The following is a 115,343-nucleotide window of genomic DNA, read 5'->3' as shown; positions in this document are numbered from 1 at the left end:
CCAGAAAACAAGTACGCATGATTCACCCTGTGGGCGCGAAGAGCCGCACGAAGAGGTTCGGTCACGTGTTCCTGACCGATGACCTGTTCGAAGGTATCGGGCCTGTACCGGCGATAAAGAGCTGTCGTCACACTTGAACTTTACGGCCCCGCGCGCTCATTTGCGTCCTGTTTTCGCCCCAAGCCGCAAGAACACCGCAAAAATCATAAAAGTGGAGGCCCAAGTAGTTTCCCACTTGGACCTCCACCGACTCACGTCTATGCCACCGACTCAGCGGCGACAACGCGCATTAGGAGATGCGGCCTCGGCGACGGAGTGCAAGGAGCGCACCACCGGCAATCATTGCGGCAACACCCCAGCCCAGGACCCCGGACTCAGCGCCGGTACGCGCCAACTTCGAGGGCACAGCCTTCGGGTTCGGCTGCTTAGCGGGCTGCGGAGCCGGAGGAACTTCCTTCTCCATGTATCCGAAGTCAACGTTCTCAACGGTCGGGTTCGACTCACCAAGCTCGATCAGCTCGGACTGAGAATCCTTGAGCGTATCGGGATCAAGAGTGACCTCGAGGCCGTTCAAGACACCGGTCGTATCAACCTTCACGCGGTACTTGCCATCGGGCAGGTGCGAGAACTTGTACGCGCCGTTGGAATCCGTGGTGGTGGTCTCCACGACGTTTCCGTTCTCATCAAGCAAGGTCACCTTGACCGAGGGGAAGCCGGGATCGCTGGGATCCTTGACGCCGTTGCGGGCCTCGTCACGGAAGATCGTGCCGCTGATCGAGTTGTTCTCGATGTAACCGAAGTTCACACCGCTTTGAGTGCGGTTCGCGTTGTTCAGGGAGATCGTTCCAGAGGTCGAATCCGCGACGCCGTCGGGATCCTCAGTCTGGTCCAGGCCCTTGAGCGTTCCGGTCGTATCAACCTTGACGCGGTAGTCACCGGCGGGCAGCTTGGAGAAGCTGTAGGCGCCGTTGGCATCCGTCGTCGTTGTCGCCACAACATTGCCCGTCGAATCCAGCAGGTTCACAGTGACACCCGCGTAGGGATTCTCGGTGGAATCATGGGAGGCACTGCGGTTTCCATCGCGGTAAATCGTGCCGGAGAGCGAGTAATCCGGAACGTAACCGAAATTAACGCCTTCCTTCACGCTCTGGGTCGGATCCAGGGTAATGGGCTCGGAGGCATTGTCCTTCGTACCATCCGGGTCCTCGGTCTGCTCGGTATCCGCAAGGGCGCCGTCCTTGACAACCTTCACCGAGTAGGTGCCATCGGCCAGGTGCTCGAAGGAGTAGCTGCCATCCGCGCCGGTCTGAGTCGTCGCAATGACGTTGCCGTTTTCATCCAGCAGCTGAACGGTCTGGCCTTCGTAGCCCTCTTCGCCGGAGTTCAGGGAAGAGGAACGGTTATCGTCGCGGTAGACCGAACCCTTGATGATGTTGTTCGGGTTGTATCCGAAGTTCACACCGGTCTGGGTCGGGTTGTCCGCACCGATTGAAATCTTCCCCGAGGCGTTGTCCTTGGTTCCATCCGGGTCCTCAGTCTGGTCCATATCCTTGATGGCGCCATCCTTGACGACCTTCACGGTGTAGTCACCGGCAGGCAGCTTGGAGAAGGAGTAGTTTCCGTCAGCGTCGGTCGTCGTCGTTGCAACGATGTTGCCCGAGGCATCAACCAGGTTGACGGTGACCCCCTGGAAGACAGTTTCGCTTGCGTCCTTGGATTCGGAGCGGTTCGAATCGCGGTAGATGTTACCGGCGATCGAGTAGTCCGGAACGTAACCGAAGTTCACGCCAGACTTCTTCGGGGTGGCCTCGCTCAGAGTGATCTTTTCCGAGGCGTTGTCCTTAGTTCCGTCCGGATCCTCAGTCTGCTCGGTATCCGTGAGCGCACCATCCTTCACAACCTTGATGGAGTAGTCGCCATCGGGCAGGTTGGAGAAGGAGTAGTGGCCATTGGCATCGGTCGTCACGGTCGAGATAACGGTGCCGTCCTTATCCAGCAGCTGAACGGTGACTCCGGTGTAGCCCGGCTCGTTGCCGTTCTGGCTACCGTTGCGCGAGTCATCGCGGTAGACGCTTCCCTCAATAGTGTTGTTGGAAACGTAACCGAAGTTGATGTTCTCGTGGATCGGATCCTCAAGCTTGAGCGTGTACACGCCAGAGGTATTGTCCGCGGTTCCATCCGGATCCTCGGTCTGAACCAGATCAGCCAACGCTCCATCCTTGACGACGCGAAGCTTGTAGTCGCCCGCTTCCAAGTTCTGGAACTTGTAGGCGCCCTGCGCATCGGTGGTCGTGGTGGCCACAACGTTACCTGTCGAGTTCAGCAGTTCGACAGTCACGCCCTGGTAGAGCTTCTCGCCAGCATCCAGCGCCTCGGAGCGATTGCCATCGCGGTAGACCGTGCCCTTGAGGGTGTAGTTGGTTGCGAAGCCGAAATCGACCTTGTCCTTGGAGGGGCTGGCGTTGTTCAGGGTGAACTGTGCAGTCGAGTTCTGGGTCTGCTCCAGCTTCTTGAGCAGGTCAGACTGCTCAACCTCCACAGAGTACTTTCCTGCAGGAAGCTTGCCGAAGGAGTAAGAACCATCGGCCGCAGTCGTGGTGGTGGCGGCGATGTTTCCATCCTTATCCAGCAGGTTGACGGTGATCCCGCCGAATCCCTGCTCGCCCGTACCCATCGACGAGTTACGGTCCTTGTCGTAGTAGACCGAACCAGTCACGGTGTAGTTCTTTGCGTAACCGAAGTTCACATCGGCGACATCCGGATCATTACGCGTGAAGGTAATGGGGTTGGACTGCGAGTTTGCCGCACCGCTGGGATCTTCGGTCTGCTCGAAGCCAGCGAGCTTGCCCGTCGTATCCACCTTGACCGTGTAAGTACCGTCCAGCAGGCCGGGGAAGTTGTAATTTCCCGAGGCGTCAGTGGTGGTGGTTGCGACAACGTTGCCCGAGCCGTCGACTAGGGTGACAGTCACGCCGGAGAGGTTGATGTCATCCCCGTTCTTCGTCTTATCGCGGTTTTCATCCTGGTAGATGTTGCCCGAGATCGCATGCTTCTTCACGTAACCGAAGTTCACGTTCTCACGAACGGGGTTGTCCGCGTTGAGTGTGATTGCACCGGAGGCATTGTCCTTCGTGCCATCAGGGTCTTCGGTCTGAGTCAGGTTGGCGAGATCGCCATCCTTGACGACCTTCACCGTGTAGGTGCCTGCGCCAAGCTTAGCGAAGGAGTAATTACCATCCGCGTCAGTCGTGGTGGTGGCAACAACTGCTCCGGCTGCGTCCACGAGGTTCACGGTCACACCGTTGAAGCCCTCTTCACCGGCGGTGTAGGACGAGGAGTCATTCTTATCGAAGTACACCTTGCCTGCGAGGCGATGCTTGACGGTGATCGACGTGCTTGCCTTGTTGTTGTTCAGGTTGACGTCGTAGGGAGGCAGGTCCTTGAATTCGACGTTGTTGGTGATGGTCTTGCCATCGGTTCCGTCATTCAAGCGAACTGTCACGTACAGCGAGGCGTGGCTTCCCGCGGTCAGGTCGCCAATGGTCCACACTCCGCTATTCACGTCGTAAGTGCCGGCCGCAGCACCGGCCTCGCACGCATCCGGGGTACCCGACACGTAGCCGGTGGGACACATGAAGGATTCGGACTTCACGAAGGTGACGCCGTCAGGCAGCTTCTCCGAAACCTTGGTGTTCGCGGACAGGCCCTGACCCGTGTTTGCGGCGTCGACACGGAAGGTCACTTCATCGCCGGGCGAGAGAGCCGAGGCATCGGAAGTAACGCTCTTGTTGAGTGCCACGTCGAAGGCCGAGGCGATGGCGACCTTGAAGGGTTCGCTGGGGAAGACCGCCTGGTTCGAGGAAGCCTGGGTTGCTGCGATTGCAACCGATTCGTAGGCCACACCATTGGCGTTATCGGGAGCCTTAATCGGGACGATCAGGGGGATCGATGCGCCACCCTCGATCGGGGTGGTCTTGCCGTTGATGTAGATGCGGTAAGACTTAACGTCGCTCCACGAAGCCGGGTTCGAGGTCCAGTTGTTATCGCATCCAGCAGGTCCGTCAGCCTTGGCCTTTCCGCGTTCCATGACCTCACCACGGCAAGGGTTGTACGAGGTCGAGTACTCGATGCTGACCTGAGAGGGGTCAATTCCATCTCCGGCTTGGACTTGGATCGGTCCGGTCATGATGGGTGCCCACTCGGAACCACGGCTTGCACTGGTGCGAACTGCCGTGTCGCCGACGTGCGGCAGGGTGCCGTAGACGGTCATATCCGACAGGTTGGCGTTACCGGTGTTGGTCGGGGTGATGCGGAAGGTGCCGTTTTCACCCTGACGGATCAGTGAGGTGCCGTCGTTGTACTTCATGTACACCGAGCCGGGGACTGAGCCGAGGCTCTCAAGAACAACGCCTGCTGCAGCCAGCTCGTTGACGCTCATGCCTGAGGTTACGGGACAGACCTTATCGGTGACAGAGCCATTGGCATTGATGTCGTAGATATCGGTGGTGCCCGAGTAGAAGCAGGGATCAGCGTTCTGGTATTCGCGCTCTGCAGGGGAGATGAATGCCTGGTTCGTGTAGGTTCCGGGCTTCATCTTGTTGGTGACGAGGCCTCGCAAGGTGACGCCTGTAGCGTCAACACCCTTGAAGCCGGGCCACGTAACGGTCACCAATTGGCGCGAGCATCCGCTTGCGTCCGTGACCCAACGCGAGGAGTCGACGGTTGCGTTGAAGCCTCGTGGTCCACCCGCAACCGAGTTCTCGACATAGGTCATGCCACAGGGAAGGAGGTCGGCAATGATCGGCTGAGCCGGTGCAGACATCGTCCGGTTGTTGGCAATGATGGAGAAGGTCACTTCCTGGCCCGGAGCTGCTTGAGAGTTCGCAATGGTCGACTTTGCGTTGTAGTACGAGGGACGCGAGGTCTCAAGCAGGAGGATGTCACAGAGGTTATCCGCCGGAATACCAATGGACTGAGTCCCGTCTTCGGACTTCATCGACAGGTCGGTCACACAGTTCTGAACGCGAACCCACGAGGGATCTGTTCCGGCCTTCCATGCATTTGAATTCGTGTCGGCACGAACGTAGTCGGCCCCGGCTTCAGTCGTGGGCGTCTTTGCGTTGATCTGGCCCTGGACGATGAAACGTCCGTTTTCCGAGGGGTTCAGGGTCTGCTTGTAGTGGAACTTCGTGATGTATTCGTCTGTTGCCAGGACAGTTGAATCGAACTTCTTCGAGGCGGTAAGCGTTTGAGTGCCCGTATTGCCCTTATTGGTCCAGTAGGTGAATTCGACCGGAGAAGTCGTGTTGAGTTCTGCCCCGCGAGCAAACATCAGAGGGTTCGCACAGTCGGTTGATCCATCAGTTGGCGAGGTCAGTGCGCAGCTGAGGTAGTCGGTGTATTCAAGAACAATCGGCATGTTTGAGGTGTTGCTGTACCAGTAGAGCCACATGCCGTTTTGACCGCGCTTGAACTGTTGCAGGGCATTCTTGGAGAAGGTACCGCCATAGGTGACCCTGTCGGCAAAGTCGTGCGAGACCGAGGAATTAGCGGCTGCGGTCTTCGTGGGATCACCGTAGGGGCTACCCGTAACGGTTGCGGTATTGGTAACCGTCGTATCTGCGCAGGTCGTCGGGTAGTTGAGCGTGACGTTGATTGTCAGAGTCACGACATTCGGAACCATTGTTCCCAGATCCCAAGTAAGGGAGTGTGTCGCTGCATCGTAGGTCGGTTCTGCTCCAGTGAACTCAGATCCATCAGTTGAGCCCTGGGAAGTTGCGCTGACGTAGACAGCACAGCTCGGCAGTTTATCGACCAGCTTGGTGTTGACAACCGCGAGCTTGCCGCGGTTCGGACCAAGCGTTCCGGAGGTAATCGTGGGTGTCAAGGAATAGGTAACGTTGCTACCCTTCGGACCGATCGCGGTGGGCTTCTTCTTTGTCAGAGCAAGAGTAGTTTCCGCGTGGTTAGTAACCTTCGTATCGTCGGTCACCGTCGTATCTGCCGAAGTAAATGAAACCTCGGGCGACACTGTCGACTGATCAGGTGTGTAGCTGTTCGGCATTTCGAAGGTGATGACAGCTTGGTAGGAGTTACCCGCGGGAATACGTCCCATGTTGTAGGTAACGTAAGCGTCGGTGGTAGCTGTTCCCCGAGTGATATTCGCGCTCACCGCAGGCGTTCCCGAAGCAGCAGTTGCTGCAAGGTTTGCTGCAACTGCCTTATCGACGGCATCGCCCGCCTGGTTCACAGCATGGGGAATGCGCACCTTAATCACGGAGTCCACGCAGTCCTCGGTCACTGAAGTACACGACCATGAGACGGTGTACTTCTGGGTATCGCCGGAATTGTAGGAAGTCTTTTCCGGGGTAATGCTGACGTTGAGGACGGGAGTTGCGGCGCGGCTGGGGTTATTTCCCAGTCCAAAAACCACGAGGGTTGCGACGATCAAGACTGACAACATCTGACCGGCGCGGCGCCAGATAGAGCGCGAACCGACGTTATGCACTGTGTTCTCCTGTTGAAGGTAGAGATGGATCAGGTCGATTCTATTTGTAATAAGGTGACACGTATATACGGATTCACATTTGTATCGACAAGTAACTAGTGACCTGCGCAAATGCCCGGATGTTGAGGGCGAAGAAATTTGCTCTCCAGCTGGAAAAATGATGAGTTTTTCGAGGTCTCAAAAATAGGTCGCTACGTAACCACATGTGCGTAGTTACACAGGATAAATCCCGCCATTTTGGCGCCCAAATACAAAAGAACCCCCCGCGTACCCGGCAGCGCACCCTTATCCTTGCTGCATTCCTGCCCTGGGGAGGTTCGGATGATACCGTCACACGGAGGATCCGGGAACAGTCTACACGGAGCAGAGCTTTCGCGGCGACCCGTGGTAATGAATACAATCTTCCTCCCGCTTCCCCTAGCCCTCCAAGCCACATATTTGGCCAGCTCACCCACTCGATATAAACTTGAATCGAATGAGCGCATCCCCATCACCGCGTTTGAACATATAGGTAGAAAGCTGGTTGGAATTTCAATGCGAACCAAACTGACTTGTGCAGCGACAGCACTACTCTTCGTCGCAGCAGTACCCGTCTTTGCTCAGCAGTCGGCGCAGGCCGCCGAGGTCGCGGGCCCCGCCACCTGCTACATCGCAGACGAAAACGAAACCATTCTTGAGCCTCGCCAGGAGTACCAGCCCGCCGCGGGCGCGGCGACGCTCCCCTCAACACCCAGCCCCGTCGTCCCGGGGTCTTACACCTTGCAGACCTCCGCGCCTGCCGTGAACTTTGATCCAGACAATCCTGCCATGCACTTTGTCTGCGAGGTTCAGTACTCACACCTCGGACGGATTCGTCTGGTCGATCCCTCTGGTCAAGTTTTGGCTTCGACGGTCTATGCCAATGACCAAACGGATCCTTCTCGCGCAGCGTCAACCGCTCTCCCCCAGCTTCCCGGCGGCTACGAAATCGTTCCCGGCCAGTCGGTCTTCGGCTTCAACGAGGCCGCGCAGACCGTGGACCCGAATAATCCGGCTGACGCACGCGCAGTTGGTCGCGATACTGACATCGTGATCCGCCAGATTGCAGCAACGCCGACTCCCGCGCCCTCCACGTCTCAGCCTCCGGCACCGACTCAGCCTGCAACGCCCACGACCGTTGCCCCGAGTCCTTCGACAACGGCTCCCACCACGCCTGCTCCTGACCAGCCGACAACTCAGTCGCCTAAGAAGCCTGCACTGGCAAAGACTGGTTTCGAATCAGGAGTTTTGGCTGCGGCTACTCTTGTAGCAACTGCTGGCGGCGCTGCCGTGACTGCTCGCAAGCGTCGCGCCTGATTTCCGAGGCGATATAGAGTTTCCGCCCGTCCGCACGCTGCGGGCGGGCGGGGTCTTTCTCTTTCCAAATGCGCTCGTGCTCATTATGAGCATGCGAGTCGAGAGCGATCCGCTGATTCGAGACTATAACCCGCGCGGTAAAATTAAGGGTATTTATCCCATCAGAGCGACTAGATAGGGGATACCTAGTCTATGGAATCGCGTGACACCCCAACAAAGTTTGTTCTTGATGTGGTCGCGCTTTTGGAAGCGTTAGGCGACCGTGAGTATATTCCTGTCTTCTTAGAAATGCTCGAATACGACGGCCCGGACGTAGAGGGCGCGGTCGCTGCGCTTGTCGAGCACAAGCAAGTTAACCAAGATTGGATTGAGCGGCTCGTTGCTTTTAATGACGAGTATGCCGGAGCTTTTGATTTTGAACTCGAAGAACTCCGCGCGGGCTTCGCAGCGCAAAATGCCAATACTGCTGCATAGCTAACTGAAGCAACCCTAAACCCCGCCGCGACTTGCGAGCGGGGTTTTCTCATGCCTCCCGCACCTGCGCAGGAACGGGTTTTCTTATACCCGATCCGCATGGAAGGACACTAGATCTCTTCACCGCGGTATAGGCGCTCGCCCTATATTTTTCACACACTGTGTCCCTCTCGATCCCTGGAGGGAATTTCTGCAAGATAACCGAACCTCAAATTGATGGGGGCGTATTGGGGCCACTTTTAGCGCCCCCAAAGGTACCTATCGGTATATATCGGTTTCAATACACACAGCCCAAAAACGTTGCAAACAAAGGAAAAACCCCGGGATCCGTTGAGATCCCGGGGACGTACTGCGGAGGATGGGGGATTCGAACCCCCGAGGGCTTGCACCCAACACGCTTTCCAAGCGTGCGCCATAGGCCACTAGGCGAATCCTCCGGAGCGTGAAACACGCACCCCGTAATGCTAGCGGAATTCGCCGAAATCGCGAAATTTTGATGCCACTATCCAGCGTGGAATCCCTCACCATAGGTGAATAGCACGCGCGTGAATTTCCTACTTCAGCCCGCTAAAGGCAAGCATCCAAGCTAAAACCCAGAAGACAATGCCGACGCTGCCAGCACCAATTGCCCCCATCGCAGCCTTGCGCCCTACGCCGTTCATCGACGTTGACTGCACAAGCCCGATCGTCCCCAAAATGACTGCAATGAATGCGGGAATGAAGAGCAAAGAGAAGCACCCGCACCATGCGGCAGCAGTGGCAACGGAATTCACTTGAGGCTTAGGTGAGGTATAACCGGGCGAGGAAAATACGTAGAGCAGCGCCGGATCATCGCTACCCGGAAAGACCATTTGTGTCTGCTGGGGCTTTGGAGTCTCAAGGTGCGGGGTTGGACCATAGGGATCGTCAATTCCAACGGTTGCCGTCTGAATTGCGGCACCGTTTACGCCAGCTTGCCCAGGGGCACTGTTTGCAGCTGCCGCGCCCTGCCCGCTGATCCCACTCCCGCCGGGAGCATAGGGGTTTAATGCACTCATCAGGCTCCCTTCATGTTCTTCCTTCCTCAAGGATGCCACATCGAGGGCTTCTGATGTGAGGCGCCACATAGCGAGCGGTTTTATGTTCAAGCGCAAAAGAAGGCTATGATGGTGTTCCGACCGGTTTCGGCCCAGACCTTTTAACTGATCGGAGATTTAACAGCATGTCTGTTGCACAATCTGGATTCTTCCGCTGGAAACTTCATGGCGATGGCACCAGTATTGCTCCCGGGGACGTAGTTCTTCCCGGCGAACGTCTTTCTTGGCCTCGAACAATTGGAATTGGCGCACAACACGTCGTTGCAATGTTCGGGGCAACTTTTTTGGTTCCCTTGCTCACCGGATTCCCGCCGTCAACGACGCTGTTCTTCTCGGCAATCGGAACGCTCCTCTTCTTCCTTATCACTGCAGGACGACTCCCAAGTTATTTGGGGTCGTCCTTCGCTTTAATTTCGCCGATCATGGCCGTCTCCGGAATGCAGGATCTCGGTCCGAGCTTCGCTCTGGGCGGCATCATTGCCACCGGCGCAACCCTGGCTCTTGTCGGCATCATCGTTCACTTCGCAGGTGTGCGCTGGATTGACGCCATCATGCCCCCGACCGTCACCGGCGCAATCGTCGCCCTCATCGGTCTGAACCTTGCGCCCGCCGCATGGAACTGGGTCAAGACCGGCCCCATCACCGCCGTCATCACGATCGTCTCGATCTGCTTGATCACGGTCCTCTTCAAGGGCATCATCGGCCGCCTCTCCATCCTCTTCGGCGTCCTCATTGGCTACATTGCTGCAGTGTTCCAGCACGAGGTCAAGTTCGATGCAGTTCGCGAGGCCGCATGGTTCGGTCTGCCGCAATTCCACACCCCCTCCTTCTCCGTCTCCACTCTGGGCCTCTTCGTCCCCGTGGTCTTCGTCCTCATCGCCGAAAACGTCGGCCACGTGAAGTCCGTGTCCGCAATGACCGGCGAGAACCTTGACGATCTGACCGGACGCGCACTCTTCGCAGACGGTGTCTCCACTATGCTCGCAGGTGCGGGCGGCGGTTCCGGTACGACGACCTACGCCGAGAACATCGGCGTTATGGCCGCAACCCGCGTCTACTCGACGGCTGCCTACATCGTCGCAGCATGCTGCGCCTTCCTGCTCTCCCTCATGCCCAAGTTCGGTGCGCTCATCGCAACGATTCCCTCCGGTGTCCTCGGCGGCGCCGGTACCGTCCTCTACGGCATGATCGGCATGCTCGGCGTGCGTATCTGGGTCCAGAACCGCGTGGATTTCGCCAACCCGGTCAACCTCAATACCGCTGCTATCGCACTGATCGTCGCAATCGCAGACTTCACCTGGGACATCAGCGGCATGACCTTCGGCGGTATCGCCCTGGGTACCGGCGCTGCGATCATCGTCTACCACGGCATGCGCGGCATCTCGAAGCTGCGTGGAACCAACCTTGAGCAGGCCTCGCCCGCTTCGGCTCCCGCGGGATCTGAACTCGAAAGCGAACCCTACGCTTCACGGCATCGCTCCACTCAAGCCTGATCGACTCTGATCACTCGGGGCCGGGGGTGTTCGAAAGGACACCCCCGGCCCCGGCTTTTACCCACAACGGCCTACACTCATATCCAGTAACTAAACCGGACGTCCGTTACAGTTATGTGCTAGCATCTTCGCATGCGCTCCGAATCGGCCCGAGCTCGTTGGGCCTTCTTGCTGATCATTTCCCTCGGGTTATTCATCGTTGCTGCAGATAACTCGATCCTCTACGTTGCGCTTCCCACCCTTCGAGCCGAACTCCACACGAGCCACCAACAAGGCCTGTGGATCATCAATGCCTACCCCCTTGTCCTCGCTGGCCTGCTCCTAGGAACCGGAACACTCGGAGACAAAATCGGGCACCGTCGCATGTTCGAAATCGGACTCACGATTTTCGGCATCGCATCGGCGGTTGCAGCATTCGCACCCAACGTTGGTGTTCTCATCGGCGCCCGCGCATTCCTCGGAGCCGGAGCAGCAGTCCTGATGCCCTCCACACTCGCCCTCATCCGCCAGACCTTCTTCGAACCCCGCGAGCGCAACACCGCGATTGGAATCTGGGGCTCAGTCGCGACAGTCGGCTCCGCCGTCGGACCCCTTCTGGGCGGCTTCCTCCTGACCCACACCTGGTGGGGCGCAGTCTTCCTCATTAACATTCCGATCGTCATCATCGCCCTTGTAGGCACCTACCTCATTGCGCCGGACAATTTCCCCAACCCCAAGCGAAATTGGGATTTCATGTCCTCCCTCTACGCAACCGTCACCATGGTCGGCCTGGTCCTCACCATCGAAAATCTGGCACACACCCCCATCGACACCACTTTGGTGACAACGGGGATCGTCCTCTTTGCGATCGGCCTCGCCCTATTCGTCCACCGCCAGCACTTCCTTGACACCCCACTCCTCACCCTGGACGTCTTCAAGAGCCGCCTTTTCACCGCCGGTTTCCTCGGTGCGTTTCTTGGAATGTTCGTCGTCTCGGGAATTGAAATCCTTACAACCCAGCGCTTCCAGCTCTCCGCCGGGTTCACCCCGCTCCAAGCCGGCCTCGTGACCGGCGCAGTCGCAATCGCCGCTTTCCCCGGCGCAATCTTCGGTGGCCGCTACGTTGACCGCATCGGTTTTCGGACGGTCATCTCGGGAGGCTACGTCATCGCGACCATCGCTGGAATCCTTGCGGTCTTTGCCATACGCGAAGGTTTCTTCCCGCTCTTCATGATTGCCCTGGTCCTCGTTGGTACGGGTACCGGCCTGGCCATGAGCGTCACTTCGACCGCGATCATCGGCTCCGCTCCCGCGCGCCGCACTGGCATGGCCTCGGCAATTGAATCGGTTTCTTACGAATTTGGAACCATGCTCTCGGTCGCCATCCTCGGCTCGCTGATGTCACTTTTCTACACAATCAACGCCGCGCCCGAAGTTGCACATAGTATGGATGCCTCGGCTCATAATCCGGCTCTTGCCCCCATGGCCGCCTCTGCTATCGATACCGCCTACACGTGGACGCTGTGCATCGCGATTGCAGTATCTTTCACCGCTGCCGTCGTCACCGCCGCGCTTCTGACAGACAACCCGAAGGAGACCAAGTATGCGCACGAGTAAAAAATCCCTGCTCATTCAGGCCGCCCTCGAGATTATCGATAAGAAGAGCCTGGACGCCCTGACCTACGATTCGCTGGCGAAGGCTTCAGGAATGTCGAAGTCCGGCCTGCTCTACCACTTCCCCTCGCGCGCGGCGCTGCTTTTGGCGCTCAACGAGCACTTGGCCTCGTCGTGGCGAGCAAGCCTGCTCGAGGCCGCGGGCGCCCCGCCCGAAGAACTTTCCCCCCGCGAACGCTTGCGCGCCGTCGTCGAGGTACTCTCTCAAAGCGCAACCCGCGCAGACCTCTTACTTGCTTTGGATACGCACACCAGCGAAGAAGGCGCCGAGGTGTGGGACAACATTTTGGGCCCCTGGCTGCTCCCGCGTGAGGAAATCCTTGCGGATCCAGACATTTACCTGCTGTACATCATCGCCGATGGTTTGTGGGTCCACGACCACATCAATTCCTACGATCTGACCACCCAGGAACGCCGCGCACTGATTTCTGCGGCTCTGGCCTATCTGGACTCGCTTCCAGACCTTTCGCACGCTCGCTTTTAGCGGCGCCCGGCGACTTTTACTTCGTCGACTTCACCAGCAGACAGGTGCTGGGGCCTTTGAGGTTGTCGTGGTTTTCCTGCACGCGCTGCAGATCTTCGGCGGTCAGAGCTCCGTTATAGAGCGAACCCAGAAGAACCGTCACGCCGGGTTCGGTATTGTCGGTCAGGGTCACTCGCGATGAGGGGAAGAAACGCGCCACCGTGTAGGCCTGGTCCACTGACTGCGGTCCTGCCTGAATTTGTGCCGATCCCGCGTACTCCGGTGAGGAGTTGGAGGGGTCAGCGACCTGGAAACCGACGGTCTTCAGCATGTCCGAGGCGTCGCGCGCAACCCCCGAACGCGAGGTTGTGTTCAGTACTTGAACCTTGATTCCCGAGGCCGCAAGGGGCTGGGTTTCTTCGCTGGGGCAGGGGATATCTCCCGCCGAGGCGTACTCGACCTTCGCGGAAAAACCGTTGAGGAAGGGGATGGGAAGGATTCCCGTCAGCACCAAAAGGCTCAACACACTGACGCCAGCCATGACTGAGAACACGATCGAGAAGATCGAGTTCTGCTTGAGCTGGCGTTCGCGGCGGTAGAGCTCGCGTCGGGACAGTTGAGGTTGTGGTGCACTCACAGAACTAACCTACTTCACCGACGCTACTTTGTGCACGAATTAGACCAGGAAAATCAGTGTCATCGTTGCAACCAAGGCGATGACGGCGAAAAGCGGAAGGGCTCCCTGCTTAATGGCTGCGCTTCGCTTATCCGGCGAGGTGATGAAGAGGAGCAGTGCTGCAGCGAGCATCGAGCCGGTCCCAAAGAGCATGAGGGCGAGGCCAACGGCCGGGGACGCGAACACGTAGACGAGGACCCCTACGAATACCTCAAGCGCGAGAAAGAGGTTGTAAAAGCCTTGGTTGAAGGCCATTTCTTTCGTGTTTTCAGCCGCTTCTGCACTCATGTTGAAGGTTGCGCGGGTGCGCTCGGAGGTCCAGGAGATTGACTCCATATAGAAGATGAAAACGTGAAGCAGCGCGGAAAGAATGGCAAAAGCCATTGCAACGATCATCATGGGGAAAGCTCCTCACGCATGTTGATGTTTGAGACTCAATGAGTCTACGCCGGATAGCAGTTGTCGGGAGCGCGATATCACGCGCTCCCGACAACCCATAGCCGCTGCACTCAACCCCACTTCAGTGCACATCGCGGCCATTGACACGCTCGGCTCCTCCCCATGACACACGGAGCAACCGAGCTCGTCGTTTTCTAGGCAGGTCTGAACTGAAAAGATTCAAACCCAAGTTTTTCAATGTCGTCGGCCAAGGATTGGACCTCGAGGTCCCACGCAGCATCCCCGGCGTTAAAACCCTGGGCTGTCCCCAATGCACGTGCCTGCTGCAAAGCGAAGTGAGTTGCCCCCAGATCCTTCACACAAGAGGCAACCTCGTAACCATCACGAGGCCCATCGGGGTACACCGTGAGGCGCACCTCATAGGGAACCCCAGAATCGAGGACTTCACCCAAGCTCTCCCACGCTTTCGGCCCCGCATTTGGGCGCCCAGCCACGGCCTCGTAATTGGGACCGGACATCGCCTTGATGTCGATACCGACCCAATCCACAAGGCCGGTGCGTAGGATCTCGCGCAGACGCGCGGGATAGGGACCCGCCGTATGCAATCCAACCTCGAAACCAAGCTCACGCACGCGTTGCATGGCCGGGAGGACGGCCAACTGGCGCGTGGCCTCGCCACCGGAAAAGACCACGCCGTCAAGCAGACCCCGACGCCGACCCAGCAATTCCTCGACACTCTCCCACGAGACCACTCCCGGGATCTTCGGGTCGATAATCGCCTGATTGTGGCAGTACGGGCACGCCCAAGGACACCCTTGGGCGAACACTGTCGCCACAAACTTCCCCGGCCAGTCCACGCTGGACATCGGGGTCAGACCCGCGATCTGCAGGTCCGAGGCGGTCAGGGTTGCAAGGTTCATCGCTGGTCCACGGGCGGGAAAGCGCTCACCAGTTCGCCGTGCTCAGATGCCGCAGCCTCGGAGAACATCGTGCGCTCGGCGTACTCGCCCTTCTTGCCGATATTGAAGGACTTCACGGGACGGAAGTAGCCCATGACGCGGGTCCAAACCTCGCACTCTTGGGGTTCGCGCTCGGGGTGAGCGTGAGCGCACTTCTCGCAAGTGAAGTGTTCGCCAGCGAGGTAGCCGTGTACGGGGCAAATCGAGAAGGTCGGGGTGATGGTGATGTAGGGGACCTTGAAGGCGGTGAGTGAACGACGCACCATTTCCTTGCAGGCCGCACCCGAGCTCATGCGCTCGCCCATGTACAGGTGCAAGACCGTGCCGCCCGTGTACTTGCCCTGCAAGACTTCCTGATCTTCCAAAGCCTGGAAGGGATCGTCGGTGTAGCCCACGGGAAGCTGCGAGGAGTTCGTGTAGTAAGGCTGTTCCTCGGTTCCGGCCTGAAGGATTCCCGGGTAGTGCAAGCGGTCAGCCTTCGCGAAACGGTAGGTCGTTCCTTCGGCGGGGGTTGCCTCGAGGTTGTACATGTGGCCGGTGGCTTCTTGGAGCTCGACCATGCGTTCACGGATGTGGTCGAGGATTGCGCAGCACATGTCGAATCCCGCGGGATCGGTGATGTCGTAGGCGTCGCCCGAGAAGTTGCGGACCATCTCGTTCATGCCATTGACGCCGATGGTGGAGAAGTGGTTGTTCAGGTGGCCGAGGTAGCGCTTGGAGTAGGGGAAGAGCCCGTGATCCATGTGGTACTGAATCGTTTCACGCTTTGCCTCCAGGCTCTCTGAACCAACGTTGATCAGTCGGTCCAGTTCCTTGACGAGGCCGTCCATGTCTCCCGCGAACCGGTACCCCAGGCGTGCCATGTTAATGGTGACAACACCGATGGAACCGGTCAGTTCTGCTGAACCGAAAAGTCCGTTTCCACGCTTGAGCAGCTCGCGAAGATCCAGCTGGAGACGGCAGCACATCGAGCGAATCATGTGCGGGTCCAGATCGGAATTGATGAAGTTCTGGAAGTAGGGCAGACCGTATTTTGCGGTCATTTCGAAGAGTGCCTCAACGTTTTCGCCCTCCCAATCGAAGTCGGGAGTGATGTTGTAGGTCGGGATGGGGAAGGTGAAGACGCGGCCATCGGCGTCTCCACCGGTCATGACCTCGATGAAGGCACGGTTGACGAGGTCCATTTCCTTCTGGAGCTCGCCGTAGGTGAAATCAACAATCTCATCACCAATCAGCGGATGCTCATCGACCAGATCATCGGGGCAGGTCCAGTCGAAAGTGAGGTTGGTGAAGGGGCACTGGCTTCCCCAACGCGAAGGCACATTGAGGTTGTAGATCAGTTCCTGCATGCACTGAAGGATCTCGTCGTAGGTCATATTGTCCAGACGAACGAAAGGTGCCATGTAGGTATCGAAGGAGGAGAAGGCCTGGGCTCCGGCCCACTCGTTCTGCAGCGTGCCAAGGAAGTTAACAATCTGACCGCACGCGGAAGAGAAGTGCTTGGGGGGCGCCGAGGCGATCGCGCCACTGACCCCGTTGAAGCCCTCCTGAATGAGTCGCTTGAGTGACCATCCTGCGCAGTAGCCGGCGAACATATCGAGATCGTGGATGTGAATGTCACCGTTGCGGTGTGCCACGCCCGCTTCGGGAGAATAGACGCGCTCCAACCAGTAGTTCGCAATCATCTTTCCGGCGGAGTTGAGGATCAAACCACCCAGTGAGTATCCCTGGTTGGCGTTTGCGTTGACGCGCCAGTCAGAGCGGTCGAGGTATTCCTCGATCGTTGAGATCGCGTCGATTTCGTAGCGTGTTGAGGGAGACGTAGTCACGATTGACCTTTCAGGCTTACTTGGCATCATCGCTGTGGAGGCACAATATCTAGTGCTTGAGACGAACGCATCCCACAATATCTAGTGGCAATACTGAAGGGGTGGGGGCGACATGCGGAGTGTCGCGACTCGCGCAAAATGCACAATTTACGCGCGGCGGTGCACGCCTCGATCAAAGCCCTGAACAGACTGTGAATAAGTTTTGCGTATTTACTCGCCTGAGAGGCGATCAACCTCGTGGATCACGAGGCCACCAACTGCAATCACCGCAAAAGAAGAAATCCCCGCAAGCACATGAGCCCTGCGCGGCAAAGCATCCAAGAACTCCGCATAGGTAATACCCCCGGAGCCCATCTGCGCCAAATCATTGGGAGTCAATGCCCACAGGGAATACACCAAGCCCAAGGCAGCGACAATCGCACTTGCAAGCGCAATAACAACCATCGCCTTTTGCACAGGAACCCCGTGGCGAGGCCTGTCCTCCAGAGGACACAGGATCAACGCCCAAAAACCGCACACGGCCATCGCCACCAGCACATCTGAAGGACGATGCCAGCCAAACATCATGACGGAAATTCCCACAAGCGAGGTCCACAGGTACCCGATCCAGGCCGCTGGGCCTCGGAACCATTCGGGAGCAATCATCACCAAGGCCAGTGCAAGGGACATCGCAACAGTCGTGTGACCGGAGGGAAGAGAATTCACTGTCGCAGCGGACATGTGGTAGTCGGGGCGCTCAATCAGAAGCTTGGCAACCTGGGTCGTCGTATTGGCTGCGATCACCATTCCAAGCGCGCGGCCCGCAAGAGTTGGGCGACGACGCAGCCAGGCAATAACAACAACCACTACCCCGATAATGATCATTGCCGGAACAGAGATGATGTGCGTAACCGTGCGGCCAAGAGAGCCGAGCGGGTCAGCCCAGCGCATTGCCGCTTCCATTGACAAGGTGTCAATTGCTTGGCCCTTGACGGTAAAGATCGCGAGGAAAGCGATGATGGCGCTGAGGAACGCGCACCCTGCCGCGGCGCTAATGCGCCGGAAAAGGCGAGGGCGGTAGCGCCTGGAGGCGGTCTTTGCCGGCGGCGGCGAGGCCGGGCGGTTGATGCGCCCAAATGCGGGACGCGCACCTCGAGGTCCTTCGGGGTGGGCCGAGGCCTCGGGAAGGGTACGCGTTGCACCCTCCCCCACGGATGACGCGCCCGTGGAAGGTGCGGAAAAGACTTCGGTTTCACCATTGGTGGAGGGAGTTTCGGAAAGGTGGGACTGACGCCCTGTCATCGGCTACTCCTTCCCTCTAGGCACCGTCTTCGAAGGCTTTATTTTAGTCATCAATACAGAGGTTTATCTATCTGAATGCTTGGTTTTTACTTGGTTGACCGGGATGACTTTGCCGAATTTTTCCCATCCCTTATCTCGAGCCTCGACCCCGCGCGTCGGTTAAAGTGGAGAAGTCAACAAGCGTCAGTCACGGTGACGAAACGCTACCTTACGACTCCGATCAGGGGTGCTACGTGTCGCTTTCACCGGTCAACACCGACCGTATTCGCGCGGTTCTCCACGGCCACGATCTGAATTTCGGAGAGTCTTCGGAAGAAGAACTCGCCGTACCGACGCGTAATGCCGTCTATTTTTGGAACACCTCGAATCCCCACATCCTTCAGTTGCGCGCACATTGGCGTGGGATTGCAACCGATGACGCTCAGTTCGCTTCCCTTGTTGAAGAGGTGCGGCGCTGCAATTCAACGCGGACCGGCCCGAAGGCGTATCTCGCTCCTTTCGAGGACGGTCGCCGATACGGCTTGATCGCCGAATGCGACATTGTGGCGACGAACGGGCTTTCCGAAGCTCAGCTCGATGCGTTTTTCGAAACCTCAATGTCGATGATGATGGGGTTCTTCTCCGACCTTGAGGAGACTCTCTCCGACTTTGTGACGTGGAACGAGGAGGAAGATCACGCATGAGCACTCTTCCAGGCCCCTTCGCTATTCCGAACGATTCAACGACTCCGTACAAGGTGACTTTTGATCGTCTGATGCGCGCTTTGGCCGATCTCCAGTTCCAGGCCGATGTTTTGGCCGAAAACCGGGCCGCCGGTGCAGTCTTCGACGGCATCCCCTTCTTGCTGAGCATGGATTCTGCCGAGCGTTTCCTATCGATCCGCGCGGTGTGGGACACCGATTTTGATGCCGAAACCGCGGGGCACCCGCTTTTCGCCGCCGCAGATTCATGGAATCGTGAGAAGTACTTCCCGACCGTGTATTGGATGCTCGACCCCGAGGGCTCCCTTCAGGTCTGCGCAGATTTTGCCGTTGATACCTCCGCAGGATTGTCAGATCAGCAATTGACCGACCACCTGGGAGCCGGTATTTCCACGGGTATCGACGCAATCCGTTACATGCAAGAGGCAGCGACTCAGACTCTTGGGTGGAGCGCTCCCGAAAGTGCTCCCTATACGCAGTCTGATACTGACGTGCCCTTCCCTTCTCAAACTGACGAGGCCGGCGCTCCGCCCGCCCGCTCCGGTGCGGCTTTCGGCTTGGGATGAGCACTCACTCACAAGCCCTTCTTGACATCATTCGCGCTCGTGGAAATAGTGGTCAATTCGTTGATTACCGTTTTCTTCCCGCGCGCGCGGCTGAATGTGGGCCCTGGCCTGATTGGCTCCCCTCGTCCCTTGTTTCTGCATGGAAGAAGCAAGGCGTAGATTCCCCCTGGCTTCACCAGCTCCGAGCGCTCCAGGCAATTCACTGCGGTCACGATGTTGTCATTGCGACGGGTACAGGTTCAGGCAAATCCCTGGTCGCATGGACGCCCATCCTCTCTGACCTCCTCAATGCCGAGGTCTCGAGCCGCATTTCCGATATCCACCATCGGCCCACGTGCCTATATCTCTCGCCGACGAAGGCCCTAGCTGCGGATCAGCTCCACTCGCTCAATGAGCTCATTGGGGCGCTCCCCGAGCAGTTGTCCGTCGCGCTTGCTGATGGAGATACCCCTCGCGAGGCCAAGAATTGGGCGCGCGCTCACGCCGACATTGTCCTGACGAATCCCGACTACCTGCACTACGTCATGCTTCCAAACCACGAACGGTGGATGCGCGTGTTGGCATCTTTGCGCTATGTGATTGTTGATGAGATGCACCAGTGGCGCGGTGTGAGCGGAAGTCATATTTCCTTGGTTTTACGCAGACTCTTGCGTATTGCACGACACCTTGGCGCACGCGTTCAGGTGATCATGATGTCGGCGACCTTGTCAGATCCGCAGTCTGTTGCACAAACAATGATCGGGCGCGAGAAGGTTGACGCCATCACCGAAGACACATCGGGGCGCGGCACCCACCACGTTTTCATGTGGGAGGGGCGCGAGGTTCCTCGCGAAGATGACGTTTCAATTGAGTCTTTCCTTTCTGCCCTGCAAGCAGCCGAGGCGGGCGAAGAAGCAGTTCTTGAAGCACCTACTCAGCGCCTTTCTGCGCAAACCGAAGCCGCTTTGTTGTCGGCAGAGCTGGTCCGCAACAATGCGCGCCTTTTGACCTTTGTCCGCTCTCGAGGCGGCGCGGAAACTGTCGCTGCTCAAACGCGCGAGAATCTCCACGACAGTCCCGAGCTTGCCTCTACTGTTGCCGCATACCGGGGAGGTTTTCTCCCCGAAGAGCGACGCGCCTTGGAAGCCGCGCTCCGCTCCGGTCAGCTTCGAGCCTTGGCAACCACTTCCGCTTTGGAGATGGGGATCGATATTTCCGGTTTGGACGTCACGATCACTGCCGGTTGGCCGGGTACGCGAGCATCTTTCTGGCAGCAGGTTGGTCGATCAGGACGAGCCGGCGCGGAGGGCATTTCCGTTCTGATTGCTGGTGATAACCCCCTTGATTCTTTCCTTGTGCACCACAGTGATGAGATCTTTTCCCCTGTCGAGGCCGCCGTTCTTGACCCCGACAACCCCTGGGTTTTACGCGATCACCTGTGCGCCGCGGCTGGAGAGATTCCTCTTTCTGACAGGGAGGCCGCCGAAGTATTTGGACCGCGAGCGCCCGGACTTTTAGCGCAACTTGGCGCCGAGGGCCAGCTTGTGAACCGCAGTGGTGGCTGGCGCTGGAATATCACCTCCGATGAGCAGCCCTGGGATCGCATTCAGATCCGTGGCAGTGGTCGAGATGTTCAAATCGTTGATGCTCGAAGTGGAAGCATCATCGGGTCGGTCCCTCAAGATTCTGCAGATTCACAGGTGTTCCCTGATGCGATTTATATACATCAGGGACGAACCTTCCATGTTCTTTCTCTTGAGGAGGGGCCCGCAAGGCTGGCATACGTTGAAGAAGTTCGCACCCCCTTACGAACCAGAGCACAAGACGCTGTCTCCATTCGCATTGTTGATGTGGATGAGGAATGGGTGAGCGGGGACAGCTTGGTTCATTGGTACCGAGGCAGCGTCGATGTGACTCGCCAGGTCACGGATTTCGACCTGCTTCGGCTTCCCGGTTTGGAGTTCATTTCCAATACTCAACTCGCCATGCCCGAACGTACTTTGCGTACCCAAGCGTGTTGGTACACCCTCTCCCCATCAACGATGGCCTCTTTAGGGATTGATCGAGGCAGTGTCTTGGGTGCTCTTCATGCTGCCGAGCACGCATCTATCGCCCTACTGCCATTGTGTGCGAATTGCGATCGATGGGATTTGGGTGGATTGTCGACGAATCTGCACACGGATACGAACTTACCGACAGTTTTCGTCCACGATTCGTATCCGGGTGGCGCGGGTTATGCGCATTTTGGGTTTAAGCATGCCAGGGAGTGGATTGAGCGTACTTACCAGGCTGTCGGAGAGTGTCAGTGCCACGATGGTTGCCCGCGATGTATTCAATCTCCGAAGTGCGGCAACGGAAATGAACCCCTTTCGAAGGAAGGTGCACGTCGCCTCTTGGAGTTCCTCTGTGAGCATTCCCCCTTCGAAGAAATTCCCAGAAAACTTCCAGATACAAAATAGTATCCACACAGCATGGTTTCTTATATTTAAGTCATCGAGAGTTGGACCCCGCTTAAGCGGGGATGCCACACCGAAAGACTTTTCGGGAAACTCGCACTGTGTTGATGGGATACTTGAGGGGCCAGCCGGGGGGCAGGCCCCTCAAGTGCATCTACGGGGTCAACACCCGCTCGAGCAGAGCGCACAATCACCCATCCCCACGCGCCTTTAAGACGAAGGCTCACGATGGTATCGACTCCTTCGCACCGGCATGAACTCAGCTGCGCACCGTTACTTTCCGCAACTTCTTGCGCTACCTGGCACGCTTTATCCTGAACATCCTCCCACTGAGCAGTCGCAGAAATGTCCGCACCCGCCAAAGCACTCAGATCCGCGATATCTTGAGCCCGATTCAAGGACACAAGGAAAGCTGCACAGACAATCCCCGCACAGGCGAGCACCATGGCAAGCGCGACAACTCCGATAACCATCACAGTTCCCGAGCCCTGGTCAGCGCGCCATCCTTTCGTCCTATCGGTCCCAGCGGCTTCATCCACCCCAGACATCAGTCTTCACCACCGACAAGCGTGCTCTCACGCAAGCCTTGGTAGCGACAGCGCGCATGAAAGCCCAGTACTCCAGCAGGACCCCGATAAGAACTTTCAGCTGAGCCATAGATCCAGCGCTCATCACTGGTGAATTCAAAATGAAGGTTGCTCAGTCCAGCACCTACTGCTTGGGCAGCTTGCACACCATCACCTCCGCGGGCGCTTTCACGCACACCAATTCCCAGTGCAGAACACAGTGTCTGAGTGGTCATTGATGCCGCAAACACCGAAATGACTATGGCAATCATGACAACGATTGAGAAGGTTCCCAGTGCAATTTCAACGCTCACCATGCCTTCATCTCCCTTTCGATCAGGTGAAGGCACGGTGAGCTGAGCGCGCGTACTCATGAAAAACTCAGTGCCGTTGAAATGAGGTGCTCCAGCGCCGACTGAACGACACCGGATTTGAGTACGACGAGAAGCAAACCGGCAAATCCAGCAGTTGCAAGGGCACCGATCGCGTATTCAACGGTCGTTGAGCCCTCTTCCGCGTCGCAATCTTCTTCCCGCATGTCAGCACTGTGCATTGTCATGTTCTTCTTCATGGGAGTCTCCTTCCTGTGTTGTCCCATGTCTTCGAGAGTGCTCTTTTTCAACCCGTTCATCTCTTCCACCCCGCAAATCTGTGGATGAATCGTCAGCACGCGAATACTGTGGATAACTTCCTTGAAAGCTGTCAGATTGCGCTGTGAGCCAGCGTGATCAACACGGGAACGACACCTAAGCAGATAAATGCCGGCAACATGAGAAGCCCAAGGGGCACAACAAGCCTCACACCCAGCTCTTCGGCGCCCGCCCGCGCATCTGTAAGACGCTTCTTTCGAGCCGTAGCGGCAAAACGGCGCAATTGTTCGTCTACTGCTGCACCCCGCATCCATGCCTCACGAAGGACCTCAGCGACCTCGAGGTATTGCTCTGGGCAGTCCTCCCAGGCAAGTTCCCATTCGAGTCCCACAGTCAAACGCTTCGAGACAAGACTCAACTCTTCACGATCTGAGCAGCGTCCAAGACATTCCAATGCCCGAGGAATTGATGCTCCAGCATCCAAAGCTGCCGCTATGAGGTCGCAGACAAGCGCCGTATCTTCACTTCCGTCTTCATCCCATCTGCGCTGGGACGCTCGGATCATCGACACTGATACCCACCGTCCGGCAAGTAAAAACGCCAATCCAACGATGCCGCACGCCGTCCCCGCACCTCCATCGGAAAGGACAGGAAAAGGATTAATCCCCATCACGCTCACCGCTAGCAGAGCCACAATCGGAAGCAAGTTGAGGATTTTTGCCGAGAGCGCGGGCCCGGCTCCCGCAATTCTCCTGGCTTCTTGCGCCTCGTGAAGGTCATCGAAACTATCGGCAAGACAATCCAAAACCTGAGCAAGAGGTGCTCCAAGAACTGTTGAGATCCCGCAGGCCGCGCGAATACTCCGAGAGTGTTCGCCAGCTTGAGTAATGACCTCCCTAGGAATTCCCCACTCGTCGCACTCCCCTTCCCCGCAACTCTTCACTCGGCTCACTTCCTGCCACGCTTGTTGCGCGGGAATACCGACCTGCAGCAAAGCACTGACTTTGCGAAGTTTCTGGGCAAGCTTTTCTGCGTCAATGGACGTCTTTTGGCCGCCCTCCTTTTTTCTTCCCGAACGAGGCCAGCGCACGACTTTCTCCGCGGGATGCGGGTCCCAGGCTTGAACGCGAGTGAACTGCCGTGCTCGCATTACGAATCCCGACTGAGTACGCGACGCAATTCTTCCCAAGCAGGACCGGTCGAACCACGGCCTCGGCGATCAATGCGGTACGCGCAAGAACAGGTGAGCTCCCCGCGCTCGAGCCCAAAAACCCCAATTTGGGCAACGCGTCGGCCAGTATTCCCATAACTTCCCACGCTCCTTTCCATGTGTACGACAAGGTCAAAAGCCGCACGGGCCTGCACGTGGGTGGCTTCAGCGCTCATCCCCGCGAGTGCTCCAAGAGCGCTGAGCCTGGCCGGAACTTCCGCGGGAGTATTGGCGTGAATCGTCGCAAAACTACCGCGGTGCCCGGTATTGAGGGCGCTCATAATGTCGCGCACCTCCCCACCTCGACACTCTCCCAAAATGATGCGATCGGGTCTCATTCGCATTGCAGCACGCACAAGCTCAGAAAGACTGACTTCACCTCGGCCTTGAGTGTTGGCCTGACGTGCTTGAAGGTGCACGACGTGCGGGTGCGCGGGGTGCAGTTCGCTAATTTCTTCGATACAGATCAAGCGTTCATTTACCGAAATACTGCTCAAAAGCGCGGAGAGTAGCGTTGTTTTTCCACTCCCCGTCGCCCCAGAAATGAGGACATTGCAACGCACTTCAAGCATTCGACTCAGAATTTGTTGCGTGGTGTCATCAATACTCGCTCCCTTGCGCATCTGTTCAAGAGTGAGGCCGCCCCGAGCCGGAATGCGCAAAGAAATGATCGTTCCCTCACCGGAAAGCGGCGGAATCACCGCATGAACACGCACCCCCATGGGCAAAATTCCGTCAACTATCGGCACCGCATCATCGAGGCGTTTGCCGCAGATCGCCGCCATTGTGATGGCCAAGGCTCGCACTTCTTCCTCACTAGAAAAGCCATCGTCGATAGGCTCCACACCCTGCCCACAATCGACCCAGACCCGAGTGGAATTGACCAAAATATCGGTGATTCCCGGAAGACGAAGCAAGGGTGCAAGGACTTCCCCGAGTCCATTGAGGCGCGCGTCAAGCTCTTCTAACGCGGATCCGACATCCCCTATGCCCTTCCCCGGGGCTTTGAGACGCATAATCGCTTCATCGAGCGCTTCTCCCGCAGTGCTCGCCATCAGGAGCGCGTCAGCCACACTCATTCTTGCGCCTCCATGCGTTCCCACAGTTGTGCGCGCGCTTTCCTTCCCCTTCTGCCCTGACGAGGCCGCATCCCCACTGCATAGACCGGACTGGCACTGGTGTGCACGATACGCGTGATTTGCGAAGGCGAAATCAGACCGATGCTCGCCCTGCGCGCCAAAAAACAAGACGAGGCTTGTGGAGCAATGAGTGCATACGTTGGGCACGGTGGAGGATTGGCAGCGCTGAGCGCACATAAACGTGCCGCTCCAAGCGCGTCACCGTGACCAAGGAGAATGAGGACATCGATAGACTCCCCAATTTCCGCACATCTTGGTCCCCACAGTCCCAAATCACAAACGATGCTTCTTTCGCCCTTCAGCGCTGAAATCACAGCGGGTACCCGTGAATCGTCTGCGTATGCGCCGCCGCGTGCATCCCCTCCCAAATAGGAGACTCCGCGGCTCACCGGAAGTTCTCGGATCAGTGAGGGAAGGAAGAAACGCTCACGGACGCTGATCGCAGACCAGGTTGCAGCCTCGGCAGGGGGAGTGAGAAGAGCCCCTCGTGAAGCACGCAAAGGACCGGGGCCAGAAAGATTGACGCAAATACTGCCAGTATCGCGACACAGGTCCCATGCGAGTGTGGATACGCCCGCTCCCCCGCTCCATCCCGCGATCCCCACGCAGATGCGGCCAGCCATGGAACCTTGAGCAGCCATCCATCGAGCCATATCGGCCGCGAGTAACTGGCCAAGGAGCTTTTCACCACCGGGAAGTTGAACACTCTCACCCACACAGATGACATGAAGTCCCAAGTGCTCCCATCCTGAGCGCTGTGAGGGATCCGCGATTACCACACTGACGAGGTCCTGGATCCTTCTTCCCTCCTCGTGCGAAGTGCTGCGCGAGGATCCGTTTCGACCATCATTGAGTTCATGGGGGCTTCCCTGCCACACGCTCATCCCAAGAACGGCACACACCGCACGCAGTGATTCCACTGCCCGCCCTTCAAGCCCACTCCACGCAACGATTCCCATTCGCGTCATTCTTCAAGCGTGAATATTCCTTGTAGAGAATGCACGTGCCCCATCTGAATCTGTGGAAAACTAGGAGTAATCCCAATTCTGTGGATAGCAATGTTGCATCCACACCAACTGAAGGTGCCGATGATGTCCACTCTCAACGAAAACATCGATTCCCCGAAACCTCCTTTTCCGGGGAAAAATCGCCAAGCACTCGCAGAAGATAGCCACATCGCCGCATTTTTCGATCTCGACAAGACCATCTTGGCCACGGCCTCGGCAATGGCGCTGAGCAGCCCACTGGTTCACGCGGGTGTTATGAGTCGCTGGGATTCCCTGCGGGCAACCATCGTCCAGCTTCCCTACCTCTTCACTGGTGCGGACGATGATCGGATGCGATCAATGATGCATGCGCTCGGTGAGCTCACTCGCGGCTGGGACCCTCAATACGTTGAGAAAATCGTCAACAGTGTCACGAGTTCAAGCATCGCGCCTCTGTGCTACCGCCAAGCCCTTGCGCTCATCGACCACCACCGACTCTTGGGCCACCATGTTGTCATTGCATCCGCTTCGCCCATGGAGATTGTCCGGCCGATCGCACACCTGCTCTCAATTCCCGATGCGCTATCCACCATTGTTGGACGCGGACAAGATGGCCTGGTCGACGGGACGATCACTCACTTCAACCACGGCGCAGGGAAAGCCGAAGCCTGTCGAAAACTCGCGCAAGAACGCGGATGGGACCTCAGCGAGTCCTACGCTTACACCGATTCCGTTTCGGATCTACCCATGCTTGAGCTTGTCGGCCATCCCCAAGCCGTCAACCCTGATCGTTCCCTTGCCGCAATCGCCCGCGAACGCGAGTGGCCGATCCACACTTTCACCCAGACCGTTCGGATTCGCAGTCGAAAGCGCACGCGCATGACGCTGGCCATGATTCCCGTGGCGCTCGTGGGTGGGATCGGAATCGGTTATTGGGCACGCCGCTCAATTCCCAGCAAGTAGCGGCATACTTGACATATGTCCAAACTGTCCTTGCCGCCCGGCTCCGCTTTGCGTTCAGCGTTCTTCGCTGCCATCTTTGCGCCCGTTGCCTTGATTCTCATGGGAATGTCCCTTGCGGATCTTCAAGCACGTGCGGCTATCGGTGTGCCCCTAGCCTCCGTCGAGGGCATGATCGGTATGGCGTTCTCAGCCATCATTTTGGGCATGATTTCAATTAACTGCGAGCGTCATTCCATCGGAATGTTCGTCGCCGCCGCTTGGGCGCTTATCATCGGTTTCCTGCAAACTTTTGGTTATCTCCGCATTCATTTCCTTGTTGCGGCAAACCTTTCCGCTGACGACATGTCCGCTGCCCAGCGCTGGAATCTCTACCCAGTGTGCGTGGCCGCAATCCTTTTGGGTTCAGGCGTTGCGTTGGCCCTGACCCACCGCGCCCGCGCGAAGAACCCGGAGGCTGAGGAGCTCATGCCCTTCGAGCGCCACCAAAGCGAGCGCATTGCGGTTGCGGTTGCTTCCCTCCCCTTGGGTATTGGTGCCCTGGCGCTGCTCATTCGTTGCGCCCCTGCCGATTCGCTTCCTATGGCCGCACGAGGCCTAAGCGGAGTTGTCGCGCAAACTCCACTCCAGCCAATCCTCAGCGCCGCGGTCGCTGAAATTCTTGGCCTCATCGCTCTGGCTTCCCGCTGGTCAATGATCGGCCCCCAAGTCATCGCATGGACCTACATCATTCCCGGGTTCTTGTTGATCCCCCTGGGTACGACCCTCACCGGTGTCGTTGTGACTCCGGGCCACTCTTTGGGAACGCAGGTCCTCATGGCTGCTTCGACGATCGCCGCCTACGGAATGATCCTCGCGGCCTCGACTCTGGGGATCTATTGGGCGCGTCGCTACGCGACAAACGACTCATCTTCAAACGATTAATTCGCTAAATGTGGCGCTTCTCGGCGGGTAATCCCCCATCCCGAGCGTTTTCTCGTTATCGTCAGCACGAGAAGAGGAGGCCTCATGTCTGACCAGGAACACAACGAAGCATCGCCCGAAGAAGTCAAGGACGAAGCGATTCGCCGCAACGAAAACGAAGAATTGCCGCTGACCGGTGAAGAAGTCACTCTCCCGGGCGAAGCATCTGCTACCGAAGACATCATCGGCGGCGCCTCTGTTACTGAGACCAGCCAGGTTGAGCCGGTTCACATGGGCGTCACCCCTACTTCTCTCGACGATGTTCTGGCCTCGCGCGCGCAAGACGAGCAGCCTGAGGACAACGCTTCCGAAGACCAACCCGCAGCGGAGTCTACCGAGCCTTCCTCCGACGAGACACAGGCCGCGACCCCCGCCGAAGAACCCGTGCACGAAGCTGCTTCTACCGAAGAACCCGCAGAAGCTGAACCGAGCGTCGAGGCCGTCGCCGAATCCCCCGTAGAGCCGGAGAGCAACGGCGAGCCCGTAACTGTTGAGCACGAGGATGCTCCGCTCGAGGAAACCCCCGCCCCGGCACCCGAAACCCACGAGGCCGAAGAATCAGCGGCCTCACATAAGGAAGCACCGGCCTCGGAAGAAGCAGTGGTAGTTGAAGAAACTGCCCAGGATTCCCCCGAAGAAGCCCCCGTCGAAGAAGCAGCCGAGGATCTTCACACGACCACGACGATCCCCGCCGCAAGCGACACGGTCGAAGAAGCAGCCGAGGCGGAAGAAGCCTCGGCCCCTGTCGGTGAAGTTCCCGATGCACTTTCGCGTCGTTTTGGCGACCAAGCTGAAGTTTCCGACGACTTCCAAGAAGACGAACTCGAAAGCACAACCATTCGTCGTCGCGCTTTCGTTGCCCCGCAAGAAGAATCTCCCGTCACCGAGGCCGCATGGAAGCCTCGTGAAGACGCCGCTGAGCGCAGCGTTCCTCAGGACACCCCTGAGAGCCTCGATGATGTTCTCTTCGAGGGCGCCTCCATCGTTCCCGAAATGCCCTCACGCACCGGTGCGCACCTCTTCTCCTTCATCTTGGGAATCCTTGCCCTGCCCATCACCTGGTACCTCGTCGCCGACGCGGGTGCCCGAATGACCCTGCCCGAAGGCAACCCGGCAGCGACCGGTGTCATCAACTGGCTGGCAATCACGGAACTGGCTATCGCTTTCGTTGCGATCATCGCGCTTTTTGAAGCATTCAAGCGTTCTTCCCTGGGAGCATGGATTGCGGGACTGTGCTTCCTTGCCGCTGGTATCCCTTGGGTTTTCGCCCCGGCCTTCACCAGCGCACACACCGTCTCCCTGCTGCATTTCCTGCAAAATGCCGGCTCCTTCGGCTCGAACCTTGCCCACCACTTGCAGGCATCGGGCTACTCTGGTCGCCTCCTGATCCTGGGCATTGTTTTGATGGGCGTTGCCTCGCTGTCTCACTCGGCACGTCGACGTGGGCGCGCGGAAGAAGCCATGCGTGAGCAGGTCGAGCGCGTGAATCCGACGGGTGCGCACTACACCGCCCGCGAGCGCCGCCGCGCTGCAAAGGCAGCTGGTCTGCGGTGAAGCCCGAGGTTTCTCGCACCCTTCTCGAGGCACCCGGCCCGTGGGTTCACCGCCGGGTTTCGGCCTCGGGGGCCTCATTCCACGTCGCTGACGCGGGTCCCGAGGACTCCTCTTTTGCCGTCATCTTGCTCCACTCCTTCCCCATGACGTGGTGGACGTGGCGCGAAGTGATCCCCGCATTCACCGAGGCTGGAATCCGCACGATTTCCATGGATATCCGCGGCTTTGGCACCTCGGATCTTACTCCCGGGGAAGTCGAGCTCACTCAGCTTGCATCGGATGTGGCGGCCGTGGCCTCGGCGCTGGGAATTTCTTCCTACACTGTCGTCGGTAACGGAATGGGCGGGGTAATCGCGTGGATGCTCGGCTCCCTCGAACCCGCCGGTTTGCGCTCGATTGTTCCCGTGTGTGCGCCCCACCCCCTGGGTGTGCACTTCCTTCGTGGGCTTTCTTCACGAGGCCGAGGCCGCTGGTTCTCAACCCTGCTCTCGCGCCGACCGCGCCTGACTTTCTTCGCGTCAAAGTCAGCGTGGGTGGATCGTTCGATTTCGCAGTGGGCAGCGCCTTTCACGCAGGAGCACATGCTTTCGCAGGCGGGTGTGTATCGTGAGGCGCTTTCGCGTCACGTTGCTATTCGCTCTGCGTGGCAGTCTCTTCAGGCCACTTTTAGGCCCTCGTTCGCGTCAAAGGATGTTTTAACGCGCAAGGTCGAGGTTCCAGTTTTGTCGATTCAAACGCGTAATGACGGGCTGTGGTCACACGTCGACTTCGCCGATGATGTTCAGGCAACCTCGGGCGAATTCACCATGCGCGCGCTTTCTGAAAGTGGTCACTTCCCGCAGGAAGAAAATCCGCGCGCACTCGTCGCTGCAATCCTTCCTTTTATTCGCGAGTCTGCCTCGCTGGAGTAGAGAATTGGCACGCATCGCTACGAATTTACGCAAAGTGTGTGCAAATCTGTGTTTTAGCTCGTTCACCATGCATAATAGTTACGACTATCACACGGTGGCTCTTTCGTGCTGGGCTGCCGTCTTAGAGGAATAGGACAGCTCAGGAGTCGGCGGCGCTGGCTAGCGGCGCTTGCAAACAGAACGGAGTTCCGGCTTTATGTATGGAGACGCAAACTTCATCAACCAAGTGCCGCTTTTCAGCGGACTTGATGAGGCCCAACAGGTATCGCTGCAGCAGAAGATGGGTCAAACGACGCTGCGCCGCGGTGAGACCCTCTTTGATGAAGGCGATCTTGGCGACCGCCTGTACATCGTCACCGAAGGAAAGGTGAAGCTGGGGCACACCTCAAATGATGGCCGCGAGTCCCTGCTTGCAGTCCTCGGCCCCGGCGAGATTCTTGGTGAACTCACCCTCTTTGATCCAGGCCCGCGTTCAACCACCGCAACTGCTGTTTCTCCCGCGACGCTGCTCCACCTGCAGCACACCGACCTCATGGAAATCGTCGAGGCAAACCCGACCCTGGCAAAGCACATGCTTCGTGCACTGGCTCAGCGTCTGCGCCGCACGAATGAATCGCTCTCGGACCTGGTTTTCTCCGATGTCCCCGGTCGCGTCGCCAAGGCTCTCCTCGATCTTGCTGACCGCTTCGGCACTGCAACCGATAAGGGCATCCACGTTCCTCACGACCTCACCCAGGAAGAGCTCGCACAGCTCGTTGGCGCTTCTCGTGAAACCGTGAACAAGTCGCTGGCCGACTTTGTCTCCCGCGGATGGATCCGTCTGGAAGGCCGCGCCGTCACTCTGCTGGACGTTGATCGCCTGGCACGCCGCGCGCGCTGATTCAGTACTACGTATAACGGTGGGCTGAGCAGGTACATCACCTGCTCAGCCCACCGTTTTATCACCCGCTTAAATGAGCGGGATCAGTCGTTCTTCGGTCGCTTCAAATACGCCACCAAGCTATCCGAACCAGTCGGCCCTGGAACAACCTGGACGAGTTCCCAACCATCAGCACCCCACTGGTCGAGGATTGCCTTTGTCGCGTGAGTCAGAAGCGGAATTGTTGCATATTCCCATGTAGTCATAGCGCTATCCTACGACACCTTCACCAAGGCCTCATGCTCCAACGGGCACGGCGATGGGCCTTTCTCGGAGGACCTTGGCTGAGGCTCGAATAGACTTCATCGATAAACTCTGCGGGACCCGAGGCTTACGCAGCTCAACGGCAAGGGGGTCCGGGGAATAGTTGAGCCACTTCGACCAATCGTCAACATTCGGGTACACCCGCAAGATCATGCGTCGTTCGCGTTCCGTAAGTCCTCCCCAGACGCCGAAGGTCATCCGCGATTGAAGCGCATCAGCAAGACATTCGAGGCGAACTGGACATTCCATGCAGCGCATCCGAACTTGCCTCTGCGCTGCCCCTTGTACGAATAGTGCATCGGGTTCTTTTTCTGCACACAATGCATACTCCACCCAGCTGTGGTCATCAATCATTGATTCCACCCTCTCCACATCTGCGGTCAACATTGACCTCCCTTTAAGAGACTACACATGAAATTCACATAAGTGAAATTGGGACTATCTCGATCCAATTGCCCCCTTGTCCTTGATATTCAAGGCATTGCCTGTCTTCCTCTGCCTTTCACCGCGCCGGGCACGTATCCTGTACCTATGGCTCAGTCGCATACACGCTTCGTTCGACCCGCACAGCTGGTGGCGCTTTTGCTGTCATTCTTGGCCGCATCCGCACTTATCGGCGTGGTCAGTGCTGGCGTCTTAGTGCCGGCCGTCGGAACCGGTGCAATCACAGCGAAGGCGGGGATGGAGATCTTCGATGAGATCCCAACCGACATCCAAGTCGTCTCCCCCGCGACCGAGTCCACGATGCTCGATACGAACGGCCAAGTGATTGCCCGTTTCTACGATAAGCAGCGCATTGTTATCCCCTCGGACAAAATCGCACCCGTCATGAAGAAGGCAATCGTCGCCATTGAAGACCGACGCTTCTTCGAACACCACGGTGTTGACCCCACGGGTATTGCCCGCGCAATGGTCAATAACCTCGGTGATGATGGCGGTAAGCAAGGCGCATCGACCATTACCCAGCAGTACGTGCGTAATGCTTTGGCTGAAAAGGGCTATATGGAAGGCGATGCCGACCAAGTCGAGGCCGCAACCGAGCAAACCACTGAACGTAAGCTTCGCGAAATCAAGTACGCCCTCGCCGTCGAAAAGCAGATGGACAAGGATCAAATCCTCACTGGCTACTTGAACATCGCTCCCTTCGGCCCCATCACCTACGGTGTCGAAGCCGCCTCCAAGCTTTACTTCTCCAAGTCCGCAAGCGAACTTTCCACTGGCGAGGCCGCCCTCCTCGCCGGCCTCGTGCAGTCCCCGGTGCAGTACAACCCCCTTCAGCATCCCGAGGCCGCGCAAGAACGCCGCGATACCGTGCTTTCCGTGATGGCTGACCAGGGCATCATCACCGAACAAGAAGAAGCAGAAGCAAAGGCCGTCAGTGTCTCCGACATGCTTCACCCCACGCAGATCCGTGAAGGCTGCTCGGGGGCAGGGGATGAGAACGCCTACTTCTGTTCCTATGCCGTGCGCCAATTCCTCGCCGATGAAGCCTTTGGGAAGACCTCTATTGAACGTGAGCGCCTGCTCAAGACCGGCGGTCTGACCATCCGCACGACCTTGGATCCCAAGAAGCAGCACGCGGCCTATGAATCCTTGACGAAGACCATTCCATCCAACGATGCTTCTGGTTTGGACGATGCCTTGGTCTCTCTAGTCCCCCAGACAGGCGAAGTTGTCGCCATGGCGCAGAACACCGTGTATGGCGTGGGTGAAGACGAAACCATGTCGAACTACGCGGCTGATGGTTCCTTCCAGGTTGGATCAACCTTCAAGGTCTTCGTCTTGGCCGAATGGTACAAGGAAGGTCGATCCGGCTACGAAACCATCGATGGGCGGACGAACTTCCCCAATGGGTCATTTAAGTGTGATGGCGAGCCCGTCCACACTGAAAGCTGGAACGTCGTCGACTTGGCGGGCAAGGACGGTGCTTTCAATGTCATCGGCGCAACCGGCCTTTCGGTGAACCACTCCTTCGTCAACATGGCCTCCAAGCTCAACTTCTGCAATATCTTCCAGGTAGCGGCCGATATGGGTATTGATGACGGAAACGGCGAACCGATCTTGGCCGTTCCCGGTAACATCTTGGGTTCTGCTTCTGCTTCGCCGCTGAACATGGCTCGTGCTTTCGCGACCTTCATCAACGATGGCAAGATGTGCCAGCCCTATTCGATCGCGAAGGTCACTGACCGCCAAGAGAACGTTCTTAAGGAAGGTTCTGCGAACTGCAAGCAGGTCATCGATTCCCAGGTCGCCCAAAAGGTCGCAACAACCCTGACGAAGTCGGCAAGCCAGTACTACACAGCTACGCGACTGTCGGGTGGTCGCCAATTCGCCGCTAAGTCTGGTACGACCGACTATTCGGCGAACACCTGGCTGACCGGATCGACCGCCGAGCTCACCACCGCGGCGTGGGTTGGCCACGGCAACGCCTCGACGACCCCGGTTCAAAACGTTCGCATTAACGGACGCTACTACTCGCAAATCTTCGGTGAAACCTTCGTTGGTCAAAACATTTGGGCGCCGTACATGAGCACGGCTCTAGAGGGAACACCCAACAAGCCCATGCCCAATGCAAACATTGGCGCGCCTCAGGCGGTCACGCGGGCAACTCAAGCACCTACTCCCAGCGCCACGCCCGCTGCTCCCCAGAACCAGGGAGAAGGAAACGGGCCTGGGGATGATGACGATGAAGGGGATGACTGACCGATGAGTACGCGTCGCCTCGCCACTAGCGCCTTCCGAGGCGTAGCTGCCCTTGCTTTGGGCGGTACTGCTGCTCTCGCCTGGGGGAGCGTCGAGCGACGCCGTCCCATAGTCCGTCACTTCGACGTTCCTTTATCTGCACTATCGACCCCCATGCTGCGTTCTCAGACCCGCATGGCGAAGGTGCTTCACTTTTCGGATCTTCACCTCTTCCCCGGCCAGGAATTCCTCATCGATTTCCTTCAGCAAGTTCGCGATACCGAGGAATTCGATTACGTCATTTCAACCGGGGATAACTTCGGAAGCCCCGATGCTCTTGGCGCGGTTATTCAGGCACATGAGATTTTTGCCGACTTCCCCGGCGCCTTCGTTTTCGGCTCAAATGACTACTACTCCCCCAAGCGCAAGAGCTGGACGCGCTACCTCAGGCCTCGGGGATCGGCGAAGGTGGACCGCGCGGTGGACTTGCCGTGGACGGAACTGGCTGCGCACCTGCGCTCGATGGGGTGGGCGGACCTCTCGAACGCCTCGGCGTATCTTCAGGCGGAAAACGAAAGGATCGCCGAGCCTGACCTCCCCATGGTGCTTCCCGCGCCCCTTGCCCTCCTTGGTGTTGACGATCCGCATATTAATCGTGATTCCATCAATGGCCTCTCGCAGCGTTGGCTCAGCCCCGATGCCATTCGTATCGGTGTCACTCATGCGCCCTACACGCGCATCCTCGATTCGATGACTCACTTGGGAACCGAATTGATTCTCGCTGGGCACACACACGGTGGCCAGATTGGTCTTCCGGGCGTGACCTCGCTGGTGACGAATTGCGATCTTCCCCGCGAGTTCGGCAAGGGATTGCACGTGTGGGAAACCGGAGTGAATGAGTGCTCGTGGTTGCATGTTTCGGCTGGCCTTGGAACCTCTCCCTACGCCAAGGTTCGGATTGCGACGCGCCCCGAAGTATCAATTCTGACGATTCACGACTGATTAGTAGAGCTTTCTCTCCGCTGAATCACGGTGATTGTGCCCTTTTGGCGCGCGCCGCGCATGTGAATTTGGCGCAGTAGCTTCAGGCGGCTATACTCATACGGTCACGGGGTGTGGCGCAGCTTGGTAGCGCGCTTCGTTCGGGACGAAGAGGCCGTGGGTTCAAATCCCGCCACCCCGACGTGATTCCCGCAGTATCTTTTGATGCTGCGGGTTTTTTCTTACCCGTTTACACAGTCCCAACTTCTTCGTTGTCCGCGCACGCCGAGCACTTGCCCTGATAGCGTGGCGCTATGAACGCTTCTCAACCAGCTCACCGCCCCTTCCTGGTGGCCGTCTGCCGTCCAGATGGCATTCTTGCGCGCGATGAACTGGCCTCGATGAAGGCTATCGGCAGTCTTGACGACCGTGATCTTCACGCTCTTCCCCTTGTCGATGAGGCATCACCTCACCCGGTGAGCGACATTGACCTTGAGCAGTACTCGGGCGTAATCATCACGGGTTCTCCCTTCGGATTCGAGCACCCGCACGAGAAGAAGACTGACGAACACCTGCGCGTAGAAGAACGAATTGATGCTCTTGCCGCCGTCCTCCTCAAGCGTGATTTCCCGACCTTTGGAATTTGCTTCGGCATCCAATCCCTTGCACGAGCTTCCGGGGCTCCCCTTGTTCAGGGGTTCTCCGAAGATCTCCAAGCTCCTGAGATCACTTTGACCGAGGCCGGGCGCGTAGATCCGCTCACCGGGGCTCTTCCCCCAAGCTTCTACGCATATACCGGGCATGCGGATGCCATCGGCGCCATTCCCACCGGCGCCGAGCTCTTGGCAACGGGCTCACGTTGCCACGTTCAGATCTTGCGTTGGGGCCACAATATCTACGGCACTCAATTCCATCCTGAAATTACGCGTGAAGGCATGCATCTTCGCATTGATACCTACGGGGACACCTACTATCCTGCGGAAGAAAAGCCTGCCGTTATCGCGCGCTGCGATGCGGCAGATACACAACCCGCCCACGACCTTCTGGCATCGTTTATCCACCGTTACAAGCGAGCCTGACGAGGGGGAGCTATGGCCATTTCTTTTGCTCAGTCCGAGCGTTCAACTTTGGGCGTGGAATGGGAACTCCAGCTGATCGATGTCGATTCAGAAGATCTACGCCAGTGTGCGGGAGCCATCCTCAGTGAGATTTCGGCCCGCTATCCCGACGACACTCTCATCCACGGTGAGATGCTGCGAAACACGATCGAGTTGGTCTCGCGCAAACAAACCCGAGTGAGGGACGCGATTGCAGATCTCAATGAGGGACTCGATCTCTTACGCCCCGTGACGTCTGCGCTTCGCGTGGACCTGACCGGCGCAGGTTCGCATCCCTTTGCAAATCCCGCCCATCAGCGTGTTTCCGACTCTGAGCGCTATGCAGAACTCGTGAATCGCACGCAGTTTTGGGGTCGCCAAATGCTGCTCTTCGGCACCCACGTCCACGTTGGGATCGAGGACCGCTCAAAGGTTCTTCCACTGCTTGGGTTCCTCGCAACCCACCTTGGCAGGCTCCAAGCACTCTCGGCCTCGTCGCCCTACTGGGCAAGCACGGACACGGGGTACTGCGACAACCGCGCGATGGTCTTCCAGCAGCTGCCTACCGCTGGAGTTCCGCAGCTCTTCACCAGGTGGGAAGAGCTTGAGGGCTATACCCAGGACATGAAGAAGACCGGAATCATCTCAAAGTTCGATGAGATCCGCTGGGATATTCGCCCCTCGCCCAGGCTTGGGACCCTCGAGGTTCGCGTATGCGACTCTGCCTCCAATGTCGCCGAAATTGGCGCGATCACTGCACTGATCCACTGCCTCGTCGAATATGGCTCACGCATCCTGGACCGCGGCGAAGAACTGCCGAGGACATCGCCGTGGTTCCTCGCGGAAAACAAGTGGCGCGCGGCGCGATATGGAATGGATGCCGTCCTCATCGAAGACATCCACGGCAACGAACGGCATATTGACGATCTTCTTGATGAGACCGTGCGCGAACTGGAGCCCATCGCTGACGATCTTCAGTGCCAAGAAGAACTCGACTTCATCCACACGCTGCGCAGTGTCGGCGTGGGTTACCAGCGCCAGAAAGCGGTCGCCGATGGCTCTGGCAGTCTCGAGGCCGTCGTCGCTCACTTGCGCGCTGAGACCGCAGCTGGACGCCCGCTCGCCCCGCAGGTGACTGCTGGGACCACGACGGAAGGGGCACGTTCGCCTCGTCCGGGAAACCGGAAGTAAACGCAGACAATGAAAGTGGGCGACGCAGCATTTCGCGCGCGTCGCCCACTTTTTCGTGCCCGCAAAGAGCGGGACTATTGGTGAGATCTAGGTCAGCCCTGCTTGCCGAAACGGCGGAAGAACATGGCCAAGAGTGCACCGGAAAGGTTGTGCCAAACCGAGAAGACTGCGCCGGGAAGCGCGGCCTCGGGGCTGAAGTACTTCGTTGCCAAGCCGGCTGCCAGACCCGAGTTCTGCATACCAACTTCGATTGCGGTCGTACGAGCTGCACGGTAATCGCCGCCCGAGATACGGCCTGCGAAGTATCCGAAGAAGTAGCCCAGCAGGTTGTGGAGGATGACCACGACGAAGACGATGAGTGCGGATTCCATGATCTTGTCGGCGGACTTGCCAACGACTGCTGCCAGCACGTAGGAGATGCCAAGGACCGAGATCCAGGGAAGAGCCGGGAGGATCTTTTCAACGTAGCGACCGGCAAGCATACGGACGACGATGCCTGCGACGACGGGGATCAGAACGATCTGAACAATTGCGAGCGCCATACTCTTTGCATCAACGGGCATGTACTGACCGGCCAGCCACTTGGTGAGAAGGGGGGTCATGAAGGGTGCCAGAAGAGTGGAAATCGATGTCATGGTCACCGAGAGTGCAACGTCACCCTTAGCCAAGTAAGAGATGACATTCGAGGCGGTTCCGCCCGGGGCGCAACCGACCAGGATGACGCCGGCTGCAATTGCCGGATCGAGGTGGAGCAGCTTGGCCAGAAGGAAGGCGACTCCAGGCATGATCACGTACTGCGCGATAACACCGACGATGACGGGCAGGGGGCGCTTCACGACAAGGGCAAAGTCGGGAAGGGTCAGGGTCAAGCCCATGCCGAACATGATGATGCCCAGGCCGATGTTCACACCCGAGGCGAGCTTTGCTGCATGGGTCGGGAAAATCAGACCCAGAGCGAATGCCGCAATAATGATGAGCGGAAATACGGTAACCGCAATGCGGGCAGAACGATCTTCTTGAGAAAGCTCGGGCTTAGCGGCAACCGAGGATGGGACGGTTTCTTCGCGTGTATCGTTTGTTGACATACCTATAACATTGCGCCGAGAATTCAGTTCGCGAAAATTTCATCTCAGAGCATGGGATATCGGTGAGCGCGGGCACATTTTCCGCACATTTCTTAGGTTTCCCTAAGTGAATACGCCCACTACACTGTTGCCCATGAATCAACGTGGCTCGAAGATGCGAAGCTTGGTCCGGCACGGGTGGCTCTCAAACGAACACGGCGCCTGGGTCATGACCGTTCTTCCGATCGCCGTCGGAATATGCACCGTCCATCCTCAGCCCATTCAATTCCTGCTCCTTGCAGCTTGGACCGCCGCCTATTGCAGCTTCCATGCCCTGAGCCTGTATTGGGCGGCCTCTCCCAAGCGACGCCGCACCTACCTTCCCGCCTTCCTCACCTGGGCGAGCATAGCTGTCGTGTGCGGGGTTCCGATTATTGTCATGCGCCCGCATGCCATCGCACGGATCATCATCCCCATCACCCTTTTTTGCGCAGTTGCAACTTACGAGGCCTTCCGCAAGCGCCGCCGCTCCATTGCCTCCCATGTGTCGAGCGTTCTTGCGAGTTCGTGCACCCTGCCCCTGTCGATCTGGATTACCTCAGAGGGCTATTCGCAGCACAAACTGTGGTGCGCAGCGGTAGCCGTCGCCGCCTACATGCTGGGGTCTATCGTCTATGTCCGCTCCCTCATCCGCGGGGCAAATAAGCTATCGGTGTATATCGTCTCCGTTGCCTGGCACTTGGCACTTGTGGTCGCATGCCTGATCGGAGTGCTCATGCATGTTCTTCCCGGCGGAGTACTTCTGGCTTTCGTCGTGATCGCCCTGCGCGCGATCCTTATCCCTGCACTGCGTAAGATCAAGCACCTCAAGATCCCTCCCCTGATCATCGGACTTGGGGAATACGTCTCCTGTGCCTGTCTCTTTTCGGCGGTCCTGGCAATCGTCGCCTAGTCGACTATTACCCGATCGGTGATAATGGGGCGTATGAACTTTATTCTGCGTCTCATTGGAACGGCGCTGGGCCTATGGGTCTCAGCTGCTCTTGTCCCGGGAATTACCATTGCGCGCGGTACGTCCATGACGGAAACCGTTGTCATTTTGGGGTTGATTGCACTGGTATTCACCGTCGTGAACTCCATTGTGCGGCCTCTCATTCAGATTCTTGCCTTCCCGCTCTACATCCTCACCTTCGGCCTTTTTGCCCTGATCACCAATGGCATTGGCTTCCTGGTGGCGGGATCGATTGCAGACTCCATGGGCCTGCCCTTCTCTGTGTCTGGCCTTGGTGCGGCCGTCATCGGTGCCATCATCACCGCTGTTGTCTCCTCGCTCTTTGGAGGACTCACGGGCGCTAAGAAGAAGTAACTCACCGGCGCCGTCTGGCCTTGAGCCACTCTCTTAAGAAACTCGGCGGGTATCAAAAATGTAGGAACGCGTGCGCGTCGCATCTGTGATACCCAGCCGAGTTCTTCTTTCCTCTTCCCAGCGATGCACGTCCTCGATATTGCGATAGCGGCCCGCGTCCGCCGATTCGCACTCTCGAATTGCTTCGGTGTAGGTCGCAATATCGTGAGCGGCAATGGGATTGTCCTGCCCTTGTTTTCTTTCTAAGTGCTCACTATCAAAATGCAGGGTCAATGCGTGGCCGCGATTAGCATTCGCTCCGCCGTCAAGTGCGGGGACAATGTCACGCGTGTTTTCCATATTCAGCATGGGAACACTTGAGTCGGGATGGAATCCCGCGACCGGCGAACCCGCGGTTAGCACCGAGGCAACGCGGTAGTGCGAGCGCACCTGCGGATCTGCGGCCAACTGTGCAGCAATAATGCCGCCTTGAGAGTGGCCCACAAATTCAACGGGCTCATCAGCCTTGATCCCCGCCATATCCATGGTAGTTTTCACTGCCCTGAGCTGGTCGGAATTGGATTGCCCAACTGCTTGAAGATTCGTCAGCATATCTTGGGGATTGTCTTCGCCCGGCCCCCACTTTTGCGTCCCTCTGATCATGACCGACCACGCTCGATGCTCCCTTCCATCACTGTCTACCGTCACGTGCTGAAGGATCTCAATCTGTCCCTCGTCTGCACTGGAGCGAAGTTGCCCGATACGTTCCAATGCCTCCGAGGCCTTCAACGGGGTTTCGACCTTCTCCAGCTTGGAACCCGCCTGGGGACGCGAAACCTGCGATTGAGGAGAGGAAGTATGCGGTGGATAAGCTGCTACAGCGTTAACGGCATAGACGACCGCGCCGAAAGAACCGCAATATTCCGTCGGGCGCCCTCCCTGCGCAACTCCCAAGAGTACTTGGCTTGTCGGCCCAGACGGCGCGTCATCGGGAAGGTTCTGCGCTGAAATCCTCACCCCCGAATGGCGACCAAACATCAACCATCCCATTGCTGCATACAGCGTTGACATCTGTGCAGCAGCATCTCGAGTGACCTCAACGTCCGAGCGCGATGAAGTCCCGTTGACCAGCCGAGATAGTTCAGCAACATCCATTTGTGTACGTAACCCCAAAGACGCATCTGATGGCTGGCGAACAAAAGACAGACCGTGGGCGCTGATAGTTGCTATCCCATGAAAGATGCCAAGCGGTGCGAAGAGGAAAGGGACATAAGGATTAACGTATTTCCCCACGCCTGCAATCTTTCGCGATGCTGTCAATCCTCCCGCCCACGAAAGCTCGCCCATACTGCCACCCAGCCTGCGCACGGTCTTCTGATAGGAAGCAGCGTCGGCCTCGGCAGCGGCATGGATGGACGCAACGTAAGCAAGCCTGTCCGCACAACTACCAATCTGCTCGCTCAGTTGTGCACCGAGGGCACACAAACGCTGCAAAACACCCCCACACTGATGTGCACACAACTCCTGATTGAGCGAATGCGCCGCGCCTAGCTGACTATCAAGGGCCTCGCGAATCCTTCGCAGGAATAGAACGTCGCCGACAAGCGCCTCGGTATCAATGCGCGTTGTATCCGAAGAAACCACCATCCATGACACGCACTGCCCGCTCATGTCTGACCTCCCAACGTCGCGCTCTCAATTTCGGCTAGGTCGCGCGCTTCGATTGCCAGCGCCGCCCACATCCGACAGTCGTTGCTAATCTGCTCAATTTCTGCGCGCGCCCCTTCGCTTCCCTGACCCGTCCACGAATCAAAAGAATGAGCACGCAGTTCTTCGCTGATTGCCACGCAATTGTCTTCAATCACCTTCAGTGACTGGCACACCGTAATGAACCACATGAGCTCAGCCTAAGAATGTCGACCCCACCCCCACAGAGCGCACCAAAAATCTGTGGAAAACGCCGATGGCATTGCATCCCTGTGGATAGACCTTCCCTCTGACGCGAGTGCCCGCGTGGCGCGATGGCGCAGGTCTGAGATGATTAAGACATGACATCGCAGCAGGAATCCATGTTTTCACCCGAGACCGGATATGCAGACTTGGCGGCCGCAGGCCAAGCTTTGTCGCCCCTCGATGGCCGCTATCGCCTGCACACTCAGGAACTGACCCAGTACCTGTCCGAAGCCGCGCTCAACCGCACCCGCATCTACGTTGAGATCGAATGGATGATTGAGCTACTTCGCCGCGGAGTCATTGCCCACGCGCCCCTGCTCTCTGACGCTGAAGTTGACTATTTGCGCGCACTTCCGCGGGAATTCAACGCTGATTCCATTGCCGAACTCGCCCACATCGAAGCCGAAACCCGCCACGATGTCAAGGCAGTTGAGTACTACATCGACAATCGACTTGAGGAGGCGCGCTCCCTCTTTGGTCCGGATACGGTCCTTCCCCAGCTGCGTCCTCTGGTTCACATCTTCGCAACCTCCGAAGACATCAATAACCTTGCACACGCGCTGAACATTCAAGCCGCAATCCGCCAGGTCTGGTTGCCGCGCGCACGTGGACTTCTCGCGCGCTTGCTTGAGCTTGCCGAGGCCGGCGCTGAAATCCCCATGCTTGCGCGAACGCACGGTCAGCCGGCAACTCCGGTCACGATCGGTAAGGAATTGGCTGTCTTTGTCTACCGACTTTCCCGCCAAATTTCGCGCATCGAAGACACTGAGTACCTGGGGAAGATGAACGGTGCGACGGGCACCTGGGCAGCGCACCGCGTTGCTTTGCCCACTGTCCCCTGGCCGCTCCTCACGAAGGACTTTGTTGAGCGCCTCGGGCTGTCGTGGAATCCGCTGACAACTCAGATTGAGTCCCATGACTGGCAAAGCGAGCTCTACAGCGATATTTCGCGCTTTGGCCGCATCGCTCACAACCTTGCAACGGATTGCTGGACCTACATCTCCATGGGCTACTTCCACCAAAAGTTGGGTGCTCAGGGGTCCACGGGTTCTTCGACGATGCCTCACAAGGTCAATCCGATTCGCTTCGAGAATGCTGAAGCTAACTTTGAGATCGCCTCGTCTCTTCTTGAAACGCTTGCGGCAACCCTGGTGACCTCGCGACTTCAGCGTGATCTCACGGATTCGTCAACCCAGCGCAATATTGGCGTTGCCCTTGGCCACTCTCTTGTCGCAATCGACAATTTGACCCGCGGCCTTGAGGGTATTGAGTTGAACGCCCAGGTGATGTCCGCCGAGCTCGATGAGCATTGGGAAGTGATTTCCGAGGCCATTCAGCAGGTGATGCGTCTTGCTTCCCTTGAGGGGCGTCAGGGGATGGAGAACCCTTATGAGCGCATGAAGGAGCTCACTCGCGGACACGATATCGACGCCACTCGCCTGCACGATTTCGTTGAATCGCTGGATCTTCCTCAGGACGCGAAAGACCGACTGATGGAACTGACTCCCGCGAGTTATACCGGGTATGCCCCGGACATGGTTGAGTGGATCAGCGCCGAGTAGAGTGACTTCCGGCTTGCTCAGGCGGGTGTCCATCCTCGATCGATAGCCGGGGCTCCGAGTCGTTCGAAGAGTTCTTCGGGGCGTACTTGGAGCGCAGAGTAGCCGAGGTCCTGCATATTGACTGTGTCTTCGCCGTTGACGCTCATGCGTCCTTGGATGCCAATTGGTGCAATTTCGGGGTTTTTCCACACGCTGCGCACCGCGGCCTCGAGGAGCTTTCGGGCAAATTCAACGCGATCATCATCTATAGGCTGCTTTGCTTCCATGTTGATCGAAAAGCTCACCATGGTCGGTTTGCCAAAACCTTCGTTGACCTGAACCTGGCAACTTGTGCACACCCATGGCTGCGCACTTTGTTCAAGCGTATCTTCAATCAAGGCTTGGAAACGCTCAGATCGCCCGCCTCGATCCGTCGGACGCAAGCGAGTGAGTGCTGCCCCCACCCCGAGGCTTGCCACGCCCAAAGCGGCAAGGCCGAGCCGGTTGGATACGCGAGGGAGTGAAATCTGCTCTGCTCGTTGCTGGACAATCCCAAGGATTCGCGCAATTGAACGATTCTGCGCCATCAGTTCCCCCCCGTGAGAATTGTTGTCACCATCAGTTGCGGTGTCCTGCGATTGAGTAGATTCAAGGACATTAACCCTTGCCCAGACACTTCCGTGCGGGTCATCGAGTTCTTGCCAAATGTCATAGATACGAACGCGCGTGGGTTCGCCATCATGGGGCAACATTTCTTGCAGTGCGCGGATTGCCTGTCCCACGCGGTCCCATCGCGTCACCTCTGACCTGCGCTCCAAACGGCCAACCGTTTCGGTGTAGGTCGACGAGGAGTGCGCATAGTACAGCGGTTGCATGCGCGGTTGATTGAGGTTCCGACCAACCATTACCCGGTGATCGCGGATACGTGCGCCAGCTCCATCAGTCGATGGGACGACATCTTGATCGTGTGCAACATCCACCATGACGACATCGGAACGCAGACATGCCCGGTGTCCCGGCGATCCGAGCCCTAAAATCCCCTGGACATTGACCCCGACATCTTCTGGGGGCAAGCTTCCCAGATTGACTGCAATGAGGCCGCCTTGCGAGTGGGCAACAATGATAATGGGCTCGCTTGCGTAGTCCGATGGATCAACGCCGTCTTCACTCATTGCCTGGTGAAGAGCGCGAATGATGCCCATTCGCATGGATGAGCTCAGCCCCAAAGCTTCGCGGATGTTGGTTTCCGTATCCGCGGGGTTAGGGGTCGATGGCGTATCAAAGTGGTTTGTCCCCGGGATCGACACCAACCAGCGCCGTTGCTCATCTTTGCCGACCCTGGTGATTTTGATCGATTGCCCGTACGTTCCCGCCCAGTACAGGTCATCAATGTCCGCAGCCATATCCTGAAGGGAGCGCGGAGCCCACAGGCGATGGGCCGAGGACTTGGGGTGTCCGGGATATTCGATGATATTCGACCCCATTTCAGAGTCAAAGTACTTGTCCGCGTGCGCGGCTCCACCCGTCATTTGTCCAAGGGATGTTCCCGCTATGAGCATCCCTGCCATCAGCGCCTCATAGCCATTGCGTGGTGTGACTTGAGCGAGGCGCTGGAGCTTCCCGCTTCGATCCCATCCCACGATCGCATCGAATGCGGCTGCCGCGTGAACGATGGCACCGGCTGTTCCGGCGATTGAGGCGAGCACACGTACGAAAAGAACATCAAGTCCGGGTTCGCGGAAGAAGATCGATTGAGATTGCTCCGATACTTCTTCGCCGAGGCGGTCAGATTGCATGCGCAGCCGGCTGCGGATATCCGTGGGGAGAAATCCCATTGCCGAGGCCGCACCAACCGCGAGCGCTGAAAGGAGCTTGGGGGCAAGTGGGATCAGTTTTGCGCGTAGGTAGAAGGAGGAGAGGGAGTGCGGGGCACGCCTGCGTGCGTAGTAGTTGCGATAGCGTCGCGTTTTCATGAGTCCCTCCTTCCCTTCACGATAGCCTAAACCCGCATGTGTGCAGGTGGGGATAGTTTGAGGTTACGCTACTGGATTCATACTCGTATCGACTGTTAGAATTTTCCAGAATGTTTCGCGCTTTTCCGCGAAATTTGGCAGCCCGTAGAAAGAAGACCTCCATGAAGCGTTCGTCATATCGCGTATTCGCACTGTGCAGTGTTCCCGTACTCGCCGGTGCGATTCTTGTCGGCGGCGGCAGTTTCCACAGTTCACAGGCATCTACTGATATCCCGATTTCGGTCTCGGGTGAGGTCTACACTCCCGGAAGCGACATCGTGACTCTGCCCGCCGATGTTGATCCCGCACAGCCTGCCGCCCTTGTCTGCCGTGGAGCTTCTCCCAAGGACAGCTACGCTATTGGCTTCCAGGGCGTTCTCGATATGACCAATGTGTGGACGAATTACGAAGACATGGCTACCTATGGCCGCCTCACGAATGCCGCTGCTTTCAATCGTTTGGTCATCACTGGTGAGTGGACGACCAGCATGACTGTTGACACGAATGATGTCGATATCGATACTTCCGCTTACACGGTCGAGGCAGTACAGAAGCAATTCGAGAAGGCCAATGCCGCAACTGGCGAGGCTTTCTCAAAGGCCATGCGCGTCCAGAGTGTTTCGGTCGTCAATGGAACCTTCTCTGCGACCTACCGCCTCATGCACCAAGATGCCAGCGGAAATTGGGTCGATGGAACCACTGCCGGCGCCTTGGAAGATGCTTCCATGCGCCCCAACAAGGTCTACTTCCCAAGCCTCGAAGGAAGCCTGACAGTTTCTCAAGCGCGTATGAATGCCTCGGCAAGCTCATCGATTCAGGCAACCTCTCCCAGCGTCACCGGTAGCTTGGATATTCCCGCCCTTGCCGGCGTTCCTTTCCTCGCTGGCATGCGCCCCGTGAACTTCACCAACGGTGTGGGTGCCCCTGTCACCATCGAGCTCAAGCAGCAACCCTCACTCACGGTCACCTACTCCTCCGATGATGCGGCACATGCGCTTCCCGCGGAGATCACCGCAATGGAATACACACAAGAAGGTGCGATCGGATCTGCTCCCGTCACTGACTTGCCTCGCCCGGCAAAGACTGTTGTCGACACCGCTGATATCCAGTGGGATTGGAAGGCAAACGCGGGCATGACTCGCACCCAGTCCGCCTGCGGTGGCGTCACCTACAACACGAAGTGGGCCCCGACCGTCAAGCAGACGTCTTCGCCCACTCCGGGTGCAACTTCTTCTCCGTCGATCCCCGCCGCGGCTCCCTCTGAGAACCCGAAGAGCCCTCTGGCACGTACGGGCGCAGCTGACTTCGTCCTTCCGCTGGGCGGCCTGCTCGCCCTCGCAGGTGTGGCCACCGTTGCTACGACGCGTCGGCGCGCATAACTGATTGCGCGCACGAGGCGCCAGCGGCCTCGGCGCCCAATAACCACGCTGTCCCCCCACTCCGGCACCGTTTCGGAGTGGGGGGACAGACATTTTCCTCTCTTGACGCACATACCCCCCGGGGGTATATTTCGAAGCACAAGGAGGACCACCATGGCTCACGGATACACCGAAGAAACCGAGCACTACCTCAAGCGACTGCGCAGAATCGAAGGCCAGCTCAGGGGCCTGCAACGCATGGTTGCAGAGGACACCTACTGCATTGATGTCCTCACGCAAATCTCTGCAGTGCAGTCCGCTCTGGACTCCGTCGCACTTGGCCTCCTTGAAGACCACATGAACCACTGCGTTCTTCACGCCGCCCAACACAGCGAGGAAGAAGGACGCGAAAAGATCCAAGAAGCCACAAAGGCAATCGCGCGACTGGTGAAGTCCTGAGCGCACACCACACGTTTTTCCCCATTTCCACCACCAAAGAAAGGCGCCATCATGGCACAGGAAATTGATCGCACTGTTGAGCTCTCCATCAACGGAATGACCTGCGGACACTGCGTCGCATCGGTTACCGAAGAACTCAAGGAGGTTCCCGGCGTTCTTGACGTCGAGGTCATCCTCAACTCCGGCGCAACCTCGAAGGCCACCGTCGTCACCAACACCGAACTCGACGACAACGCCCTGCGCGACGCTGTCTCCGAGGCCGGCTTCGAACTGGTCGGAATCGCCCGCGACTTCTGATCCTTAACCAACCGGGGGCACCGCACACGAGTGCCCCCGGATATCCCAAATACACATGACAGAATCGCTCATAATGACTACCGAAACTCACCGCGCATCAACTGAAACTGAAAGTGAACACTTGGGGGACGGACTGCTACGCCGCGCCGCGGACCTGCGCAACCGCTTCCTTGTGACTCTCCCCTTCACCGTCATCGTTCTGGGCCTGTCAATGGTTCCTGCCCTCCAGTTTTCGGGCTGGCAGTGGGTCGTTGCCTTCGCCTCACTGCCCGTCGTGATCTGGGGTGCGGCCCCCTTCCACCGCGCTGCCTTCCAGGCGGGCCGCCACGGCTCTTCCACCATGGATACCCTGGTCTCCCTCGGCGTGATCGCATCGAGCCTATGGTCGTGGTACGCCCTCGTTTTTGGTGGTGCAGGGATGCTTGGCATGCGCATGCACATGTCACTGATCCCCGCGCGCAGCCACGCAACGCACGCGGAAATCTACTTCGAGGGCGCCTGCGCGATCGTCACTTTCCTCCTTGCCGGTCGCCTGATGGAAGCACGCACCCGTTACCACTCCGGGGATGCCCTGCGCTCCCTTCTCGAACTCGGAGCGAAGGACGCAATCCTCGTTGAAGGAAGCGGCAGCGAGCGCACCTACCGCACCATTGCGGCCTCGGAACTTGCCGTGGGCGACCGCTTCCAGGTGCGCCCGGGAGACAAGATCGCCACCGACGGCATCGTCGAAGAGGGCACCAGCGCGCTGGATACCTCGCTGATGACGGGCGAATCTCTTCCTCGCGAAGTATCCCCCGGCAGTGCGGTGACCGGTGGAACCCTCAACACCTCGGGTGCCTTGATCGTCCGCGCAACCGCCGTTGGCTCTGGGACCCAGCTGGCGCACATTGGCCAGATGATCACTGAGGCCCAGGCAACCAAGGCCCCCGTCCAACGTCTTGCGGATCGTATTTCTTCGGTTTTCGTTCCGACGATCATTGCGCTTTCCCTACTGACTTTGGCGGGCTGGCTCCTTGCCGGATCTGGCGTTCAAAGCGCAATCACTGCTGCGGTTGCCGTGCTGGTTGTTGCCTGCCCCTGCGCGCTTGGTCTGGCCACTCCGACCGCCCTCCTTGTTGGTTCAGGTAAGGCCGCGCAGATGGGTATCCTCATTTCTTCCGCCGAGGTCCTTGAGCGTACGCGCAGTATCGACACAATCCTCCTTGATAAGACCGGCACTTTGACTAAGGGCACGATGTCATTGGAGTCCGTCATCCTTCCCGACGGAAGCGCAAATTCCCCTGATTCCCAGTCCAGCGAGGACGCACTGAGCGTGACCGCCTCGCTGGAGTCGGCCTCGGAGCACCCCATCGCCCGTGCGCTGACCGCCGCCGCCCGCGAGCGCGATCTTTCCTCGCACCCGGTTCGCGAGCTGCGCAACCACCCCGGACTTGGGGTTTCCGCGCTTGGCGAGGACGGTGCGCTTCTCCTGGCCGGCCGCGTGAGCTGGTTGCGTGAGCTGGGTATTCCCCTTCCCCCGTCCGCACTTTCCGCCATTTCCGAGGCCGAGGCCACGGGAGCGACCGTCGTGGCCAGTGCGCGCGTTGAGGGCTGGCAGGAAACTTCCTCCGCCGGTGATACGGCCTCGACGCAGGCTTCACAACCCGCAGATGAGGACGAGGACGGCGGAATCATCGTCGACATGGCAGTGGGCGGCATGACCTGTGCCTCCTGTGTCCGCAGGGTTGAGCGCAAGCTGGGCAAGCTCGATGGCGTTCATGCGCAGGTTAACCTGGCAACTGAGAGTGCTCGAATTACCCTCAAGCACGATTACAGTGACGCTGAGCTTGAAGAGGTCGTCAAGGCAGCGGGCTACGAGCCGCAGGTTCGTTCGCGTCGGCTTGCTTCCGCTCAAGCACCTGCCGCAACTCTCACTCCACAAACGCGTGAACTTCCCGAGCACCTCGATGGCGTACTTCTGGGTGCTTTCGTTGTGCGTGACACGGTGAAAGAGTCATCGAAGGATGCGATTGCCCAGCTCAAGGCCTTGGGGATTACTCCGACCTTGCTCACTGGTGATCACGAATCTGCAGCACGTTTTGTTGCCTCGCAGGTGGGGATTGACTCGGTTATTGCAGGAGTTCTTCCCGCAGATAAGCGCGATGCCGTGATGCGCCTTCAAGAAGAAGGCCACCAGGTAGCCATGGTGGGCGATGGCGTGAATGACGCGGCTGCTCTGGCACAGGCCTCGACTCAGGGTTTGGGTATTGCCATGGGTTCGGGCGCGGATAGCGCGATCGCCGTCGCAGATATGACGCTAGTGAGCTCAGATCCCACGATGGCTGCCGCCGCGATTCGTATTTCGCGTGCGACCCTCAAGGTCATCAAAGAGAACCTCTTCTGGGCGTTCTTCTACAACGTCATCATGATTCCGCTAGCGATCTTCGGGCTTCTCAACCCGATGCTCGCTTCCGCGGCGATGGCCATGTCCTCGGTGTGCGTTGTCCTCAACTCCATGAGGCTGCGTCGCGCGCACTGAAAAGTATCACTCTCATGCAGGTGCCCCCGCGAAAATCGCGGGGGCACCGTGTGTCTTGACTGATATGACGCTCAATCAATTCGCATGAACGTTTCTAGTTAACGCGCTGAGCGACCTGGAAGCCTCCCGAGTTGTAAATCAACTTATAGGTCGAACCAGGGTGTGCTCCCTGCGCATAGGACACAGCTTCAACGTTCTTCTGATCACCCCAGGCGGCACCGTGCTGATCAACAACCACGTAATCCACGGCAACACCCTTCGCGGATCCCACCCAGTAGACCTCATGATCGGGGATCAGGTAGGCAAGCAGAGTCAGGTCCGTTTCAACATTGGCGTTTTCCGGGATCAATGAATTGATCTCCTGAACCTGAGCCATCCTAGAGCTCACTGCTCCAAACCCGGGGTTCGTCATCTTCCACATGGGAAGCTGCGGGGCCGTGATGAGTGCGGCCGCACAGGGAATCGCCAAGGCAACCGTGGCGACGAAGGGACGCTGTCGACTGATCACCCAGCCCAGGCCTCGTGAAATATCAGATTGCTCGCGCTCACTCCACCTGCGATGAGCGTCCAAGAGAGCGCCCAGAAGGATCGGCACCAAAATTGCGTTGTAGTGCCAGTGCTTCCAATCCCAGTAGTAGTCGACGGAACCGAGGAAACGCCATGCGATGGTCGGTAGGATCACCCAGAACCAGGGCGAGGCGAGGCCAATAATCCCCGCACCCAAGACGGCCATGGCGATAACACCGAACTTTTGTGAGGGCCACAAGGCCCTTTCGATCAGGGTCACGTTTCCACGGCCCTGCGAGCCATCGAGGCTGTACGCCCAGGTTCCTGAAGCATTGAAAGCGGGCAGCAGGAGCTTAATCGTCACGACGAAAGCGATGACTCCGAAAGCCGCAAAAAACAGGGGGTACGCGAAGCTCTTGATTGAATCCCTGCCTCGCCACGACAGAATCAAGCCGATCATCATGATGGTGAGGCCAAGGTCTTCCTTAACCAGAACAAGCGGCGCAGACCATGCCATCGTTGCCACCCAACGGCCTTCAACGAAAGCGGCCGAGGCCCACGCAAGCATGGGGAGCGCGAAGGCAATTTCGTGGAATTGGGAGGAGACAGCGCCTTGGAAACCCCATGCGGTCACGTAGCCGATACCGATAATCGAGGCGAGGAGCCATCCTGCCTGCTTTGTCGCGAGGCGAACCAGCGGCCACGCTGAAACCGCAATCAAAAGATCTTGAACAACCAGCAGGGTCAATCCTGAGGGGAAGAAGCGATAGATCGGCCCCAAAAGCACCAAAATCGGGTGGAAGTGATCGCCCAGCAGGTTGTATCCGGGGCCTTTGACGGGAACGATCGGCGCCTGGAAGTGACTATAGGATTTCGCGGCTTCGGTGAAAATAGCCAGATCCCACGAGGGGACATCAAGCGAGCGCCACTGTCCCACAGAGAAAGTGATGTATAAGCAGGCACCGAGCAGGACCGACAGGGCCGCGGGAAGATAAGCCGAAAGCAGCTCTAAGGGGCGCCAACGGGTACCTTTTTCAGACATTAACTGACTTCTCCTGGATGTGATTGGGAAATCGGAGTGTGTTCGGGATCTGGGAAGGGAATGCCCACGCGCTGCGCCGAAACTGGAGTGCGATAGCGTCGACGGAGGCGAACCTTACGCAACGCAAGCATCGTCGAAGTCCACGCGACATCGGCTAGGCTCGCCGGCCGGTTCAAAGCGACCAGGCTATGGTCATCACCCGTGTGCTCAAAAGCGCAGGGCAATTCGATAGCGGTCATCCCCAAAGCGAGCAACCGGACCTTCATGTCCAGTTCTAGGCCGTAACCATTGGCAAAAGGCATGATCACGTTGAGCGCCTCGCGGGTGATACACAGCTGTTCGGACAGGGGCGCTTGAGAATCCCAACCCGTTTGGCGGCGAATCGTATTGTGTGCGAGGCGTTGCGCGGCGGTCTCTTTGCGCGCACTGCTCGGATCCTCGCTGCCAAGGCCCGCGGGAACGGCGCAGGCAAGGTCCGCACGGCCGCTGGAAATGGCCTCGACAAGGAAAGCCGCATCCACGGCGCTCTCCCCTAGGTCTCCCGAGAGGAAGAGGATGTGTCGACCGGGCGCATCAACGCGGTCACGCATTGCGGCAACCTTAACGCCCGTTTCGCGTGCCGAGGCCCGGCCTCGGGGAACGGAATGGCGGACGACAACCGCACCTGCTGCGCGTGCGTACTTTCCCGTCTCATCATCGGAACCATCATCGATGACGATGAGCAGGTCAACGCCCGGGATTGCTCGGCATGCGCGCACGGTCGAGGCGATCTGGCGGCCGACATTGTGGGCGCAGATGATCGCCGCGACCTTCTGGGAAGGTGAGGGTTCGACGGATTGAGCGGGAGTCACCCTGCTAGTTTATCCCGACCTTCCCCCGGGATCGGTTAGCGGATCGTCACCTGGCGCGAAACGAGGCCCTGGCGTGCGCGACGTTCGTCTGTACTCAGCGGGGTGGTGTCCTTCAGTGCCTTCTCAACGTTTTCTGCAAGAACCTTCGCTTCCGGGGCTACGTCTTCGGCCGAAGCGCCCTCAGCGAGCTCGAAAACCGGGATCGCCAGGCCGCATGCGCGGAACGCACCGACGAAGCGCGAACCTTCGCCCAAGCGCGCATTTCCTACCGCCTGCAAACGTGCCAGCGCATCAAAAAGCTTGTGCTCAGGAGCAGCAGACACGTAGCGGACGAAGTTGCGGTTCATTTCGCACCAGTACATGCCCTCGGTTCCGGGAACTGCAACGGTGGGAACGACGTCGGCGCGGTTCTGTTCGAGCGCGTCGCGCATTTCGGGGGTGAGTTCCTGATTCGGATCGAACCAGTAGCCGAAGTCGGCAGTGATCTCCATGTCGCTAAACGCCTTCGGATCAACAATGTCCTGGAGGCGAGGTGCGGGCTCACGCACATCAATATCGATGACGCCGTCAACACCGTCGGACTGTGCCTGAAGAGCAGCAAGGAGAGCAGCGGCAACGTCATGGGAGAGGTCGCCCGAGTTCGAGCGCGTCTGTAGTCCAACGAGGATGCGCCCATCGGGACGGATCATCGCAGGGTGGCCGTCGGGCAGAAGGGTGACGATGTCGAACTCTGCGCCACCGTGTTCTTCGGTGGTGCGCCCACTCAGCACTGCGCAGGGGATAATTTCGCGCATTGCGACCAGTTCAACCTCGTTGGGTAGCCCTTCGAAGGGGCGTTCCACGAAGGGGATCGGGGGGCGGTATGCCGGTTGATCCGCGCTGACGACTACTTTTTTACGACGTGAGGCTTTTCCCATGGGGCTATCGTAGCGGTTTTCTTCCCCTTCACGAGGCCGTGGCTCGCTGAGGTGGGTAGCTATCTTTTGGTCGTCACTTCCCCACCCGAAACGCCTGCGTCATGCGGATTCGGCGCGGTCGCCTCGATGATGAGGGACTGAAGAGTGCCGATCAGGGAAAGTTCTTCGTTCGTTAGAGCTTCGCTTGCGCCTCGTTCAATGAAAGTGAGTACGACGGAAGCGTAGATATCGGAAGCCAGGGGAAGGAGGGATTCCTTGATACGGCCGCGTGCCCACTGGTCAAAAACCGTACGACACATGTTCGCGATCTGTGCGCTCAGGTCTCCTTCAGCCCCACGACGCAACGAAAGGAGCGTCTTGAGCTCGCGGCCATTTTGTGCGTAGAAATTTGCGAGGTCGTGGCGGAGTTTTTCGGGATCGCTCATTCGAGTGTCCTGCAACCACAGGCCTTTGATCGCCGGAGTCATTTGCCTGATGAAAAGTGTGACAACTTCTGTAAGGACGGCATCTTTGTCGACATAGTGGTCATAAAACGTTGTTCGTGAAACCAATGACGCGGTGCATATATCGGTCACAGTGACCTTGTCGTAGGGTTTGTTTTCACAAACGGCAAGGAAGCCTGCGCGGATCGCTCGACGAGTCTTTCGGATACGGAGATCCGTATTTTCATCACTCGCGTCAACTTCATTCAAGGACATGATGATCCGATCATTTTTCGCGTCATTTCATAGTTATCCTACCGTTTAAGGACAACGTGTTCATATCGAACATATTGTTAGATTTTGTGCGTTTTATGCTGCGATTACACGATATAGGCTGCTTTCATGTTCGTTAAGTACACCGGTAATCGCCAATTCGATCTGCAACTCAACCGCGTATTTGATCCGCTCCTAAACCGAGAAGGAATGGATGCCGTCTCCACAGATCTCTTGCCTCGCATCAAGTCCACTCACGACATCACAAGGCTAGCGCTCCAATCGGCCCAGCATTTCGACAAAGTGGACGACGCAGATGCAGCGTGGCGCCTCTATGAACTTGCCGCCTTCTACCTGCCAAGAAATGATCCACACAAACAAGAGTTTATTGACTCGATGTCACATCGTTTCGATTGCGCCTATGCAGATCAAGGTTTCACTCGCCACAAGATCCCCTATGGCGGTGGCGAACTAACAGCAATGCGTTGGCAAGCCGACTCGATGGATCGAAAGACCGTCGGCGCGAATAGCCCTCGCACCCTCATCATGATGAATGGTTTCGACGGTTACGCCGAAGAAATCATGAGCTTTGCTATGCACTTTCCCACTCGCCCCTTCGACATCATCGTCTTCGACGGACCAGGACAGGGGCATACGGCACTGGCAGGAATGCCTTTGGAACCACAGTGGGAGCGCCCAACTGCCGCGGTCTTAGACTTCTTCGGAATTGAAAGTGCTGCTGCACTGGGAGTTTCTTTTGGCGGTTACCTAGTCATGCGCGCTGCGGCATACACCCCACGTATTAGCCACGTCATTGCATTCGACATGATGTACCGCCTTCTGGACGGGCTAACGATGCCGCTACCTCGCGCACTGCGTCCAGCAATTGATGGATTCATCGATAGATCAGAGCCTGAATGGCTCATCAACACAAGTATGAATGTTTTGCCCCACATGAATGCCGACCTAGCATGGAAGCTTCAGCAGGCGCGTGATCTCACCGGTTTACGTGTGCCAACCGATGTCTTAAGGGCAATGGGAGCTTTCACTATGGCCCCATTGGAAGGAAGGATCAACCAGCACTGCCTCGTCATGGCCGGGGATTCTGATCAGTACGTGCCCTTTGAACGCTTAGAGGATGTGCGTCGAGCACTACGAAATGCCGCAAGCCTTGAGATCCGGGAGTTCCATGCCGTGGATGACCCGGATATGGCTGAGCATTGCCAACTTGGTGATCTTGACCAAGCTTTCGCGATTATGGGTGATTGGCTCACCGCGACCCCGAACTGTGCGACTAATGATGATTCGTCTGTCTAAATACCCATTTTTCGATAAAATTTATCAAATTAAGGTCTATAAGATAGGCTATTGCCATGCATCTCCTACGATTCACATTCGCGAACCATCGGTCATTCCTCGACGAAGCGACTCTTGACCTGACGCGCCCCTCTCTAAATACACTCAAACTCCCAGAGGGGACATCATGGGCTGATCACATCCACCACGCAGACGGTATCTACGGAGCTAATGCATCTGGAAAGACGAATGTCCTCGACGCGCTCCATTACATGCTCGGAGCAATTGGATCTTCTGCAACATCGTGGCTAGACCGCCCGCGTTTCCTTCGGACTCCCTTTGCCCTCACCGTGGAGGCAATTGCCGCTCCAGCCACCTTCGAACTCGAGTTCATCCACGCAGGCAAACGCTACGACTATCGATTTATGACGAACACTGACGGCATTGTCGAGGAGTCACTCCGCGTTGTCAATACTCGATGGAAAGCAATCTTCACACGCACTTCAGACGGACGAGTCAAGGGCCTGAGCGGAATTCCTCGTGTTGCCCCGCGCGAGCTTGTACTGTCACGCTCCGCTCAACTTGGCAATACTGTTCTCCATCCTATCTGGGAAGGGCTGACGAGTGGGTTTGATTTCTATCGTGTAGGAGAACGGGAAGTAGTCGAGCGTCTTGATCACATCGCGCAGCAACTCCGAGACCAAGACATCAGTCTTAACGAACTAGTTACTCTAGCCCGAATCGCAGATACTGGAATTACGCACATTGAAGTAGAAGAACACAAAATTCCTGCAAAGCTTGCTCAGCTAATAGCACGAATGCTTACTCCTGAAGCTGACACTAATCAGGAGGCTGCTGAAGAACAATCTTCAGATGATGTGAAAGATCTGAGTGACTTCATCGCGCGCAACTTCCTCTTCCGCCATGGAGCCGAAGAAGGGAAACTCAGAAGCTCTGACGAATCTACAGGCACCATGGCTTGGATAGCTCTAGGCACTGCCGTCATCAAAGCGCTGAGAGAAGGACAGGTACTCGTCGTCGACGAACTCGGTTCAAGCCTGCATCCACAGCTCTCACGCCTCATGATTGATTGGTTCGAGGATCCAGTAACAAATGCGACCGGAGCACAGCTCATTTTTACAAGCCATGATATGACGCTGCTCGATAGCGGGCGTGGCAATAGAGAGAAGCGTGAGCAGGTGTGGTTCGTCGAAAAGAACAGCGACGGCGCAAGTGAACTCTTCAACCTTGCGGATTTCCCTCTGCAGAGAGGTAGCAACATTGTTAAACAGTATCTTGAAGGTCGCTTCGGAGGAGTTCCTTACACGGTTCCATCACTGATCCACAACCTACTGAACTCTCACACCGAGGAAACGGAGTAAGGATCAATGGTACGACGCAACCGCAGATCTCATCCCTCGAAGCAGATCAAGACTCATTATGCGGTTTTCACAGAAGGACAGGTTACTGAGCCGCTATACCTCGAGCTGCTCCGCCAGTATCTTCGTCCTAAATATGCGACTTTCAGCATTCACGCCATCGGCGGTGAGCCATCGAAAGTGCTAAAGGAATACCGGAAAGCACGGCAACGCGAAGACTTCGACCGAGCAATCCTGATCATAGACGTTGACCAGCACGATAAGCTTGACGAGACATTACGAGAATGCAAGTCCTGCACTGACGTTGACGCAGTTGTCTCCAGTCCATGCTTCGAATTGTGGCTACTCTGGCATGCAATAGACAGGCGAGGACACGTCGAAACCCACGAGTGCGTCAAACTCACACGCAGTCACAATCTTACAAAGGACAAGGCACTTACCGCGAAGTTCCCTATCGAGAGCATCGATGAGGCAATGACTCGGGCGCGCGACGCGTGGCCAAACCCCACACCAAATGAGAAAGGGCCAAACCCCTCATCCGCCATGCCATGGTTCATCGATCTGCTGCTCACGCCACCTAAAGAGAGCTAGCGCAGCCCCTACTCACAGTTCGCTGATCTTCCCACACCAGCGCAAAATCGCCTGCATGACGGCGGCCGCACCATCGTTTTCGACTGCTGCCGCAACAAAATCGCTGTGAACGCGAATCTCCTCGGTGGCACCGCCCATGGCGACCCCGAAGGCCGCCCACTGAATCATGGCAATGTCGTTTGTTCCATCGCCAATAGCGACAGTTCCCTCAACGGGAAGCGAGAGATCCCGTCGGAGTTCATCAAGCCCGCTGGCTTTCGTCACCCCGAGTGAACTGATATCAGCCCACGAGGTCCAGCCAACGAAAACCTCGTGAGTCTTCGCGAAAGGCAGGGCACACAAGATACTTTCGAAAGCATCGCGGTCCAAAGCTGGCTCGCGAATGACGAGCTTGGGCGTGCGCATCGCTTTGAGTTCATCAACGCTCACCAGCTTGGTGTCTTCAACGATCTCCCCTTCGGGAAAACCTGTTGAAATCAAGCGAAGATTACGGTCTTCGACGGCGAAACGCGCATGCGGAAGAGTCTTCAACGCCTCGTCGATGACCTCGGCGGGGGAAAATTCGTGGCGATGCACAATCTCGTAGCCGGCCTCGTGAACGCGAGCAAGGACCGCACCGTTAGAAGCAACGATCCACCCGCGGCGAAAACCGAGCAGCGGGAGAACTGGCAGGACCGCACCCATCGAGCGACCGGTCGCAATGACGACCTGCGCACCGGCGCGACTGAGCGCTGCAATCGATTCAACGACCTGTGCGCTGGCACCGCTGGGACTCAAGATAGTTCCATCGATGTCCAGGGCGACCATCACCTGCGTGATATCACGCGGGAAAGTGGAAGGAAGCGCATTGAGCGCCTCCTCCACAAGTTCCCCGAAAGGACGGGGAGCCTCACCGCTCAGCGGCGCCGTCAAATAGCTGGTCACGCAGCCTCGTTACTTTGCGGCAACAGGCTCAAGAACCTCGAGGCCACCCAGGTAGGGACGCATTGCCTCGGGAACGCGGACCGAACCATCGGCCTGCTGGTGATTCTCAAGAATCGCAACCAGCCAGCGGGTGGTGGCCAGGGTTCCATTGAGCGTGGCCACCGCGGTCATGCCATCTTCGCGACGCTCACGAATACCCAAGCGACGTGCCTGGAAAGTCGTGCAATTCGAGGTCGAGGTGACCTCCATGTAGCGTTCCTGAGTCGGCAGCCAGGCCTCGCAGTCGAACTTGCGGGCAGCAGAAGTGCCCAGGTCACCGGCGGCCGTATCGATCACGCGGTAGGGCAGCTCAACCTTAGCGAGCATCTCTTCTTCCCATGCGAGGAAGCGTGCGTGCTCTTCTTCTGCATCCTCAGGACGGCAGAAGCTGAACATTTCAGCCTTGTTGAACTGGTGGACACGGATAATGCCTCGCGTATCCTTACCAGCCGAACCGGCCTCGCGACGGTAGCAGGTCGACCAACCCATGTAGCGCTTGGGGCCAGCGCTGAGGTCGAGGATCTCATCGGCGTGGTAGCCGGCGAGCGCAACCTCAGAGGTACCCGTCAGGTACAGGTCATCGGCGGGCAGGTAGTAGATCTCTTCGGAGTGCTCGTTGAGGAAGCCCGTACCACCCATGACCTGCGGGGTCACCAGGGTCGGAGTCATCATCGGCACGAAACCGTTGGCGACGGCCTGGTCCATGGCCATGGTCATGAGAGCGAGTTCGAGGCGTGCGCCCACACCCTTGAGGTAGTAGAAGCGAGCACCCGACACCTTCGCACCGCGCTTGGTGTCGATCGCATCCAAGCCCTCACCCAGTGCCAGGTGATCCTGGGGCTCAAAACCTTCGCTTGCGAAATCACGAGGCGCGGGGCCCTCGTGGCGCAGGACAACGAAGTCTTCCTCGCCGCCGACGGGAACGCCATCAAGGACCAGGTTCGGGAGCAGGCGGGCCAGGCGATCGGCCTCGGCATCGGCAGCGTTTGCGGCAGCCTCGGCAGCCTTCACCTCATCGGCCAGTTCCTTTGCGCGTGCAAGGATCGCAGGGCGTTCCTCCGCTGAGGCGCGACCCACGGACTTGGAGACCTCTTTCTGGGTCGCACGCAGGGCCTCGAAAGACTGCAAGGCCTCGCGACGGGCGACGTCGGCTTCGAGGATCTGGTCAACAAGGGCGGGGTCAGCTCCGCGAGCGCGCTGTGAGGCGCGGGCGGGCTCAGGGTTTTCACGCAATGCACGCACATCAATCATGGGGCCATCTTAGTTCACGCACCCGCGTCAGTGCCGACGAATATCACCGCGTGCGCCGATGTGCCCTTTACACTTGCAGTATGCGTAAGTTTCATCCACCGTCGCCCTACTTGATTGCGCTTGCCGGAATCGCTGGCGCTGGCGTGACGGCTGGTGCTAAATACTTCATTCAATCTCGTGCTCGTCGTGCGCATCGTTCGGCGATTTCACTTCCCCCGGGCATCGCTGAGAATATCCGCCCCTGGGTAGTTTTTAATCCTTCCAAGCACGAGGATCCCCAGGCTTTCCGCAATTCGGTGACCATGGATGCGCGCGCTCTTGGCGTGCGAGACATTCACTTCCTTGAGACCACTATTGAAGATCCCGGAGTCTCTCAGGCGCGAAAGGCCGTGCGCGCAGGTGCGACGCATGTGATCGCAGCCGGCGGCGATGGAACCGTCCGCGCGGTGGCCGCTGGTCTTGCTCACACCGGGGTGCGCATGGGCATCCTGCCCGAGGGTACGGGTAATGTTTTGGCCCGCAATCTTGGGCTTCCCTTGGATTCTCCCCTTGATGCTCTGGCGGTTGCTTTGGGTGAGTCGACCCGCAGCGTTGATTTGGCCTGGCTTCGGATGATCGACCCCGAGGAGCGTTTTTCCCTTCCCTGCGAGGGAAAGCTCCTGTCCGCAGTAACTTTGGATTCTCGTCGTTCCACTGACGAGGCCGCGCTTGCCTTGGACGACGAGTTCCCCTTTGTGACCTTGGCCGGGATGGGCTTTGACGGCGAAACAATGTCGAAGACGGACCCCGAGCTCAAGAAAACTATTGGCTGGGCGGCCTATGTCATTTCAGCGGTGAACTCGCTTAATGTGCCCCGCATGGGTGCGCGCCTGAAGGGAAAGGGAGCTGACGGCAGTGATGTGTCAACACGATTCACTGCGCGCTGCGTTCTCTTTGCAAACTGTGGCGATTTGCCCGTCGTAACCTTGGCTCCCGAAGCTTCCTTGCATGACGGTTTAGTCGATGTCATCGCTGTGGATACGCAGGTTGGTATTGTCGGCTGGGCGCACCTGTCTTTGAAGGTCTTTGGGCAAAGCTTGGGCTTGCCGGCCGTCAATATGCCCGCATCTCCCGCGGAATTGTCATTTAGGCAGCTTACAGAAGGCGAGCTTTCCTTGGATCAAGCTGCCATTGTTGAGGTCGATGGCGATGCGATCGGTCGCTCGCGCAAAGTTGGTGTGCGTATCGACCAGGGTGCGCTGCTGATCGCGGGCTGAACACTGCCGGGTAAGCAGCGCCGGGTAGACACCGACTGAAGGCCACCTCCCTCTCCCCCTTTCCCTCCTCCCCCACACACATTCCTGGTTTAGCTCACCCATTCCGGGTCTATTGCCGTTTTAAGACGGTAGGTGAGCGAGCTAAACGAGGAATGGGTGAGCGAAAACCGTCTGTCATGCGCGGATTTCGAAGGCCAAGCTAGATACCGTAGACAACAAAAAGGCCCAGCCGAAGCTGGACCTTTAGTGGTGGAGCTAACGGGACTCGAACCCGTAACCCCCTGCTTGCAAAGCAGGTGCGCTACCAATTGCGCCATAGCCCCAAAGGGGTTCCCCAGAATTACGCCTGCGAGACGTCATCCGTAAGGGATGTCCACAGTTCCTCATTGTCGGAGAGATCCTGGCAGATCTGCCGGACCACAAGCCCCACTGCAGCGACACAAGCCACTAGCGAAAGAGTCTTCACAAACTTCTTCATGGGAGCCTCCGCTCAATTGTTCCTGCGGATGGTGGGCCTAGGTGGGCTCGAACCACCGACCTCAGTCTTATCAGGACTGCGCTCTAACCTACTGAGCTATAGGCCCATTGCCATGCCGAAAGGCACGCGTTAAATAGTACATGCGAGCGGGCGTTCGCGCCAAATTGTTGATCGTGACGTCGCCCACTCATTGCTGGCAGATGCTGCTATCGCCCGGAATCACTTGCAAAGCTCGAGCTAGCGGCTGCCGCCGCAGTAGGCAAAACACAGGCCCGGGGGTATTGATGTCCCCATCAATACCCCCGGGCCAACGAGCTCGAATGCCCGATCAGTCATCCATCAATGTGACCTTGATGCCACCGACGAGCGAAGCGACCAGGTTGTACAAGAATGTGCCCAGTGCCGACAAGGCGGTCAACATGACGACATTCATCACAGCAATCAAAGTCGCGTAGGCCATGACCTTCGGAAGCCTGACGTAGTCCAGAAGCGAAACCATCTGCGAAGCTCCGATGGACTGCAGGAAGCTCTCTGCCGACGCGAAGACATGCATCGCATTGAGCATGAGCCACAAGATCAACACTGCGACCACCATGGCGATTCCCAGTGCAACACTGAGAAGGAAAGCCACCTTCATGACTCCCCAGGGGTCCACTCGCACAATCGCGAGGTCTACCTGACGGGGAAGATCATCGCGGTCATTGGATGCGTGATCACTCATTCCTGAACCTCCTGTGAGTCGTCATGCTCTGACGCTACATCCTGTGCGGGGGTTTCGTCACTATTTTCGCCGACACCCACCTGAGAGTTTTCCTCTTCTGAGGTCGACTGCTCGCCATCCTCTTCGTCAATGTCGCGCTCAGGATTGCGCGTCACTGCAATGATTCGGTCATTCTCATCGGGGCGAGCAAAGATCACACCCATGGTGTTACGAGCGGTCGGGCGAACATCGGAAGCATTGACCTGGACAAGCTTGCCGGACTCGGTAATGACCATGATGTCTTCTTCAGGATCCACAACCAGCGCGCCAATAAGTCCACCACGTTCTTCAACAAGGCGACCCACGCGCACGCCCATGGTTCCACGGCCCTTGGTCGGGTACTCCTCAATCGGAGTGCGCTTGGCATAACCGGACTCCGTCACAATGAGCAGGTCCGTGCCTTCACGCGGGACATCCATGGTCAAGAGCTCATCGTCGCCGCGGAACTTCATGCCGCGCACACCCGAGGTCGAGCGGCCCATGGGCCGCAACTGCTCATCCGTTGCCGCGAAGCGAACGGCCTGACCATCACGCGAAACCAGCAGCAGATCATCATCTGCGTTAGCCAGCTGAGCGGAGACCAACTCATCGGGGTTGCCCTCTTCGTCCTCACGCAGGTTAACGGCAATGATGCCGCCGCTTCGCGGAGAGTTGTACATCTCCAGCGGGGTCTTCTTCACCAGGCCGGACTTTGTTGCCAGCACCAGGTACTGTGCGTCCTCGTAAGTACGGATCGCCAAGACCTGTGCGATGCGCTCCTCGGGCTGGAAGGCCAAGAGGTTTGCTACGTGCTGGCCCTTGGCATCGCGACCGCCTTCGGGAATCTCGTAGGCCTTCGCGCGGTACACGCGACCGAGGTTCGTGAAGAACAGCAGCCAGTGGTGCGTGGTCGTGACAAAGAAGTGCTCCACCACGTCATCGCCGCGCAACTGGGTCCCGCGAACGCCCTTACCGCCTCGTTTCTGGGAACGGTAATTGTCGGTGCGGGTGCGCTTTGCGAAGCCATCGCGGGTGATGGTGACGACAACATCTTCTTCGGGGATGAGGTCTTCCATCGACATCTCTCCGTCGAAGGGAACGATGGTCGTGCGGCGCTCATCACCATACTTTTCAACGATTTCACCGAGTTCCTCGGAGATAATCGCGCGCTGACGTTCGGGCTTGGCCAAGATATCCTGCAGATCTTCAACGCGTGCACGCAGTTCGGCGTGCTCGTTCAAAATCTTCTGACGTTCCAGAGCGGCCAGGCGGCGCAGCTGCAGAGCCAAGATCGCGTCGGCCTGGATCTCGTCGACATCGAGCAACTCCATCAAGCCGCTTCGCGCCTCGTCGACCGTGGGCGAGCGACGAATCAGGGCAATAACCTCATCCAATGCATCCAGGGCCTTGAGGTAACCGTCCAAGATGTGCAGACGCTCTTGAGCCTTGCGCAGGCGGAATTGCGTGCGGCGAACAATCACGTCGATCTGGTGAGCAACCCAGTGACGGATAAAGCCATCAATCGACAGGGTTCGCGGAACACCGTCGACCAGCGCGAGCATGTTTGCCGAGAAGTTCTCTTGCAGGGAGGTGCGCTTGTAGAGGTTGTTCAAAACAACCTTCGCAACAGCGTCACGCTTCAAGACAATCACCAAACGCTGACCGGTACGTCCCGAAGTCTCATCGCGAATATCCGCGATGCCCTGGATCTGACCGTCGCGAACTAGCTGAGCGATCTTGTCAGCGAGGTTGTCGGGGTTGACCTGGTAGGGCAGTTCGGTGACCACCAAGCACTGGCGTCCCTGGATCTCTTCAACGCTAACAACGGCTCGCTGAGTGATGGAGCCGCGTCCCGTACGGTAGGCATCCTCAATTCCACGGTGGCCCAAAATCGTTGCGCCGGTTGGGAAATCGGGGCCGGGAATGAGCTTGATCAGAGCGTCAAGCAGTTCTTCGCGCGAGGCCTCGGGGTTGTCCAGCGCCCACTGCACGCCGCGTGCGACTTCACGCAGGTTGTGCGGGGGGATTCGGGTGGCCATACCGACGGCAATACCTTCCGAACCATTGACCAAGACGTTGGGGAATCGGGAGGGAAGAATGGTCGGTTCCTGGTTGCGGCCATCGTAGTTGTCCTGGAAATCAACGCATTCTTCGTCGATATCGCGGACCATTTCCATGGCCAGGGGTGCCATCTTACATTCGGTGTAACGGGGTGCTGCCGGGCCGAGGTTACCGGGGGTACCGAAGTTACCTTGGCCTGCCACCAGCGGAGCGCGCAGCGACCAGGGCTGCACGAGGCGTGCGAGCGCGTCGTAGATCGCCGCGTCACCGTGCGGGTGGTAGTTACCCATGACGTCACCGACGATACGCGATGACTTGGAGAATGAAGAGGTGGGACGGTAACCACCGTCGTACATCGCGTAGAGAATGCGGCGGTGCACGGGCTTGAGTCCGTCACGAACGTCGGGCAGCGCGCGCCCGACGATCACGCTCATTGCGTAGTCGAGGTAGGAGCGCTGCATTTCCTTTTGCAGGTCGACCTGGCGAATACGTTCGATGTCGCGGATGTGTTCGGCATCGACTGTCTGTTCGTCGCTCACTTTGGTCCTTCGTTTCGTTTTCTACTGACGAGGCCGCACGTGTGTGGCCCCGTCGCTGGGCTTTAGATGTCGAGGAAGCGCACGTCGGTGGCGTTGCGCTGGATAAACGTGCGGCGCCTCTCGACGTCGTCACCCATCAAGATGGTGAAGGTCTCATCGGCATCTGCTGCATCTTCGAGAGTGACCTGCTTGAGGATGCGGTGCTGAGGATCCATGGTGGTTTCCCACAGCTCGTGATCATTCATCTCACCCAGACCCTTGTAGCGCTGGATGCCGCCTTCCTTGGGAAGCCTGCGGTTTGCTGCAGCTCCCGCGGCAAGCATTTCGTCGCGTTCCTTGTCCGAGTAGGCGAATTCGTGCTCCGCATTCGACCACTTGATGCGGTACAGCGGAGGCATAGCGATGAAGGTGTGTCCCTGTTCGACCAGGGGACGCATGTAACGGAAGAGCAGCGTGAGCAACAGGGTTGCAATGTGCTGGCCGTCCACGTCGGCATCCGCCATGATGACAATCTTGCCGTAACGCAGCTTCGACAGATCGAAATCCTCACCAATTCCGGTGCCGAAAGCCGTAATCAGAGAGCGAATCGTATCCGAGCTCAGGGCGCGGTCCAGGCGAGCCTTTTCCACGTTCAAAATCTTGCCTCGGATCGGCAAAATTGCCTGGTGTTCGGGGTCGCGTCCGCCGACGGCCGAACCGCCTGCGGAGTCACCCTCGACGATGAAGATTTCGCATTCTGAGGGCACTCGCGAGGAGCAATCGCGCAGCTTGCCGGGCATCGAGGCCGACTCCAGAACGCCCTTACGGCGGGTCGCCTCACGCGCCTTTCGTGCGGCAACGCGAGCGGCCTGAGCGGCCTGACCCTTCGAAATAATGGCTTTCGCGTCTGCGGGGTGCGCGTCGAACCAGTCGGTGAGCTTGGAGTAGACCTGCTGTTGAACGAAAGTACGAGCTTCGGTGTTTCCAAGCTTCGTCTTCGTCTGGCCTTCGAACTGGGGCTCGGTGAGCTTGATGGAGATGACGGCGGTGAGGCCTTCACGCACATCGTCACCGGTGAGGTTGTCATCCTTGTCGCGGATGATTCCCTTTTCGCGCCCATAGCGGTTCACCAGCGAAGTCAGCGCCGTACGGAAGCCTTCTTCGTGCATGCCACCTTCGGTGGTGTTGATCGTGTTTGCGAAGGTGTGAACCGAGGAGGAATACGAGGTGGTCCACTGCATGGCGATTTCCACGCTCATGGTGCCCTCGTCGTTTTCCGCTTCGAAGTCGATGATGTCAGCGTTAATAGCTTCGGTCTTCTTCGCTGAATCCAGGTACTCCACGTAGTCACGCAGACCGTGCTCGTACATGTAGGAGACCTGGCGGAATCCCTTGTGCTTTTCTTCCGAGGCCTGCTCGTCGCCCGCGATTTCGTCGCCTTCGCCGGTGGCGCTTTCGCGCTCATCGGTCAAGGTAATGCGCAGTCCCTTGTTGAGGAATGCCATCTGCTGGAAACGCTGACGCAGGGTCTCAAAATCGAAAACGGTCGTCTCAAAGATTTCGGGATCCGGGTAGAAGGTTTGCGTCGTGCCGGTCTCGTGGGTTTCTTCACCGCGAACGAGCTCTGTGATGGGATGACCACCGTTGGCAAAAGACATGCGCCATGCGTAGCCCTGCCGACGAATAACCGTGTCAACGCGCGTTGACAGCGCATTCACAACCGAAATACCCACGCCGTGAAGACCACCGGAGACGGCGTAACCGCCGCCGCCGAACTTACCGCCGGCGTGGAGAATCGTCATGACGACCTCAACCGTGGGCTTGTGCTCGGTGGGGTGTTCGTCGACAGGAATACCGCGGCCGTTATCGACGACGCGAATACCGCCATCGGCCAGGATCGTGACCTCAATGTGGTCCGCGTAGCCAGCCAAGGCCTCGTCAACGGAATTATCAACTACCTCGTACACCAGGTGGTGTAGGCCGCGCTCACCGGTTGACCCAATGTACATACCGGGGCGCTTACGCACCGCCTCCAAACCTTCGAGGACGGTAATATCTGACGCGCCGTAGCCGTCGGATCCGTCATCGACTGTTGGTTCTTGCGTTTCAGCCACCTAATGGCTCCCCTCATTCTTCACCCACACGGGTGCGTACTGCCCGAAAATGGCGCAGTATCAATAAAACAACCGTTCCTATTCTACCGAAAAGGCAAGGGGAAAGCCCTGATTGACACCGCTATGAGGGCTAATCACTCACAGGAATAAACCGCGAAATCTAGCGGTTTTTGAGGCTGTGATCAGTCACACGTTCAGAAACTACGCGTAGGTATCTCGAGGACCGCGTCCAGGCACTGATAAACGGCCCTTTTTCCACGAAGGAGAGGCCGGTGGACGCAAGATCACCTGCTGAACAACACCCTCACCCACGGCCTCGGCAATATTGCGCTCAAGCTGGGGAAGAAAGAGCTGAACGTTCTTAAACCAGTTCGTCGAATCGCATTGGACAATGACTCGTCGGTCTTCAATTGCTTCGATCCTGCAGTGAGCAGCAATCTCCTCGCCAGCAATCTGGTTCCACCTCGACATGAGATCCCCCATGCGAGTGTGCTCTTGCCAACCGCGCTGAGCGATGAGGGAATCAACGGTGAGTCCAAGGCGCTTGGGTTCCCGGTACTTTCGGCGCAGTGGTGCCATTCCTGGCATTTTGATCCATCGACTTCCCGCCCGCGAGACAACAGTGGAAAGCGCACTGAATTCACCATCGGGGTCAGCCTCGGAATCAACGCTCACGTCATCAAGCTCGTGCTCATCATCGAGCAGAATTTCTTGGGCAAACTCTTCACTTTGACCGCTGATCGAGCGGCGTCGAGTCCGCAAGGGCACGCGGTAGTGTCCCTGGGCTTGTGCTCTGGCTTGTGCACGCCGTAGTGCTGCAGAGGCGTATTCAAAATCGGAAAATTCACTCATCACCGACCACCGTTCCAAGCTCAGGATCCCAGTGAACAGCATGAGTCTGAGCGTGCAATTCTGGCGGAACATCATCGGCGACAGCTGCCGTGATCAATACCTGTTCCGCTCCGGTAATCATACGTGTTAAACCGGTTCGGCGGGAGGAGTCTAGCTCTGCAAATACATCGTCGAGAATAAGAATCGGGGTGTCACCATCGCGAGAAAGCAACTCGAAAGCACCCAAACGCAGTGAAAGTGCAACCGACCATGTCTCACCGTGGCTTGCATAACCTTTCACCGGCATCCCACCAAGGGAAAGTTTGAGGTCATCTCGATGCGCGCCGACCAGGTTTACCCCTCGTTCGGCTTCCTTCATGCGCGAAGCAGCGAGCAGGTCCTTAAGTTCTTCTTTGAGTTGCGCGGCGCTGGCCTCGGGTGCGCAACTTCCCTGTGAAGCAACGAATTCGATATCCATTTTCCGAGGCGACCCACCGATTTCTTCGTAAGCATCGGCTGCGGGCCTGCGAAGTTTGGCGACGAGGCCGGCGCGAGCAAGGCTCAGTCGGGCAGAGAGCTCAGCGAAGGTCTCATCCCACACATCAATCGTTGAAAAATCGGGGGTATATCCCCTGCGCAGTTGAGACTGCGCGCTTTTCATCAGCGCCGCTCTTTGGCGAGCAACCTTCTCGAAATCATTCTTTACCTGCGCGATCAGCGGGTGCTGTTGAATGAGCAAATCGTCCATGAATTGACGGCGAAGCTGCGGGTCACCGCGAACGATTTGAAGATCTTCGGGTGAAAAGACCACACTTTTGAGAAGGCCCAAGACTTCTCGTGGACGCACCTGAGTACGGTTCACCTTTGCACGGTTGGCTTTGCCGCGGACGATTTCGAGCTCAATAACGGTTTCGCGCTCACCGGCAGTGACGAGTTTGACTCTGACCACTGCACCGCCGGGTTGGGGCTCATCTGCCTCAAGCGGGAGACGCACGAGCGCCTGCTCGGCACTGACGCGGTGCGACGAAAAAGCCGAAAGGTAGGAAATCGCCTCGACGAGGTTGGTCTTCCCCTGGCCGTTGGCGCCCAGAAGCACTGTCGTCCCGGGCGAAAACTCCACTACCGCATGGCGGTATGAACGAAAATCATCCAGCGCAACGTGCGAAACTCGCACACAAACTCCAGATCAGATTCCGTAGCGGATCGGCATGAGCAGGTAGCGGAAATCGGTTGATTCTCCGCCGTCTGCCTTCTCTTGGCCCGTGATGACCGCGGGCTTCGTGGGGTGAGTGAAACCGAAACGAACGAAGTCCGTATCCATCACCGACAGGCCCTCGCTGAGGTACTGGGGATTAAACGCCGTCGCGATGTCCTCGCCTATGAGCTGTGCAGGAACAACTTCGGAAGCCTGAGCATTGTCACCTTGGCCGGCTTCGAGGACAAGCTGTCCATCCGAGAAGGAGAGTCGAACACTGGTCTTGCGTTCGGCAACCAAAGACACGCGCTTGACTGCTTCGAGCAGAGTATGGCGCTCAACAATGGCTTGAATTGTTGTGGTTTCGGGGAAAAGCCTGCGAACGGGCGGGTAATCGCCATCCATGAGGGTCGAGGTTGTGCGTCGTCCACCGGCCTGGAAACCAATGAGTGAGGAGGCACCAGGCTGAGATTCTTGGGACAGACCAACGTCAACCTTTGCACCACTGGTCATCGACTTGGCAACGTCTTGGAGGATCCGTGCCTTCACCAATGCGGCTTCGGACATGTCGGAAACAGAATCCCAGTGAAGTTCACGCATGGCCAAGCGGTAGCGGTCGGTTGCCAAAAGCGTGATGTTGTCGCCGTCGATTTCAACGCGAACTGCAGTGAGCAGGGGAAGAGTTTCATCGCGCGACGCAGCAATTGACACCTGAGCAACGGCCTGTGCAAAAACCTGCGAATCGACAGACCCGGCAACCTGGGGCTGTCCGGGAAGCAAGGGATATTCATCAATGGGCATGACAGCCAAGGTGAAGTGCGAAGAACCGCAAGAAAGTGAAACTTTTTGTCCGTCGACTTCGATGGTGACGGGCTTGTTGGGCAGTGACTTTGAAATATCGGCAAGAAGTCGACCTGAAACTAGGACTTCGCCTTCTTCATCAACGGATGCAGGAATTCGTGAGTTTCCCGAGACTTCGTAGTCAAAGGAGGACAGAGTCAGTTCTTGACCCTGGGCTGAAATACGCATTCCGGCAAGGATGGGGCTTGCAGGACGGGTAGGAAGTACACGCGCTGTCCATGAAACAGCTTCAGCAAGCACGTCGCGGGCGACGGTGAACTTCATGGATTCTCCTTGGAACTGAATAAAGAAATACCGGTTGTTAGTTTAGCTGGCTGTAGGCGTCAAGGAAACTGAAAAATTCGCCGCTGTGGAGTTCACCAGGGGGCTTGAGTGATGCGGGCGAATTTTTGTTATTTGTCTTGAACTTAGTTCGTCTTCGTCATCGGCTATGTGGATAGTGTGGATAAGTGGTTCTTTCCGCTTAATGACAAGAATTTCATCGTGGACGTAGATGTGTATCCGAGTGTGAACGAACTACATCTTTTTGTGGAAGAAATTTTTGTCATTAACGAAGGTCCACAGCCTCCCTTTTCCTGTACACATGTTCACGCTGCGATTTCACCACAGTTTCCACAGCTTCTGTGGATTGCACCGAAAATGGGAGTAATCCGCCATTTAACCCAGTGTCGCTGACTCGCGCGCAGCCTGTTTGATGCGGTTCGTCAATTCAGTGACGTAGTTAAATGTCTCCCTCTTTTCCGCCATCAAGCCGACGATCTTCTTATTAGCGTGCATGACAGTTGTATGGTCGCGTCCGCCAAATGCTGCGCCGATCTTGGGCAGGGACAAATCAGTGAGTTCTCGGCACAAGTACATCGCGATCTGACGTGCTTCGACGACGACATGTGAGCGATCCGAAGACGAAAGCTGATCGATGGTTACCCCGAAGTAGGTCGCAGTCTGACTCATGATCAAAGTAGGTGTCACCTCGGTATCTTGAGGATCCGAAGCGAAGTCCTTGAGGAGCATTTCCGCCATCGATACGGTGACGGGTTCCTTTGACAGGGATTCAAAGGCTGCGACGCGGACGAGCGCACCTTCGAGTTCGCGAATATTCGAAGAAATTCGTTGAGCAATGTACTCCAAGACACGAGGATCCACCTCTATGTTTTCCGCACTCGCCTTCTTCTGCAAAATTGCGATACGCGTTTCAAGATCAGGCGGTAAGACATCGACCAAGAGACCCGCAGCGAAGCGAGAACGAATGCGGTCCTCCAAATCGAGTTCACGAGGCGGAACATCCGAGGTCAGCACGATCTGCTTTCCCGCGTTATAGAGGGAATTGAAGGTGTGGAAAAACTCTTCAACCGTGCGTTCTTTGCCTTGAATGAACTGAATATCGTCGATCAGAAGCACATCGACTTCGCGGTATCGCCGCTGGAACTCTTCGATGCTCTCCTCACGAACGGAGTTAATGAAGTCGTTCGTAAATTCCTCTGAATTCACGTAGCGCACGCGCATCTGCGGGAAAAGCGAAAGCGTGTAGTGGCCGATCGCGTGAATGAGGTGGGTTTTTCCCAGACCGGAATCACCGTGAATAAAGAGGGGGTTGTAGGCGCGACCGGGAGTTTCCGAGACCGCAAAAGCCGCAGCATGGGCGAAGCGATTCGAGGGACCAATCACGAAAGTATCGAAAGTGTGCTTCGGGTTCAGGTGGGTACTAGCGGTGTCGATTGCTAATTGCGGGCTACTTGACGGTGTTGCCTGAGCCGGGGCGGCTTGGTGTGGTGTGGTAGCGCTTGGTTGAACCTGGTCCGAGCCCTCCACCGACGAGGCAACTGGTGAGGGTTGCTCGACTGGTTCGGGTTCGGGTTCAAGCGAGGGGTCAATGGTGACCGCTAGACGAACGCTGCGCCCAAGGATGTTGGTTAGAGAGGCAGTGAGATCAGTCGCGTCGTTGTTTTCGATCCACTTCTTTGTGAAATCGTTGGGAACAGCGATCAAGATCGTTCCGTCAATGTCGCCCAGGGGTTTTGCTGAGCGTAGGAAAGACAAGGTTGCAGGTCTCAATTGGTCTGAGATTTGAGCAAGTGCCTCAGACCATGCCTGAGTAAGGGCATCGATAGACACAAGAACCTCCGGAAACTGACGTGAGATAGGACACGAGAAATGATATCTGTCGAAATCATCTTCCGCCGATAACTCTAATATGATGCCACGTTTTCCACAGCTGGGGATATACCTGTGGATATTTAATCCCCAAATGACATTTGTGTAGTTACAAGACCTCCCCGTTGAGCGACAAAGAAAATGTCTCTATCCGCAGGTTTGTGGATAACTTGCAATGTGGATAACTTACCCCTTATGTATCCACACCTCCTTCCACAGGTGTGGATGGCCTGAATTAAGTGGTTCTTTCGTTGACGGAACGGCGAAAAACCCTTAGGCTGTTGGTTCGTATGTGTTTGTCGTTGAGATAAACACCGTCCATGACCAATTCGAGGAGATATCAGTGACCACCAAGCGGACTTATCAGCCGAACAACCGTCGTCGTTCCAAGACGCACGGCTTCCGCCTGCGTATGAGCACCCGCGCTGGCCGCGCGATTCTGGCTGCGCGTCGTCGTAAGGGCCGCGCCCGCCTCTCCGCCTGAGCTTTCGCGAGGTGTTGCCCCGCTCGAACCGCATGGTGAATCCAGCGGACTTCCGCCTCGCAATCCGAAGCGGATCGCGCGCGGGTCAGCAAAGGCTCATTGTGCATTGTCGAACCGACGAGGAAAGTGATTCACGCCTCGTCGGTTTCGTCGTACCTAAGAGCCAGATCAAGCGAGCAGTTGGGCGCAACCGAGTTAAGCGTCAATTGCGCCATCTCATGGCCGATCGCCTTAGCGCACAGCCTGCCGGTGCCCGCGTCGTCGTCCGAGTAAAGGCCGATGCATTGGGTGTCACTTCGGAGCAATTGGGTGAAGAATTAGATCAGGTTTTGGCCAGGGCATGGAAGAAATGGGATCGATCTCAGGAGGGGCGTGCATGAGCTCTCCTTTCGCGTATATCGCAATCATCCCCGTGCGCGTGTACCAGCGTTTCATTTCCCCACTTTTCGCGCCGCGTTGCCGCTACTACCCCACCTGCTCAAGCTACGCCCTCGGCGCTCTGCGCACTCACGGCCTCGTCAAGGGAACACTATTAGCCATCTGGCGAATCCTTCGCTGTAACCCCTGGAGCCTCGGCGGGGTCGATGAAGTTCCCGCACGCGGCAAATGGACCAGCGAAGCGTGGACGCCACCCCAGGACTGGGCCGGTTACGACGATCCGTGGGCACAAACCCCCATGGGCATGGATCGCACCGATGACAAGACATCGGTCGACACTCTCGAAGACTTCTCGGCGAAGGCCGAGCATCACGCGGACGCAGTGAGCGTCCCCCGCGCATCATAAGGAGATCTCCTGTGGATTCGATTCTCTATCCCTTTGCAGTAGCGGTCGCCTGGCTCTGGGTCAGGATTCACGACCTGCTGTTGCTCGTTGGAATGAACAGCGGTGCAGGATTTACATGGGTCCTGTCCATCGTTCTGCTGACCATTTTGGTGCGCGTGCTGATCATCCCGCTGTACCTCAAGCAGCTCAAGAGCATGCGAGGCACGTCGATTGTTCAGCCTCAGATGCAGAAGATTCAGGCCAAGTACAAGGGCAAGACGGATATGGCCTCCCGCCAGCGCATGCAGCAGGAGATCTCCGAGCTCAATAAGAAGTACGGTGTGAACCCCTTCGCCTCGTGCTTGCCGATGCTCGTTCAGCTGCCGGTTCTCTTCGCGATGTACCGTGCGATCTACGCCATCCACGCCCTGGCAGAAAGCAGCTACCAGGTCGGTTCGCGTCACGTGGACTCCCTGGGTCCGATCACTCAGGCCGTCGCCTCGGAAATCGACTCCTCGCAGGTTTTCGGCGTCCCGCTGTCCCACACGATCCGCGACTCGTCCTTTGCCTCGCTTCCGACGCTGATCTTCGGTGTCTTCATCGTCATCATGGTCGCGACGCAGTTCTTGACCATCCGTCTGACGATGACGAAGAACATGCCGCAGAACCAGGATCCGAACAACCCCATGGTTCGTTCGCAGCGCATGATGATGTACGTCATGCCCTTCATGTTCATCTTCTCGGGCCTGTTCTTCCAGATGGGTGTCGTCATCTACACGACGACCGCGGGCATTTGGGGCTACCTGCAGATGCTGTGGGTCATCAAGAACATGCCGAACCCGAACTCCGCTGCTTACAAGGAGCTCTTGGCCAAGCGTCAGAGTGCCTACCAGACGTGGGCTCGCCCCTTCTTTGCCGATTACGACGAGAAGCGTCGCGTCTTGGCCGATGGTTCCGATGAGCTCAAGGCTTTGAACTCGGCCACTTTGAAGGAATTGCGCGCTCGCGCAAAGCGCCAGAAGGTCGCCTCTGATTTCCCCGAGGTCATGAGCGAGGGAGAGATCGTTTCGATCTACCGCAATCTTTCGATGCAGGAATGGACGACCCTTCCCGACGAGGTGTGGATGCGCGGAGTCAAGGTTGCGACCGAACGTGCGGCGGATCGTCGCGAGGCCGCAGCCAAGCGTGAGGAAGCACAACGTCAGGCACGTACCCGTTCGCCTCGTGCACAGGCGGCCTCCGAGAATCCGAACTCCTCGGTTGATGCTGACGAACTTGAGCGCAAGCGCCAGGAGCGCCGCAAGGCTCGTCGCGCCGCTGCAAAGAAGAAGAAGCGCTGAGCGCGCCACCACAGACCACTCGATGCCCATGGCATCAAACATCCCCTGATGGAGGAAATACTATGAGCGAAGATACGTCCAGCGAGCTGTCGCGCCTGGAGGAAGAAGGCGAACTCGCAGCCGACTACCTGGAAGAGCTTCTCGATATCGCTGATCTTGACGGCGATATTGAAATCGATGTCGAAAATGGCCGCGCACTGGTTGAGATCATTTCCGAGGACCCCTCTGCTCTTGACCACCTCGTTGGCGAGGACGGTGAAGTCGTTTATGCGCTCCAAGAACTGACTCGACTTGCCGTCCAGACCGAAACCGGCGAGCGTTCGCGCCTCATGCTCGACATCGCAGGCTTCCGCGCTGATCGTAAGGCGGATCTGCAGGATCTGACTCACGAGGCCATCGCGCGGCTGCGTGCAACCGGTGAGCCGCAGAAGCTTGAGCCGATGAACCCCTTCGAGCGCAAGGTTTGCCACGACGTTGTTGCCTCTGAGGGCCTGCGTAGCGAATCTGAAGGCGTCGAGCCCCGTCGCCGTGTCGTTATTCTTCCTGCCGAAGAGTCCGCCGCCGACGAGGCCGAGGAGGCCTGAGTGGACACCCTCGCGGGCGGCTCGGGTGAGCTAGAGATTGAACTTGAGGTTCCCGGACCTGAAGTTCGCGAACTTTTCGGCTTGGCATATCCAGATATCGCCGAGTTTGCCAACATGTTGGTTGAAGAGGGAGAGCTTCGCGGACTGATTGGTCCGCGAGAGCTTCCCCGGCTCTGGTCGCGCCACCTCGTGAACTCTGCTGCGGTCCTTGATTTCCTACCCAAGAAGGGACAGGTTCTCGACGTCGGATCGGGAGCCGGATTCCCGGGTATTGTCATCGCTGTATGCAGGCCGAACCTAGATGTTCACCTTGCGGAGCCCATGGCTCGGCGCTGCGTGTGGCTTGCCGATGTTGTTGATGCACTTGGTTTGGATAACGTCACTATTCATCAAGCACGTGCTGAAGAACTCCGAGGTAAGGGCAAGGCAGACGTCGTGACCTCGCGAGCGTTGGCGAATATGACCAAGCTTGTCCGTATGACCTCGAAGTTAATTGCCCCCGGTGGTTCACTGGTTGCACTTAAAGGTCGTCGCGCGGGTGAAGAGGTCGAGGCTGCGCAAGTTGAGCTCAAGCGCCACCATTTGGCTGCCTCGATTCACGAGGTGCCTTCCGTGATGGAGGATGACTCGACCTTCGTTGTCGTCGCGAAGAGAGTTCGCTCGTAGCTTGCCGGGATAGCTCTGGTAGCGCGTGTCCTCAGCTATCAGGGTGTGTTCTTCTTGCCTACACTTGTGTCATTGACGTGCGAGAAAGGCTCAACTTCTATGGCCGGTCAGACTCCGCTTTCGGATCAGATCACCCAAAACTTTCAAGATCGCGCCTTCTTGGAGAAGGCAAAGTTTGGTGTGCCTTTTTTTACTCGCGTGATCGCCGTTGCCAATCAAAAGGGCGGGGTTGGCAAGACCACGTCGGTTGTTAATCTTGCTGCGGCGTGTGCTTTGGGTGGGTTGAAGGTTGTCGTGATCGACGCCGACGCTCAGGGCAATGCCTCGAGTGCGCTGGGCATCGCGCATACCCCCGGTACTCCTTCGACCTATGAGGTGATCACTGGTCAGGCTTCGATTGGTGAGGTCCTCCAGGCCTGCCCTGATTTAGATAATCTCTGGGTTTGTCCGGCGACGATTGACTTGTCTGGGGCCGAGATTGAGCTTGTTGATCTTGCGCGGCGCGAGTTTCGCCTTGCCGACGCAGTTTCGCATTTCGTCGAGGCCTATCAGCAAATTGATTTAGTTTTCATCGATTGCCCGCCCTCCTTGGGTTTGGTCACTTTGAATGTCATGGTCGCTGCTGATGAGGTTTTGATTCCGATTCAGACCGAGTACTACGCGCTTGAGGGCCTGAGCCAGCTATGGTCCACCATTGATCGCATCAGTGGTGACCTGAACCCGAAACTGCATGTTTCAACTATGTTGTTGACCATGGCCGATAAGCGAACGAAACTTTCTGAAGAGGTTGAGTCGGAAGTTCGTTCACACTTCCCAACCCAAACACTCCAGACAGTGATTCCTCGTTCGGTGCGCGTCTCTGAAGCTCCGAGCTATGGGCAGAGTGTTATTACCTATGATCCAAATGGCGCGGGTAGCCTCGCATACCGGAAAGCTGCACTCGAGTTGAGTCTGCGTCTGGCCAAGTAGGTTTATTTCGTTTTTCGGAAGGCACTTTTTCGAGATTCAGTGGTCTCGCGAATCTCAGGAGAAGGACGCTGTGAAAATCGTTTTTTGATTGTTCAGTCCACATTTTTGTGTTTCACGTGAAACAATGGATTCATCATCACGAGTACGCGAGATTGGTAAATGAGCATGGCGGAGCACTCCGAATCACAGCATAAGGCTCAACGGCGAGCAGGGCTGGGTAGAGGGCTCGGTGCCCTTATCCCCCAGGCACAGAGTGAGAATCCTGAGGAGGTAGCAAAGCGTCCTCTTGACGTTCTCTTCCCCGGTCAGCGCTCAAGCACGACGACGCGCGGAGGTTCCGCGCGCGAACTGCTCGAACCTAAGAGTCGGAAGGCGACGAGCGGGCGCGGTTCGACTCCCCCGAAGTCTACTCGGGCACGTAAGAGCCAGGATTCCAAGGTGCAGCAACCCTCGCAGGCCGACGGAAAGAAGGAAGCGGCGTCTACTTTGGTATCGGCCGCGGTCGAGTCTCTAAGTGATAGTCGCGTTGATAGAAGCGATGTTTCACGTGAAACATCAGAACTTCTGAACGTTCCTGGTGCGACCTTCGCAGAGATTCCTTTGGAGCAGATTGTTCCCAATACCCGTCAACCGCGGCAAGTGTTTGACGAAGATGATCTCAATGAACTCGCTGCCTCTATTCGCGAGGTCGGCGTCCTGCAGCCGATTGTCGTCCGTAGGATTGCGCTCGATCAGGCGCCGTCAGAAACGCTCAAGCAGTTCCTTGAGGAGAAACCTGAGGCACGCTATGAGCTCATCATGGGTGAGCGCAGATTGCGGGCAAGTGAATTGGCTGGGCTATCAAGCATCCCTGCTATCGTCCGCCATACTGAGGACGAGGATCTTCTGCGTGACGCTCTGCTTGAAAACCTGCACCGCGCACAGCTCAATCCCCTTGAAGAAGCCTTCGCCTATCAGCAACTTATGGCAGATTTTGGAGCCACGCAGGAAGAACTTTCGAAGAAGATTGCGCGTTCACGGCCGCAGATTGCGAACACACTTCGACTTCTTAAGCTACCTGCATCCGTACAGAAGAAGGTATCAGCGCAGGTTCTGTCGGCAGGCCACGCACGTGCACTTCTCGGGCTGAGTACGCCGGAAGAAATGGAGATCCTCGCCAACCGCATCATTGCAGAAGGACTTTCTGTACGTACGACAGAAGAGCTCGTTCGCTTAGGTTCAATCCAACGCCCGACGCATCACTCGGTGAAGCGTATGAAGGTTGCATCTCCGCTTGGTGAACATATGAGCCAAGTCCTCGCAGACGCTTGGGACACCCGCGTGACGATCTCTGAGGGTAAGCGCAAGGGTAAGATCATCATCGAATTCGCGGGTAGTGAGGATCTTCAACGTCTTGCGGATCTTCTCCTTCCCAAAGCGAACCGCGAAGACTAATTCTGAGCCGTTTGGTGCACCTGCTGCATTTGATGGGATGCGCGCTTGGTAAGCATTCACTTGAGCTGGAGGAAAATGTTGCAGCCAAAGATGAGGCTTCGGCGAGGTAGGTAGCAAGACCCGAAAGAGAAAGAACATGTGTGGGTGATGTTTCACGTGAAACATCACCCACACATGTATGAGAAGGCGGTTTGTTGTCGGGGCAGTAATGCGAGACAATAGAACCGGAGGTTCACAGCACTTATGGATAGACCACAACCTGATCTCATCTACTTCGACATTGGTGGAGTTCTGGTCACACAGCGGCCTGATCCTGGGCAATTTGCCTCGATCCTGAACCTAGGGAACGAGCCTCATGTGCTGACACTCGTCGACCATGCGATCTGGGCCCATCGAGACTCATATGACGAAGGTATGACAGACAAGGAATTCTGGAACGCTGTCAGCGGTGACTGCGGGCTACCGGAGCCAAGCGAATCCCAACTCGATGAACTTGTTACTGCTGACTCTCGCCGAATGTACGGCATTGATGAGTGTGCCGCGTACCTTCTTGAAGAACTGAAGTCTAAGGGCTACATCATGGGGGTCCTGACGAATATGCCAGCGCCTCACGCGTCAATCGTGATGGAAAGTCCGTGGGCACATAAGTACTTCAATGGACCAATGATCTTCTCATCCTATGTTGGAGTCGCAAAACCGAATCGTGGAATCTATCGCGAGGCGATTGAAGCCGCGCGGCTCGAGGCAGAGAAAATTTTGTTCATCGACGATCGCGAACAAAATACGAAGGCGGCGGAGTACTTGGGTATTTCGACCTTGAGCTGGGCAAACGCGCATGAAACCAGGGAAGAGCTCATTCAGCTCGGGCTTCTCTAAAACATGAAAGTTGGGGGCGGGCACCTTCATGGTGCCCGCCCCCAACTATGCGAAACAATGAGCGCTAAGCGGCTAGGTCAATCCCGGCTTGCAACGTAGCGAACGATAGCCGCGCAGATCTCGTCAAAGGAACCTGTGGCCTCGGCAGCCTGCGGGAAAAGCGAAGTATCGGTCATTCCGGGCGAAACATTCGCGTCAATGAACCAAAAGCTCCCGTTATCGTCAACAATAAAGTCAATACGTGACAGGTCACGAAGACCAAGCAACTCGTGGATCTGGATAGCGGCAGCCTGGACATCCGTCATCTCATCGTTGCTCAGGCGGGCGGGTACAAAGTATTCGCTCTCATCAGTTGTGTAGCGAGCCTCGTAATCGTAGTGACCGTCGTCGGTGGAGACCTCGACGGGTGGCAGGGCAATAGGCCCTTCCTCTAGATCGACAACCGAAACAGCGATATCGCGGCCTTCAACGAAACGTTCGAGCATGACATGCTCCTCGTAGGAGAAAGCATCAACCATCGCAGAACGAAGATCACTTGAATCCTGAGCACGGGACATTCCAAGAGCCGAACCACCCGAAGAAGGTTTGACGACAAGCGGGAAAGTCAAAGAGGAGTTGATCATCCCAAGAACATTGTGCGCGCCGAGCTGGCGGAACAAAAGCTGGGGAAGGGCAATCCACCCGGGGGTATCAAGTCCGGCTGCGCCAACGAGCGCCTTAGCCGTGGGCTTGTTGGAAGCCAGCATCGCCTGCGCAGGTGTCGACCCCACGTAAGGAACTCCCACACCCTCAAGAAGGGATTGGAGAGAACCATCCTCGCCCAAAGATCCGTGAACAAGCGGCCACACAACATCGGGGCCGAAAGCGGAAATCTCAGCGGGAAGATTCTGATCAAAATCGACAACCTTAGCGTCGAAACCCTGGTTGATCAGGGAGTTTGCGACGCGACGTCCGGAGCGAACAGAAACATCACGCTCATGGGTGAGGCCGCCAGCGATAATAAGGACCTTTAATGAATCAGTGGACATGACGATTTCTCCTCGGAATTAGTCTTCGGTATGAACGGAACCATCATGACGGTTCGTTAAAAATTCAGCTTCTTCTTCGGGTGCAACGCCGAACATATCGACGAGCTGCTTCTCAGCATTAACAACGCCAGCAAGGCGACGAATACCTTCACGGATACGATCGGGTTCGGGATAGCAGAAGGACAAGCGCATGTGATCAGCACCCCGGCCGTCGTAGTAGAAAGCGGTACCGGAAACGTAGGCGACCTGTGCCTTTACAGCGCGAGGAAGCATGCTGCGCGCATTCAAACCCTCGGGCAGGGTCACCCATGTGTAGAAACCGCCATCCGGAGTCGTCCACGAGCACTCGGGCATGTACTCCGCCAAAGCATCCAACATGGCCTTGCAACGTTCGGCGTACATTGCGCGATAGACCTTGACTTGGCTGTACCAGTCATAACCGGCCAGGTAGCTCGAGAGGAACATCTGACCGAACATACCTGGGGACAAAATTGCGGCCTCAGAAGCCAGTATCAGCTTCGCGCGAATGGCGTGGGGAGCAAGGGCCCAACCGATACGCATACCGGGCGCAAACATCTTCGAAACCGAACCCAAGTAGACAACGCCCTCGGGAGACCACGAACGAAGTGCGGGAAGCGGATCGGAATCAAAACCAAGCAAGCCGTACGGGTTATCTTCCAAAATCAACACGTGTTCACGCATGCAGATTTCAGCGATCAGGGGGCGACGCTCCAAAGAAAGCGTGACGCCCGCAGGATTGTGGAAGTTCGGGATCGTGTAAAGGAACTTAATGGCGCGACCGGCGGACTTCAGGCGACGGATTGTCTCTTCTAAGGCCTCGGGAATGATGCCGTTGTCATCCATATCAACGTGAATGACATCGGCTTGGCGGGCACGGAAACAGCCAAGGGCGCCAACGTAGGAAGGAGACTCGGCCAAAACAACGTCACCGGAATCGATAAAGAGCTCGGCCATCAAGTCGAGTGCCTGTTGCGAACCCGTCGTAATGACGACGTCGTCAGGGTCAGCGCCGATGATGCCGTCATAGGTCATGACGTTGACAAGTTGCTCACGCAAGGGTTCCCAGCCCTGGCCCGAACCGTATTGCAGTGCCTGGGCGCCGGAGGAAAGGATCAGCTCCTTCGCGGTTTCGGCCAAGCTCTCCAGAGGAAGATCCTTCAGGTTCGGCATACCGCCCGCAAGTGAAACAACCTCGGGCCGCGAGACGACAGAAAAAAGCGCGCGAATCTCAGAAGCTCGCAGGTTGTGAGCTCGATCGGCGTAGGCATCAAACCACGGGTCGAGTCGAGTTCCCTGCAACTGAGAATCCTGAGTCATAATCGCGAACCTTTCTGAGTCACTATGTCAAAAGACACACGTCCAAGTGTGCCACTATTCGCCCACTATTGAATAGCGTCGACGAGGCCGTGGATGCCTTTAATCCAAGCCGTGCGGATCCGCTTCTTCAACCGAGTAGATCCCGGGAAGATCTGAGATCGTTGCAATCAGCGCCGGGAGTGCGACACGGTCCGCGGTCGTCGTTTCGATGTATGCGTGACCGCGCTTGCCTTCGGTATCACTGCGAACCTGGGAAATACGCCATTTCGATTCTGTCATCACGTTCATCACACGGCGCATCACCCCTTGCCCGGAGTCAAAAACAACCTCAAGAACAACAGTATTTGGCCGACGCGGGGAATGCGGACCGATGTGGCGGGCAAGCGGCGTAAGGGCAAAAACAATGAGGAAGTGCATGAGCGTCACTGCAACGCCCGCGACCCACAACCCCGCACCACACGCCATACCAATCCCGGCGGTTTCCCACACCGTGGCGGCGGTGGTCAGGCCTCGTACCGCACCTGACCGGGTCAAAATAATGCCAGCACCGAGGAAGCCAATACCGGAAACAATCTGCGCGGCGACACGGGAGGGGTCTACGCGGACCAAATCTGCGGCGAGCACATCGTCGAAGCCATACTTGGAGACCACCATGAGGAGAGCAGAGGTCATGCCAACGATCGCATCCGTGCGTAGACCCGCGCTCTTTCCACGTGCCTGACGTTCCAGACCGATCAGAGAAGACAGGAGTAGGGCGAGGAGAATCCCGGCAATCTGCTCAAAATGTTGGGTTAGGGTCAGCATGGCCTTCCTCGGTGATAATAACGGCGTGCACGTAATTGTTTCCTAGGGTACATCCCCATCGTCACGACCAGGGGTAAATCAGGGCAATACCCAATAGTGAACGCGGGTAGCTCACGAGCACACTAAAACTATGACTACTCCACTGCAGCAGGGCGCAAGCGCGCCAGACGCACCCAACGCATCCACGGCCTCGGGAATGATCGTTCGCGGGCTGACAAAAACCTACCAGCGAGGCGGAAACACGGTCCTTGCACTCGCGGGAGTAAGCCTCTCGATCCCTCAGGGGAGCCAACTGGCCATCATGGGACCCTCAGGATGCGGTAAAACGACCTTGCTGCACTGCCTCGCGGGGGTTCTTCGCCCGACTTCGGGAAGCATTATGCTCGACGGTACCGAATTGGCGGCGATGAGTGAGGGGGCGATCTCGCAACTGCGGCTGCGCAATTTTGGTTTTGTCTTCCAAGACGGTCAGCTCCTCCCCGAGCTGCCATGTCAAGAGAATGTTGCGATGCCGCTCATGCTGGCGGGAGTGTCGCGCAAGAACGCGGTTACTCAAGCACAGCAGATCCTGATGAATCTGGGGCTGGATGGTGCAGGCCCCTACCGCCCGGGCCAACTTTCCGGCGGGCAAGCACAACGCGTCGCTATTGGGCGCGCGCTCATTACCAACCCCAAAGTCGTCTTTGCTGACGAGCCGACGGGCGCGCTGGACCAAGGGACGGGAGCCGAAGTCATGGGCGTCCTGACCGGAGCGTGCTCGGCAACGGGTGCCAGTCTGATCTTGGTGACCCACGATCCTTCAGTTGCGGCGCGCCTCCCGCATGAAATCCACATGCGCGACGGCTTGATCGATCAGCAGGTGTCTCGATGAGCGCAACACTGACCGCAGCCAAGGCAACGTTGCGTTCGCGTGACCGCGCGACAACAATCCTGACGGTTCTTGCTTTCGCTTTCCCGCATGCGATTTTGCTGAGCGTCACAGGAGGGGTGTGCGCATTTGTTTCTCGTGCGAGTAACCCGCCTGTCGGTTTTACAGATGTCGCAACCTTCTACGTGGTGATGGCGTGTTTTGCTGCAACGCTGATGACTGTCCCGATCCTCTCGATGGGTGGTGCGGCCGCGCGCCTGGGGCTGAGTCGCAGAGCGCGTGACCTTGCTGTACTGCGACTCATCGGCTTAAAACCGGGGCAAACTCGCCTTGCTTGCGTCATCGAGACCGCGGTTTATGCGCTGGTCGGTGTTGTTGCGGGTTCGCTGCTGTACGCAGCGTGCTTACCCGGATGGAGTTTCGTTTCTTTCCAGGGAATTGCCTTGAGTGTCGGCGAGATGTGGGTCGGTCCCCTGATCCTCATTGCCGAGGCCGCACTGATGATGGTCCTTGCAGCTGCCTCCGCGATGCTTGCGATGCGTCGCGTGGCCGTCACGCCCCTAGGAGTGAGCCGAAGAAGCGATGTGTCGAAGGTGTCTCCGGTGGGGCTGGGCATCATGGTCGCCCTCATGGTCGTCTGGCTCTTTATTGGTGGAACCATCTGGAATGCAGGAATTGCTATCGGCTTGTCGGTGCTATTGGGATTCATGGGCGTGATCTTTGCCTTGGTCAACGTCGTCGGTGCCTTGAGTGTCTCGGTCTTGGGACGAATCATGTCCGCATGCGCGCGTACGCCGCAGATGATGCTCGCTGGAAGACGCATTACTGATGATCCCAAGAGCGTGTGGAGGTCTTTCGGCGCGATTGCCCTAGTTGCCTTCCTCGTGGGAGTACTTATGCCGCTCTTTGAGGCAACAAGCGTGTCGAGTAGCCCCGATATGGAAGAGACCAGTGTGATCCTGCTCGGTGATATCCGTACGGGGATGCTGCTGACTTTCGGAATCACACTGGTTTTGGGAGCGATCTCTACGGCGATCAACCAGGGGATTCGCGTCATTGATTCGATCGATCAGATTAAGGCCTTGGAGTACATGGGTTCTCCGGCAAAATTCCTGGACCGCTCGCGCAGGCTTGAAATTATGCTTCCTGCCGTGCTCATGATCGGCGGTGCGCTGGTGCTGGGACTGTGCTTCATGTCTCCGGTACTGACTATGGGAGTGTCCTTGAGCAGTATGGGAATCTTTATCGGGATGACAGCGGGAGGAGTCGCGCTGATTCTCCTTGCCTCAGAAAGCACCGGTCCACTGCGACGAAGGCTGCTCAGTGACATGCGGGAAGGAATGAAATAGGGAAACTGGCGACAAAGAACATTCCTGAAGAAAAACGTCAGATGTCTGTCTGAGCTGGGAAAACGTGCACGTAGGGTTGCACGTTTTCCCTCCTTCTGACGTTTTAGACGGATTAAAATTAAGCGTATTAGATCGAGAGGTCAGGGGCTCGAACTGGTGAGCTTCCACCTGCAATGGCGCCGGTGGAATGACGGGCCGGTGTCTTTGCCCCTACAACGGCACCGGCACGTCAGCCCCTCAATCACGCGGGCAATTAACTCAATCCACCTAGTGGCACACGAGCCTTGCCACGAACAGATTCACTGAATCGGATAACCCGTCACCGGACCCTGATCGGCTGGAATCCACCCCAGTTCAGGAGCAACATACTTCGCAAAGTTGCTAATAATCGACAGATTCTCTTCAAACCCCAGCTGGTTGGGAATTGTCAGCAACAAAGTATCCGCTGCAGCAATAGCCGGATCGGCCTGAAGCTGCTCGATCAAAACATCGGGCGTAGCGGCATAGGAACGGCCAAAAGTCGCTGTTCCCATATCCAAACGTCCGACCTGATCGCTTGAGTATGCTTCCAAGCCATACATTCCGCGATCCTTCGCGCTGAGCAATGGAAAGATCGAACGCGATACAGACACCCTAGGTGTCCACGAGTGCCCCGCTTCTTTCCATGCAGTCCGGTAGAGTGCAATCTGCTCGGCCTGGATCTCAACGAAACTGCGATCACCGCTCTGGTCCAGTGCAGCAGCTTCCTCAGCCAAGTACAGCGGGTTTTCGTAGCACATATGGCGGTTGCAAACACCGGTTCACCTAAGCTTGGTTGCATGGTTGAACTGGTGTCGCTGAGGAAGACGAACGAGGTGGCGCGAGAGGTGACCGTGATTCCCGAGGGCAAGCGCGCGGAGCGCGTGCGGCAGCCCCTGCAACTGGACTATTGGTCAGCTATCACTGTACAGTTCAGTGCATGCTGACTATTGCTTCGCGCCTCGACGTCATGAACCGGCTCGGCCGGGCCATGGCCGACCCGACGCGCTCCCGGATCCTGATGTCCCTGCTTGACGGCCCGAGCCACCCCGCCGTGCTCTCGCGCGAGCTGGGGCTGACCCGCTCGAACGTGTCCAACCATCTGACCTGTCTGCGCGACTGCGGCATCGTGGTCGCTGAGCCCGAGGGGCGGCAGACCCGCTACGAGATCGCCGACCCGCACCTGGCCGCGGCGCTGACGGCGCTGATGGACGTGACGCTGGCGGTGGACGAGAGCGCCCCGTGCATCGACCCGCACTGCTCGGTGCCCGGCTGCTGCGGTCCGAGCGGCTCCGAGGACGCCTCGTGAGCGCCGCCTGCGGCTGCGACGAGCCGACCACCAACGCCGCTGAAGAGGCAGAGGAGACCGAGCGCCCGTGGTGGCGCGACCCGGGCCTGGTGGTGCCGATCCTCTCCGGGGTCGCGTTCGGCACCGGCCTGGTGTTGGAGTGGTCGGGGCTGCACGTCGCGGCGCTGGTCGCGTTCTGGGCGGGCCTGCTGCTGGGCGCGTACACGTTCGTGCCCGGCGCGCTGCGGAAGCTGTTCGCCAAGCGGAAGCTCGGGATCGCTCTGCTGATGACGATCAGTGCCGTCGGCGCGGTCATCCTCGGCTACGTGGAGGAGGCCGCCGCGCTGGCGTTCCTGTACTCGATCGCCGAGGCCCTGGAGGACAAGGCGATGGACCGCGCCCGCGGCGGCCTGCGCGCGCTGCTCAAGCTCGTGCCGGAGACCGCGACCGTGCTGCGCGACGGTGCCTCGGTGGAGGTCCCGGCCAAGGAGATCGCGGTCGGCGACGTGCTGCTGGTCCGTCCGGGCGAGCGGGTCGTCACCGACGGGATCGTCCGCGTCGGACGCTCCAGCCTGGACACGTCCGCGATCACCGGCGAGTCGATCCCGGTCGAGGTCGCACCCGATGACGCGGTCTCGGCGGGAGCGATCAATACCGCCGGAGTGCTGGAGGTCGAGGCGACCGCCGCGGGCACCGACAACTCGCTGACCACGATCGTGGAGCTGGTAGAGCAGGCCCAGGCCGAGAAGGGCGACCGAGCCCGGATCGCTGACCGGATCGCCCGCCCGCTGGTGCCCGGCGTGATGGTCCTCGCCGTCCTCGTCGGCGTGCTCGGGTCCCTGCTCGGCGACCCAGAGACCTGGATCACCCGCGCCCTGGTCGTCCTCGTCGCGGCCAGCCCCTGCGCGCTGGCGATTGCGGTGCCAGTCACCGTGGTCTCCGCGATCGGCGCGGCGACCAAGTTCGGCGTCGTCATCAAGAGCGGGGCCGCCTTCGAGCGCCTCGGCGGCATCCGGCACCTCGCCGTGGACAAGACCGGCACTCTGACCCGCAACCGGCCCGAGGTCACCGCCGTCGTCGCCGCCCATGGGTTCGACGACGCGCAGGTGCTCGCCTGGGCGGCGTCCGTCGAGCAGCACTCGACGCACCCACTCGCCGCCGCCATCGCCGCCGCGGGCCGGGGAACCCCCGCCGCGCAGGACGTGGCCGAGGAGGCCGGGCACGGCATCGGTGGCCTGGTCGACGGCCGCCGGGTGACGGTGGGCAGCCCCCGCTGGATCGACGCCGGACCGCTCAAGGCCCGGGTCGAGGACCTGGAGGCCGAGGGGCAGACCTGCGTGCTCGTCACCGTCGACGGCTTCCTGGCCGGGGCGATCGGCGTCCGCGACGAGCTGCGCCCCGAGGTCCCCGAGGTTGTGCGGACCCTGCGTGACCAGGGCGTCGAGGTGAGCATGCTCACCGGCGACAACTCCCGCACCGCTGCTGCGCTGGCGAAGCTGGCCGGGATCGGCGACGTGCATGCCGAGCTGCGTCCCGAGGACAAGGCTCGCATCGTTGCCGGGTTCTCGGAGACGTCGCCGACCGCGATGATCGGCGACGGCATCAACGACGCCCCCGCCCTGGCCGGTGCGACTGTGGGCATCGCGATGGGCGCGACCGGCTCCGACGCCGCGATCGAGTCTGCCGACGTCGCCTTCACCGGGCACGACCTCGGCCTGATCCCGCAGGCGCTGCGGCATGCCCGCCGCGGCCGGGCGATCATGAACCAGAACATCGTGCTGTCCCTGGCGATCATCGCCGTGCTGCCGCCGCTGGCCATCACCGGCGTGCTCGGCCTGGCCGCGGTCGTCCTCGTCCACGAGGTCGCCGAGGTCGTCGTTATCGCCAACGGGCTGCGCGCAGCGCGTGCCCACAAACGATAGGGGTGGCATCGAACGTCATGACTCAGACATGTGCTAGCGCATATCGATAATGCCGGTACCCACTTCAATATGTGCCGTCCGTGCTGTAACCGCTGAAAGAAGCGGTATAGGGGAAGCCCCCTGAGGCGCAAAGTGATGAACCCTGAAGTAGGCTCCATTCACTCCAAGATCATCAGCGGCAACAGATAACTCGATTGCCTGATGAAGGGCATCGCGCCCGCTTAGTCCGCGCCTTCCGTCCCGTGCGTAGTGTCCAAAGCTCAGGAAACCGAAGGCCTTCAATACTTACACCTGAGATTCGAGCCAGTGCTGCGCGTCAAGAGCAGCACGGCAACCGGAACCCGCAGCGGTAATCGCCTGACGATAGGTATGGTCAACGGCATCACCGCAGGCGAAAACACCCGGGAGGTTGGTCGCGGTCCCCGGATCGTTGACCACGATGTAGCCCGCCTCGTCCAAGGCAACTTGATCGGCGATCAGCGAGGTGCGGGGAAGGTGGCCAATCGCAACAAAAACGCCTTCGGCTTCTAGGACGCTCTCGGAACCATCAACGGTGTTGCGCAGGCGCACACCCGTCACCGAAGAATCCCCAAGGACTTCCTCGACAACGGAATTCCACACGAATTCGATCTTCGGGTTAGCCGCAGCACGATCAGCCATTGCCTTCGAGGCACGCAGCTGGTCACGACGGTGAACAACCGACACCTTCGAGGCAAACTTCGTCAGGAAGGTGGCCTCTTCCATAGCGGAATCTCCACCACCGACAACGATCAGGTGCTTGTCACGGAAGAAGAAACCATCGCAGGTCGCGCAGTAGGACACACCGCGACCAGAGAACTCTTGTTCACCGGGCACATCCATGTGGCGGTATTCGGAGCCGGTCGCCAGAATCACAGTGCGCGCCTGGAGGGTCTCGTCCTCAAGGGTGATCGTCTTGATATCGCCCTCAAGAGAAAGCGCGTAGGCATCCTCGTAGCGCACTTCCGCGCCGAACTTTTCAGCCTGCTGACGCATCTGGTCCATGAGGTCCGGGCCCATAATTCCCTCGGGGAAACCCGGGAAGTTCTCAACCTCGGTGGTATTCATCAGAGCACCACCGGCTGCAAGCGCACCGGCGACAACGACGGGCTTAAAACCCGCGCGAGCAGTGTAAATAGCCGCCGTGTACCCCGCGGGGCCAGAACCGACAATAACGACGTCACGGATGTTTTCAGACATGGTGTCTCCTATGGGCAGGTTGCGGGTTACTTCACTGACAGCTCGCTGATCCACGCCCACGCGCGACCATCTTGCGAGGTTGGCATCTTGCGGAAGGTAATGCTGATGGCATCGGTCTCCACGGGATGTGCCAGTTTGATGTCCGTTGTGGGAGAGAACGTCGTGGTTGCGATTTCTGTTCCCGCACGAGGTGAATTGGGATCTACAGCACGAACAACACCTTCACCGCCACTCGTCGAGGGATCCATCGTCAAGGTGATTTCAGAAACCGTTGACTTCTTCTCGAACTTCACGAGCACGGTGACCGCGGTGTCGTCTAGGAATTGGTTGTAATCGAAGTAGCGCGAGTGCCAGCTGGTCTTTGCGTCTCCATCGATCATATTGACGGCCATTTCTTCGTGGTCGCCCTTGTCATCCTTCCACGACAGCACGGACACACTGGAGATCACCGGTGTCACAGTTGTCGTCTGTGAAGGATTGTCGGAAGGCTGAGCCGATGCGGAAGCCGAAGGCGAGGCGCTCTTCGCTTGGTTCACGATGTCGTCAACACCGGAGTGCTTGACCGGGCTGAGTACGGTTGCACCCGCCCAAATGGTAGCGAGGACCGTCAGCACTGCGGCAAAGATAATCGTTGGGCGCGTGGGATCAATTCCGCGCTCCGCGCTTTCGCCGCCCGAGGCCGGTGATCCTTGTGCGCGGCCACCTTCGCCTCGGCCGCCGCCGTTTCCGCCACCGGTACCACCGCTGTGCCCGCTACCTGCGAAGGAAGCACCAGCGTGACCGACGCGCGCGGCAGCCGTCGCCGCCACACCCTCGGCAGCAGCAGCGCCGCCCACAACAGCACCCTCAGCAAAACCCTTGGGATGCGGTGCGGGGATACGAGAAGGAGAAGGAGTAGAAGGAGACTTTGCGGCGGAAGTTTCCGCCGCGGCCTCGGCAGCTGCAGCACCCAGGGGAATACCAGCAGGCGCGGTCGCATCGAGGTCGTAGACGCGCGCTGTAGCTGGGAGGGTCGGAACAATGGGAAGCTCAGGCTTGGCCTGGCTTACCTCGACGCGGCCTCGGGAAGCGTGGTTCTCCTGGGGAAGCGTGGGCTGCGAGGCAGGAACTTCCGGCGCGGGAGTCTGCGGCGCGGGAGCCGACTCATGCGGCCCATCGGGATTGACGATCTCATCGAAAGCAGGCACGGAGAGGTCGACGGAGAGCGGAACCCAGCGAGGCATACCTTCGGCAGGGGTGCGGTGATCCTCAGCGGACATGACTTCCTCCTTGCGTGATGCTGCCAGCCTATTATGAATGCTCTCGGGACGCTGCGGCGACGGCGCGGCCGAAAGGAACGCACACAGTGCTGCGGGGAGACGCAGACGAGTGAGCAGGGGACGAATACTGGTTGCAGACTCTTGCGGGTTGATGAAGCGCATCGCAAGCATGTAGATCACGGTGACAACGATTGCGACGACCCCGAACTTCACGCCAGATACCAGCCAGCGCACCAGTTTCGAGGAAATCGTCGTGTAGATTCCCATGAGCCACAGCACGCTAAAACCGACGACTCCAGCCACAACCGCGCAGCAGACGTAGGTCAGGTAGGAGCGCACAATAAGCGAGGAATTGACGAAGCGATTGCGATTGCCAACCCAACGCATGGCAATCAAACCCTGAACGATGCGGCACACTGTTTCGCCAAGAGCCGCGCCGATGACCCACCAACGCACGCCCGTCGCAAAGTAGATCGACCACCCGACGATGATCTGCAAAATCGTGGGGACAATGCCCATGAGGAACACGGGTTTTGCGTCCTCGTAAGCGAAGAAGACGCGCTGGCTCATCAGCACGATTCCCGTCGAGGCCACGCCGGGCATGAGGGAAACCAGAATCAGCGCGTAGGAAGAGATCAGTTCGGGCCGGGTCGTATTGGTGACGACCAGCTGCATCATCGGGGCAGCGCCCGCCATGAAGATCGCGGCAGCAAGAACCGTCAGGGAGGTAATGAGGCGAATACCCGTGTGGTAGTTCTCGGCAACTTCCTCGTCGTTATCTTCGGCGACCGCGTAGTTCAATCGTGTGAAGATTGCGGTCGCAAGAGAAACGGTAATGACCGACTGCGGGAGCATGAAGATCAAAAATGCAGCCGAATATCCGGCCAGACCTGCGATGGGCTGGGGGTTTTGGTTGAGGTAGTTATCCGCAATCGAGGCGATGGCGTTCGTTGAGAGAACGCCAACTTGGGACACGCCCAAGGTCGCAAATGTCCAGCCTGCAACCTTCGAGGCCGAGCCGAAAGAAGTCCCACGGAAGTGGAAGTCAGGTTTGAATGAGATTCCCGCTCGTCTCATGGGGATGAACAAAACAAGTGCCTGGCAGACAACGCCCAAGGTCGTTGTCACCGACAAGAGCCAGAATTGCGGGGAGGTGAAGTCCGTGATGGCGAAGTCTTCGTGGGAACCCCACAGAACCAAGAAAGCGGTCAGACCTGCGATTGCAATGACGTTATTGAGCACCGGCGCCCACATATAGGGGCCGAAAACTCCACGGGCATTGAGGAGCTCACCGAGCAGGTTATAGAGCCCGTAGAAGAAGATCTGCGGCAAACACAAGAAGGCGAAGGAAACTGCAAGGGAGCGAATCTCCATACTGTAGCCCGGCGCCATGATGATGATGAGAAGTGGCGCAAGAAGAGTCGAAACGAAAGCCACCACGAAGAGGATCGTTCCGGCCAGTGTGATGAGGCGGTTGATGTAAACCTGGCCTTCATCTCTCTTGAGTGCGCGAACAATCTGCGGAACCAAGACAGCGTCGAAAACGCCGGAGGCAAGGAGATTGAAGATCGTGTTGGGCAGGGTGTTTGCTGTCTGGAATGCAGCCGAGACCGCACCGCCGGCCGAACCCAGCGCCGCCAATAGCATTGCGGTCTTGATGAAGCCAAGGACTCGGGAAACCATTGTTCCCGAGGCCATCAATACGCTGGCCCGTAAAAGCGAACCGTTGCGAGCTTGGCTTTCACTCATTCCTGATCCTCTTCATGTGAGTCGGATGTAGTCGGCTTGGCCGGGGGACGCCCGGCTTTCACGAATGCTCCGGTGGACAGTGGAACGTTGACCGTCCCTTTTTCAACGCCACCAACGCCGGGCAGGTGCGAGGACTCCTCAGTGGTCGAGGCATTGAAGCGACGCCGAACCGTGCGGATAATTCCGCCAACGAAGGCAAGTCCGACAAGAACCGCCATGACGACTGTTGCTGCATCTTCCCATCCGGCGCGCATGCGGACTAGAACCTTTTGCGAATCATCAAGGATGGTTCCGCTGGGTGTCGATACCTTGTAGGTCACGCGTATATCGCCCGAACCGATGGCGGTCACGGGTACTTCAACCGTTGAGGAAGAATTCGCTGGAATCGTGGCTGTCGAGGTACTGGTGACACGCAATCTGGGATCGCCCGGGAGCAAAGTGACCTCGACATTGACCGGCCACGGCAAAGAATTGCGCACGCGAACGGGGAAATTAGCGCTCTTATTAATGAGGTTGACCGCGTTTGAAGACTCAACCGATACGGAAGAGCTAAAAGTATTGAGCGACTGAATGCTGCTCACGATCGTTTCGGATCGCTGATCCCCAAGGTCTGCCCGAAGTGCGCTCGAAACGGTTGTATCCACCCTCAGTCGAGCTGCATCAACATTTTCTGTTGCTCCCGCCAAGGGAAGAGTAGCCGCATAAGCGCCGCCTAACGCGCTCATCTCTGAACGAAGCGAGTCGCTAAAAGGCGAATCTTGGACGGCCGTACGCTCGATGTCTGTCGCCTCGGAGTTCATCAGGTCACTGAAGGAAATCCCCTCAACCCAGCGGTTATCGAGGATTGCTCGCACGCGCTCAAGTCGGGTCTCATCCAGTGAGGAAGAACGTTGAAGCGGGACGAAAAGTGTCCGCGACAAGCTCGGGCGTTCGCGGGTGATCATTGCGGTCATAGCCGTGAGGAACTGCTGGGTATCGAGTTCGTCATCAAGGCTTTGGGCATCCCAGGAAAGCAGGTCCGTCATGGGCGAGAGGGAACTGAGAGCCGTGTAGCTTTCACCTGAGTGATCATCATTATTGGTGATGGTCTGGCCATCGGCTGAGAGCTGAACCTTCGCCATAGAGGTGAAGTTTTGTTCGCTTTCGGGCGCAAGTTCGCCGGGTGGAGCAATGAAGGTTGAGCCAAGCTGCCCGTTCAAGGACTGCTTTCCCCAGCTTCCCGAGGTCGTCCATGACACGTTATCGATGAGCTTGGGTACTGCAGTGCTGCTCGGCGTCGGGCTTGCCTCAGTGCTTGGCGAGGGGCTTGGACTTTGCGAGGCCTCACTTGGGCTGGCAGAGGAGCTTGCGCTGGCAGAAGCGGAGGCGCTTGCCGAGGAACGGGAGGAAGAGGGAAGAAGAGCCTGCGTCTTGGCAAGAGTCGTAGGAACCTGTGCCCGCGAGTCGACAAGATACTTCATGATCGTGTCGTTATCGAGAGTCGTCGCAAGCGTCAGGTCCGCATCGTTACTGGGTAGAGCCACGAGCTCACGGGTGCGCTCAAAGAAGGTCTGGAGGAAAGCAACGCGCGTATTGCGATCAGCAGTGATCTCGGCCTCGGAACGCGGGGTGGCGGAAGAGGAAGGAGACGGCGAGGCGCTGGTTGCGGAAGCGGAAGCACTGGCCTCGGAAGAAGAAGCAGAAGGCGTTGGCGAAGAAGACGAGGCGCTGGAGCTTGCGCGATCTTCAGGGACGGTGAGCTCGTCGACCAGAGTTTGCGAGTCGGTCGCGAAAGTTACTCCCGACATGGATGCCGCAGACAGGATCGAATAGGAATCACTGGTCACGCGTGGAGTTGAGGACGTCCAGGGCAAGAGAACATTGACGCGCGTGCGTTCAAGGGAATATGCCGAATCCCAGATCAGAATGGAGCGGTCACTTCCCCGGTTTTCATCACCCTCAACAACGACCGTGATACCTCGCGGCCCCCACTCAAAGTCCGAAGTGAAGGGGAGGTCTTCAAAAGGAATCGTCATATGGAAGGTCTGTTCGGCGCCTGGCTGGATCGTTGCTTCCAAGGTTCCCGCATGCACGCGCCGACCCTGATAGGACTTCCCCGTCACATAAGCCGAGAGGTCCGAAGCGGTCAGCGGCGAATAAGTCTGAACATAGGCATCCAAAGACGGATTCTGGATGGGCTTATCCGTCAGATTGCGGACAACGCCCGAGACCTGCACATTGTTTTGAGCAGTGATCACTCGCGGTTCGAGGCGGTTAATCCGAACGTCCACTCCCAAGGCTTGGGGTGCCTCACCCAAAACCTCCGGTCGCGCATTGGCCTGGGGCGTAAGTGCTGCGGGTAAGGCTGACGCTGCCGAGGCCTCGTGAGTGCCCGCGGTGGGAAGTGAGGCAAGGGTGGCCGCGCTCGCGGGTTGAAGTGAAAGAAGCAGGGCGCTCAGGGGCACAAGAGTCAGTGCAATTCGAGTGGCTCGCAGTCGCGTCATGATGCATCCCGGTAAAGCAAGTCCAAAGCGATCCCGACAATGCGCCTCTCGTTGGGGTAAGCCAAGTCATGCGAGAGCTCACGCAAGGGGACCCAGGCGGCGTCCTCGGCCTCGTGATCCGGATCCCCCTCAACGGTGATGGACCCGGAAATGTAACCCATCAGGTAGTGGTGGACAACCTTGTGGATCCGCCGATCTGCGCCGGAAAACCAATAATCAATCGAGGCGAGGTGGCGAATGATGCGCCCGTGAATACCGGTTTCTTCAGCGACTTCGCGAAGAGCGGCTTCTTCGGGAGACTCCAAGCCTTCAAGATGCCCCTTGGGGAGGCACCACTCAATCTTCCCCGATCGATTCCGTCTGGCGATGATTGCTGCGTAGGGCTGGCCATTGCGAACATCGACAACGATGCCCCCGGCAGAAGTTTCAGAGGAAACGGGAAGGAAATGAGGGGCCGAATTCGCTGTACGCAACGAAGGATGACGACGCGGAGGCTGAGGCACTCCGGGTCGTAACGCTTCAGAAGGTACAGTCATAGTTCCACTTTAAGCGGGATTAGCCCTCCGGGTCAGGTCGCACCATCGGTCGAGTGGGAATTACCGCACTTTTTACAGCCTGTGCTATGGCTGCGAGTGACCTTATTCCCGTGTCAACCATGAATGAAGCCGTGATGCGAGCAAGCCAAAGAAGCCCAAAACATGGCATGCTGGAGGGGATGAGTACACAACTGTCGCGAACAATGGGTCAAGCCCGCTCTCACGCACCCCGCCCCTCTGGTTTAGGCGAGGGTGATTTGGGCCTGCTCATGGCCCAGGCGAAAGAGGCTTTCTCCCGTATTCCCAAGGAAATCCTCGAACTGGGCGAAATCTTCACCCAGGCCGGTGAGGAAATCAGCTTGGTCGGAGGACCGGTTCGCGATGCTTTCTTGGGGCTGACCCCTCACGATTTTGACTGCACGACCTCTGCTCGCCCAGAAAAAACCGAAGAGCTTCTTGCTCAATGGGGAAACTCAACCTGGGACATTGGCCGCGAGTTCGGCACCATCGGTGGCAGGCGCGGCAATTTTGTCGTCGAAGTGACGACCTATCGCACTGATTCTTATGAAGTGGGGTCGCGAAAGCCCGAGGTCGAATACGGCGACACTTTGGAAGGTGACCTCACTCGCCGCGACTTCACCGTCAACGCTATGGCGATGCGCCTGCCGCAATTGGCGCTCGTTGACCCCCATGACGGCCTCTCTGATCTGGCCGTTGGTCGTCTTCGCACCCCGGTTAGCGCACTGCAATCCTTTGATGATGACCCGCTGCGCATCATGCGAGCCGCACGCTTTAGCGCCCAGCTTGGCATTGACGTGGATGAGGACGTCATGGACGCTATGGAATCTATGGCGGGGCGCTTGGAGATTGTTTCGGCAGAGCGTATTCGCGCTGAACTCGAGCGACTGATTATTTCCCCGTGGCCCAGGCGAGGCCTTGAGCTCATGGTCCACACGGGCGTTGCTGACATTGTCCTTCCTGAATTGTCAGCCCTCGTGTCAACAGTTGATGAGCACAATAGGCACAAGGACGTCTATCAGCACACGCTCACCGTCTTGGATCAGGCGATCGACCTGGAGACCGACGCGGATGGCCCGGTTCCCGAACCGGACTTTATCTTGCGTTTTGCTGCCCTCATGCACGACGTCGGTAAGCCGGCTACGCGGTGCTTCGAATCTAATGGCACGGTCTCTTTCCACCATCATGAATTGGTGGGCGCAAAGATGACGCGCAAGCGCATGAAGGCCCTGCGTTTCGACAAGGCCACGACCGATGCCGTGTCTGACTTGGTTGCTCTTCACTTGCGTTTCCACGGTTATGGCGATGCGAAGTGGAGCGATTCGGCGGTTCGTCGCTACGTGGCGGACGCGGGAGAACTTCTCGAGCGCCTTCACCGATTGACCCGAGCGGACTGCACGACTCGCAACAAGCGTAAGGCCGCATTCTTGTCTGCCGCCTATGACGATCTGGAAGAGCGTATTGCCGCGTTGCGCGCGCAAGAAGAACTCGATGCGATCCGCCCCGATCTTGACGGGGATCAGATCATGGAGATTCTGGGGATTCGCCCCTCTAAGGCCGTGAAGATGGCGCGTGACTACCTCCTTGACCTGCGTATGGAAAACGGGCCCATGGGTGAAGAGGCCGCGCGCGAGGCCCTGCTTGCGTGGTGGGCATCCGATGAGGTGCGAGAAGTTGCCGAAGAGTATCAGGCTCAGCAGGCTCGCTGGGAAGAAATGTCCGCGCAGAAGAGGGCTCGTAAACGTCGCGCTGCCAGCGAAAACTAAGCCGATCCGGAGCTACCTTTAGGCAATTGCCTGCCTTTCTGCGTAGGCTAGTCACGATGAACCTATGCTGAAAGGCTGGATTTCGTGGCACCTTCACAAGCAAACGACGATCAGGGACGTCGCGCCCTTCCCTCGCGAGCCGAGGCGACTCGACGTCGACTTGCGCAGCAGGCCCGTCGTGAAGGCGAGGGAACCATCCCCCAGACACCTGCTTCTTCTGCACCTAAGCGCACTTCAGCGGTTGCGCGAGTTTCTCGCGGCTCCTCGAGTGGGGCAGCAGCCAGCTCAAGCGGAAGTCGGCGCGCAAGCACTCGCGCGGCCTCGTCGGGGAGTACCTCGCGCACGGGGTCGACGCGTCCGGCAAGCTCGCGCACGGCAGCGTCCGGCAAGGGCGGCGGAAAGAAGAAGGGGCCGGCCAAGGGGAAAAAGAAGCGTAGCCTCGCAGCACGGATTGCACGAGGAGTCTTCTACACCTTCCTCGGCCTCATTATTGCCGGCTTTGGTACCTTCCTCATTGCCTACGCCTCGTTGAAGATTCCGCAGGCGGATCAGGTTGCTCTTGCGCAGACGACGACCGTCTACTACGCCGATGGCACCACCGAAATGGGCCGGATGTCGCAGGTGAATAGGAAGATCATCGATTCCAGTACCCTGCCTGACTATGTCTCACATGCCGTGGTTGCCTCGGAGGATCGCACCTTCTACACGAATTCGGGTGTCGATCTCAAAGGCATCGGTCGCGCGCTGGTCAACAATATTAGGGGCGGGGCGCGCCAGGGTGCGTCGACCCTGACCCAGCAGTATGTTGAGCGCTACTACGTCGGTGAAACGACCGGTTATGTGGGTAAAGCCAAGGAAGCGATCCTTGCTCTCAAGATCAATCGTGAGCAGACCAAGGACGAGATCATTGGCAACTACCTCAACACCATTTACTTTGGTCGCGGTGCCTACGGTATCGAAGCCGCATCTCAGGCGTATTTCGGCCACGAAGCAAAGGATCTCACCCTTTCCGAGGCCGCAATGATCGCTGGGATCATCCCCGCTCCTTCCGCGTGGGATCCGGCAGTCGATGAAGAGAAAGCACGCTCGCGTTGGCAGCGCGTCATCAACCTGATGGTTGAGGATGGTTGGATTTCGCAGGCGGACGCAAACGCCGCCGAGTTCCCAAAGACCATCGATCCCGATACCTTGGGTGGTCCGACGATGGAAGGCCCGACCGGCTATCTCATGGAGCAGGTCCGGACTGAACTCGCGGCAGAAGGCTTCACGGCAGACCAGCTGGCGACCGGCGGATACCGCATTATTTCCACGATTGATAAGGACAAGCAGGATCAGGCTGTTGCCGCTGCAGAGTACATGTACACGGTGCGCGGATGGAATGAAGATTCCATGCACGTGGCTTTGACGTCATTGGATCCCGCTACCGGCGAAATCGTCGCAGAGTACGGCGGCAAGGATTACCTCACGCGCCAGCAAAATGCGGCAACGCAAGACATCATGGCTGCCGGTTCAACCTTCAAGCCTTTCGCCCTGGTTGCTCACGCCGAGCAGGGGGGTTCGATCTACGACGTTTACGATGGCTCCTCGCCCAAGACCTTTAGTGGAATGTCGCGTGCGGTGAGCAACGATTCTGGTGTGTCTTGGGGCCGTCAGAACCTGGTGAACGCGACGAAGAACTCGATCAACACTGTTTTCGTTGGACTCAACCAGGAAGTTGGCCCCGCAACCACGAAGAAGGTTGCTATCGACTTGGGAATCCCCGAGGACACGAGCGGTTTGGATGACTCGCTGCTCAACGTCTTGGGCTTTGCGGCTCCCCACAACATTGACCTTGCGCACGCCTATTCGACGATTGCTTCGGGTGGAAAGCGAACCACTCCGCACATTGTCCGCGAGGTTCAAAACTCCGATGGTTCCAAGGTCTTCAAGACAAACGTTGACCCGGAACAGGTTTTCGATACCAAGACCATGTCGACCGTCCTTCCTGCGCTTGAAGCAGTGACCGCTTCGGGTGGTACTGCCGAGGCCGCGGCCGCACTCAAGCAGGACACGGGCGGTAAGACCGGTACCTCCGAAGACCAAAAGACCGCGCAGTTCGTTGGTTTTACGCCTGAACTGGTCACTGCAGTGAGCATGTACCAGCTCGATGAAAACGGCAATCCCGTTTCTTTGACGAATATCGGTGGGCTTGGCCAATTCCACGGTGGTGACTGGCCGGTGACCGTGTGGATGCGCTACATGAAGCAGGCGACTGCGAACCAGACGAAGCTCCACTTCGATTGGTACACCCGCCAGTCGGCTACTCCTGTGGTCCCCGACCCCCAGGTTTCGACGACACCTACACCTACCGAAGAGACGCCTACTCCGACCCCCGAGGCGAGTGAGTCGACACAGGGATCTGAGGTACAGCCGACCCAGACTCCGACTGCTCAAAATACGGGTGCGGCGGGCTCTGAGGGTGGCGGTCCGAGTCGGGCAGAAGGCAGGTAGTTTCGGGGGCTCCATCGGCGCGGACACGTCTTCGAGCGTCGAATGGAGCGCTGCTCAGGCAGCTGCCTGACACCCGTGAAAAAGAAAGACAAAAAGGCCGGGGCCTCCCGAAAGGGAGTGCCCCGGCCCTCTTTATGGTCTTGTCAGACGCTCACTTGACAGCCAGCACGCGGACCTTGAGGTTCGCGGTGACTTCGGAGTGAAGGTTGACCGTCACGGTGTGGTCACCGGTGGTCTTGATCGGGTCAGCGATGATCACGCGACGACGATCGATGGTCTGGCCCAGCTGTTCCTTCACAGCTTCTGCAATCTGAGAAGCGGAGACGGAACCGAAGAGGCGTCCATGTGCGCCAACCTTGCTGTTCACGGTCACAACCGCGGCCTGCAGGGCATCGCGCACGATGCGAGCATCGTCGATGGACGCGATCTCACGACGGCGGCGAGCAGCAGCCATCTGATCGATCTGAACCTGTGCGCCCTTGGTCCACTTGGTGGCGAAGCCACGGGGGATCAGGTAGTTACGAGCGTATCCAGACTTGACCTCGACGACATCGCCGGCGGATCCGAGACGATCCACATCGTGGGTGAGGATGAGCTTGGTAGTTGCCATTTTTCAGTCCTTCCCTTCGAATCAGCGGCCGGTAGAGGTGTAGGGCAGCAGAGCCATTTCGCGTGCGTTCTTGACGGCGCGAGCAATGCGACGCTGCTCCTGGACGGAGACACCGGTGACGCGGCGAGCGCGGATCTTGCCACGGTCCGAGATGAACTTACGCAGCAGAGCGGTGTCCTTGTAATCGATCGATTCGATCTTGGCCGACTTCAGCGGGTTGGCCTTCTTCTTAATGGGCTTATTGCGAAGTTGAGGCTTCGCCATGATGTTCTCCTTGATGATCTGAGCGAGTGAACGCTCCCAAGCATGTGTTCAGCACGTGTGCGCACCGGTTACTTGGCGCGCGGTGCTATTTAGAAGGGCGGATCCTCGGCGAAAGAGGTCGCAACACCGGAATCGGATGTGCGCCACGGATCGTCTTGTGAACCGCCGGCAGGTGCGCCGTAGCTGGCCTGGCTCTGCGAGTAACCACCTTGGTTTCCGTAGCCCTGCTGCTGTCCGTATCCGCCACCCTGGGAGTAGCCTCCCTGGGGTGCGCCTGCCGAGGCCTGGCCGCCCGTGCGGGTGACCTGTGCCTTTGCGCGACGCAGTGAGGGGCCGACTTCTTCGACCTGAAGTTCGACGACGGTACGGCGTTCGCCCTCGCGGGTTTCGAAAGAGCGCTGCACGAGGCGACCGGTGACAATGACGCGCATTCCCTTTCGCAGGGATTCGCCGACATTTTCAGCCATTTCGCGCCAGACGGAGCAGCGCATGAACAGGGTTTCCCCGTCCTTCCATTCGCCGCTTTGGCGGTCGAAGGAACGCGGGGTGGATGCCACCGTGAAGTCGGCGACGGGTGCTCCGCTCTGCGTCCAACGCAGTTCCGGATCATTGGTCAAATTGCCAATGATCGTGATGACGGTTTCTCCAGCCATTGGATCTCCTTGGTGGGCTGTGTGAGGTGATTGCTCAGGTGAGCGAAGGTCAGTGGGCGTCCGGACGCAGGAGCTTCGTGCGCAGGATGGACTCGTTCAGAGTCATCAAGCGGTTGATTTCCAGCGCAATTTCGGGGGTGGTCGTCATGTTGATGACAACGTAGATACCCTCGGAACGCTTGAGAATGTCGTAGGCAAGACGACGCTTGCCCCAGATGTCGACCTTTTCGACGGAGCCGCCGTTAGCGGTGACCTGCTCGAGGTACTTCTCCATCTGCGGGGCGACGGTGCGCTCGTCGATCGAAGGATCGAGGATCACCATCAGTTCGTATTCACGCACGTTGATACCCACCTCCTGTGGTCTTCGCGGTCACGGTATTTCCGTGACAGGAGGGTCATGCGTTGCAATCACCGGAGTTCCACCGGCTTTTGCACACGGACACATGGGTGTCCGCGAGACTGAGTTCCATCCCGGGTGGGTGGAAACAGTCCAGCGTCCAAGTCTAGCGTTTTTTCAGCTTCCTGTCACGAGCGGTGAATCACACTGCGGCCTGTGATGGAGCGAGCGAATCATCCCGCGGAATGAGCGCATTTCGCGGCGAAAACCACGTGATCCACGAGTTTGTGATCGCTCGGGTCACCATGTACAAACCGGTCACCAAACCAATGAGTACCGCTACCGCCGCGGTCTCACTCAGGCGGGGACGAAGAAGCGTAAATCCCCACAGCGCGGGAAGCAGGATCGCGAGGTTGAGGAATGCTGCCTTTGCCAAGGAAGCTCCGCGCCCTGCACCAATCAAGACACCGTCGAGCAGGAATGCGTGTGATTGTGCGGGGAAGAAGACCGCATTGACGATGACCGCGGGGATTGCCATGTGGCGGACGACGGCCTCGGAAACGAAGAAGGAAGGGATCCACGGGGAAAGGGAAGCGGTGAGCGCGCCGATGATGACGCCCGCTCCGATTCCCCACCACGAGAGGGTGCGGAGCAGCGTGCGCAGCTGCGAGCGATCCCCCGAACCGATGGCGAATCCGACCAGAGTTTGCGAGGCGATCGCAAGGGAGTCGAGAAGGAAGAGCGGGATTTGCCAGGCCGACATGACGACTTGGTAGGCCGCGAGGCCGTTGACGCTGATCGTCGTCGCGCTCCAGATCGAGGTGAGGAAGGCCAGGCGAATTGCGACCGAGCGCGCCAAGAGAGGGCCGCCGACGCGCGCGGATTGGCGGATTCCTGTCAGTGACGGACGCAAAGAGACACCCGCGGCTCGTGCGGGGCGGGCGAGGATTGCGACCAAGGTGATCGCCATGATGGTTGAAACGATCGAGGTTCCAATGCCGCTACCGACAATCCCCAGATTGATCCCGTAGATGAGGAATGCATTGAGGCCAATGTTCAGCGCTGCGCCCGCTCCAGCCGCGATGAGCGGAGTGGTGGTGTCCTTCATTCCGCGCAAAACTCCGGTGGCCGCCATGGTGATCAGCGATGCCGCAAGCCCCGGAAGGGACGCGTGCAGGAATGACGAGGCGTAGGGCATGATTTCCTCGGCTGCTCCCAGTGCGCGCAAGAGAGGAGTGCCGATAAGTGCGAGAACCCCTGCGAGTGTGATGCCAATGATGGCGGCCAGCCACATGGCGTGGACGCCGAGTTCGCGGGCACGGCGCTCGTTTCCGGCTCCCATTGCTTGAGCGGTTTCGGCGGTGGTCGAGTAGGCCAAGAAGATCGACATGCCGTAGACCGTGTTGATCACGATCATGGCAAGTGACATGCCGGCGATTTTTTCGGCGCCGAGGTGGCCAACCATTGCGGAGTCGATCGTGAGGAAAAGTGGCTGCGCAATTGTTGCGCCTAGGGTCGGGATCGCGAGGGAGAGGATTTGGCGTGTCAGGCTGGGCTGTTTGCTGTGAGTTTGTGCGGATTCATCGCGCGTAACTGGGGAAGCGCTGGAAATATCCTCGGATGCATCAGTGAGTGCTGGTTTATCCACGGAAGTGGATTTATCTGTGGATAAAGCCTGTTCAGGACACTCTTTATCAGTTGATGCAGCCTGATTGTGGATCGCAAGTTGTGACTCCGGTAAACCTTCAATCTGCGATTGAGACATGTCTTTTCGCTGATCGGCGCTATCCACTGATTGTCCCTCCACTTTTTATCCACAGACTGTGTACACATCTGTGGAAAGATCATACTCGGAAAATGGCGGCTTTCCGGGGAAAGCCTAAACTGAAGGCAAGCTGAGAATAGGCTTGTGAAAGACTCTTCGTCCACAGGGCATGTGGAAGACACGCGGCGCTGTCCACAGAGTATCCACAATCCGTCCACATTCGTGTTGAACTTGAGAGTGGCAGTGGCGCTCGCTTGGCAGTAGGCTCGCGTGTACGCGCTTTGCGTTTAACCCCCATCCACATGCGCACAATCCGCCTGAGGAGAGCTTCACACATGGCATCGGAAGACTTCGATCGCACCCCACCCCAAGACATCGACGCAGAGATGTCCGTCTTGGGTTCCATGATGCTCTCCAAAGAAGCAATCACCGATGTCAGCGAAGAGATTCGTGGAAGTGACTACTACAAGCCTGCCCACGAAATCATTCACAACACGATCATCGACCTCATGGGCCGGGGCGAACCCGCGGACGCAGTGACGGTCGTTGGTGAACTTCAAAGGCAAGGAGATCTGTCCAGGGTCGGCGGGGCCTCGTACATCCACAGCCTGATCGCATCGGTTCCTACCGCAGCAAACGCGGGCTACTACGCGCGAATCGTGAAAGAGCGCGCGATCTTGCGTCGCCTCGTCACTGCGGGCACGCGAGTCGTCCAACTCGGTTACGCGGACGCTGGCGGCGATGTCGATGAAATCGTCGACAAAGCCCAGGCGGAGATCTTCGCCGTCGCAGAACGCCAAGCGCAAACCGACTATGTGTCGATGGCCGATATGTCCGAAAACATCCTCACCGAGCTCGAAAAGATCGAACTTAACCAGGGTAAGGTCGCCGGCGTCCCCACCGGATTCGTCGACCTTGATCGAATGACCGGTGGTCTGCGAGGCGGGCAGATGATCATTGTCGCGGCGCGTCCTGCGATGGGTAAGTCCACGCTGGCACTTGATTTTTGCCGCTCCGCCTCCATCAAGCACGACATCACATCGGTCATCTTCTCGCTGGAAATGTCCCAAAACGACATCGCCATGCGTATGCTCTCCGCCGAGTCCTCGGTCTTCATGAGCAAGATGATGAAGGGCGAGATGACCGAACGCGATTGGCGCAAGGTTTCGGAAACGACCGGGAAGATCTCTGAAGCCCCGATCTTCGTCGACGACTCAGCGAATGTCACCATGACCGAGATTCGCTCGAAATGCTACCGACTCAAGCAGCAGCACAATCTGGGCCTGGTCGTCGTGGACTACCTCCAGCTCATGACAACGGGCAAGCAGGTCGAATCACGTCAGCAGGAAGTTTCCGTCCTGTCGCGAAACCTCAAACTTTTGGCCAAAGACCTCGATGTCCCGGTCATCGCTGTCGCACAGCTGAACCGCGGTCCCGAAGCGCGAACCGATAAGAAGCCGATGATGAGCGACCTGCGTGAATCGGGCTCACTCGAGCAAGACGCGGACATCATCATCCTCTTGCACCGGCCCGAATACTACAATCCTGAGGATCGTCCGGGCGAAGCCGACATTATCTTGGCAAAGCACCGTAACGGTGAGACCGGAACAATTCGCGTCCTCTTCCAAGGACACATGGCGCGCTTTGCGAACTTCACCTCTCGCGAGGAACCCGCCTAATGTACGACCTCAATTCGATCACACCCGCCCAAGCTCAAGACCCCACGATGCCGCCTGAACTCATGGCGCAACTCGCGGCCGAGCGCCCTGACCTTCGTCGGCATCTGCTGAAAAACCCCAGCCTGTATCCACAGTTGCGCCAGTGGATCCTTGACTCTTCCGGGGGAACGCTCGAACCGCAGATCCAGTACACCTCGAACATGCCGATTGGCCCGAGCGCTTCCGAGATGGGTATGCCCCAAGCCGCAGGGACGCCGATCATCGATTACGGCGTCCAGGCAGCGCCAAGCGCCCCGCAGCAACTTCAGCCGCCTCAGTCTGAACCTGCCCAAGGCACAGCACCGCAGTACGCTCCAACGGCGATCCCCACCACGGCCTCGTCAGGTGAAGCCGTGGATTGGAGCTGGCGGGAAACGGCGAATAGCGGTCCACTCAGCGACCTCGAGGCCTTCGCAAACGGAACGCGCTCGCGAAAGCCTCGCGGGGAAAAGAGCGTGCGAAACCGCGTGATCGCGGGGATCGTGGTGGCGGTTATCGTCGCAGTGGGCGTCGTTATTGCCTGGCGCGTCGCATTCTGATCACGCCGTCGACACTGAGCAGAGCAAGGGCGACCCAGACAATTCCGGTCGCGATCCAGCGCGTCGGTTCCATGTACTCGTGGAAGATGCACACGCCAATGACCAGCTGGATGCTCGGGGAAATGTACTGAAGGAAGCCCAAGAGACCCAGGGGGAGTCCCTGCGATGCCTTGGCGAATGTGATGAGCGGAATGACGGTCAGGATTCCCGCTCCGATGAGCATTGCCAGGTGAAGCTGCCAGGACATCGCACTATCGCCGGCGCGCTGAAGGGTATGGAATGACGTCGATTGGTGGGCAACAAGGTAGGCGTAATAAATCCCTAAAATCGGGATGACGACCGCGGTTTCAATGGCCATTCCATCGAGGGGAGCAACCTTGAGTGCGACCTTCTTTTTCACCAGTGAGTACAGGCCGAAGGATGCGGGAAGCGCAAGCGAAATCCACGGGAGCCGGCCGAGTCCCACGATGATGACAATCACCGCGAGAACGCCCAAGCCAAGAGCAACGCCTTGAAGGCGCGAGATTCTCTCGTGGAGAACGACCATTCCCAAGGCGACCGTGAAGAGCGGATTGATGTAATAGCCGAGCGCGGCATCGGTCGTGTGGCCAATGAGGATCGCGTAAATATAGGTCGTCCAGTTGATGACAACCAGGAAACCTGCGGCGGCAAGCGGCGCCATGAGCGCGGGAGTGCGGATTACGCGCCACATTCTGGGAAGGGATCGAGTCAGTGCCAGTGCAATCAAGCAGGCGATGAAGGCCCATAGCGCTCGGTGAACGATGATTTCCAGCGAGCCGGCCGGTTCAAGAAGGTGGAAGTACAGCGGGAAAAATCCCCACATGACGTGAGTGCCGATACCTAAAGCAAGGTACTTTCCGAAGTGCTCGTTTCGTGTGGGATGTTCGCTGGCCATAGGTGCAGCGTAACGGTTTGGATGAAAGGGTGCCCGGCGGCGAAGGGGGATTCGGGCGTGGGCTACCCTAATGACATGTTCATACGCCCCGCCACTTCCGAGGATCTGGATTTCATCGAGTCTGCTTTTGACCACGCCCGCGAATTCATGCGGGCGAACGGTAATCCGACGCAGTGGCCCAGCGATTACCCCAACCGCAGTGACGCGCTCAGGGACATTGAACGAGGCGAGTGCTTCCTTGTTTGTGATGAACAAGGGCCTTTGGCAGTGTTTAGTTTCGCTCGCGGGCCGGAAGAGGAGTATTCCCAGATTGATGGGGCCTGGCACTTCGATGATGAGTATGGCGTGATCCATCGCCTTGCCAGCGTCCGAGGCCGCGGGGTCACTCGCGTGGTGATGGACTTTTGCGCGGGGCAAGTTCCGTATTTGCGCTGCGATACGCACCTTGATAATGCGCCGATGCGTCGAGCGCTGGAGGCTTATGGCTTTGAGCCGTGTGGGATGATTGCGGTACGAGGCCAGTGCCCCCGAATTGCCTATGATGGGTTGTTTTCTCAAATATCGAAGTAGTGTTGAGTAATTGCTTGCTGAATCAGCGTTCTTCGTTAGGCTGGGGCTGACCTCAACGACGGCGAGGAGGTGTGGTGGTGTCTGATTCGCAGTCCACGCGTGGAGTACAGGGACGGCGCGTAAAGCGCTATTTGCGGTACGTGCTGCGTTTTGTAGGCGCAGTGGTGGGATTCCTATTCGCGATATGGGTGTTTATTGGAATTATCTCGTTCCCTTACATCGATATTCCCCCGCGTGGGGGTGGGAGTCTTCCTTTGGAGAAGCGCGTGTCGGTTGAGGCCTTTCAGCGTGATGTTGAGCCGCACATTCTTGCCGCACGAAATGAAATTTATAGTGGTTCTCAGTCTCTTCGTCCTGAGACTGAGAAGAGCAAAATTAGTCGTCTCTACGATGGATGGGAGCTGTCCAGTCAGAGAGTACGTGGGGGTACCCAATCCCCAGACCGCGTTGAAGAAATTCTCGGCCGGTATCTCGAACCCCTTGGGTATGTATCGATTGTGCATGATCAGGAGTCTCTGGTTTGGCGTGATGAAAAGAATGGAGGGCGTGTTGAAATCTTAATTAGGGATCAGTCATTGGCTTTTCAATATGACACCCAAGATCGTCCTTCTGATGGTTCTGTGCCTGATCCGCGGGTGCTGATTCCTAATGATTCTCGGGATGTTGCCGGATATGTGAGTCCTAGTCTTCCCAGTATTTGGGATTTTGATAGGGACGCGCCTAGATTTCCAGAGACTGATGGCAGCGAGTTGGAGAGAAAACGTCAGTCGATTGAGGTGTTTGAGCGTGAGGTTGAGCCGGAGATTTTGAGTTTCAGAGACGAAATTGTTGGTGATTCATCGTATTACGTGGCTCGTAGACCTAGCGAGATGGAAACGAGGAAGAGGTATCCCACTCCAGAGTATTGGCTTGAGAGCCAGCGTGTTCAGTGTGGTCCGCGTGATGTGGGGCGGGTTGTTGAGTGGGGGAATGCTCATTTGAATCCGCTGGGCTATGAGTTGGTGTATGACTATGCCAGTCCGGTACCTGGGGTTGGCCACTATCTTGCGTGGAAGGATGAGAAGAATGGGGGGCTTGTGACGGTCATTCTTCGCCAGGAGAATACGGAGTTTAGTTACAAGAGTGGTGCTCGTCCTTCTGATGGTTCTGTGTCTGACCCGACGGTGTTGATTCCCAACGACCACCGCGACTTACCAGACCCTCTCGCGTAGCCTCGGCCTCGGCCTCGGCCTCGGCTATTCCCTCATACCGACGTGGATGGTGGGGATGAAGACCGGCATGGTCAATGACGACAGGAGCTCCTCAAGGGCTCCACACAATACGCCTAAATCCTTGTAGCGCTGCGCTGTCGCACCTTCGTCGGGAAGCAGCGCGGGTAGGTAGAGCAAGATCTCGTAGTTCTCGCCCTCATAATTCGTAAACAACCCGGTCTCGTCGAAGCCATTGCGTTGATAGAAAGCCAGTCGCCTCTCGCGCTGGTGAAAATTCTCGGCATCGCGAAGCATCGGTTCAATTTCCAGGGCAATCGCGTGTTCGGGGTAGTGCTCCTTGAGTTGGGACAGGATGCGCGAACCATACCCCTTGGAACGTGCGGAACGGTCCGTTGCCAGAAAAATGACAAAGAGTAAATCCTCCGAGTGAATCGTGAGGGTAATCCCGCAAAAACTCGACTCTTGAGCGGGATCAAAGTAAGCCAGAAAATCAATGGAACGACGCAGTGCGAAGGTGTTGAGTACCCACTCAGGCACGAGTTCAGAAGAGGGGAAAGCCTCGGTGAGTAGCGCGCGAACTTGAGGATAGAAGTGTGAAAAACGGCGGACGGGGAGAGTAATTAAATGGGAATCGCAAGAACTCACCCCTTAATAGTAGAAGAAGCCTCATAAAGATCTCATGACAAGTGTCATGTGAAACTTCGTAAAAACGACACTGTTGCCCTTTGCGCCTCGACGGTTGACTAGAGGCATGAACACGGACACTCAAACTACGACCCCAGTGATCCTTGCGAAAGACCTGGTGAAGACCTACGGGAATGTACACGCTCTCAAGGGCATGAACCTGCGCGTTGATTCCGGTGAAATCGTTGCTTTCCTTGGCCGAAATGGCGCCGGAAAAAGCACAACAATTGACATCATTCTTGGCCTTCAACAGGCAGATAGCGGAAGCGTGGAAGTTTTTGGCATGAGTGCCAAAGAAGCAATCCGCCGCGGCCTGATCGGTGTCGTTCTTCAATCGGGTTCGCTTCCTGGTGACTACAGCGTCGCAGAAATCCTCAAACTCTTCTCGCGCGTCTACAAGCGCACCCAGTCCATTGACCCTCTTGTCGAGGAAACCCACCTTCGTCACCTTCTTGGCCGCAAAATCCGCAAGCTTTCCGGTGGTGAGCAGCAACGCGTTCGCCTAGCAATGGCACTCATTCCTGACCCAGAACTCATCATTCTCGACGAACCGACCGCCGGAATGGACGTCACCATGCGCAAGGAGTTCTGGGATCTCATGAGCACCCAGGCCTCGAAAGGCAAGACGATCCTTTTCGCCACCCACTATCTGGCCGAGGCGCAGGACTACGCTCAGCGTACGGTCATCGTCAACGCCGGCCGAGTGAGTGCCGACGCCCCGACCGAAGAAATCCGCCGTGCGCACTCGTCGACGCGTCTGGCCTTCTCTATTCCTTCTTCCTCTCTTGAGGGTGTGCGCGCTGGACTGGCCGCGCGTGCGGCTGAGCTTGGGACAGTGTGGGAGCTTTCCGATATTGCCGAGGTCGATTCCCCCGATTCCGCCCCCGCTTCTTTGAGCGAAGAGGACTTGGCTGCCGATCAGTGGTTACGCGTGGAGTTCCACACGACCTTCTCTGACGAGGCCGCTCGACACATCGTTGCTATTCCCCAGGCATGCGAATTCGAGGTTGTTTTCTCGAGCCTCGAGGATGTTTTCGCCGAGCTCACGCAGTAGAACGCAGGGCACGAAATCCTGTCTTTCACTTTGGCCACCTCGCACCTCTTCTTTAAGGATTCACAATGACGACTCACACTCACGCAGCAACAAACCCCTGGATCAGCCGCCGAGCCCTGAGCTCCTGGCAGGGCTTTGGGCTTCTCACCTGGAAGTCATTCCTGAAGCTGGTTCTCAATCCCGCCATGTTCGCCTTTGCGCTGATCCTTCCGATCTTCATGTACATGATGTTTGGAGCCGGACAGGAGTTCTCGAAAGAGTGGGCGATCAATGCGAATATCGGCGCAACGGTCTTGGTGTCAATGACCCTGTACGGCGTAATGATCGCTGCCGCATCGGCTGCAACCGTTGTCGCACTTGAGCGAATCTCTGGAATCTCCAGGCTCTTTGCACTGTCCCCCGTGGGTTCGGGCGCCTTCATTTTTTCCCGTTTGATCGCGGCGATCTCTATGAGCGCCCTGGTTATTGTCATTACCTATACATTCGGATACGCGACCGGAGCACGAATGACTCCCGAGGCCTGGGTTGAAAGTGGACTCATCACCTTGGCTGCATCGGTGATTTCCGCGGCCCTTGGTCTGGCACTGGCCTTCCTCATGCGCTCAGATACTGCCTTCGCAGTGATCAATGGTGTCGTTGTCTTGGGTGCTTTCCTTGCGGGAATGTTCATTCCGATCGAATCCATGGGGTCGATTTTTAAGACGCTCGCGCCCTATAGCCCCTTCTATGGACTCTTCAACCTCTCGCAGCTACCCCTGTACGGTTTCGATAATTTCGAGTGGAAGTGGGTGATTTCCACGGTCGCGTGGCTTATTCCCATGGCACTGCTTGCGATCTGGGCGCAGCGTAGGGACACTGATCGCTAAGAGGCCGGCGCAATCGGGCGCGCTCGCGCCCTACTTTCAACGCAATTACTGGGGAAGGACAGGAATGAGCACCAAAACTCAGGGGACAGATGCCTCGTGGTCACAGCGTCACCCGCGCTTGACCGCGGTGTTGTGGGCACTGCCCTACCTGGTTTTCTTGGCCTTTCCCTTGGGGATGATTCCTTCCGTTGAATCCCCCGGGATGATCGCGCTGATCCTCACCCTGGTCTTTGGGGTTGCCGCTGCTGATATCGCAATTTACATCGTCAATCCGACCCCCGAATGGGGAGCGCGCATCACCAAGAAAATGTGGATCTCGCACGGGATCCTGCTGGCTCTGGTGATTGCACTGGGACTCGTCCTGGTTATCGCCGGCGCATCGCGAGTAACCTCGGCCCTTTTCATGACCTACTCAATTGCAGGCTGGAACGTTCAAGCCCCCAGGAAATATGTGGTTCCCGGCCTAGCGGCACTTGTCGGCTGGGAAGTCATTGCCATCTTGTTGCCCATTGGCAGCATCGACGCGCTGGCCTTGAGCTACGCGATCATCGCGCTACTGATGGTCCTGGGATTAACCCTGGCCGTGCGCCGCAGTTTTGATAATCACCACTCAGAGCAACAGCGTCAACGCCAAGCAATCAGCCTGGTTCGCGAGCGCGAACGCTTGCGTTTTGCCGGGGATCTTCACGATATTCTGGGTCACTCGCTGACGGTCATCACCATGAAGAATGAGCTTGCCCAGCGCTTGCTCTCCGTTGGAAAGATTGACGAGGCCAGTGAGCAGATTGCGCAGACCCTGGAGTTATCCCGCAAGGCAAAAGAAGATTTGCGTGGGATCATCGCTGCTTCGCGAAGCCTGTCGGCCGAGGAAGAAGTCGAGTCGGCCCGTGAACTATGCGAGCAAGCGGGAATCGAATTTACCGCTGATATTCAGGGCGAAATCCCACCCGGTCCCAGGGCAACTTTGGCCGCACATGTCATCCGAGAGGGGACTGCCAACGCGATTACCCACGCTCATCCCTCCACAATCAGCGTCCGCCTGAGTCCTCATGAGGTCCTGGTGGAAAACGACGGGTATTCACGCAGCTATTCACAGGCCTCGGCAGGGGGAGGAGCCGGATTGGAAGGACTGCGTCAGCGCTCGGCCTCGGAAGGGGAGATGACGTGGGGGAGCCAAGGGAATACGTGGACACTGCGCCTGACTTTCCGCGGGGAGTCCGCCTAAGCGGAAGATAGAATTGGCTGGTCAAGTACTAGCGCGCAAAAGGAATGCCAATGATTCACGTGATTGTGGTCGACGACCAGGCCCTGATCCGTGGTGCGCTTAGTGCGCTCATTGACCTCGAGGACGACATGGAAGTTGTCGCTCAGGCGGGTAATGGGCACGAGGCCTTGGCTGCAATCGAGGCCCACACGAGCGCACATCCGGGCAGCGAGGTCCCGCTGGTCGTGATCATGGACGTGGAAATGCCCGTCATGGATGGGATCAGTACTGCCACTGCACTGAAAGAACGAGGATCGGCCGCGCGCGTACTCATGGTGACAACCTTCGGGCGCCCCGGCTACGTCCAGCGCGCACTCGACGCCGGCGCATTGGGCTTCGTTGTCAAGGACGCTCCCGCTGCTCAACTGCTCGATGCAATTCGTCGAACCTCACAGGGACTTCGCGTCGTCGACCCCGCACTCGCGGTCGATGCGCTCACGAAAGGCCAAAGCCCGCTCAGCGCCCGCGAAGTCGAGGTACTGCGCGCTTTCGAAAGTGGCGGGACCGTGGAGGACGTGGCCTCGGAGCTCATGCTGTCGGCGGGGACGGTACGCAACTACGTGAGCTCGGCGATGGATAAGACCCACGCGCACACGCGTGCCGAAGCGCTCAAGGTCGCGACTGAGAATGGGTGGTTGTAAACTGAGATTCCATGGTAAACAGCTATGGACGTCGACAAGACGCACAGGAAAACATCACTCGCCACATCTTTGTCACCGGAGGTGTGGTTTCTTCTTTAGGTAAGGGTTTGACGGCCTCGTCGCTGGGGCGCCTGCTGCGTTCACGCGGTCTGAGCGTTGCCATGCAAAAGCTCGATCCCTACATCAATGTCGATCCCGGGACCATGAATCCCTTCCAACACGGTGAGGTTTTCGTCACGGAAGATGGCGCGGAAACCGACCTGGATATCGGCCACTACGAGCGCTTCTTGGACGTGAACCTCTCCGGCGCGGCGAATGCGACGACCGGTCAGGTGTACTCCACTGTTATTGCAAAGGAACGCCGCGGCGAATACCTGGGCGACACCGTCCAGGTCATTCCCCACATCACGGATGAGATCAAGCGCGTCATGCGCGCGCAGGCCATCCCCGATGCCGAGGGGAACGCTCCCGATGTCATCATCACGGAAATTGGCGGAACCGTGGGCGATATCGAGTCCCAGCCCTTCTTGGAGGCCGCGCGTCAGGTGCGCGCCGACCTGGGTCGCGACAATGTCGCATTCGTTCACGTCGCGCTGATTCCCTTCCTGCCTGCGGCTGGTGAACTCAAGACCAAGCCGACCCAGCACTCGGTTGCGACCCTGCGTTCGATCGGTATCCAGCCCGATGCCCTAGTGTTGCGTACGGACCGCCCGCTGCCCGAGGGAATCAAGGGCAAGGTTGCGCTCATGTGCGATGTTGACCGCGATGCTGTCATCGAATGCAAGGATGCGGCCTCTATTTATGAGGTCCCCCCGACACTGCACCGCGAGGGCTTGGATGCATTCCTGGTCCAGCGACTGGGCTTGGCGTTCCGCGATGTGGACTGGAGTGAGTGGAACGAGCTCCTTGAGCGCGTCGAGTCCCCGAAGTACCGCGTCGAGGTCGCCTTGGTTGGAAAGTACATCAACCTGCACGACGCTTACCTTTCGGTTTCCGAGGCTGTTAAGCACGGTGGTTTTGCGAATAATGCGCGCGTAGACCTGCGTTGGGTTGCCTCTGACACCTGCGAGACTCCCGAGGGAGCGCAGAAGGCACTCGAAGGCGTGGACGCGATCATCGTCCCCGGTGGTTTCGGCATCCGAGGCATTGAAGGCAAGCTGGGTGCGCTGCGGTGGGCGCGCGAGCATAAGATCCCGACCCTTGGCCTGTGCTTGGGCTTGCAGTGCATGGTGATCGAGGCCGCGCGTGATCTGTTGGGGTTGACGGGGGCCTCGTCGACCGAGATGGATCCCGAGACGCCGGATCCGGTCGTTCACACGATGGACTCCCAGGTCGACATTGTTGAGGGCGATGGTGATCTGGGTGGGACCATGCGACTGGGCGCCTACCCCGCGGTCCTTCAAGAGGGTTCTGTTGTCGCCGAGGCCTATGGCAAGACCCAGGTTTCGGAGCGCCACCGTCACCGTTTCGAGGTCAACAACGACTACCGCGATCAGCTGGAATCGGTTGGCCTGCACATCTCGGGTACTTCCCCCGATGGGAACCTGGTCGAGTTTGTCGAGCTGGATCGCTCCATGCACCCCTACTATGTAGCAACTCAGGCGCACCCCGAGTTCAAGTCGCGTCCGACGAAGGCTCACCCGCTATTCGCGGGCCTCGTTCGCGCGGCGCTTGAGCGTCACGTCGAGAAGTACGCCGCGCGAGGCGGACGCAAGTAAGGGCTTTAGCTCCCTCTTTCCTGGTTTAGCTCGCAGATTCCTGGCCTATGAACGCTCATATGTCAGGAGTCGACGAGCTAAACCAGGAGATGGGGCGGGGGCAGAGCGGGGAATTGATGTTGTTTGAATAGGTGCTTGCGTGAAGTGATGACCAGGGCTTATAGTTGTGCCAACTGATTCTCAATAAGGTGCCGACAGGTTAGCGGCACTGATTGCTCCACCGGCCTGCGGGCCGGTATTTTTTTACCCTGGTGCGCATGGTTGACACGGTTCACACAGCTTTAAAATCGCTGAAAAATAGCTGCGGAAACTGTACAAAAATGCTTGTTGTCTGTGGCATGATTTCCCCATGACAGAGATTAATGATGATCTTCGCTACCGTGTCGGCATTGACGTCGGCTTGAAATCAATTGGTTTTTGCGCGGTTGAGGTTGATGACAAGGATCAGCCACTGCGCCTGCTGAACTCCATGGTGTTCATTCACGACGCCGGCGTTGACCCGAATGAGAATAAGGCCGCGAAGAGCCGTAAGCTCACTGCGGGCGTCGCACGGCGGACTCAGCGCAGAACCGCTCAGAATAGGCGCCGTCTTGCGGAGCTCGACCGTGTGCTGTCTGAAGAACTGCACTGGCCATTGCCGAATCTTGAGGATTTTGAGGATCCCTACGAGCCGTGGCATACCCGCGCGGAGCTTGTCGATCACTTCATTGAGGACGAATCTGAGCGCTTGGAAGCACTTTCGATTGCGATCAGGCACATGGCTCGTCATCGTGGGTGGAGGAATCCCTATATCAAGGTTGATTCGCTCCTGACTCCGATGGAGCCCAGTGAATTCCTTCGCGGTCTGAATGAACGCGTCGGTAAAGCGCTGGGGCGGGAGTTCCCTGAAGATACAACGCCGGGCCAATTGATCAGCGCATACATGAGCGATCCGAAGTACAGGGAAAGCAATGGTATCCGTGGAGACGATGGTATTCTCCAGGGCAAGCTTCACCAATACGACAATGCCGCTGAAATCCGAAAGATCTGCGAAGTGCAGCGGCTGGACCATGATGTGTTTAAGCTCTTGGTCCGCAGAGTTTTCTTCGCAAAGTCACCCAGGGGTAGCGCTGCGGGACTCGTCGGTCACGATCAACTCCCGGGTCAGGGCAAATACATCCGTGCAGAGAAAGCGCATCC

General features: G+C 57.8%; 103 protein-coding genes, 4 tRNA genes, 1 other RNA gene and 1 pseudogene (2 of these 109 running past the window's edge). 55 read left to right on the top strand and 54 right to left on the bottom strand.

The annotated features are described in order from the left end of the window. The 3 genes from HMPREF1627_RS03355 to ffs form a co-directional block, all read right to left on the bottom strand. On the bottom strand, positions 1–131 hold the 5' end (the start) of the coding sequence (locus HMPREF1627_RS03355; RefSeq protein WP_034501105.1) for a DNA polymerase III subunit gamma and tau. 2,518 nt of this gene lie to the left of the window's left edge; 131 of the gene's 2,649 nt are visible here — the first part of the coding sequence; its start codon is at positions 129–131; its stop codon lies off the left edge, out of view. Between the two features lie 158 nt (positions 132–289). Then, entirely contained in the window at positions 290–6,508 is a 6,219-nt protein-coding gene (locus HMPREF1627_RS03350) for an MSCRAMM family protein (protein ID WP_052040815.1), read from the bottom strand. 250 nt (positions 6,509–6,758) lie between these two features. Beyond that, positions 6,759–6,856, bottom strand: an RNA gene (gene ffs, locus HMPREF1627_RS10145) — signal recognition particle sRNA small type. Between the two features lie 186 nt (positions 6,857–7,042). Here ffs and HMPREF1627_RS03345 point away from each other — a divergent pair. Together HMPREF1627_RS03345 and HMPREF1627_RS03340 are read left to right on the top strand one after the other, a co-directional pair. Next, a complete protein-coding gene (locus HMPREF1627_RS03345) occupies positions 7,043–7,843 on the top strand; it encodes a hypothetical protein (protein WP_052040814.1) in 801 nt (266 codons plus the stop codon). Positions 7,844–8,035: 192 nt separating this feature from the next. Next, complete coding sequence (locus tag HMPREF1627_RS03340; RefSeq protein ID WP_034501104.1) at positions 8,036–8,317, top strand: hypothetical protein; 282 nt, start codon at positions 8,036–8,038, stop codon at positions 8,315–8,317. A 352-nt stretch (positions 8,318–8,669) separates the two neighbouring features. Here HMPREF1627_RS03340 and HMPREF1627_RS03335 read toward each other — a convergent pair. Together HMPREF1627_RS03335 and HMPREF1627_RS03330 are read right to left on the bottom strand one after the other, a co-directional pair. Further along, positions 8,670–8,754, bottom strand: a tRNA-Ser gene (locus HMPREF1627_RS03335). A 117-nt stretch (positions 8,755–8,871) separates the two neighbouring features. Then, on the bottom strand, positions 8,872–9,354 hold the full coding sequence (locus tag HMPREF1627_RS03330) for a DUF4190 domain-containing protein (RefSeq protein ID WP_034501186.1): 483 nt from the start codon (positions 9,352–9,354) through the stop codon (positions 8,872–8,874). A gap of 164 nt (positions 9,355–9,518) precedes the next feature. Here HMPREF1627_RS03330 and HMPREF1627_RS03325 point away from each other — a divergent pair, with 164 nt between their 5' ends. The 3 genes from HMPREF1627_RS03325 to HMPREF1627_RS03315 all read left to right on the top strand — a co-directional run bounded on the left by HMPREF1627_RS03325 (position 9,519) and on the right by HMPREF1627_RS03315 (position 13,023). Continuing rightward, positions 9,519–10,886 (top strand): uracil-xanthine permease family protein, encoded by a 1,368-nt coding sequence (locus tag HMPREF1627_RS03325; RefSeq protein ID WP_034501103.1) that lies wholly within the window; start codon positions 9,519–9,521, stop codon positions 10,884–10,886. A 132-nt stretch (positions 10,887–11,018) separates the two neighbouring features. After that, a complete protein-coding gene (locus tag HMPREF1627_RS03320) occupies positions 11,019–12,482 on the top strand; it encodes an MFS transporter (RefSeq protein ID WP_034501102.1) in 1,464 nt (487 codons plus the stop codon). Next, positions 12,469–13,023, top strand: a complete 555-nt coding sequence (locus tag HMPREF1627_RS03315) for a TetR/AcrR family transcriptional regulator (protein WP_034501100.1) — start codon at positions 12,469–12,471, stop codon at positions 13,021–13,023. Before HMPREF1627_RS03320 ends, HMPREF1627_RS03315 begins: the two co-directional genes overlap by 14 nt. Positions 13,024–13,039: 16 nt before the next feature. Here HMPREF1627_RS03315 and HMPREF1627_RS03310 read toward each other — a convergent pair whose 3' ends face one another. From HMPREF1627_RS03310 to HMPREF1627_RS03290, 5 genes are all read right to left on the bottom strand, one after another. Next, positions 13,040–13,639 (bottom strand): LytR C-terminal domain-containing protein, encoded by a 600-nt coding sequence (locus HMPREF1627_RS03310; protein WP_034501097.1) that lies wholly within the window; start codon positions 13,637–13,639, stop codon positions 13,040–13,042. Between the two features lie 39 nt (positions 13,640–13,678). Beyond that, positions 13,679–14,077: a DUF1304 domain-containing protein gene (locus HMPREF1627_RS03305; RefSeq protein WP_034501095.1), complete on the bottom strand. Its 399-nt coding sequence runs from the start codon at positions 14,075–14,077 to the stop codon at positions 13,679–13,681. 194 nt (positions 14,078–14,271) lie between these two features. Continuing rightward, positions 14,272–14,997, bottom strand: coding sequence for an anaerobic ribonucleoside-triphosphate reductase activating protein (locus HMPREF1627_RS03300; protein ID WP_034501092.1), 726 nt, complete (start codon positions 14,995–14,997; stop codon positions 14,272–14,274). Beyond that, positions 14,994–16,892: a ribonucleoside triphosphate reductase gene (locus HMPREF1627_RS03295; protein WP_234305227.1), complete on the bottom strand. Its 1,899-nt coding sequence runs from the start codon at positions 16,890–16,892 to the stop codon at positions 14,994–14,996. Before HMPREF1627_RS03295 ends, HMPREF1627_RS03300 begins: the two co-directional genes overlap by 4 nt. Positions 16,893–17,075: 183 nt before the next feature. Continuing rightward, on the bottom strand, positions 17,076–18,146 hold the full coding sequence (locus HMPREF1627_RS03290) for a phosphatase PAP2 family protein (RefSeq protein WP_052040813.1): 1,071 nt from the start codon (positions 18,144–18,146) through the stop codon (positions 17,076–17,078). Positions 18,147–18,379: 233 nt separating this feature from the next. Here HMPREF1627_RS03290 and HMPREF1627_RS03285 point away from each other — a divergent pair, with 233 nt between their 5' ends. The 3 genes from HMPREF1627_RS03285 to HMPREF1627_RS03275 are packed head-to-tail and all read left to right on the top strand — an operon-like array spanning position 18,380 to position 21,851. Further along, positions 18,380–18,829, top strand: coding sequence for a YbjN domain-containing protein (locus HMPREF1627_RS03285; protein ID WP_034501088.1), 450 nt, complete (start codon positions 18,380–18,382; stop codon positions 18,827–18,829). Beyond that, complete coding sequence (locus HMPREF1627_RS03280) at positions 18,826–19,413, top strand: YbjN domain-containing protein (protein WP_034501087.1); 588 nt, start codon at positions 18,826–18,828, stop codon at positions 19,411–19,413. Before HMPREF1627_RS03285 ends, HMPREF1627_RS03280 begins: the two co-directional genes overlap by 4 nt. Further along, the gene (locus tag HMPREF1627_RS03275) at positions 19,410–21,851 is read left to right on the top strand and encodes a DEAD/DEAH box helicase (RefSeq protein WP_034501086.1); all 2,442 of its coding nucleotides are present in this window, start codon (positions 19,410–19,412) and stop codon (positions 21,849–21,851) included. Before HMPREF1627_RS03280 ends, HMPREF1627_RS03275 begins: the two co-directional genes overlap by 4 nt. A 26-nt stretch (positions 21,852–21,877) precedes the next feature. On the opposite strand, the gene HMPREF1627_RS03270 is transcribed toward HMPREF1627_RS03275, so the two are convergent. From HMPREF1627_RS03270 to HMPREF1627_RS03245, 6 genes are all read right to left on the bottom strand, one after another. Further along, entirely contained in the window at positions 21,878–22,396 is a 519-nt protein-coding gene (locus HMPREF1627_RS03270) for an Rv3654c family TadE-like protein (protein WP_052040812.1), read from the bottom strand. Then, positions 22,396–22,788: a hypothetical protein gene (locus HMPREF1627_RS03265; RefSeq protein WP_034501085.1), complete on the bottom strand. Its 393-nt coding sequence runs from the start codon at positions 22,786–22,788 to the stop codon at positions 22,396–22,398. Before HMPREF1627_RS03265 ends, HMPREF1627_RS03270 begins: the two co-directional genes overlap by 1 nt. Beyond that, complete coding sequence (locus HMPREF1627_RS03260) at positions 22,785–22,985, bottom strand: DUF4244 domain-containing protein (RefSeq protein WP_081940748.1); 201 nt, start codon at positions 22,983–22,985, stop codon at positions 22,785–22,787. The genes HMPREF1627_RS03265 and HMPREF1627_RS03260 overlap by 4 nt, the downstream gene beginning before the upstream one ends. A 131-nt stretch (positions 22,986–23,116) precedes the next feature. Continuing rightward, positions 23,117–24,154 carry a type II secretion system F family protein gene (locus tag HMPREF1627_RS03255; RefSeq protein ID WP_034501084.1) on the bottom strand — a complete coding sequence of 346 codons (1,038 nt, stop codon included), beginning with the start codon at positions 24,152–24,154 and terminating at the stop codon, positions 23,117–23,119. Beyond that, positions 24,154–25,293 (bottom strand): TadA family conjugal transfer-associated ATPase, encoded by a 1,140-nt coding sequence (locus HMPREF1627_RS03250; protein WP_034501082.1) that lies wholly within the window; start codon positions 25,291–25,293, stop codon positions 24,154–24,156. Before HMPREF1627_RS03250 ends, HMPREF1627_RS03255 begins: the two co-directional genes overlap by 1 nt. Beyond that, a complete protein-coding gene (locus HMPREF1627_RS03245) occupies positions 25,290–26,321 on the bottom strand; it encodes a hypothetical protein (protein WP_034501079.1) in 1,032 nt (343 codons plus the stop codon). The genes HMPREF1627_RS03250 and HMPREF1627_RS03245 overlap by 4 nt, the downstream gene beginning before the upstream one ends. A gap of 123 nt (positions 26,322–26,444) precedes the next feature. Here HMPREF1627_RS03245 and HMPREF1627_RS03240 point away from each other — a divergent pair, with 123 nt between their 5' ends. From HMPREF1627_RS03240 to HMPREF1627_RS03220, 5 genes are all read left to right on the top strand, one after another. Beyond that, the gene (locus HMPREF1627_RS03240) at positions 26,445–27,302 is read left to right on the top strand and encodes an HAD family hydrolase (protein ID WP_081940751.1); all 858 of its coding nucleotides are present in this window, start codon (positions 26,445–26,447) and stop codon (positions 27,300–27,302) included. Between the two features lie 15 nt (positions 27,303–27,317). Further along, on the top strand, positions 27,318–28,223 hold the full coding sequence (locus HMPREF1627_RS03235) for a hypothetical protein (protein ID WP_034501077.1): 906 nt from the start codon (positions 27,318–27,320) through the stop codon (positions 28,221–28,223). 84 nt (positions 28,224–28,307) lie between these two features. After that, complete coding sequence (locus HMPREF1627_RS03230) at positions 28,308–29,816, top strand: hypothetical protein (protein ID WP_034501074.1); 1,509 nt, start codon at positions 28,308–28,310, stop codon at positions 29,814–29,816. Continuing rightward, positions 29,813–30,727: an alpha/beta fold hydrolase gene (locus tag HMPREF1627_RS03225; protein WP_034501072.1), complete on the top strand. Its 915-nt coding sequence runs from the start codon at positions 29,813–29,815 to the stop codon at positions 30,725–30,727. Before HMPREF1627_RS03230 ends, HMPREF1627_RS03225 begins: the two co-directional genes overlap by 4 nt. A 196-nt stretch (positions 30,728–30,923) precedes the next feature. Further along, a complete protein-coding gene (locus HMPREF1627_RS03220; RefSeq protein WP_034501070.1) occupies positions 30,924–31,607 on the top strand; it encodes a Crp/Fnr family transcriptional regulator in 684 nt (227 codons plus the stop codon). An 83-nt stretch (positions 31,608–31,690) separates the two neighbouring features. Here HMPREF1627_RS03220 and HMPREF1627_RS10395 read toward each other — a convergent pair whose 3' ends face one another. Continuing rightward, a complete protein-coding gene (locus HMPREF1627_RS10395) occupies positions 31,691–31,852 on the bottom strand; it encodes a DUF4177 domain-containing protein (RefSeq protein ID WP_072456996.1) in 162 nt (53 codons plus the stop codon). A gap of 31 nt (positions 31,853–31,883) precedes the next feature. Further along, positions 31,884–32,264 (bottom strand): WhiB family transcriptional regulator, encoded by a 381-nt coding sequence (locus tag HMPREF1627_RS03215; protein WP_106406413.1) that lies wholly within the window; start codon positions 32,262–32,264, stop codon positions 31,884–31,886. Between the two features lie 177 nt (positions 32,265–32,441). Here HMPREF1627_RS03215 and HMPREF1627_RS03210 point away from each other — a divergent pair, with 177 nt between their 5' ends. The 5 genes from HMPREF1627_RS03210 to HMPREF1627_RS03190 all read left to right on the top strand — a co-directional run bounded on the left by HMPREF1627_RS03210 (position 32,442) and on the right by HMPREF1627_RS03190 (position 37,861). Beyond that, complete coding sequence (locus HMPREF1627_RS03210; protein WP_034501180.1) at positions 32,442–34,613, top strand: transglycosylase domain-containing protein; 2,172 nt, start codon at positions 32,442–32,444, stop codon at positions 34,611–34,613. A gap of 3 nt (positions 34,614–34,616) precedes the next feature. Further along, positions 34,617–35,594 carry a metallophosphoesterase gene (locus HMPREF1627_RS03205; protein WP_034501068.1) on the top strand — a complete coding sequence of 326 codons (978 nt, stop codon included), beginning with the start codon at positions 34,617–34,619 and terminating at the stop codon, positions 35,592–35,594. Positions 35,595–35,701: 107 nt separating this feature from the next. Continuing rightward, positions 35,702–35,775: transfer RNA gene (locus HMPREF1627_RS03200), tRNA-Pro, on the top strand. A gap of 112 nt (positions 35,776–35,887) precedes the next feature. Then, positions 35,888–36,652 carry a glutamine amidotransferase-related protein gene (locus HMPREF1627_RS03195; protein ID WP_034501066.1) on the top strand — a complete coding sequence of 255 codons (765 nt, stop codon included), beginning with the start codon at positions 35,888–35,890 and terminating at the stop codon, positions 36,650–36,652. A 12-nt stretch (positions 36,653–36,664) separates the two neighbouring features. Beyond that, positions 36,665–37,861, top strand: coding sequence for a glutamate--cysteine ligase (locus HMPREF1627_RS03190; RefSeq protein ID WP_034501063.1), 1,197 nt, complete (start codon positions 36,665–36,667; stop codon positions 37,859–37,861). Between the two features lie 92 nt (positions 37,862–37,953). Here HMPREF1627_RS03190 and HMPREF1627_RS03185 read toward each other — a convergent pair whose 3' ends face one another. Beyond that, complete coding sequence (locus HMPREF1627_RS03185; RefSeq protein WP_034501061.1) at positions 37,954–38,946, bottom strand: bile acid:sodium symporter family protein; 993 nt, start codon at positions 38,944–38,946, stop codon at positions 37,954–37,956. Positions 38,947–39,079: 133 nt separating this feature from the next. Between HMPREF1627_RS03185 and HMPREF1627_RS03180 the strand changes: the two genes are divergently transcribed. After that, on the top strand, positions 39,080–39,877 hold the full coding sequence (locus tag HMPREF1627_RS03180) for a YwiC-like family protein (RefSeq protein WP_234305226.1): 798 nt from the start codon (positions 39,080–39,082) through the stop codon (positions 39,875–39,877). 33 nt (positions 39,878–39,910) lie between these two features. Then, a complete protein-coding gene (locus HMPREF1627_RS03175; protein ID WP_034501057.1) occupies positions 39,911–40,291 on the top strand; it encodes a phage holin family protein in 381 nt (126 codons plus the stop codon). A gap of 33 nt (positions 40,292–40,324) precedes the next feature. Here HMPREF1627_RS03175 and HMPREF1627_RS03170 read toward each other — a convergent pair whose 3' ends face one another. Further along, positions 40,325–41,941, bottom strand: coding sequence for a hypothetical protein (locus HMPREF1627_RS03170; RefSeq protein ID WP_034501054.1), 1,617 nt, complete (start codon positions 41,939–41,941; stop codon positions 40,325–40,327). Next, on the bottom strand, positions 41,938–42,168 hold the full coding sequence (locus tag HMPREF1627_RS03165) for a hypothetical protein (RefSeq protein ID WP_034501051.1): 231 nt from the start codon (positions 42,166–42,168) through the stop codon (positions 41,938–41,940). Before HMPREF1627_RS03165 ends, HMPREF1627_RS03170 begins: the two co-directional genes overlap by 4 nt. Positions 42,169–42,318: 150 nt before the next feature. Here HMPREF1627_RS03165 and purB point away from each other — a divergent pair, with 150 nt between their 5' ends. After that, entirely contained in the window at positions 42,319–43,785 is a 1,467-nt protein-coding gene (gene purB, locus HMPREF1627_RS03160) for an adenylosuccinate lyase (RefSeq protein ID WP_034501049.1), read from the top strand. Between the two features lie 17 nt (positions 43,786–43,802). Here purB and HMPREF1627_RS10755 read toward each other — a convergent pair whose 3' ends face one another. After that, entirely contained in the window at positions 43,803–45,737 is a 1,935-nt protein-coding gene (locus HMPREF1627_RS10755; protein WP_234305225.1) for a hypothetical protein, read from the bottom strand. Between the two features lie 161 nt (positions 45,738–45,898). On the opposite strand from HMPREF1627_RS10755, the gene HMPREF1627_RS03145 reads away from it, so the two are divergent. The 4 genes from HMPREF1627_RS03145 to HMPREF1627_RS03130 all read left to right on the top strand — a co-directional run bounded on the left by HMPREF1627_RS03145 (position 45,899) and on the right by HMPREF1627_RS03130 (position 50,408). Continuing rightward, complete coding sequence (locus tag HMPREF1627_RS03145) at positions 45,899–47,155, top strand: hypothetical protein (RefSeq protein ID WP_034501047.1); 1,257 nt, start codon at positions 45,899–45,901, stop codon at positions 47,153–47,155. A 153-nt stretch (positions 47,156–47,308) separates the two neighbouring features. Next, entirely contained in the window at positions 47,309–47,593 is a 285-nt protein-coding gene (locus tag HMPREF1627_RS03140; protein WP_019126729.1) for a metal-sensitive transcriptional regulator, read from the top strand. 51 nt (positions 47,594–47,644) lie between these two features. After that, positions 47,645–47,890, top strand: coding sequence for a heavy-metal-associated domain-containing protein (locus HMPREF1627_RS03135; protein WP_034501046.1), 246 nt, complete (start codon positions 47,645–47,647; stop codon positions 47,888–47,890). A 73-nt stretch (positions 47,891–47,963) separates the two neighbouring features. Beyond that, on the top strand, positions 47,964–50,408 hold the full coding sequence (locus HMPREF1627_RS03130) for an HAD-IC family P-type ATPase (protein ID WP_034501045.1): 2,445 nt from the start codon (positions 47,964–47,966) through the stop codon (positions 50,406–50,408). Between the two features lie 94 nt (positions 50,409–50,502). On the opposite strand, the gene HMPREF1627_RS03125 is transcribed toward HMPREF1627_RS03130, so the two are convergent. The 4 genes from HMPREF1627_RS03125 to HMPREF1627_RS03110 are packed head-to-tail and all read right to left on the bottom strand — an operon-like array spanning position 50,503 to position 54,423. Beyond that, positions 50,503–51,957 carry a DUF2079 domain-containing protein gene (locus tag HMPREF1627_RS03125; protein ID WP_034501043.1) on the bottom strand — a complete coding sequence of 485 codons (1,455 nt, stop codon included), beginning with the start codon at positions 51,955–51,957 and terminating at the stop codon, positions 50,503–50,505. Further along, on the bottom strand, positions 51,957–52,808 hold the full coding sequence (locus HMPREF1627_RS03120) for a glycosyltransferase family 2 protein (protein WP_034501041.1): 852 nt from the start codon (positions 52,806–52,808) through the stop codon (positions 51,957–51,959). Before HMPREF1627_RS03120 ends, HMPREF1627_RS03125 begins: the two co-directional genes overlap by 1 nt. Before the next feature lie 35 nt (positions 52,809–52,843). Next, complete coding sequence (locus tag HMPREF1627_RS03115) at positions 52,844–53,725, bottom strand: DUF5926 family protein (RefSeq protein WP_034501039.1); 882 nt, start codon at positions 53,723–53,725, stop codon at positions 52,844–52,846. Between the two features lie 59 nt (positions 53,726–53,784). Next, positions 53,785–54,423, bottom strand: a complete 639-nt coding sequence (locus HMPREF1627_RS03110) for a TetR/AcrR family transcriptional regulator (protein WP_052040811.1) — start codon at positions 54,421–54,423, stop codon at positions 53,785–53,787. A 126-nt stretch (positions 54,424–54,549) separates the two neighbouring features. On the opposite strand from HMPREF1627_RS03110, the gene HMPREF1627_RS03105 reads away from it, so the two are divergent. The 3 genes from HMPREF1627_RS03105 to HMPREF1627_RS03095 are packed head-to-tail and all read left to right on the top strand — an operon-like array spanning position 54,550 to position 57,686. Continuing rightward, positions 54,550–55,737: an alpha/beta fold hydrolase gene (locus HMPREF1627_RS03105; RefSeq protein WP_034501037.1), complete on the top strand. Its 1,188-nt coding sequence runs from the start codon at positions 54,550–54,552 to the stop codon at positions 55,735–55,737. A gap of 56 nt (positions 55,738–55,793) precedes the next feature. Next, positions 55,794–57,098, top strand: a complete 1,305-nt coding sequence (locus HMPREF1627_RS03100; protein WP_034501035.1) for an AAA family ATPase — start codon at positions 55,794–55,796, stop codon at positions 57,096–57,098. Positions 57,099–57,104: 6 nt separating this feature from the next. Further along, positions 57,105–57,686: an RloB family protein gene (locus HMPREF1627_RS03095; protein ID WP_034501033.1), complete on the top strand. Its 582-nt coding sequence runs from the start codon at positions 57,105–57,107 to the stop codon at positions 57,684–57,686. A 12-nt stretch (positions 57,687–57,698) separates the two neighbouring features. On the opposite strand, the gene HMPREF1627_RS03090 is transcribed toward HMPREF1627_RS03095, so the two are convergent. After that, positions 57,699–58,610: an HAD-IIB family hydrolase gene (locus tag HMPREF1627_RS03090; RefSeq protein ID WP_034501031.1), complete on the bottom strand. Its 912-nt coding sequence runs from the start codon at positions 58,608–58,610 to the stop codon at positions 57,699–57,701. Between the two features lie 9 nt (positions 58,611–58,619). Further along, entirely contained in the window at positions 58,620–59,900 is a 1,281-nt protein-coding gene (gene serS / locus HMPREF1627_RS03085) for a serine--tRNA ligase (protein WP_034501029.1), read from the bottom strand. A gap of 80 nt (positions 59,901–59,980) precedes the next feature. Between serS and HMPREF1627_RS03080 the strand changes: the two genes are divergently transcribed. Then, complete coding sequence (locus HMPREF1627_RS03080; RefSeq protein WP_034501026.1) at positions 59,981–61,156, top strand: diacylglycerol/lipid kinase family protein; 1,176 nt, start codon at positions 59,981–59,983, stop codon at positions 61,154–61,156. A 247-nt stretch (positions 61,157–61,403) separates the two neighbouring features. On the opposite strand, the gene HMPREF1627_RS03075 is transcribed toward HMPREF1627_RS03080, so the two are convergent. The 10 genes from HMPREF1627_RS03075 to dnaA form a co-directional block, all read right to left on the bottom strand. Continuing rightward, a tRNA-Ala gene (locus tag HMPREF1627_RS03075) sits at positions 61,404–61,479 on the bottom strand. A 17-nt stretch (positions 61,480–61,496) separates the two neighbouring features. Further along, on the bottom strand, positions 61,497–61,634 hold the full coding sequence (locus HMPREF1627_RS10560; protein WP_173656063.1) for a DLW-39 family protein: 138 nt from the start codon (positions 61,632–61,634) through the stop codon (positions 61,497–61,499). A gap of 29 nt (positions 61,635–61,663) precedes the next feature. Beyond that, a tRNA-Ile gene (locus HMPREF1627_RS03070) sits at positions 61,664–61,740 on the bottom strand. 222 nt (positions 61,741–61,962) lie between these two features. Beyond that, positions 61,963–62,355, bottom strand: a complete 393-nt coding sequence (locus HMPREF1627_RS03065; protein ID WP_034501023.1) for a DUF3566 domain-containing protein — start codon at positions 62,353–62,355, stop codon at positions 61,963–61,965. Next, positions 62,352–64,973 (bottom strand): DNA gyrase subunit A, encoded by a 2,622-nt coding sequence (gene gyrA, locus HMPREF1627_RS03060; RefSeq protein ID WP_034501021.1) that lies wholly within the window; start codon positions 64,971–64,973, stop codon positions 62,352–62,354. Before gyrA ends, HMPREF1627_RS03065 begins: the two co-directional genes overlap by 4 nt. 62 nt (positions 64,974–65,035) lie before the next feature. Beyond that, complete coding sequence (gene gyrB / locus HMPREF1627_RS03055; RefSeq protein ID WP_034501020.1) at positions 65,036–67,066, bottom strand: DNA topoisomerase (ATP-hydrolyzing) subunit B; 2,031 nt, start codon at positions 67,064–67,066, stop codon at positions 65,036–65,038. Between the two features lie 201 nt (positions 67,067–67,267). Further along, complete coding sequence (locus HMPREF1627_RS03050) at positions 67,268–67,918, bottom strand: DUF721 domain-containing protein (protein ID WP_034501176.1); 651 nt, start codon at positions 67,916–67,918, stop codon at positions 67,268–67,270. Further along, a complete protein-coding gene (recF, locus tag HMPREF1627_RS03045) occupies positions 67,911–69,071 on the bottom strand; it encodes a DNA replication/repair protein RecF (protein ID WP_034501018.1) in 1,161 nt (386 codons plus the stop codon). The genes HMPREF1627_RS03050 and recF overlap by 8 nt, the downstream gene beginning before the upstream one ends. 12 nt (positions 69,072–69,083) lie before the next feature. Then, entirely contained in the window at positions 69,084–70,217 is a 1,134-nt protein-coding gene (gene dnaN, locus HMPREF1627_RS03040; RefSeq protein ID WP_034501017.1) for a DNA polymerase III subunit beta, read from the bottom strand. A 393-nt stretch (positions 70,218–70,610) separates the two neighbouring features. Beyond that, a complete protein-coding gene (gene dnaA / locus HMPREF1627_RS03035) occupies positions 70,611–72,065 on the bottom strand; it encodes a chromosomal replication initiator protein DnaA (protein WP_034501014.1) in 1,455 nt (484 codons plus the stop codon). Between the two features lie 382 nt (positions 72,066–72,447). Here dnaA and rpmH point away from each other — a divergent pair, with 382 nt between their 5' ends. The 9 genes from rpmH (at position 72,448) to HMPREF1627_RS02990 (ending at position 79,220) form a co-directional block, all read left to right on the top strand. Continuing rightward, positions 72,448–72,588: a 50S ribosomal protein L34 gene (gene rpmH / locus HMPREF1627_RS03030; protein ID WP_009748181.1), complete on the top strand. Its 141-nt coding sequence runs from the start codon at positions 72,448–72,450 to the stop codon at positions 72,586–72,588. Positions 72,589–72,599: 11 nt separating this feature from the next. After that, the gene (gene rnpA / locus HMPREF1627_RS03025; RefSeq protein WP_034501012.1) at positions 72,600–72,968 is read left to right on the top strand and encodes a ribonuclease P protein component; all 369 of its coding nucleotides are present in this window, start codon (positions 72,600–72,602) and stop codon (positions 72,966–72,968) included. Further along, on the top strand, positions 72,965–73,372 hold the full coding sequence (gene yidD / locus HMPREF1627_RS03020) for a membrane protein insertion efficiency factor YidD (protein WP_034501011.1): 408 nt from the start codon (positions 72,965–72,967) through the stop codon (positions 73,370–73,372). Before rnpA ends, yidD begins: the two co-directional genes overlap by 4 nt. A gap of 11 nt (positions 73,373–73,383) precedes the next feature. Then, positions 73,384–74,691: a membrane protein insertase YidC gene (gene yidC, locus HMPREF1627_RS03015; protein WP_034501010.1), complete on the top strand. Its 1,308-nt coding sequence runs from the start codon at positions 73,384–73,386 to the stop codon at positions 74,689–74,691. Between the two features lie 62 nt (positions 74,692–74,753). Beyond that, positions 74,754–75,275, top strand: coding sequence for a protein jag (locus HMPREF1627_RS03010; RefSeq protein WP_034501009.1), 522 nt, complete (start codon positions 74,754–74,756; stop codon positions 75,273–75,275). Continuing rightward, a complete protein-coding gene (gene rsmG, locus HMPREF1627_RS03005) occupies positions 75,276–75,941 on the top strand; it encodes a 16S rRNA (guanine(527)-N(7))-methyltransferase RsmG (protein ID WP_034501008.1) in 666 nt (221 codons plus the stop codon). 99 nt (positions 75,942–76,040) lie between these two features. Next, positions 76,041–76,910 carry a ParA family protein gene (locus HMPREF1627_RS03000; protein WP_034501007.1) on the top strand — a complete coding sequence of 290 codons (870 nt, stop codon included), beginning with the start codon at positions 76,041–76,043 and terminating at the stop codon, positions 76,908–76,910. Positions 76,911–77,069: 159 nt separating this feature from the next. Beyond that, positions 77,070–78,344: a ParB/RepB/Spo0J family partition protein gene (locus HMPREF1627_RS02995; protein ID WP_420705307.1), complete on the top strand. Its 1,275-nt coding sequence runs from the start codon at positions 77,070–77,072 to the stop codon at positions 78,342–78,344. Between the two features lie 243 nt (positions 78,345–78,587). Continuing rightward, positions 78,588–79,220: an HAD family hydrolase gene (locus HMPREF1627_RS02990; RefSeq protein WP_034501005.1), complete on the top strand. Its 633-nt coding sequence runs from the start codon at positions 78,588–78,590 to the stop codon at positions 79,218–79,220. 77 nt (positions 79,221–79,297) lie between these two features. On the opposite strand, the gene HMPREF1627_RS02985 is transcribed toward HMPREF1627_RS02990, so the two are convergent. The 3 genes from HMPREF1627_RS02985 to HMPREF1627_RS02975 all read right to left on the bottom strand — a co-directional run bounded on the left by HMPREF1627_RS02985 (position 79,298) and on the right by HMPREF1627_RS02975 (position 82,390). After that, positions 79,298–80,248: a D-alanine--D-alanine ligase family protein gene (locus tag HMPREF1627_RS02985; RefSeq protein ID WP_034501003.1), complete on the bottom strand. Its 951-nt coding sequence runs from the start codon at positions 80,246–80,248 to the stop codon at positions 79,298–79,300. 18 nt (positions 80,249–80,266) lie between these two features. Next, entirely contained in the window at positions 80,267–81,586 is a 1,320-nt protein-coding gene (locus HMPREF1627_RS02980) for a PLP-dependent aminotransferase family protein (RefSeq protein ID WP_034501001.1), read from the bottom strand. A 99-nt stretch (positions 81,587–81,685) separates the two neighbouring features. Then, a complete protein-coding gene (locus HMPREF1627_RS02975; RefSeq protein WP_034500999.1) occupies positions 81,686–82,390 on the bottom strand; it encodes an MgtC/SapB family protein in 705 nt (234 codons plus the stop codon). A gap of 196 nt (positions 82,391–82,586) precedes the next feature. On the opposite strand from HMPREF1627_RS02975, the gene HMPREF1627_RS02970 reads away from it, so the two are divergent. Further along, complete coding sequence (locus HMPREF1627_RS02970) at positions 82,587–83,261, top strand: ABC transporter ATP-binding protein (protein ID WP_034501175.1); 675 nt, start codon at positions 82,587–82,589, stop codon at positions 83,259–83,261. Next, on the top strand, positions 83,258–84,607 hold the full coding sequence (locus HMPREF1627_RS02965; protein WP_034500997.1) for an FtsX-like permease family protein: 1,350 nt from the start codon (positions 83,258–83,260) through the stop codon (positions 84,605–84,607). Before HMPREF1627_RS02970 ends, HMPREF1627_RS02965 begins: the two co-directional genes overlap by 4 nt. Before the next feature lie 299 nt (positions 84,608–84,906). On the opposite strand, the gene HMPREF1627_RS02960 is transcribed toward HMPREF1627_RS02965, so the two are convergent. Then, on the bottom strand, positions 84,907–85,386 hold the full coding sequence (locus tag HMPREF1627_RS02960; RefSeq protein ID WP_081940747.1) for a flavin-dependent oxidoreductase: 480 nt from the start codon (positions 85,384–85,386) through the stop codon (positions 84,907–84,909). Between the two features lie 39 nt (positions 85,387–85,425). On the opposite strand from HMPREF1627_RS02960, the gene HMPREF1627_RS10750 reads away from it, so the two are divergent. From HMPREF1627_RS10750 to HMPREF1627_RS02950, 3 genes are read left to right on the top strand one after another with little or no spacing between them, the layout of a single operon-like run. Then, complete coding sequence (locus HMPREF1627_RS10750) at positions 85,426–85,572, top strand: hypothetical protein (RefSeq protein ID WP_234305224.1); 147 nt, start codon at positions 85,426–85,428, stop codon at positions 85,570–85,572. Next, positions 85,566–85,934 (top strand): Cd(II)/Pb(II)-sensing metalloregulatory transcriptional regulator CmtR, encoded by a 369-nt coding sequence (gene cmtR, locus HMPREF1627_RS02955; RefSeq protein ID WP_019126703.1) that lies wholly within the window; start codon positions 85,566–85,568, stop codon positions 85,932–85,934. Before HMPREF1627_RS10750 ends, cmtR begins: the two co-directional genes overlap by 7 nt. After that, on the top strand, positions 85,931–87,835 hold the full coding sequence (locus HMPREF1627_RS02950; RefSeq protein ID WP_034500992.1) for a heavy metal translocating P-type ATPase: 1,905 nt from the start codon (positions 85,931–85,933) through the stop codon (positions 87,833–87,835). Before cmtR ends, HMPREF1627_RS02950 begins: the two co-directional genes overlap by 4 nt. A gap of 36 nt (positions 87,836–87,871) precedes the next feature. Here HMPREF1627_RS02950 and HMPREF1627_RS10140 read toward each other — a convergent pair. From HMPREF1627_RS10140 to HMPREF1627_RS02930, 5 genes and pseudogenes are all read right to left on the bottom strand, one after another. Continuing rightward, positions 87,872–88,117, bottom strand: a pseudogene (locus HMPREF1627_RS10140) (LLM class flavin-dependent oxidoreductase); the annotation flags it as partial. A gap of 3 nt (positions 88,118–88,120) precedes the next feature. Next, complete coding sequence (gene trxB / locus HMPREF1627_RS02945; RefSeq protein WP_034500990.1) at positions 88,121–89,053, bottom strand: thioredoxin-disulfide reductase; 933 nt, start codon at positions 89,051–89,053, stop codon at positions 88,121–88,123. Positions 89,054–89,079: 26 nt separating this feature from the next. Then, positions 89,080–92,061, bottom strand: coding sequence for a murein biosynthesis integral membrane protein MurJ (locus tag HMPREF1627_RS02940; protein ID WP_034500988.1), 2,982 nt, complete (start codon positions 92,059–92,061; stop codon positions 89,080–89,082). Next, a complete protein-coding gene (locus HMPREF1627_RS02935; RefSeq protein WP_052040810.1) occupies positions 92,058–94,544 on the bottom strand; it encodes a DUF6049 family protein in 2,487 nt (828 codons plus the stop codon). Before HMPREF1627_RS02935 ends, HMPREF1627_RS02940 begins: the two co-directional genes overlap by 4 nt. Continuing rightward, on the bottom strand, positions 94,541–95,080 hold the full coding sequence (locus HMPREF1627_RS02930) for an NUDIX hydrolase (protein ID WP_234305223.1): 540 nt from the start codon (positions 95,078–95,080) through the stop codon (positions 94,541–94,543). Before HMPREF1627_RS02930 ends, HMPREF1627_RS02935 begins: the two co-directional genes overlap by 4 nt. 269 nt (positions 95,081–95,349) lie before the next feature. Between HMPREF1627_RS02930 and HMPREF1627_RS02925 the strand changes: the two genes are divergently transcribed. Continuing rightward, positions 95,350–96,864, top strand: coding sequence for a CCA tRNA nucleotidyltransferase (locus HMPREF1627_RS02925; protein ID WP_034501171.1), 1,515 nt, complete (start codon positions 95,350–95,352; stop codon positions 96,862–96,864). An 84-nt stretch (positions 96,865–96,948) separates the two neighbouring features. Then, entirely contained in the window at positions 96,949–99,354 is a 2,406-nt protein-coding gene (locus HMPREF1627_RS02920) for a transglycosylase domain-containing protein (RefSeq protein ID WP_052040809.1), read from the top strand. A gap of 151 nt (positions 99,355–99,505) precedes the next feature. Here HMPREF1627_RS02920 and rplI read toward each other — a convergent pair whose 3' ends face one another. From rplI to HMPREF1627_RS02895, 5 genes are all read right to left on the bottom strand, one after another. Continuing rightward, entirely contained in the window at positions 99,506–99,964 is a 459-nt protein-coding gene (rplI, locus tag HMPREF1627_RS02915; protein WP_034500986.1) for a 50S ribosomal protein L9, read from the bottom strand. Between the two features lie 21 nt (positions 99,965–99,985). Next, entirely contained in the window at positions 99,986–100,228 is a 243-nt protein-coding gene (gene rpsR, locus HMPREF1627_RS02910; protein ID WP_034500985.1) for a 30S ribosomal protein S18, read from the bottom strand. A gap of 89 nt (positions 100,229–100,317) precedes the next feature. Then, positions 100,318–100,881 (bottom strand): single-stranded DNA-binding protein, encoded by a 564-nt coding sequence (locus tag HMPREF1627_RS02905; RefSeq protein ID WP_034500982.1) that lies wholly within the window; start codon positions 100,879–100,881, stop codon positions 100,318–100,320. Between the two features lie 49 nt (positions 100,882–100,930). Beyond that, positions 100,931–101,221, bottom strand: coding sequence for a 30S ribosomal protein S6 (gene rpsF / locus HMPREF1627_RS02900; RefSeq protein ID WP_026066645.1), 291 nt, complete (start codon positions 101,219–101,221; stop codon positions 100,931–100,933). Positions 101,222–101,420: 199 nt separating this feature from the next. Beyond that, positions 101,421–102,983 carry an MATE family efflux transporter gene (locus HMPREF1627_RS02895; RefSeq protein ID WP_234305222.1) on the bottom strand — a complete coding sequence of 521 codons (1,563 nt, stop codon included), beginning with the start codon at positions 102,981–102,983 and terminating at the stop codon, positions 101,421–101,423. A gap of 335 nt (positions 102,984–103,318) precedes the next feature. Here HMPREF1627_RS02895 and dnaB point away from each other — a divergent pair, with 335 nt between their 5' ends. Both dnaB and HMPREF1627_RS02885 read left to right on the top strand, forming a co-directional pair. Next, positions 103,319–104,662 carry a replicative DNA helicase gene (gene dnaB / locus HMPREF1627_RS02890; RefSeq protein ID WP_034500980.1) on the top strand — a complete coding sequence of 448 codons (1,344 nt, stop codon included), beginning with the start codon at positions 103,319–103,321 and terminating at the stop codon, positions 104,660–104,662. Further along, entirely contained in the window at positions 104,662–105,240 is a 579-nt protein-coding gene (locus HMPREF1627_RS02885) for a hypothetical protein (protein ID WP_034500979.1), read from the top strand. Before dnaB ends, HMPREF1627_RS02885 begins: the two co-directional genes overlap by 1 nt. Here the strand turns inward: HMPREF1627_RS02885 and rarD are convergent. Next, entirely contained in the window at positions 105,215–106,156 is a 942-nt protein-coding gene (gene rarD, locus HMPREF1627_RS02880) for an EamA family transporter RarD (protein ID WP_034500977.1), read from the bottom strand. The genes HMPREF1627_RS02885 and rarD overlap by 26 nt on opposite strands. A 75-nt stretch (positions 106,157–106,231) precedes the next feature. Here rarD and HMPREF1627_RS02875 point away from each other — a divergent pair, with 75 nt between their 5' ends. Further along, positions 106,232–106,726 carry a GNAT family N-acetyltransferase gene (locus HMPREF1627_RS02875; protein ID WP_034501167.1) on the top strand — a complete coding sequence of 165 codons (495 nt, stop codon included), beginning with the start codon at positions 106,232–106,234 and terminating at the stop codon, positions 106,724–106,726. Between the two features lie 77 nt (positions 106,727–106,803). Beyond that, positions 106,804–107,937 (top strand): DUF4853 domain-containing protein, encoded by a 1,134-nt coding sequence (locus HMPREF1627_RS02870; protein WP_234305221.1) that lies wholly within the window; start codon positions 106,804–106,806, stop codon positions 107,935–107,937. Positions 107,938–107,961: 24 nt separating this feature from the next. On the opposite strand, the gene HMPREF1627_RS02865 is transcribed toward HMPREF1627_RS02870, so the two are convergent. Beyond that, positions 107,962–108,582: a GNAT family N-acetyltransferase gene (locus tag HMPREF1627_RS02865; RefSeq protein WP_052040807.1), complete on the bottom strand. Its 621-nt coding sequence runs from the start codon at positions 108,580–108,582 to the stop codon at positions 107,962–107,964. Positions 108,583–108,688: 106 nt separating this feature from the next. Between HMPREF1627_RS02865 and HMPREF1627_RS02860 the strand changes: the two genes are divergently transcribed. From HMPREF1627_RS02860 to cas9, 6 genes are all read left to right on the top strand, one after another. Beyond that, the gene (locus HMPREF1627_RS02860; protein WP_034500974.1) at positions 108,689–109,675 is read left to right on the top strand and encodes an ABC transporter ATP-binding protein; all 987 of its coding nucleotides are present in this window, start codon (positions 108,689–108,691) and stop codon (positions 109,673–109,675) included. A 65-nt stretch (positions 109,676–109,740) separates the two neighbouring features. Beyond that, positions 109,741–110,541, top strand: a complete 801-nt coding sequence (locus tag HMPREF1627_RS02855) for an ABC transporter permease (RefSeq protein ID WP_034500972.1) — start codon at positions 109,741–109,743, stop codon at positions 110,539–110,541. A gap of 64 nt (positions 110,542–110,605) precedes the next feature. Further along, positions 110,606–111,766 (top strand): sensor histidine kinase, encoded by a 1,161-nt coding sequence (locus tag HMPREF1627_RS02850; protein WP_052040806.1) that lies wholly within the window; start codon positions 110,606–110,608, stop codon positions 111,764–111,766. Between the two features lie 50 nt (positions 111,767–111,816). Further along, positions 111,817–112,446: a response regulator transcription factor gene (locus HMPREF1627_RS02845; RefSeq protein WP_034500970.1), complete on the top strand. Its 630-nt coding sequence runs from the start codon at positions 111,817–111,819 to the stop codon at positions 112,444–112,446. A gap of 11 nt (positions 112,447–112,457) precedes the next feature. Then, complete coding sequence (locus tag HMPREF1627_RS02840) at positions 112,458–114,164, top strand: CTP synthase (protein WP_034500969.1); 1,707 nt, start codon at positions 112,458–112,460, stop codon at positions 114,162–114,164. 349 nt (positions 114,165–114,513) lie between these two features. Next, positions 114,514–115,343: the start of a type II CRISPR RNA-guided endonuclease Cas9 gene (gene cas9 / locus HMPREF1627_RS02835; RefSeq protein ID WP_034500968.1), read on the top strand. It continues 2,482 nt past the right edge of the window; only the first 830 of its 3,312 coding nucleotides appear in the window; its start codon is at positions 114,514–114,516; its stop codon lies beyond the right edge, outside the window.

It is taken from the genome of Actinomyces sp. S6-Spd3 (genome assembly GCF_000758755.1).
In the GTDB taxonomy this organism is placed as follows: domain Bacteria; phylum Actinomycetota; class Actinomycetes; order Actinomycetales; family Actinomycetaceae; genus Pauljensenia.
The sequence above is the reverse complement of the archived record's forward strand: the minus strand, read 5'-3'. Positions and strand labels throughout refer to the sequence as shown.

Coding starts and splice junctions, on each gene's coding strand:
- HMPREF1627_RS02985 (WP_034501003.1), bottom strand. CDS start 80,248: ATGTCCACTGATTCATTAAAGGTCCTTATTATCGCTGGCGGCCTCACC.
- HMPREF1627_RS03230 (WP_034501074.1), top strand. CDS start 28,308: ATGTCTGACCAGGAACACAACGAAGCATCGCCCGAAGAAGTCAAGGAC.
- HMPREF1627_RS10560 (WP_173656063.1), bottom strand. CDS start 61,634: ATGAAGAAGTTTGTGAAGACTCTTTCGCTAGTGGCTTGTGTCGCTGCA.
- HMPREF1627_RS02995 (WP_420705307.1), top strand. CDS start 77,070: ATGAGCATGGCGGAGCACTCCGAATCACAGCATAAGGCTCAACGGCGA.
- HMPREF1627_RS02895 (WP_234305222.1), bottom strand. CDS start 102,983: ATGTCTCAATCGCAGATTGAAGGTTTACCGGAGTCACAACTTGCGATC.
- yidD (WP_034501011.1), top strand. CDS start 72,965: ATGAGCTCTCCTTTCGCGTATATCGCAATCATCCCCGTGCGCGTGTAC.
- HMPREF1627_RS03000 (WP_034501007.1), top strand. CDS start 76,041: ATGGCCGGTCAGACTCCGCTTTCGGATCAGATCACCCAAAACTTTCAA.
- HMPREF1627_RS02980 (WP_034501001.1), bottom strand. CDS start 81,586: ATGACTCAGGATTCTCAGTTGCAGGGAACTCGACTCGACCCGTGGTTT.
- HMPREF1627_RS03215 (WP_106406413.1), bottom strand. CDS start 32,264: ATGATTGATGACCACAGCTGGGTGGAGTATGCATTGTGTGCAGAAAAA.
- HMPREF1627_RS02840 (WP_034500969.1), top strand. CDS start 112,458: ATGGTAAACAGCTATGGACGTCGACAAGACGCACAGGAAAACATCACT.
- HMPREF1627_RS02860 (WP_034500974.1), top strand. CDS start 108,689: ATGAACACGGACACTCAAACTACGACCCCAGTGATCCTTGCGAAAGAC.
- HMPREF1627_RS03220 (WP_034501070.1), top strand. CDS start 30,924: ATGTATGGAGACGCAAACTTCATCAACCAAGTGCCGCTTTTCAGCGGA.
- HMPREF1627_RS02975 (WP_034500999.1), bottom strand. CDS start 82,390: ATGCTGACCCTAACCCAACATTTTGAGCAGATTGCCGGGATTCTCCTC.
- HMPREF1627_RS03275 (WP_034501086.1), top strand. CDS start 19,410: ATGAGCACTCACTCACAAGCCCTTCTTGACATCATTCGCGCTCGTGGA.
- dnaB (WP_034500980.1), top strand. CDS start 103,319: ATGGCATCGGAAGACTTCGATCGCACCCCACCCCAAGACATCGACGCA.
- HMPREF1627_RS03195 (WP_034501066.1), top strand. CDS start 35,888: ATGAACGCTTCTCAACCAGCTCACCGCCCCTTCCTGGTGGCCGTCTGC.
- HMPREF1627_RS03340 (WP_034501104.1), top strand. CDS start 8,036: ATGGAATCGCGTGACACCCCAACAAAGTTTGTTCTTGATGTGGTCGCG.
- cmtR (WP_019126703.1), top strand. CDS start 85,566: ATGCTGACTATTGCTTCGCGCCTCGACGTCATGAACCGGCTCGGCCGG.
- HMPREF1627_RS03095 (WP_034501033.1), top strand. CDS start 57,105: ATGGTACGACGCAACCGCAGATCTCATCCCTCGAAGCAGATCAAGACT.
- HMPREF1627_RS02855 (WP_034500972.1), top strand. CDS start 109,741: ATGACGACTCACACTCACGCAGCAACAAACCCCTGGATCAGCCGCCGA.
- HMPREF1627_RS02930 (WP_234305223.1), bottom strand. CDS start 95,080: ATGACTGTACCTTCTGAAGCGTTACGACCCGGAGTGCCTCAGCCTCCG.
- HMPREF1627_RS03010 (WP_034501009.1), top strand. CDS start 74,754: ATGAGCGAAGATACGTCCAGCGAGCTGTCGCGCCTGGAGGAAGAAGGC.
- rplI (WP_034500986.1), bottom strand. CDS start 99,964: ATGGCAACTACCAAGCTCATCCTCACCCACGATGTGGATCGTCTCGGA.
- HMPREF1627_RS03240 (WP_081940751.1), top strand. CDS start 26,445: ATGTCCACTCTCAACGAAAACATCGATTCCCCGAAACCTCCTTTTCCG.
- HMPREF1627_RS03170 (WP_034501054.1), bottom strand. CDS start 41,941: ATGAGCGGGCAGTGCGTGTCATGGATGGTGGTTTCTTCGGATACAACG.
- HMPREF1627_RS03130 (WP_034501045.1), top strand. CDS start 47,964: ATGACTACCGAAACTCACCGCGCATCAACTGAAACTGAAAGTGAACAC.
- HMPREF1627_RS02905 (WP_034500982.1), bottom strand. CDS start 100,881: ATGGCTGGAGAAACCGTCATCACGATCATTGGCAATTTGACCAATGAT.
- HMPREF1627_RS02850 (WP_052040806.1), top strand. CDS start 110,606: ATGAGCACCAAAACTCAGGGGACAGATGCCTCGTGGTCACAGCGTCAC.
- HMPREF1627_RS03145 (WP_034501047.1), top strand. CDS start 45,899: ATGAAGCGTTCGTCATATCGCGTATTCGCACTGTGCAGTGTTCCCGTA.
- HMPREF1627_RS02965 (WP_034500997.1), top strand. CDS start 83,258: ATGAGCGCAACACTGACCGCAGCCAAGGCAACGTTGCGTTCGCGTGAC.
- HMPREF1627_RS03050 (WP_034501176.1), bottom strand. CDS start 67,918: ATGAGTGAATTTTCCGATTTTGAATACGCCTCTGCAGCACTACGGCGT.
- HMPREF1627_RS02940 (WP_034500988.1), bottom strand. CDS start 92,061: ATGAGTGAAAGCCAAGCTCGCAACGGTTCGCTTTTACGGGCCAGCGTA.
- HMPREF1627_RS03320 (WP_034501102.1), top strand. CDS start 11,019: ATGCGCTCCGAATCGGCCCGAGCTCGTTGGGCCTTCTTGCTGATCATT.
- HMPREF1627_RS03235 (WP_034501077.1), top strand. CDS start 27,318: ATGTCCAAACTGTCCTTGCCGCCCGGCTCCGCTTTGCGTTCAGCGTTC.
- HMPREF1627_RS03175 (WP_034501057.1), top strand. CDS start 39,911: ATGAACTTTATTCTGCGTCTCATTGGAACGGCGCTGGGCCTATGGGTC.
- HMPREF1627_RS10755 (WP_234305225.1), bottom strand. CDS start 45,737: ATGAAAACGCGACGCTATCGCAACTACTACGCACGCAGGCGTGCCCCG.
- HMPREF1627_RS03300 (WP_034501092.1), bottom strand. CDS start 14,997: ATGAACCTTGCAACCCTGACCGCCTCGGACCTGCAGATCGCGGGTCTG.
- HMPREF1627_RS02845 (WP_034500970.1), top strand. CDS start 111,817: ATGATTCACGTGATTGTGGTCGACGACCAGGCCCTGATCCGTGGTGCG.
- HMPREF1627_RS03210 (WP_034501180.1), top strand. CDS start 32,442: ATGGCTCAGTCGCATACACGCTTCGTTCGACCCGCACAGCTGGTGGCG.
- HMPREF1627_RS03280 (WP_034501087.1), top strand. CDS start 18,826: ATGAGCACTCTTCCAGGCCCCTTCGCTATTCCGAACGATTCAACGACT.
- HMPREF1627_RS03185 (WP_034501061.1), bottom strand. CDS start 38,946: ATGTCAACAAACGATACACGCGAAGAAACCGTCCCATCCTCGGTTGCC.
- HMPREF1627_RS02960 (WP_081940747.1), bottom strand. CDS start 85,386: ATGTGCTACGAAAACCCGCTGTACTTGGCTGAGGAAGCTGCTGCACTG.
- HMPREF1627_RS03265 (WP_034501085.1), bottom strand. CDS start 22,788: ATGAGTACGCGCGCTCAGCTCACCGTGCCTTCACCTGATCGAAAGGGA.
- HMPREF1627_RS03255 (WP_034501084.1), bottom strand. CDS start 24,154: ATGCGAGCACGGCAGTTCACTCGCGTTCAAGCCTGGGACCCGCATCCC.
- HMPREF1627_RS03260 (WP_081940748.1), bottom strand. CDS start 22,985: ATGAAGAAGAACATGACAATGCACAGTGCTGACATGCGGGAAGAAGAT.
- serS (WP_034501029.1), bottom strand. CDS start 59,900: ATGATTGATGTGCGTGCATTGCGTGAAAACCCTGAGCCCGCCCGCGCC.
- HMPREF1627_RS03325 (WP_034501103.1), top strand. CDS start 9,519: ATGTCTGTTGCACAATCTGGATTCTTCCGCTGGAAACTTCATGGCGAT.
- HMPREF1627_RS03140 (WP_019126729.1), top strand. CDS start 47,309: ATGGCTCACGGATACACCGAAGAAACCGAGCACTACCTCAAGCGACTG.
- dnaN (WP_034501017.1), bottom strand. CDS start 70,217: ATGAAGTTCACCGTCGCCCGCGACGTGCTTGCTGAAGCTGTTTCATGG.
- HMPREF1627_RS03080 (WP_034501026.1), top strand. CDS start 59,981: ATGCGTAAGTTTCATCCACCGTCGCCCTACTTGATTGCGCTTGCCGGA.
- HMPREF1627_RS03305 (WP_034501095.1), bottom strand. CDS start 14,077: ATGATGATCGTTGCAATGGCTTTTGCCATTCTTTCCGCGCTGCTTCAC.
- HMPREF1627_RS03105 (WP_034501037.1), top strand. CDS start 54,550: ATGTTCGTTAAGTACACCGGTAATCGCCAATTCGATCTGCAACTCAAC.
- HMPREF1627_RS02935 (WP_052040810.1), bottom strand. CDS start 94,544: ATGACGCGACTGCGAGCCACTCGAATTGCACTGACTCTTGTGCCCCTG.
- HMPREF1627_RS03135 (WP_034501046.1), top strand. CDS start 47,645: ATGGCACAGGAAATTGATCGCACTGTTGAGCTCTCCATCAACGGAATG.
- HMPREF1627_RS03165 (WP_034501051.1), bottom strand. CDS start 42,168: ATGTGGTTCATTACGGTGTGCCAGTCACTGAAGGTGATTGAAGACAAT.
- HMPREF1627_RS02925 (WP_034501171.1), top strand. CDS start 95,350: ATGGCCCAGGCGAAAGAGGCTTTCTCCCGTATTCCCAAGGAAATCCTC.
- trxB (WP_034500990.1), bottom strand. CDS start 89,053: ATGTCTGAAAACATCCGTGACGTCGTTATTGTCGGTTCTGGCCCCGCG.
- HMPREF1627_RS03250 (WP_034501082.1), bottom strand. CDS start 25,293: ATGAGTGTGGCTGACGCGCTCCTGATGGCGAGCACTGCGGGAGAAGCG.
- HMPREF1627_RS03290 (WP_052040813.1), bottom strand. CDS start 18,146: ATGACAGGGCGTCAGTCCCACCTTTCCGAAACTCCCTCCACCAATGGT.
- HMPREF1627_RS03190 (WP_034501063.1), top strand. CDS start 36,665: ATGGCCATTTCTTTTGCTCAGTCCGAGCGTTCAACTTTGGGCGTGGAA.
- HMPREF1627_RS03180 (WP_234305226.1), top strand. CDS start 39,080: ATGAATCAACGTGGCTCGAAGATGCGAAGCTTGGTCCGGCACGGGTGG.
- HMPREF1627_RS03065 (WP_034501023.1), bottom strand. CDS start 62,355: ATGAGTGATCACGCATCCAATGACCGCGATGATCTTCCCCGTCAGGTA.
- purB (WP_034501049.1), top strand. CDS start 42,319: ATGACATCGCAGCAGGAATCCATGTTTTCACCCGAGACCGGATATGCA.
- HMPREF1627_RS02990 (WP_034501005.1), top strand. CDS start 78,588: ATGGATAGACCACAACCTGATCTCATCTACTTCGACATTGGTGGAGTT.
- HMPREF1627_RS03100 (WP_034501035.1), top strand. CDS start 55,794: ATGCATCTCCTACGATTCACATTCGCGAACCATCGGTCATTCCTCGAC.
- HMPREF1627_RS03270 (WP_052040812.1), bottom strand. CDS start 22,396: ATGTCTGGGGTGGATGAAGCCGCTGGGACCGATAGGACGAAAGGATGG.
- HMPREF1627_RS03205 (WP_034501068.1), top strand. CDS start 34,617: ATGAGTACGCGTCGCCTCGCCACTAGCGCCTTCCGAGGCGTAGCTGCC.
- rarD (WP_034500977.1), bottom strand. CDS start 106,156: ATGGCCAGCGAACATCCCACACGAAACGAGCACTTCGGAAAGTACCTT.
- HMPREF1627_RS03115 (WP_034501039.1), bottom strand. CDS start 53,725: ATGGGAAAAGCCTCACGTCGTAAAAAAGTAGTCGTCAGCGCGGATCAA.
- HMPREF1627_RS10395 (WP_072456996.1), bottom strand. CDS start 31,852: ATGACTACATGGGAATATGCAACAATTCCGCTTCTGACTCACGCGACA.
- HMPREF1627_RS03295 (WP_234305227.1), bottom strand. CDS start 16,892: ATGCCAAGTAAGCCTGAAAGGTCAATCGTGACTACGTCTCCCTCAACA.
- HMPREF1627_RS03125 (WP_034501043.1), bottom strand. CDS start 51,957: ATGTCTGAAAAAGGTACCCGTTGGCGCCCCTTAGAGCTGCTTTCGGCT.
- rpsR (WP_034500985.1), bottom strand. CDS start 100,228: ATGGCGAAGCCTCAACTTCGCAATAAGCCCATTAAGAAGAAGGCCAAC.
- HMPREF1627_RS03110 (WP_052040811.1), bottom strand. CDS start 54,423: ATGTCCTTGAATGAAGTTGACGCGAGTGATGAAAATACGGATCTCCGT.
- HMPREF1627_RS03245 (WP_034501079.1), bottom strand. CDS start 26,321: ATGACGCGAATGGGAATCGTTGCGTGGAGTGGGCTTGAAGGGCGGGCA.
- HMPREF1627_RS02970 (WP_034501175.1), top strand. CDS start 82,587: ATGATCGTTCGCGGGCTGACAAAAACCTACCAGCGAGGCGGAAACACG.
- HMPREF1627_RS03345 (WP_052040814.1), top strand. CDS start 7,043: ATGCGAACCAAACTGACTTGTGCAGCGACAGCACTACTCTTCGTCGCA.
- HMPREF1627_RS10750 (WP_234305224.1), top strand. CDS start 85,426: ATGGTTGAACTGGTGTCGCTGAGGAAGACGAACGAGGTGGCGCGAGAG.
- HMPREF1627_RS03315 (WP_034501100.1), top strand. CDS start 12,469: ATGCGCACGAGTAAAAAATCCCTGCTCATTCAGGCCGCCCTCGAGATT.
- HMPREF1627_RS03330 (WP_034501186.1), bottom strand. CDS start 9,354: ATGAGTGCATTAAACCCCTATGCTCCCGGCGGGAGTGGGATCAGCGGG.
- HMPREF1627_RS02885 (WP_034500979.1), top strand. CDS start 104,662: ATGTACGACCTCAATTCGATCACACCCGCCCAAGCTCAAGACCCCACG.
- HMPREF1627_RS02875 (WP_034501167.1), top strand. CDS start 106,232: ATGTTCATACGCCCCGCCACTTCCGAGGATCTGGATTTCATCGAGTCT.